Annotated in this window: 100 protein-coding genes and 6 pseudogenes; 50 read left to right on the top strand and 56 right to left on the bottom strand. The window is 62.5% G+C overall.

What is annotated here, in order from left to right; all coding sequences use genetic code 11:
- Positions 1-61: 61 nt before the first annotated feature.
- From AB3X86_RS10730 to AB3X86_RS10695, 8 genes are all read right to left on the bottom strand, one after another.
- Entirely contained in the window at positions 62-736 is a 675-nt protein-coding gene (locus AB3X86_RS10730; RefSeq protein WP_368595941.1) for a TetR/AcrR family transcriptional regulator, read from the bottom strand.
- A gap of 22 nt (positions 737-758) precedes the next feature.
- Positions 759-1622, bottom strand: coding sequence for a 4Fe-4S dicluster domain-containing protein (locus tag AB3X86_RS10725; RefSeq protein WP_368596307.1), 864 nt, complete (start codon positions 1620-1622; stop codon positions 759-761).
- An 11-nt stretch (positions 1623-1633) separates the two neighbouring features.
- On the bottom strand, positions 1634-4612 hold the full coding sequence (locus AB3X86_RS10720; protein WP_368595940.1) for a molybdopterin-dependent oxidoreductase: 2979 nt from the start codon (positions 4610-4612) through the stop codon (positions 1634-1636).
- A gap of 225 nt (positions 4613-4837) precedes the next feature.
- Positions 4838-5575: an OmpW family protein gene (locus AB3X86_RS10715; protein ID WP_368596306.1), complete on the bottom strand. Its 738-nt coding sequence runs from the start codon at positions 5573-5575 to the stop codon at positions 4838-4840.
- A gap of 287 nt (positions 5576-5862) precedes the next feature.
- Positions 5863-6102, bottom strand: a complete 240-nt coding sequence (locus tag AB3X86_RS10710; RefSeq protein ID WP_368595939.1) for a hypothetical protein — start codon at positions 6100-6102, stop codon at positions 5863-5865.
- Between the two features lie 55 nt (positions 6103-6157).
- Complete coding sequence (locus AB3X86_RS10705) at positions 6158-8137, bottom strand: acyl-CoA synthetase (protein WP_368595938.1); 1980 nt, start codon at positions 8135-8137, stop codon at positions 6158-6160.
- Positions 8134-9090 carry a fumarylacetoacetate hydrolase family protein gene (locus tag AB3X86_RS10700; protein ID WP_368595937.1) on the bottom strand — a complete coding sequence of 319 codons (957 nt, stop codon included), beginning with the start codon at positions 9088-9090 and terminating at the stop codon, positions 8134-8136. Before AB3X86_RS10700 ends, AB3X86_RS10705 begins: the two co-directional genes overlap by 4 nt.
- 34 nt (positions 9091-9124) lie before the next feature.
- Positions 9125-10195: a VOC family protein gene (locus AB3X86_RS10695; RefSeq protein WP_368596305.1), complete on the bottom strand. Its 1071-nt coding sequence runs from the start codon at positions 10193-10195 to the stop codon at positions 9125-9127.
- Between the two features lie 263 nt (positions 10196-10458).
- Between AB3X86_RS10695 and AB3X86_RS10690 the strand changes: the two are divergent.
- A pseudogene (locus AB3X86_RS10690) lies at positions 10459-11078 on the top strand (TetR/AcrR family transcriptional regulator).
- 374 nt (positions 11079-11452) lie between these two features.
- On the opposite strand, the gene AB3X86_RS10685 reads toward AB3X86_RS10690, so the two are convergent.
- The 3 genes from AB3X86_RS10685 to AB3X86_RS10675 are packed head-to-tail and all read right to left on the bottom strand — an operon-like array spanning position 11453 to position 14346.
- Complete coding sequence (locus tag AB3X86_RS10685; protein WP_368595936.1) at positions 11453-11788, bottom strand: NIPSNAP family protein; 336 nt, start codon at positions 11786-11788, stop codon at positions 11453-11455.
- Positions 11782-13491, bottom strand: a complete 1710-nt coding sequence (locus tag AB3X86_RS10680) for an FAD-dependent oxidoreductase (protein WP_368595935.1) — start codon at positions 13489-13491, stop codon at positions 11782-11784. The genes AB3X86_RS10685 and AB3X86_RS10680 overlap by 7 nt, the downstream gene beginning before the upstream one ends.
- Before the next feature lie 21 nt (positions 13492-13512).
- The gene (locus tag AB3X86_RS10675) at positions 13513-14346 is read right to left on the bottom strand and encodes an SDR family NAD(P)-dependent oxidoreductase (RefSeq protein WP_176106316.1); all 834 of its coding nucleotides are present in this window, start codon (positions 14344-14346) and stop codon (positions 13513-13515) included.
- A gap of 112 nt (positions 14347-14458) precedes the next feature.
- On the opposite strand from AB3X86_RS10675, the gene AB3X86_RS10670 reads away from it, so the two are divergent.
- Entirely contained in the window at positions 14459-15364 is a 906-nt protein-coding gene (locus tag AB3X86_RS10670) for a helix-turn-helix domain-containing protein (RefSeq protein WP_368595934.1), read from the top strand.
- On the opposite strand, the gene benC is transcribed toward AB3X86_RS10670, so the two are convergent.
- Both benC and AB3X86_RS10660 read right to left on the bottom strand, forming a co-directional pair.
- Positions 15333-17933 (bottom strand): benzoate 1,2-dioxygenase electron transfer component BenC, encoded by a 2601-nt coding sequence (gene benC / locus AB3X86_RS10665; protein WP_368595933.1) that lies wholly within the window; start codon positions 17931-17933, stop codon positions 15333-15335. The two genes, AB3X86_RS10670 and benC, sit on opposite strands and share 32 nt — an antisense overlap.
- 191 nt (positions 17934-18124) lie before the next feature.
- Positions 18125-18610 carry an SgcJ/EcaC family oxidoreductase gene (locus AB3X86_RS10660; protein WP_368595932.1) on the bottom strand — a complete coding sequence of 162 codons (486 nt, stop codon included), beginning with the start codon at positions 18608-18610 and terminating at the stop codon, positions 18125-18127.
- A 203-nt stretch (positions 18611-18813) separates the two neighbouring features.
- Here AB3X86_RS10660 and AB3X86_RS10655 point away from each other — a divergent pair, with 203 nt between their 5' ends.
- Complete coding sequence (locus AB3X86_RS10655; RefSeq protein ID WP_368595931.1) at positions 18814-19752, top strand: cation diffusion facilitator family transporter; 939 nt, start codon at positions 18814-18816, stop codon at positions 19750-19752.
- A 131-nt stretch (positions 19753-19883) separates the two neighbouring features.
- Positions 19884-20195 (top strand): hypothetical protein, encoded by a 312-nt coding sequence (locus tag AB3X86_RS10650; protein ID WP_368595930.1) that lies wholly within the window; start codon positions 19884-19886, stop codon positions 20193-20195.
- 45 nt (positions 20196-20240) lie between these two features.
- On the opposite strand, the gene AB3X86_RS10645 is transcribed toward AB3X86_RS10650, so the two are convergent.
- On the bottom strand, positions 20241-20912 hold the full coding sequence (locus AB3X86_RS10645) for a SagB/ThcOx family dehydrogenase (protein WP_368595929.1): 672 nt from the start codon (positions 20910-20912) through the stop codon (positions 20241-20243).
- 233 nt (positions 20913-21145) lie between these two features.
- A pseudogene (narZ, locus tag AB3X86_RS10640) lies at positions 21146-21601 on the bottom strand (nitrate reductase subunit alpha); the annotation flags it as partial.
- Between the two features lie 161 nt (positions 21602-21762).
- On the opposite strand from narZ, the gene AB3X86_RS10635 reads away from it, so the two are divergent.
- The 5 genes from AB3X86_RS10635 (at position 21763) to AB3X86_RS10615 (ending at position 28880) form a co-directional block, all read left to right on the top strand.
- Positions 21763-22596, top strand: a complete 834-nt coding sequence (locus tag AB3X86_RS10635; protein ID WP_176120320.1) for a class II glutamine amidotransferase — start codon at positions 21763-21765, stop codon at positions 22594-22596.
- 96 nt (positions 22597-22692) lie between these two features.
- A complete protein-coding gene (locus AB3X86_RS10630; protein WP_368595928.1) occupies positions 22693-23304 on the top strand; it encodes a response regulator receiver protein in 612 nt (203 codons plus the stop codon).
- A gap of 158 nt (positions 23305-23462) precedes the next feature.
- Positions 23463-24755: an NRAMP family divalent metal transporter gene (locus tag AB3X86_RS10625; RefSeq protein WP_368595927.1), complete on the top strand. Its 1293-nt coding sequence runs from the start codon at positions 23463-23465 to the stop codon at positions 24753-24755.
- A 214-nt stretch (positions 24756-24969) separates the two neighbouring features.
- The gene (locus AB3X86_RS10620) at positions 24970-26331 is read left to right on the top strand and encodes a metallophosphoesterase (protein ID WP_368595926.1); all 1362 of its coding nucleotides are present in this window, start codon (positions 24970-24972) and stop codon (positions 26329-26331) included.
- Between the two features lie 221 nt (positions 26332-26552).
- Positions 26553-28880: an EAL domain-containing protein gene (locus AB3X86_RS10615; protein ID WP_368595925.1), complete on the top strand. Its 2328-nt coding sequence runs from the start codon at positions 26553-26555 to the stop codon at positions 28878-28880.
- On the opposite strand, the gene AB3X86_RS10610 is transcribed toward AB3X86_RS10615, so the two are convergent.
- The 11 genes from AB3X86_RS10610 to AB3X86_RS10560 all read right to left on the bottom strand — a co-directional run bounded on the left by AB3X86_RS10610 (position 28861) and on the right by AB3X86_RS10560 (position 39677).
- Positions 28861-29772, bottom strand: coding sequence for a LysR family transcriptional regulator (locus AB3X86_RS10610; protein ID WP_368595924.1), 912 nt, complete (start codon positions 29770-29772; stop codon positions 28861-28863). The genes AB3X86_RS10615 and AB3X86_RS10610 overlap by 20 nt on opposite strands.
- Positions 29773-29866: 94 nt before the next feature.
- Positions 29867-30700 (bottom strand): shikimate dehydrogenase, encoded by an 834-nt coding sequence (gene aroE, locus AB3X86_RS10605; RefSeq protein WP_368595923.1) that lies wholly within the window; start codon positions 30698-30700, stop codon positions 29867-29869.
- Entirely contained in the window at positions 30700-31920 is a 1221-nt protein-coding gene (locus tag AB3X86_RS10600) for a CaiB/BaiF CoA transferase family protein (RefSeq protein ID WP_368595922.1), read from the bottom strand. The genes aroE and AB3X86_RS10600 overlap by 1 nt, the downstream gene beginning before the upstream one ends.
- Complete coding sequence (locus AB3X86_RS10595; protein ID WP_176120311.1) at positions 31920-32381, bottom strand: MaoC family dehydratase; 462 nt, start codon at positions 32379-32381, stop codon at positions 31920-31922. Before AB3X86_RS10595 ends, AB3X86_RS10600 begins: the two co-directional genes overlap by 1 nt.
- A 3-nt stretch (positions 32382-32384) precedes the next feature.
- The gene (locus AB3X86_RS10590; RefSeq protein ID WP_368595921.1) at positions 32385-32777 is read right to left on the bottom strand and encodes a VOC family protein; all 393 of its coding nucleotides are present in this window, start codon (positions 32775-32777) and stop codon (positions 32385-32387) included.
- Positions 32774-33724 (bottom strand): ketopantoate reductase family protein, encoded by a 951-nt coding sequence (locus AB3X86_RS10585; RefSeq protein WP_368595920.1) that lies wholly within the window; start codon positions 33722-33724, stop codon positions 32774-32776. Before AB3X86_RS10585 ends, AB3X86_RS10590 begins: the two co-directional genes overlap by 4 nt.
- A gap of 135 nt (positions 33725-33859) precedes the next feature.
- Complete coding sequence (locus AB3X86_RS10580; RefSeq protein WP_176365903.1) at positions 33860-34180, bottom strand: DUF4148 domain-containing protein; 321 nt, start codon at positions 34178-34180, stop codon at positions 33860-33862.
- Between the two features lie 129 nt (positions 34181-34309).
- Positions 34310-35065, bottom strand: coding sequence for a hypothetical protein (locus AB3X86_RS10575; RefSeq protein ID WP_368595919.1), 756 nt, complete (start codon positions 35063-35065; stop codon positions 34310-34312).
- Between the two features lie 662 nt (positions 35066-35727).
- Entirely contained in the window at positions 35728-36114 is a 387-nt protein-coding gene (locus tag AB3X86_RS10570) for a hypothetical protein (protein ID WP_368595918.1), read from the bottom strand.
- 150 nt (positions 36115-36264) lie between these two features.
- Positions 36265-38730: a glycoside hydrolase family 19 protein gene (locus AB3X86_RS10565; RefSeq protein ID WP_368595917.1), complete on the bottom strand. Its 2466-nt coding sequence runs from the start codon at positions 38728-38730 to the stop codon at positions 36265-36267.
- 167 nt (positions 38731-38897) lie between these two features.
- Positions 38898-39677 (bottom strand): glucose 1-dehydrogenase, encoded by a 780-nt coding sequence (locus tag AB3X86_RS10560; protein ID WP_368595916.1) that lies wholly within the window; start codon positions 39675-39677, stop codon positions 38898-38900.
- Positions 39678-39876: 199 nt separating this feature from the next.
- On the opposite strand from AB3X86_RS10560, the gene AB3X86_RS10555 reads away from it, so the two are divergent.
- The 3 genes from AB3X86_RS10555 to AB3X86_RS10545 all read left to right on the top strand — a co-directional run bounded on the left by AB3X86_RS10555 (position 39877) and on the right by AB3X86_RS10545 (position 41239).
- On the top strand, positions 39877-40170 hold the full coding sequence (locus AB3X86_RS10555; protein ID WP_368595915.1) for a hypothetical protein: 294 nt from the start codon (positions 39877-39879) through the stop codon (positions 40168-40170).
- Positions 40167-40559, top strand: coding sequence for a 3D domain-containing protein (locus AB3X86_RS10550; protein ID WP_368595914.1), 393 nt, complete (start codon positions 40167-40169; stop codon positions 40557-40559). Before AB3X86_RS10555 ends, AB3X86_RS10550 begins: the two co-directional genes overlap by 4 nt.
- Positions 40560-40645: 86 nt before the next feature.
- Complete coding sequence (locus AB3X86_RS10545; RefSeq protein WP_368595913.1) at positions 40646-41239, top strand: ParB-like protein; 594 nt, start codon at positions 40646-40648, stop codon at positions 41237-41239.
- A 13-nt stretch (positions 41240-41252) separates the two neighbouring features.
- Here AB3X86_RS10545 and tssJ read toward each other — a convergent pair whose 3' ends face one another.
- The 12 genes and pseudogenes from tssJ to tssB all read right to left on the bottom strand — a co-directional run bounded on the left by tssJ (position 41253) and on the right by tssB (position 55903).
- The gene (gene tssJ, locus AB3X86_RS10540) at positions 41253-41774 is read right to left on the bottom strand and encodes a type VI secretion system lipoprotein TssJ (protein WP_368595912.1); all 522 of its coding nucleotides are present in this window, start codon (positions 41772-41774) and stop codon (positions 41253-41255) included.
- A 26-nt stretch (positions 41775-41800) separates the two neighbouring features.
- On the bottom strand, positions 41801-42934 hold the full coding sequence (gene tssG / locus AB3X86_RS10535; RefSeq protein ID WP_368595911.1) for a type VI secretion system baseplate subunit TssG: 1134 nt from the start codon (positions 42932-42934) through the stop codon (positions 41801-41803).
- Positions 42931-44745, bottom strand: coding sequence for a type VI secretion system baseplate subunit TssF (gene tssF, locus AB3X86_RS10530; RefSeq protein ID WP_368595910.1), 1815 nt, complete (start codon positions 44743-44745; stop codon positions 42931-42933). The genes tssG and tssF overlap by 4 nt, the downstream gene beginning before the upstream one ends.
- Before the next feature lie 14 nt (positions 44746-44759).
- The gene (tssA, locus tag AB3X86_RS10525; protein WP_368595909.1) at positions 44760-46346 is read right to left on the bottom strand and encodes a type VI secretion system protein TssA; all 1587 of its coding nucleotides are present in this window, start codon (positions 46344-46346) and stop codon (positions 44760-44762) included.
- On the bottom strand, positions 46347-49931 hold the full coding sequence (locus tag AB3X86_RS10520; RefSeq protein WP_368595908.1) for an ImcF-related family protein: 3585 nt from the start codon (positions 49929-49931) through the stop codon (positions 46347-46349).
- Positions 49928-51262, bottom strand: a complete 1335-nt coding sequence (locus tag AB3X86_RS10515) for a hypothetical protein (RefSeq protein ID WP_368596327.1) — start codon at positions 51260-51262, stop codon at positions 49928-49930. The genes AB3X86_RS10520 and AB3X86_RS10515 overlap by 4 nt, the downstream gene beginning before the upstream one ends.
- Positions 51174-51431: a PAAR domain-containing protein gene (locus AB3X86_RS10510; protein ID WP_084598343.1), complete on the bottom strand. Its 258-nt coding sequence runs from the start codon at positions 51429-51431 to the stop codon at positions 51174-51176. Before AB3X86_RS10510 ends, AB3X86_RS10515 begins: the two co-directional genes overlap by 89 nt.
- A gap of 193 nt (positions 51432-51624) precedes the next feature.
- Positions 51625-52110 carry a hypothetical protein gene (locus tag AB3X86_RS10505; RefSeq protein ID WP_368595907.1) on the bottom strand — a complete coding sequence of 162 codons (486 nt, stop codon included), beginning with the start codon at positions 52108-52110 and terminating at the stop codon, positions 51625-51627.
- Positions 52111-52114: 4 nt separating this feature from the next.
- A complete protein-coding gene (locus AB3X86_RS10500; RefSeq protein ID WP_368595906.1) occupies positions 52115-54592 on the bottom strand; it encodes a glycoside hydrolase family 19 protein in 2478 nt (825 codons plus the stop codon).
- Positions 54593-54642: 50 nt separating this feature from the next.
- Positions 54643-54897: pseudogene (locus tag AB3X86_RS10495) on the bottom strand (type VI secretion system tip protein VgrG); the annotation flags it as partial.
- Positions 54898-55317: pseudogene (locus AB3X86_RS10490) on the bottom strand (type VI secretion system contractile sheath large subunit); the annotation flags it as partial.
- Positions 55318-55390: 73 nt separating this feature from the next.
- Positions 55391-55903, bottom strand: a complete 513-nt coding sequence (tssB, locus tag AB3X86_RS10485; protein WP_176379430.1) for a type VI secretion system contractile sheath small subunit — start codon at positions 55901-55903, stop codon at positions 55391-55393.
- Between the two features lie 499 nt (positions 55904-56402).
- On the opposite strand from tssB, the gene tssK reads away from it, so the two are divergent.
- The 6 genes from tssK (at position 56403) to tssE (ending at position 64095) form a co-directional block, all read left to right on the top strand.
- Complete coding sequence (gene tssK / locus AB3X86_RS10480; protein ID WP_368595905.1) at positions 56403-57752, top strand: type VI secretion system baseplate subunit TssK; 1350 nt, start codon at positions 56403-56405, stop codon at positions 57750-57752.
- Positions 57752-58483 carry a DotU family type IV/VI secretion system protein gene (locus tag AB3X86_RS10475; RefSeq protein WP_368595904.1) on the top strand — a complete coding sequence of 244 codons (732 nt, stop codon included), beginning with the start codon at positions 57752-57754 and terminating at the stop codon, positions 58481-58483. Before tssK ends, AB3X86_RS10475 begins: the two co-directional genes overlap by 1 nt.
- Positions 58480-60234, top strand: a complete 1755-nt coding sequence (locus AB3X86_RS10470) for an OmpA family protein (protein WP_368595903.1) — start codon at positions 58480-58482, stop codon at positions 60232-60234. Before AB3X86_RS10475 ends, AB3X86_RS10470 begins: the two co-directional genes overlap by 4 nt.
- A 101-nt stretch (positions 60235-60335) precedes the next feature.
- The gene (locus AB3X86_RS10465; RefSeq protein ID WP_176120289.1) at positions 60336-60821 is read left to right on the top strand and encodes an Hcp family type VI secretion system effector; all 486 of its coding nucleotides are present in this window, start codon (positions 60336-60338) and stop codon (positions 60819-60821) included.
- Positions 60822-60946: 125 nt separating this feature from the next.
- Entirely contained in the window at positions 60947-63655 is a 2709-nt protein-coding gene (gene tssH, locus AB3X86_RS10460) for a type VI secretion system ATPase TssH (protein WP_368595902.1), read from the top strand.
- A gap of 14 nt (positions 63656-63669) precedes the next feature.
- Positions 63670-64095, top strand: coding sequence for a type VI secretion system baseplate subunit TssE (gene tssE, locus AB3X86_RS10455; RefSeq protein ID WP_368595901.1), 426 nt, complete (start codon positions 63670-63672; stop codon positions 64093-64095).
- A gap of 350 nt (positions 64096-64445) precedes the next feature.
- On the opposite strand, the gene AB3X86_RS10450 is transcribed toward tssE, so the two are convergent.
- The gene (locus AB3X86_RS10450) at positions 64446-64742 is read right to left on the bottom strand and encodes a hypothetical protein (RefSeq protein WP_368595900.1); all 297 of its coding nucleotides are present in this window, start codon (positions 64740-64742) and stop codon (positions 64446-64448) included.
- A gap of 689 nt (positions 64743-65431) precedes the next feature.
- On the opposite strand from AB3X86_RS10450, the gene AB3X86_RS10445 reads away from it, so the two are divergent.
- The 3 genes from AB3X86_RS10445 to AB3X86_RS10435 all read left to right on the top strand — a co-directional run bounded on the left by AB3X86_RS10445 (position 65432) and on the right by AB3X86_RS10435 (position 68227).
- Positions 65432-66724, top strand: coding sequence for a cation:proton antiporter (locus AB3X86_RS10445; RefSeq protein WP_368595899.1), 1293 nt, complete (start codon positions 65432-65434; stop codon positions 66722-66724).
- A gap of 413 nt (positions 66725-67137) precedes the next feature.
- A complete protein-coding gene (locus AB3X86_RS10440) occupies positions 67138-67416 on the top strand; it encodes a DUF1488 family protein (protein WP_018434317.1) in 279 nt (92 codons plus the stop codon).
- A gap of 19 nt (positions 67417-67435) precedes the next feature.
- A complete protein-coding gene (locus AB3X86_RS10435) occupies positions 67436-68227 on the top strand; it encodes a phosphate/phosphite/phosphonate ABC transporter substrate-binding protein (protein ID WP_368595898.1) in 792 nt (263 codons plus the stop codon).
- 32 nt (positions 68228-68259) lie between these two features.
- On the opposite strand, the gene AB3X86_RS10430 is transcribed toward AB3X86_RS10435, so the two are convergent.
- The 4 genes from AB3X86_RS10430 to AB3X86_RS10415 are packed head-to-tail and all read right to left on the bottom strand — an operon-like array spanning position 68260 to position 74039.
- The gene (locus AB3X86_RS10430) at positions 68260-70329 is read right to left on the bottom strand and encodes a biotin carboxylase N-terminal domain-containing protein (protein ID WP_368595897.1); all 2070 of its coding nucleotides are present in this window, start codon (positions 70327-70329) and stop codon (positions 68260-68262) included.
- Between the two features lie 39 nt (positions 70330-70368).
- Positions 70369-71166: an enoyl-CoA hydratase/isomerase family protein gene (locus AB3X86_RS10425; RefSeq protein ID WP_368595896.1), complete on the bottom strand. Its 798-nt coding sequence runs from the start codon at positions 71164-71166 to the stop codon at positions 70369-70371.
- A gap of 49 nt (positions 71167-71215) precedes the next feature.
- Entirely contained in the window at positions 71216-72823 is a 1608-nt protein-coding gene (locus AB3X86_RS10420) for a carboxyl transferase domain-containing protein (protein ID WP_368595895.1), read from the bottom strand.
- Between the two features lie 34 nt (positions 72824-72857).
- On the bottom strand, positions 72858-74039 hold the full coding sequence (locus AB3X86_RS10415) for an isovaleryl-CoA dehydrogenase (RefSeq protein ID WP_176365915.1): 1182 nt from the start codon (positions 74037-74039) through the stop codon (positions 72858-72860).
- A gap of 248 nt (positions 74040-74287) precedes the next feature.
- On the opposite strand from AB3X86_RS10415, the gene AB3X86_RS10410 reads away from it, so the two are divergent.
- From AB3X86_RS10410 to AB3X86_RS10400, 3 genes are all read left to right on the top strand, one after another.
- Positions 74288-75025 carry a TetR/AcrR family transcriptional regulator gene (locus AB3X86_RS10410; protein WP_368595894.1) on the top strand — a complete coding sequence of 246 codons (738 nt, stop codon included), beginning with the start codon at positions 74288-74290 and terminating at the stop codon, positions 75023-75025.
- A gap of 39 nt (positions 75026-75064) precedes the next feature.
- The gene (locus AB3X86_RS10405) at positions 75065-75988 is read left to right on the top strand and encodes a DUF72 domain-containing protein (RefSeq protein WP_368595893.1); all 924 of its coding nucleotides are present in this window, start codon (positions 75065-75067) and stop codon (positions 75986-75988) included.
- 239 nt (positions 75989-76227) lie between these two features.
- Complete coding sequence (locus AB3X86_RS10400) at positions 76228-77346, top strand: 3-deoxy-7-phosphoheptulonate synthase (RefSeq protein WP_281374985.1); 1119 nt, start codon at positions 76228-76230, stop codon at positions 77344-77346.
- Positions 77347-77592: 246 nt separating this feature from the next.
- On the opposite strand, the gene AB3X86_RS10395 is transcribed toward AB3X86_RS10400, so the two are convergent.
- Positions 77593-77871, bottom strand: a complete 279-nt coding sequence (locus AB3X86_RS10395; protein ID WP_167039836.1) for an HU family DNA-binding protein — start codon at positions 77869-77871, stop codon at positions 77593-77595.
- A 392-nt stretch (positions 77872-78263) separates the two neighbouring features.
- On the opposite strand from AB3X86_RS10395, the gene AB3X86_RS10390 reads away from it, so the two are divergent.
- Entirely contained in the window at positions 78264-78617 is a 354-nt protein-coding gene (locus AB3X86_RS10390) for a hypothetical protein (RefSeq protein ID WP_368596304.1), read from the top strand.
- Between the two features lie 215 nt (positions 78618-78832).
- Positions 78833-80806 (top strand): putative bifunctional diguanylate cyclase/phosphodiesterase, encoded by a 1974-nt coding sequence (locus AB3X86_RS10385; RefSeq protein ID WP_368595892.1) that lies wholly within the window; start codon positions 78833-78835, stop codon positions 80804-80806.
- Between the two features lie 27 nt (positions 80807-80833).
- On the opposite strand, the gene AB3X86_RS10380 is transcribed toward AB3X86_RS10385, so the two are convergent.
- Positions 80834-81547, bottom strand: coding sequence for a DUF899 domain-containing protein (locus AB3X86_RS10380; protein ID WP_368595891.1), 714 nt, complete (start codon positions 81545-81547; stop codon positions 80834-80836).
- Positions 81548-81837: 290 nt separating this feature from the next.
- Between AB3X86_RS10380 and AB3X86_RS10375 the strand changes: the two genes are divergently transcribed.
- Both AB3X86_RS10375 and AB3X86_RS10370 read left to right on the top strand, forming a co-directional pair.
- Positions 81838-82785, top strand: coding sequence for a LysR substrate-binding domain-containing protein (locus AB3X86_RS10375; RefSeq protein WP_368595890.1), 948 nt, complete (start codon positions 81838-81840; stop codon positions 82783-82785).
- 82 nt (positions 82786-82867) lie between these two features.
- On the top strand, positions 82868-84148 hold the full coding sequence (locus AB3X86_RS10370; RefSeq protein WP_368595889.1) for an MFS transporter: 1281 nt from the start codon (positions 82868-82870) through the stop codon (positions 84146-84148).
- 42 nt (positions 84149-84190) lie between these two features.
- On the opposite strand, the gene AB3X86_RS10365 is transcribed toward AB3X86_RS10370, so the two are convergent.
- Entirely contained in the window at positions 84191-84796 is a 606-nt protein-coding gene (locus AB3X86_RS10365) for a peroxidase-related enzyme (protein ID WP_368595888.1), read from the bottom strand.
- Positions 84797-84960: 164 nt separating this feature from the next.
- Between AB3X86_RS10365 and AB3X86_RS10360 the strand changes: the two genes are divergently transcribed.
- The 8 genes from AB3X86_RS10360 (at position 84961) to AB3X86_RS10325 (ending at position 92706) form a co-directional block, all read left to right on the top strand.
- A complete protein-coding gene (locus AB3X86_RS10360; protein ID WP_176365921.1) occupies positions 84961-85377 on the top strand; it encodes a cupin domain-containing protein in 417 nt (138 codons plus the stop codon).
- Between the two features lie 271 nt (positions 85378-85648).
- A complete protein-coding gene (locus tag AB3X86_RS10355; protein ID WP_368595887.1) occupies positions 85649-86668 on the top strand; it encodes a rhodanese-like domain-containing protein in 1020 nt (339 codons plus the stop codon).
- A gap of 247 nt (positions 86669-86915) precedes the next feature.
- A complete protein-coding gene (locus tag AB3X86_RS10350; protein WP_233853204.1) occupies positions 86916-87137 on the top strand; it encodes a hypothetical protein in 222 nt (73 codons plus the stop codon).
- A gap of 267 nt (positions 87138-87404) precedes the next feature.
- Entirely contained in the window at positions 87405-88214 is an 810-nt protein-coding gene (locus AB3X86_RS10345; protein ID WP_368595886.1) for a gamma-glutamyl-gamma-aminobutyrate hydrolase family protein, read from the top strand.
- Positions 88207-89541: a glutamine synthetase family protein gene (locus AB3X86_RS10340; protein WP_176379408.1), complete on the top strand. Its 1335-nt coding sequence runs from the start codon at positions 88207-88209 to the stop codon at positions 89539-89541. Before AB3X86_RS10345 ends, AB3X86_RS10340 begins: the two co-directional genes overlap by 8 nt.
- 49 nt (positions 89542-89590) lie before the next feature.
- Positions 89591-91048 (top strand): aspartate aminotransferase family protein, encoded by a 1458-nt coding sequence (locus AB3X86_RS10335; protein ID WP_368595885.1) that lies wholly within the window; start codon positions 89591-89593, stop codon positions 91046-91048.
- Between the two features lie 81 nt (positions 91049-91129).
- Positions 91130-91864, top strand: a complete 735-nt coding sequence (locus tag AB3X86_RS10330) for an alpha/beta fold hydrolase (protein ID WP_368595884.1) — start codon at positions 91130-91132, stop codon at positions 91862-91864.
- A gap of 110 nt (positions 91865-91974) precedes the next feature.
- The gene (locus AB3X86_RS10325; RefSeq protein ID WP_368595883.1) at positions 91975-92706 is read left to right on the top strand and encodes a DUF2278 family protein; all 732 of its coding nucleotides are present in this window, start codon (positions 91975-91977) and stop codon (positions 92704-92706) included.
- 47 nt (positions 92707-92753) lie between these two features.
- On the opposite strand, the gene AB3X86_RS10320 is transcribed toward AB3X86_RS10325, so the two are convergent.
- The 4 genes and pseudogenes from AB3X86_RS10320 to mdlC form a co-directional block, all read right to left on the bottom strand.
- On the bottom strand, positions 92754-94172 hold the full coding sequence (locus AB3X86_RS10320; protein WP_368595882.1) for an MFS transporter: 1419 nt from the start codon (positions 94170-94172) through the stop codon (positions 92754-92756).
- 97 nt (positions 94173-94269) lie between these two features.
- Positions 94270-94392 (bottom strand): annotated as a pseudogene (locus AB3X86_RS10315) (aldehyde dehydrogenase family protein); the annotation flags it as partial.
- Positions 94335-94517 (bottom strand): hypothetical protein, encoded by a 183-nt coding sequence (locus AB3X86_RS10310; RefSeq protein WP_368595881.1) that lies wholly within the window; start codon positions 94515-94517, stop codon positions 94335-94337. The pseudogene AB3X86_RS10315 and the gene AB3X86_RS10310, both read right to left, overlap by 58 nt.
- A 37-nt stretch (positions 94518-94554) precedes the next feature.
- A complete protein-coding gene (mdlC, locus tag AB3X86_RS10305; RefSeq protein WP_368595880.1) occupies positions 94555-96198 on the bottom strand; it encodes a benzoylformate decarboxylase in 1644 nt (547 codons plus the stop codon).
- A 104-nt stretch (positions 96199-96302) separates the two neighbouring features.
- On the opposite strand from mdlC, the gene AB3X86_RS10300 reads away from it, so the two are divergent.
- From AB3X86_RS10300 to AB3X86_RS10270, 7 genes and pseudogenes are all read left to right on the top strand, one after another.
- Positions 96303-97220: a LysR family transcriptional regulator gene (locus tag AB3X86_RS10300; RefSeq protein ID WP_368595879.1), complete on the top strand. Its 918-nt coding sequence runs from the start codon at positions 96303-96305 to the stop codon at positions 97218-97220.
- A gap of 16 nt (positions 97221-97236) precedes the next feature.
- Positions 97237-97382 (top strand): annotated as a pseudogene (locus AB3X86_RS10295) (DUF979 domain-containing protein); the annotation flags it as partial.
- Between the two features lie 10 nt (positions 97383-97392).
- Positions 97393-98403, top strand: a complete 1011-nt coding sequence (locus tag AB3X86_RS10290) for a DUF2891 domain-containing protein (RefSeq protein WP_368595878.1) — start codon at positions 97393-97395, stop codon at positions 98401-98403.
- Between the two features lie 153 nt (positions 98404-98556).
- The gene (locus AB3X86_RS10285) at positions 98557-100926 is read left to right on the top strand and encodes a DNA polymerase II (protein ID WP_368595877.1); all 2370 of its coding nucleotides are present in this window, start codon (positions 98557-98559) and stop codon (positions 100924-100926) included.
- Between the two features lie 407 nt (positions 100927-101333).
- Positions 101334-101705 (top strand): BON domain-containing protein, encoded by a 372-nt coding sequence (locus AB3X86_RS10280; protein WP_368595876.1) that lies wholly within the window; start codon positions 101334-101336, stop codon positions 101703-101705.
- 408 nt (positions 101706-102113) lie between these two features.
- The gene (locus tag AB3X86_RS10275; RefSeq protein ID WP_176106486.1) at positions 102114-102329 is read left to right on the top strand and encodes a heavy-metal-associated domain-containing protein; all 216 of its coding nucleotides are present in this window, start codon (positions 102114-102116) and stop codon (positions 102327-102329) included.
- Positions 102326-102784, top strand: a complete 459-nt coding sequence (locus AB3X86_RS10270; RefSeq protein ID WP_368595875.1) for a plastocyanin/azurin family copper-binding protein — start codon at positions 102326-102328, stop codon at positions 102782-102784. The genes AB3X86_RS10275 and AB3X86_RS10270 overlap by 4 nt, the downstream gene beginning before the upstream one ends.
- A 102-nt stretch (positions 102785-102886) precedes the next feature.
- On the opposite strand, the gene AB3X86_RS10265 is transcribed toward AB3X86_RS10270, so the two are convergent.
- The 4 genes from AB3X86_RS10265 to AB3X86_RS10250 form a co-directional block, all read right to left on the bottom strand.
- On the bottom strand, positions 102887-103849 hold the full coding sequence (locus tag AB3X86_RS10265; RefSeq protein ID WP_368595874.1) for an MFS transporter: 963 nt from the start codon (positions 103847-103849) through the stop codon (positions 102887-102889).
- Between the two features lie 134 nt (positions 103850-103983).
- On the bottom strand, positions 103984-105939 hold the full coding sequence (locus AB3X86_RS10260) for an aconitase family protein (RefSeq protein WP_368595873.1): 1956 nt from the start codon (positions 105937-105939) through the stop codon (positions 103984-103986).
- 132 nt (positions 105940-106071) lie between these two features.
- Entirely contained in the window at positions 106072-106974 is a 903-nt protein-coding gene (locus AB3X86_RS10255; protein ID WP_368595872.1) for a LysR family transcriptional regulator, read from the bottom strand.
- A 104-nt stretch (positions 106975-107078) separates the two neighbouring features.
- Entirely contained in the window at positions 107079-107807 is a 729-nt protein-coding gene (locus tag AB3X86_RS10250) for a 2OG-Fe(II) oxygenase (RefSeq protein WP_368591243.1), read from the bottom strand.
- A gap of 213 nt (positions 107808-108020) precedes the next feature.
- Between AB3X86_RS10250 and AB3X86_RS10245 the strand changes: the two genes are divergently transcribed.
- The gene (locus tag AB3X86_RS10245; protein WP_368595871.1) at positions 108021-108668 is read left to right on the top strand and encodes a DsbA family oxidoreductase; all 648 of its coding nucleotides are present in this window, start codon (positions 108021-108023) and stop codon (positions 108666-108668) included.
- Between the two features lie 110 nt (positions 108669-108778).
- Entirely contained in the window at positions 108779-109180 is a 402-nt protein-coding gene (locus tag AB3X86_RS10240) for a CPBP family glutamic-type intramembrane protease (RefSeq protein ID WP_368595870.1), read from the top strand.
- A 52-nt stretch (positions 109181-109232) separates the two neighbouring features.
- On the opposite strand, the gene AB3X86_RS10235 is transcribed toward AB3X86_RS10240, so the two are convergent.
- Positions 109233-109553: a pyrimidine/purine nucleoside phosphorylase gene (locus AB3X86_RS10235; protein WP_008917257.1), complete on the bottom strand. Its 321-nt coding sequence runs from the start codon at positions 109551-109553 to the stop codon at positions 109233-109235.
- A 196-nt stretch (positions 109554-109749) separates the two neighbouring features.
- On the opposite strand from AB3X86_RS10235, the gene AB3X86_RS10230 reads away from it, so the two are divergent.
- Both AB3X86_RS10230 and AB3X86_RS10225 read left to right on the top strand, forming a co-directional pair.
- Complete coding sequence (locus AB3X86_RS10230; RefSeq protein WP_368595869.1) at positions 109750-110325, top strand: cysteine hydrolase family protein; 576 nt, start codon at positions 109750-109752, stop codon at positions 110323-110325.
- A 41-nt stretch (positions 110326-110366) separates the two neighbouring features.
- The gene (locus AB3X86_RS10225; RefSeq protein ID WP_368595868.1) at positions 110367-110753 is read left to right on the top strand and encodes a BON domain-containing protein; all 387 of its coding nucleotides are present in this window, start codon (positions 110367-110369) and stop codon (positions 110751-110753) included.
- A 102-nt stretch (positions 110754-110855) separates the two neighbouring features.
- On the opposite strand, the gene AB3X86_RS10220 is transcribed toward AB3X86_RS10225, so the two are convergent.
- Positions 110856-111638 (bottom strand): hypothetical protein, encoded by a 783-nt coding sequence (locus AB3X86_RS10220; RefSeq protein ID WP_368595867.1) that lies wholly within the window; start codon positions 111636-111638, stop codon positions 110856-110858.
- Positions 111639-112159: 521 nt separating this feature from the next.
- On the opposite strand from AB3X86_RS10220, the gene AB3X86_RS10215 reads away from it, so the two are divergent.
- The 3 genes from AB3X86_RS10215 to AB3X86_RS10205 all read left to right on the top strand — a co-directional run.
- On the top strand, positions 112160-113281 hold the full coding sequence (locus tag AB3X86_RS10215) for an L-dopachrome tautomerase-related protein (RefSeq protein WP_368595866.1): 1122 nt from the start codon (positions 112160-112162) through the stop codon (positions 113279-113281).
- 175 nt (positions 113282-113456) lie between these two features.
- Positions 113457-114662, top strand: a complete 1206-nt coding sequence (locus AB3X86_RS10210) for a paraquat-inducible protein A (RefSeq protein WP_368595865.1) — start codon at positions 113457-113459, stop codon at positions 114660-114662.
- The coding region (locus tag AB3X86_RS10205; RefSeq protein ID WP_368595864.1) for an MlaD family protein at positions 114659-115343 on the top strand (685 nt) is incomplete at its 3' end. The genes AB3X86_RS10210 and AB3X86_RS10205, both read left to right, overlap by 4 nt.

Genomic DNA, 115343 nt, shown 5'->3' with positions numbered 1-115343 from the left:
TCCTCGCCAGGCCCGCTAGTGCTTTGCGATAGATCAACGTTAGCCTCCGTAACGTATTGATCTAAGAGCGTAAGTGGAAGCGGACTATCGCACCGGTTTCATCCAGCGACTCGGGTTTCTCCGGTACCGGACCGGACGAAGTGCAGGAAAACAAGGCCGCCATAATGGCTCGGATCGCCTGGTCCGTCATCTCTTCCGGATTGCACAGCCGGAAGAAACGCAAACCGTCGCAGAGGCTGAGGAGGCCCACCGCGAGCGCCTCAGGTTGAGCAGGCCGGCCGCCGTCGCCTGGACGCGCGCCTGCGCACAGACACGCGGCCAGCTTCGCCAGCTTCCTTTGCCGCAACCCGGTGACCCGCTCCCGAACCGTGCTATCGCGCGACGAGAGAAGGCCCGCTTCGACCCACAGCGGGAAGCAATCATTGTCGAATTCAGCGCAACTCAGACGCGCGAGTGCGCGAACCTTTTCCTGGTGCGACGCGCCAGGCAATTCGATGATCGCCTGCCAGTCCGCACACGTCTTTTCTACATCGCGTTGCAGCAATTCGAGTAGCAGTTCCTGCTGGCTGCTGAAGTTTGAATAGAAGGCGCCACGCGTGTAACCGGCCGCTTCGGCGATGTGTTCCACACTCGTCGCGGCCAGGCCCCGCTCGATGAACGAACGGCGCGCTGCGTCGAGCAGGCGCTCTCGCGTCTGCTCTTTTTTGCATGCGCGTGTCACGCGTACCGGTTTCATGGCTGGACACACAGCGCCAGCATCAGTCGACTTCAACCGCATTCGTCGACTGCACGAGGCCGATCTCGCCGACATACACGCTCTCGCCCAACACGCATTCGCGCGACGCATTGCCCAGCGCATGACGAATCTCGATCCGATAATGGCCGCTATCTTTGATGAGCCGCGAGAACCGGAAGTCGCCGAACGCGTCGGTTACGGTTTCGGCCACTTTCCGACTGCACCAGTACAACGCAACGGCCGCATCTGCGACACACTCGACGACCTGCCCCACCTGCGCGCTGACACTGCCGCCGATAAAGCAGGTTTCCCAACGATCGAGGCCGCTGTACCAGACGCGCGGACTGGTTTTTAGCCTCGGTTCCAGAACCTTGAGTCCTTCCCGTCTTGCCTTCTCTGCCATCGCGGCGTCATCGAGCCTCACGGTTTCGAAAACGCCCGTTGGGCAGGACTGTTCGCATCGCGGGTGCTGCCACCCCTGATCCAGCAGATGGGCATCGAAGATCCATGTCTGCGGCAGTTGCAATGCTTCATTCCATACGATCGCCTTGTATGGACAGGCCTTGACGATGTCTTTTCTGCCCCGCGCCTTGTCCGGATCAATGATGACGATGCCGTCGGCGCGCTTGCGGATGGCGTCGCCGCCTACACGCATGCATGGTGCCTCGTCGCAGTGATTGCACATGACCGGCAAGTACGTCGTCTCGACCATGTGCGAATCGCCTTGCACGCGGCGCATGATGCGAATGCTGCTTTCGGCATTGGCCGAAGCCGGTGCCGAGTACCCGGGAAACTCGTTGCCAACGTGCTCGTCGCGCGCGGCGATCACGCAGTTCTGGCAGTTCTCGCAGCGCCCGACCTTGATAACCAGATTCCACTTGCTCATGGCGTTTCTCCTCACGCTGCACGACCGAGCAGGAACGCATCGGCGCCTTTCCATTTTTCGACCTGCACGAGGCATGAGTTCGGACTCATGCTGCTGGTGCCTGCCGTTTGCGAGCGGTCGGGCGTGAGCATGTTCATGCAGCCGCCAATCTCGACACGTTCGCCGTTTACTTCGATCATCTGGAATTCCGCGCTCGCCTCGTATGACTTGACGACGCCTGGGGTCAACAGAGCAGATACATCAGCCGCACAGATTACGGCGCCGCGGTCGTTGTAGACCTTGACGAGGTCACGATGAGCAATGCCCCGCGCGGCCGCGTCTGCGAACCCGAGCCTCAGCAGCCAGAAGCGATGCCCGCCGATCAGCGCACGATGATCCTCGACGCTGTTGACTGACGAATTTTTGCCGTCGCAATGGGTATGAAAACTGTAGCGGCTGTGAGTTGCGATTAATTGCAGCGGATAGCGCCCGGCCCGCTCGCAGCGCAGACCTTCCCACGACGGGATATACCGGTTCAGTGCGGGCCGCTCGGGGTTGTCGGCGGTGTGCCGCTTCAGCAACTCGGGTATGAACTCGAGCTTGCCGCTCGGCGTCTGCAGGCCCATGCCGAATTTTTCGGCGTGCTGCGACGGCATCGGATGCGGTTCTTGCAGATCCTTGCGACGCCCTTCCGCGAACCAGCGCATGTCCACGGGATGGCGCAATTCCGGCTTTTCGGGCGGTACGACGAAATAGCCCTTGCGGCAGAATTCGCGCCAAGAAACGTGATCGGGCAGATCCGCCGATTCGTATACTCGCTTGACCCAATCGAGTTCGCCGCAGCCCTCGGTGAAGACACCGCCAAGACCAAGACGGGTCAGAATGGCGGCGAAGATATCGTAATCCGAGCGGGATTCGCCCAGAGGCTCGATGCACTTGTGCTGCATCGTCACCATACGATGATTGACGGTGTTGAAGCCATGATGCGCGTACCCACCCGAATTCGACCACTCGCCGATGTCCCATCGCTCGAGCGACGTGCAGGCCGGCAGAATGATGTCGGCGAACTGCGCCTCCCCTTCCATCCAGATCGACTGGTTCACCACGAACTCGATGCTGGGATGTCGATAAGCATCGGCCCAGCGTCCGGACTTCGTGACGGTGCTGAAGGAAGAGCCACCATAGCGATAGATCATGTGGATCGGTGAATAGCCCGGCATCGGGTAGCTGAACGGCGCGAACTGCGCTTCCTGAGACATACCGTCCCACAGGTATCCCGTCGCATGGCCGTTGATGATGGCATCGGGTAGCTGCTGCCGCGGGACCATCTGTTTGACGGGATTCATCGTCAGGATGTGCGGCATGCGCTGATAGTTGTTGACGGCATTGGCGGTCCACGCAAGGTCGCCGGACATCCCGCCGTCCGCGTAGCCCGGGAAATAAAAGTGGAGGTCGTGCGGAGCACCCAACTGCAGACACCCAAAATTGACGCCCGGCTTACCCCACCCCTGCATCGCCATCATCATGATCATGCAGCGCGCCCATTGCGCCCCGGTCGCGCCGCGTCCTGCCCCGCCGAAGCCCGCGCCTGTCATGCCGACAGAGAGATAGACCTTCTTTTTTCCCCACAGGCGAGCGAGCGCCCGTACATCCTTCGCGGGCACGCCGGTCTCGGACTGTTGCCATTCGGGCGTCTTCGCCACGCCGTCCGTATCGCCCAGCAGATACGCGCGCCACTCGTCGAAGCCGGTCGTGCGGTTGGCAACGTAGTCCTCGTCGTATAAGCCCTCCACGGCCCAAACGTACATGATCGCGGTCGCGAGAGCTGCATCGGTTTGCGGTCGAATGGGAATCCAACGCCCGCCCAGCAACTGCGCGGTCGGATTGCAGTGTGGGTCGATGTGAACGAACTCGATGCCCAGTTCTTTGGCCCACAGGCGCCGCGGCGTACCCTCGAAGCCCGCATACGCCCCGTTAGTGCTTTCCGGATCGGAAGACCAGAAGACGATCATTTCCGCCTCCTTCAGGCAGTCTTCAATGCCGCCATAGCCTGATGGCACACCGACGCGCATCGAATTGCCGAAGTGATGCATCGCACCCCAGTACCAGCCTTCCCAGCTGTCCGGATTCGCGGCAACCCGAGTGAAGCCGATCAGATTGGCAAAGCGGGTGAGCGCGCTGAGGTAGTAGCCGATGTTCCCCCACTGATGATGCGACGACATGGGGAACGTAATCGAGCCGGGACCGTGAACACGCTTCTGCCGGTTGATTTCTTTCGCGACGATGTCCAGCGCCTCGTCCCAGCTGATCTGCACGTAGCCCGACTTGCCGCGGTTCTGCGGATTGCGCTCGCCATCAGGGTCGAAATCAACCCGCTTCAACGGATGAAGAATCCGCTTTTCGGAATAGACAAGCGACTTGATCGCCAATGCGTGCGGTGCAACGAGGCCTCGCCGTGGTGGGCTGAAGCGGCGCCCGCGCGCCTCGATTTCCCAGCTGGCAGCGTCCCTGGCGTCCAGATCGATGGGCGTCACCCGAACGATGCGACCATCCTTCACGTACACGAACAATGGGCCACCGTTCGTGCAGGTCGTGTACCGGCGTGTGCCGTCCCGCATTGGCGTGCCCATCGGCAGTCCAATGGTTTGCATCATACTGAGCGTTTGCATGAACCACACCAGCAGTTCATCGTCGCCTTCCGTCACCACCTTGAAGTTCTTTGCCGCATGAATAATTTCAGCATGGTCCTGCCGTGGGGAAAGGAATTTCAGGGCCGTGCCGACGTCTTTGAACAGAATGCTCACGTCGGCTTGCCAACCTGTGCAAGCGCGCGATCGGATGCGACCGTTCCTGATTTCGACGACGCGGCCGAGGCTCCGGTCCATCAGCCCGATCTGGGCGACGATGTTCCGCTCCTTGAGGCGCTGACGATAGGCGGGGAAACGGCGTGCCGTCAGGTCGAGTACTTTGGGCAGCGCGAACAGAATCGATTTGAGCACTTGTCGCTTCATCGTTTCACCCGAATTGGAACATTGAAGCAGGAGATGGCCAGAACGCGTGCGCAACCGTTACTGCCGCGCGCGCGACCGGACCCGTACGCCGCAGCGTTACGACCTTCGGGGCGTCATCAGCGTGTTTCGAAGCGCCGCATTCGCTCACTTTGTCGTGCATTTGAACCTCTAAACTGGTTGAACGTGTTGCACCGTGTCCGGCGCCTGAAACGCTGTCCTTTGTGGTTAGAAGGTATAGGCGACATTCAGGAAGACATTTACGGGATTGAGACGGATCGTCGATGTCGAAACGATTTGCGTCCCTTTAGCCGTAGTCCCGTCCAGCGTAAGGTGAGTCTTTACAGGAACGTAACCGACGCTGGCACCCACGGACCAGTGGTTAGTGATCGCGTAATAAGCCCCGATCTCGAATACCGGATTCCAGGACGAACTGAGGGATCCGTGCGCCGACCCACCTGGACCGAGACTGTCAGTGACAAACTGACTGTTCGTCGTGCGCACCTGGGTGAACCAGGTATAGTTCACGCCTAGCCCAATGAAAGGGCGGAACTTCGACTGGGCGGAAAGCAGGTGGTATCGAAAGACAAGCGCGGGTGGAATCGGCCGCGTCGAGCCCAGAGTGCCATACTTCGCGAGCGCGCCATCCCCGACCAGATCCACCGTGAGCGGGAGTCCGATGAGCGTCGCAACCCCGATGTGGTCGGTGACGTAGTACTCGGTCGTGATCCCCATTGTGTCCGTGGACGTCGCGTGCGCCCCCGTACCGGGCAGTTGCTGATTCACTGTCATTCCACCCACGCTTTCCACGGTCAGCGGCGTTGCACTACTCTGTGGCGCGACGTGGAGCCATCCGGTCGCCACGGTGAAGCTCCCTGCCGTCTGCGCATTCGCGTTACCAGCAAGCGCGGCCGCGCCGAGGCACACCGCAAAACCAGCGGATCGAACCGTTCTCCTGTCTTTCATCACGTGTCTTCTCCTGTCTCATTGGCTGAATACTTTTTTCTCGCCTACCGGTCAGGGCGCTGCATGGGGCGCCCGTGACCGCCTGGTGTCGGCATGGCTCTCGTTCGATTGCATCGAACGACATCAGGCCCGCTTCTTATGCAGTCGTACTAAATTAAATGACGCGCTTTCGCGCGTCTCTTATGATGCCTTCCACCGCGCTTCTTCTTCGTGCCGCCAGAAACAGCGTCCGGTTACAGGTCTATGCCTGGCATGAGATTCCGACGCGATCTCGATAACCGGTTATGTCAGTGAACGCGCATTGACGGGCGCGCAGCCTCCGGCGGGAAGACCCGCCACGAACCATCGGAATGCCGGAAGAAGAACAGGCCGACCCTTTCCCCCGGCAGAACCAGTTCGATGTGTACGTAGACTCCCTGATTCGACTGCGCGCGACCCGATCGGGTAATCCGCAGCGGCGTTGCCGAAATGGGACCGAGCCATTTTTCAACAAGCGATCGCAAAGTCGTTTCCGATTCAATGCCCATCTTCCTCTCCAACCCAAAGCCACCGCTCTGGCTCGACAACCCATGCCACTGGCGGTTAGGCGTGACCCGCGTTACCGCCTGGGCTCGCCGCGACGGACAGCGAAAAACCGAATGGAAAGCGCCCGAGCGTCGCGCGCGCCAGTCCATCGAGCTCGGCGCTGTTAAGCTCGACATGAGCCGTCAGCCCGCGAGCGCTGTCTTCGACGATGCTCACCGCTGCATCGTTGATGCCGGCTTCAACGAGTGCGGATCGCAATGCGTCCGCCATTTCTCGCCATTTCAGCGCCGGCTTGTAGATCTTGCCGACGCCTGTCAGCGGCATCGTATCGATGACGCGGATTGCCTTTGGAAGCGCAGCCCGCTCGCTGATGCTGGCGCGCAGAAATGCGGCCAGTTCCGCTTCGGTTGTCGTGACGCCTGATTTGAGCTGGACATACGCAACCGGCAACTCGCCCGCATGCGCGTCGGGCCGGCCCACCGCGGCGGCGATCTGTACCGCCGGATGACGATGCAAGGCTTCTTCGATAGCCGCAGGGTCGATGTTGTGGCCACCCCGGATGATCAGCTCCTTTTTCCGGCCAGTGAGCCAGAAGTACCCGTCGGCATCGCGGCGCCCGAGATCGCCGGTATTGAGCCAACGTTCGCCGTCGCCAAGGTCCATCCAGATCCCACTGTTCTGCTCTGGCCTGGAATATCCAACGAACACATTCGGTCCGGAGATCACCAGCTGGCCGACTTCATCTGCCGCGCAATCTCGTGTATACCGGCCGGCCTCATCGGCCACTACGACCTTCATTGCCTGACCCGGAACGCAAAGGCCAATCGAGCCCGCCCTGCGTTCGCCAAGCGGTGGATTAACGCTGCTCACGCAGGCGCCTTCAGTGAGTCCGTAGCCTTCGAGGATTTGGATCCCCGTGCGATGCTCGAAATTGCGAAGCAATTCGACTGGCATCGGCGCGGCACCGCACAGCCCATACTCGAGCGAACTGATATCGTGCTCGCCAATAGGAACCTCGAGCAGTGACCCATAGAGCGTTGGCACCCCGCTGAAGAAATTGATGCGGTAATGTTCAACGATTTCCCAGAAGCGCTTTACAACACCGTCGCCGCGATATCCTTGCGGCGTGCCGAGAACGACATGAGCGCCGCGCGAAAACGCCAGCAGACCTGTCACCATCACGGCATTCACATGAAAGAGCGGCAGTCCGCAAAATATCGTTCTACCCGGACCGATGCTTTCGCCGAGAAACCGCCCCGTGTTCCACGCATTGGCAACCTCGTTGCGGTGCCGGCGCATCGCGATCTTCGGCAATCCCGTGGTGCCGCCCGTGCAGAAGCAGGATGAGATATCGTCGATCCGCGCCGAGGGCGAGTCGTCGAGCGATTTTCCGGACTCGCTCGCCATTGCGGTGCCATAATCATGGATCCGGATCTGCGCTGGAACCGCGCTGCGCACGCCGCCTTTGCCATGCAGGCTTGCGGTTTCGCCGCGTTGCAGGATCCGGGCTTCTAATCCTTTTTCTCCCGGTATCCGATCGGCCAGATTAACGAGCACCAGATCTTTAATGGCGGGGACGTGGTGCAACACCGCTTGCACTTTTTGCCATAGTTCAGTCCCGGGGAACGGCGCGAGCGTTACGAGCACGCTGGCACCCGATGCCTTCAACAACTCGCCGATGGCTTCGCGTTCAAGCAGCGGATTGATCGCGCAGACAATGCCCACCGCTTCGCCCCCCCAGATCACGAAGTGCGTTTCAGGCAGATTCGGCAGCACATAGGCGATGACGGCGTTCCTTTCCACGCCCAGTCGCGAAAACATGTTTGCAGTGCGCCTGATATCACGCAACAGGTCGCTGTACGTCCAGCACTCCGGGTTGGCATAGTCATCGGCTGTTCGAAAGAAGGAAAGCGCGGGCGCCGATGGATTGATGGCAGCGCCCCTGCAGATCATTTCGTAGGTGCTCGACGGCAGCTCCGGCGGTTGTCCCGATGCTTCGATAGCGAGAACATCCTGTCCTTTTGCGGCGTCTTTCATACTGCCTCTTCAACGACGACGTTTTGCTGCACGCCCAGATTGATGGAGCGGTCGAGGCTGACAATCCATGCCTCGACAACGTCTCCCACCTGAAGATACTGAGGCCTGTCCTCCTGCATCTTCAGGAAAAGCCGCCATTTTTCTTCTTCGGGCAACTGCGCCGCAGCGCGCTGCTTCTCCGGTGAAGGAATGCTCAGCGCACATCCAGATGGTGTGCCGGTTGCAAGGAGGTCACCCGTGCGCAGGTCGTGCACACGGGAAAGCTCAGTCAGAGTCTCTGCCGGGCCAAAGACAAGGCCAGCAGTAGTGTCGTTCTGGCGGACGGTTCCGTTGACCGTCAGCGTCAGCACGAGCTCTTTCAGTTTCGGAATGTCATGCTTCTCGAGTAGGCAAAGGTAAGGGCCGACAGGGCCAAATGTCCGAAAGCTTTTGCCCTTGTAAAACTGCATCTGCGGAATCTGGATATCACGCGCTGAATAATCGTTGACGATCACAACGCCCGCGATGTACTCGTGCAGGTTTTCCTCGGTGACAGTTTCAGCCGAGGTGATATCGCGTTTCAGCACGAGACCGAGTTCGATCTCATAGTCTAGGAATCGCACCGCGCGTGGTTTCACGATGGCCGAGTCCGCCGCAACGATGCAGCTCGGTGCCTTCGTGAAAATCATGTTGAATTTCTTGACGTCTGGGTCCATGCCGGACTCGATCATATGCTGGCGGTAATTCGCGCCCTGGCAGATGAACTGCTGGTCGGCGGTTATGGGCGACAGCCACTGCACCTCCGATTCGGGAATCGATGGACCGCTGAGTATCATGAGCCGCTCCACCGGATTGGCTTCGATGAACGCGGCGGTCGACTCGTACTCGCCTGGAATCGGCGTGATGGCGCCCTCCGCGACTACGCCCCATTGGGCACGGCCATGATGAAGATAATGCAGGACGTGAAGTGCCATTGTTCAATTCTCCGGATCAGTAGGGATGCCTGTTTCAGGCGAAAATCTTTGCCAGCGTTCGCAGCTTTCTCAGAGTCAGGTCAGGGCTGCGACGCAAGTTTCTGAAAAGCGCCACAACGCTCGTCGGCGTGAATCTGGGCTTCGTGAAGCTGCGCGGCATGGTCGGCCCCCACTGAGCCATTGCCTCCCGACTCACGGCATGAATTCCCGTCGGCTCATCGGACGTGAACAGGTCGCCGTCACAATAGTGTTCGTGCTTGTCGCCCCACGGGTCTTGCCAGTAGTCGAAAATCTGGCTGCCCAGGATATGTCGGCCGATCCCCCACGCGTGCGTCCAGCCACTGTCGCGCAAAACGCGCTGGCCCATACCGACCGCGTCCGCGTCGATGAGCTCGTAAGCGCTATGGCTGTAGGTCGCGGCGAATCCCTGAGCGAGAGCGAGCGTGTGATGATCGGCCGGATTGACGCCAAGATCGAGACGCATGAACGCGACCGCCGGCGAGCCGTCGGGAAGCACCTGCACGTCGCTAGGGATAAACCCGAAGTGCCGCGTGTACCAGGCACAGGTTTCCTGAAAGTCGGCGAGTTCGAGTACGACATGCCCTAGCCGGATGACCTCTGGAGCGCGCTCGGGCGGCCGCTGCGTATCGTTGACGCGAACGGTTGCATCGACGGAATTGAATGGCAACGGCAGACGGTGCGGCAACGCTGACGCGGGTGCCTGGCCCCATATCGCATCGATAGCGAAACCGGACGGGTCTGTCAGCCGCACCACGCAGCCGCCGGCCGGTAGCGCGGAGTTTTCTACCTCGGACGCACCCGGCAGCTTCGCCAGCGCATCAAGCTCCTCGCGGCTGCCGACTTGCAGGCCGAACCCTACAAACCGCGCTTTCGACGCCCTACGCACCACATAACAAAAATGCGAAGCGTCTGTCCCGCGCAGAAGGAGCAGCGCCTCGTCCCGCGATACCGTTCGAAGCCCAAAGTCGTTGAGAAAACGCTCCGCTTGTTCGAGGTCGGGTCGCTCGAATACCAGATAGGTCAATGCTGTCGCTTTTGCCGTTGGATGGGGATGACGAGCGGGCTGTGCAGTAGTCAGTTTCATGTCGGAATCTGAACAGGGGGGTCGCGATGGCCGATTCGGCTTCGAAAGACGCCTTACTGGCGGCATGCCCGCATCGGCGGGCGGGCAGGACAATGCGGGGCGCGCGCGATCCCGCCGTTTTTGGCTGCTGTCTCCATGGTCACTCCATCGGTTCTGTCGAATCGGTTGATCGAAGCCGTTGATGACATTAAACTCATCGGTGATGAATTTGTCAATATAGAGATTCGAATCTACTGCGCGGTATGCCCAGATCGGGAATCACGATGACCAACACGACAAATCGCCGGGCAGGCAAGCGTTCCACCGTTGCGGCGTCCGTCGCCACCGCTCCCGTTGCCGAAGAACGGGAGCCGCGGGGTGCGCGCCGCAAGCGTGGGACGCGAGCCCGCCTGCTCGACGCTGCTCTCAGGCTGAGAATCGAAGGAAGCGATCGATGCGACGCTTGTCGACAACGTGTTTGAAGAATTCACGAACATGCTCGATCGCCTTACAGGCGGCGTTCGGGCGAGCATGATCCCGTGTGGGGACGTTCTCTGATACGTGAAGGGTTTTCTGCACGCGCGATGAGCCGCGGACTCGGTCAGCGAGTGCTGCGCGACATCGGCAACGGGATTGCGGCGAAGCGGTTCGTGGTGGCGGACCCGTTCATCGGATTTCTCGCAGTGGGCGGCACGGTTTGTGTGCCATCGCCGCGGAGCTGAACTTCGTCGTGCCGGGTGCGAGCGCGGCGGGCGTGCTGACAGAACTGGGCTGTAGCGGCGAGCATTTTCCCGAGCGCACGGCAGCAATGTTGCTGCAAACGCTCGGACTGAAGCGCGCGGAGGCGGAAAAGAACGCTACCCGTCCATTGCCCACCGTCGAGCAAGCCGTCGATCAGGGCTGAGTTGAGTGTCCAGGCCGTTTTCCTCAAAGCAGATAACCGCCCTTTTCGCGCAGTGTGCAATTGCGGACAGGACAGTGCTTGCCGTCTCCGTGCACGGTCATCCAACCTGTACGGATGTTCACCGCGATGCGACCGCAGATCGAACGTGCACACCACGCGCTTCGCACCTGCTGGCACCGCCGAACACTTCGGAGGTCAACTGCTCACCGACGAGTTTTCTCCGGGTTATATGGCGCTCGTATAAGGCAGCGTTTTCTGTCAATAACGGTCAGTGGAACCTGCACTTCATCTAAGTTATACGGGGGCCCAGCCTGGACTCGTCCATTAATAAGTCGTATACCTTATTGCTTCACCAGGCCCCAGCTGCAATGCTGTTATTTTGCGACGCCGGACATCGATGCAGCGCGAATAAGCTGGGTCGTTTGCGCGGTAATCAGATGGCCCGACGCTGCCAGATACTTGGGGAAGTCCGGGTGTGTGTCACGGGCTCGACAACGGCGCTCGTAGTCGTCCAGATCCTCATAGCCCCACAAATGGGTGAACTGATTCTGTGGCCCAACCATCGAGGTCCAGAATCCCAAAGGATGGCCGAGCGTTTCGAGCAGAATCGGTATGGCCAATCGATTGAACACCTCCAGAAACTCCGGCATCTTGCGAAGTGCGATCGTGTACGTCCGGTGATCCACCAGCGGCTTTGCGAGATTTACCATGCGCCCTTCCCATTCACCTTGTCTGCAATCGTGTTGCCCGTGACGTAGCCAAACGTCATGTTCGGACCGTGGGTAATACCAGCGCCCGGATAAGCACCGCCCATTATTGACTTGCGGTCGTTACCCACTGCGTACAGACCTTCGATCTGCGAACCATCCTTACGCAGCACCTCGCCCGTGACCGCAGTTTCGATACCGTCGAATGTACCGAGGTCGCCCATCAGCACCTTGACCGCGTAGAACGGACCGTTTTGGACCGGTGCGACACACGGATTCGGCTTGTTTTCCGGGTCCGCCAGATAGCGGTTGAACGCCGTCGTGCCGCGACCGTATTGCATATCCTGGCCGACGACCGCGCCCTTGTTGTATTCAGCGACCGTCTTTTCCAGCGTGTCCGCGGTGATACCACACTGTTTCGCCAGATCACGCAGGGTCTTGCCCTTGATCAGGTAGCCCTTCTTGATCAGACCACCGGTCGGCATCGGTGCAGGCTTGACGTAGCCCAGACCGTATTTCGCCAGCGCATCCTTGTCGCAGATGAGCCACATCGCGGTTTCACGCTTGCCTTCGCATGCACGCATCAGTGCTGCACCAACGTCGTGGTACGAATTTGATTCGTTGGTAAAGCGCTTGCCATTGGACAGCACACCGATAATGCCAGGCTTGTAGCGGTCCAGCAGGTGCGGGAACACGCCGGTACGACCTCCACTGAGCGGCACCTTCGACACCGGCATCCATGCGCTGGCGTCGGCATAGCCCATACCCAGTGCTGCACCAGCCTTCTCGGCCATGTTGACGCCGTCACCGGTATTGCTTTCCGGCGTCGGGCTCAAGTGGGTGCCCCCATTCTTGACGTGCGGGTAGACTTGGGCCAGTCGCTTGAGGTCGTGAGGGAAGCCGCCTGCTGCTAGCACAACACCGTGCTTTGCCACGATCTGGACTTCACCGTCCGAGCCCACAGCGCGCACGCCCGTGACCTTGCCATTTTCGGTCAGCAAACCACGAACCGGCGTCGAGGTCATGATCGGAATGGCGAGCTTCAGCGCCGAGGCCGCGAGCCGTGCGGCCAGCGCATTACCACTCGTGACGTTGATGCCGCGACGATAGAGCGTCAGTTCCTTGACGTGTGTGGCCAGACGCTTTGCCACGTAGCAGAATGACTTGAAGCTCTTCGTTGCCTGAAAGAAATGCTTGAGGTCGGCATTGCTCGAATTGAACATCATGCCGATGAACGTGATCGTTTCGAGCGGCGGCTTCAGACGATTCATGTCCTTGCCGAGGCCACGAATGTCGTACGGCGCGGCCAAAATCGAGCGGCCGATATCCTGTCCACCTGGCTTATGCGGGTTGTAATCGGGATACATCGTGGGTACGAACTTCGTCTCGGTTTCCTTCTCGAAGAAGTCCACCATCTTCGCGCCGTTCTCGATAAAGCACGAGACAGCAGCGTCGTCGTAATTCTTGCCCGCTTCTTCCTGCAGGTACTGCTTGACCTTCTCTACCGAGTCCGCCTGATTCTGCTTACGGCCATAGTGGGAGAGCGGAATCCAGAGAACGCCGCCTGACAGTGCGGTTGTGCCACCGAACACTGCTTCCTTTTCCACGACCACAACATTGAGGCCGCGTTTCTTTGCAGTGATTGCCGTAGCAAGTCCGGCTGCACCGGAACCAACGACCACCAAATCGCAAGTTATCTTTGTCATGTCTGACTTCCTTGTTGTTGATTACTTTGCAGGCACGGCGTTGAAACCAGGACGTGGAACCTGGTCCATGAGCATGCAGTTCAGACCGCCATCGGTGAGAATCTCTGCGCCGTTGACGTAGGCCGCGAGGTCCGAGGCCAGGAACAGTGCGGGTCCTGCCAGATCTTCCGGTTCACCGATACGACGCGAGGCCACGACTTGCGCACGACGCTCTTCGAAACCCGGCTCTTCATAGAACTTGGCCGACAGTGCAGTACGGATCATGCCCGGGAGCACGCAGTTCGAGCGCACACCACGGGGGCCCCACTCTGCTGCCAGTTGGCGCGAGAGCAGGAGCACACCTGCCTTACCCGGCGAATACGAGCCGCTATTCGTTTGCGGATTGAGTGCTGCGATCGAAGCCACGTGAACGATGCTGCCCTTGCCTGCGGCCAGCATATCCTTGCCGAACGAACGAGCGCACAGCAGGTAGCCCGTCAGGTTCACGGACAGCGAGAGATTCCAGTCCTCGATCGAAACCGTTTCCAGCGAACCTGCGCGGAGCAAGCCCGCATTGTTGATCAGGGCGTTGACCGGACCCATCGTGGCACGCACATCGTCAGCGGCAGCGGCTACCGACTTCTCATCCGATACGTCGCAAGCGAAGGGCAATGCAACCAGACCCTCATCACGCAGCGACAAGGCTACGGCCTTCGCACCCTCGAAGTTTTTATCCACGAGAGCAACGTGGGCCCCCACGCGCGCGAACGCCTGTGCGATGCCGGCACCGATACCCGAGCCTGCGCCCGTCACGACAACGATCTTGCCATTCAGGTGCAGCCCAGGCTGTACCGGATTCTGGATTTCTTGACTCATATGGATACCCAACTTTTTTGGAAAGGTTGCTTCTATAGAGAATCGCTACGCCATTTGACACGCAGGCCAACTATGTGACAATGGACAAACCATTCAAATAACAGGACAAACCGTGAAACAGGAGCAAAATGCGATTTCGAACTTCGTGCTCTACGGAGCGGAGAGCAATGCACCTCATGACGATATGGTTCATTACGAGCCAATCTCACTACGTGCCAGTCTTTTCGACTTCGAAATCAAGCCTCACGTCCACCGTGCCCTCATCCAGGTTCTATACATCACCCACGGTGGTGGAGAGACCTCGATTGACGGCAGGACCTGGACATTTCAGGCCCCCTGCCTCATCGCGGTCCCTGCACAATCGGTGCATAACTTCCACTTCGCGAACGACATTGAGGGACACGTTGTTACGGCGGCTCAGCCAGCACTCGAATCCGTGATCATGGCCTTGGCCCCAGATCTACTGGAATTCGTTCGAACTCCGGCAGTTCTGTCGGGAATACTCAACCTTGACAAGGGCACCCCGCTTGAGACCGTTTTTCAATCGATCCGACAAGAGACGCTGGTAGACGCGCGTTGGCAGCTCGCTGCGGGTGCTGCACGGATGATCGCTTTATTCGTTAAGGTTGGACGTCTTAGCGAAAGTGCGAAACTGGCTGCGAATCCCGAGCAACGAACACTGGCCGACAGAATTGAAAAATTCCGCGCCCTACTCGACAGGCACTGTCGGGAACGTCGGGCAGTCGGTGAGTACGCCAAAGACATGGGCGTAACCACCGGCCAACTTTCCCGAATCTGCCATGCTGCATTTGGTACTTCAGCGATCGAGGCTATCGACGCACGTTCTATCCATGAAGCGAAACGACTACTCGGCTATTCAACGATGAGCGTGAAGCAAATCGCCAACGAACTAGGATTCCAGGATGAAGCCTACTTCGGCCGTTTCTTCCGCAAACAAGTGGGAGAACGGCCAACCGAGTATCGTTCTACTGCCCAGGAGCGATTCCTGCTGGGTTAGCGCCCGTGAGCTTGACAAACAACTGCTCCGGTCCCGAGTTCGTCAAGTTGTTGCCACGCACGTACTTGATTTCCTTCGTGGCATCGAGCGAGATCGAACCCACTTTCTGTGCCAGCGCACGCACCGACAGCAGCGTCTCCAGCTTCGCCAGCGGCATACCCAAGCATTTATGCATCCCGTTTCCGAAGCCCATGTGTGCTTCGTTATCGCGGTCGATGTTGAACGTCTCACCGTCCGGGAACTTGCGCGAGTCACGGTTGGCCGAGGACAGCAGCAGTCGAATGATCGAACCCTTCGGGATGTGAACGCCGGCGACCGTCGTATCAGCGGTCGTCACGCGGGACACGCGTTGAACGGTGCCACGATAGCGTGCCGTCTCTTCCACGAACTTCTCGCAGTCGTCCATGTTGGCGCGCAGTCGTTCGAGGTGGTGCGGCTGTTCGGCCATCATACGGAACGCGTTGGCCACCAGGATAGTCGTCGTATCGTGACCGGCGATGAACACGAACGAGCACAGCTCCTTTGCCTCTTTCTCGCTGAGCAGCCCGTCCTTCCACATGCGTGCGATGTGCGCGCCAATCGACTGGCTGTCCGTGTCCATGAGCTTCAGCATTTGGACGCGGAGGTATTCCCAAAAATCGTTAGCACTCTGCTCATCGGTACCGGTGCCCAGCGCGTTACGTGCAATACGCCCGAAGTACGAGAAGGTTTCGTCCGACCAGAACTTCATCTTCTCTTCGTCTTCTGCCGGAACATCCAGCATGGCCGAAATCGTGCGAATCGACAGCGGAATCGAGAAGTCTTGAACCACGTCGCCACCGCCCTTGGCGATCATCGCATCCAGCAGTTCGTTGGCACGTGCGGTCACCGCTTCAACAAACGGATCGATTGCCAGCGGCGTAAACGACGGTTGCAGAATCGTGCGCAGACGCGAGTGTGCTTCACCGTCAAACAGCGTGAGGAACGTGAGCGGCACCGGCTTCACCACTTCCGACGAGAACAGCTTCGTGTTACGGACGGCCTTGAACACGTCTTCGTAACGCGAGAGGAACCAGACGTCGGACGTCGTGGACTGGCAGCGCAGAACCGGTGCGTTTTCACGCATCCACTCGTAGTGAGCGTAGGGGTCGCCCTGCGAACCGTCGTCAACGACCTTGAATGGCTCCATACCCTCGGGCCACTTCAATTCATGCGAGTACGGGGGGAGCGCGGTCGCCGGCGCCTGGTCGATCATCGCGTGGAACGGGCAACCACCGGCCTTGGCTTCTACAGCCAGAGCCGACATAGCCCCGGAATCATGCTTCACGTGCCTGGCCAGCGCCTTCATCACGAAATCGTTTTGTGCGAATTCTGCGTACAGCTTGACCAGTTGATCATCGCCCGTTGCTTGAACCAGCGCCTTCTGTGCCGCTGCGAAGGCCCCGAACTTCTGGATCTGATCTGTGTTCAGGCGACCGAGCAGCAAGCCCAGTTCGAGAGCCCTGACCGCGTCCGAGGTCGAAACGGGCGCATCCACCACTTGCGATACGACTACAGAAGCCGCAGCCGGAGCAGCAGCTTGTGCAGGCGCCGCCGTAGCGAATTTTTCATAATGGAAACTCGTCGGATTCACGTTCTGGTCCTTGAGATACTTGCTTACTGCATCGACCATCGCGGGCGGCCCGCACAGGTAGATATCGACTTCGCCGTCATTGATTTGAGCGGCCTCGATGTGATCGGTGACCCAACCCTTACGCGGGTGAGCACTCGTCTTGTCCGCGATAACCGTTGCGTACGTGAAACCGGGGATCAGCTTCGCGTATCTTTCGAGTTGATCAACGCACACCAGATCGTTGTCCGTATTCACGCCCAGAATCAGGTGAATCGGATACTTGCTGCCGCCGCTCTTCAGGACCTCGTCAAGCATCGACAGGAACGGTGCGAGCCCCGTGCCACCGGCCAGCATCAGGACCGGACGCCCGATTTCACGCAGATAGAAACCGCCGTATGGACCCTTGAACTCGATCGCAGCACCGACCTTCGCCTTCTCGGCCAGCCACGTGGACATCAGGCCTTGCGGCACATTGCGCACCAGGAACGAGACGTCACGGTCTTGGGGCCCTGAGGAAAATGAGTAGCTGCGCGTCTGATCCGTGCCCGGAACCGTCACGTTCACGTATTGACCGGCCTTGAATTCGAGACCAACACGGTCTTCGAGTTTGGCGGCGAATGCAATGGTGCTTTCCGAAACGCGCTCGATCGACGTCAGACGGCCTTGGTGCATGCGAGCGCTCTTGCCCGTCGAGCTCGACGCGATCTGGATCACGCAGTCGGACTTCGGGCTCATCTGGCAGGTCAGGACTTTGCGCTGGGCCAGCTCTTCCGCGCTGATGGCTTCATCCGTGCAGTCACCCGTCGTGTATTCGCCCGATTCGCACACGGCCTTGCAGGTACCGCACACGCCGTCACGGCAATCGAGGGGAATATTGAGTTTGGCGCGAATCGCGGCGTCGGTAATGCGCTCGCCGTCTTCGCAGTCGATAAGCCGAGTTACGCCGTCTTCAAAATTGAGGGTGATCTGATAGACCATAGTGCGCTCCGTGTGCTGAACCGAACGGTCAGACTGTTTTTTAGTAGACGCACTGTAGGGCCAATTTGTCACATGCTCAACGGACAGACCCTCTATTTAGCAGGACAAAACCTGCATCCAGGAAAGGGGGAATGTAGACGAAAAAGCCACCGGAAGGCCGATATGAAGCCCGCAAGCGGCCCGTCGTCACGCTATGGAGCGGGCCGAATGGGCGTGTTCTGCCCTGCCGCGACCCACCACACTCCGTCCCGGCGCACCAGTACGTAAAGGGCCATCTCGGAGAACGACGCCGCGAGGTCATGGGACGGTTCCGCCACCTGTCCGTCCGGGCCGAGCGCTACGCGCCGAACTTGCGCGACCGCCACGTCCGGAGCCGGCGCAAGCACACCGACGATCTCGAAGCGGGAAGCATTGCCACCCTTTCCCGATCGCTTCAATCGCGCATGGATCGGATGCAGTTCCGCGTAGCCACGAACAGATGCACCGAACGGGCTGCCCCAGATGATGTCCGCGGCAAAGTGGCGGTTCGACAGGTCCGCGTCATGCTGGTCCCAGCCGGCCTGGAGTTCCTCGACCAAGCGCGCGACCGCGTCGCTTGCCTGCCGTGTTGCTGATTCGTCGGCATTCAGTGTCGGCCGGTTCGGTTGATCGCCGGCAGTCGTCGCGTGGGAAGTCATGTTGCGTCTCCATTCGTCTGGTTCCTCGACAGAGGTGACAGAGGGCCGATGAGAATGTTCCAGCTCGCACGCTGCAACGGACGCCAGATCGGTTGGACTCTCGTGTAGTCGACAGGCGTCTCGCGTCTCGAGGTCTGCTTTTTGCTGTTCACTCTCCAAGCTCGGGAATCGCCCGTGTTCGATTTGAACAAGGAGATAGGGTCATGAGGGCCAGGTCCGGGCGGCACATATCTGCGCCACGGGCGGTCTACTACGCCCTCGCATCGAATATCGCCGTCGCCGTGTGCAAGTTCGCCGTCGCGTTCTACACCAACTCGGGGTCCGCACTCGCCGAAGCCGTACACTCAAGCGCCGACTGTCTTAACCAGATTGCGCTGCTCGTCGGTCACCGCGCCGCGCGAGCCGAGCCCGACGAGCAACATCCACTCGGCTTCGGACGCGCGACCTATGTCTACGCAATGCTGGTCGCGATGCAGCTTTTCATCTTCGGCGGCGTTGTGTCGATGGTGATCGGCGGCTTTCGAGCAATCCATCACTCACGGCTCGAACAGCCCTGGCTCGCGATCGGCGTGTTGTGCGTGTCAGGCGTGATCGAGGCAGTCGCTCTCAGAGCCTCCATTCGCACGATCGAGCCCCGGCATCGCGCCGGCGGGCTACTGAACTGGTTCAGGGAAAGCGGCAGGCCGTCCGTGATGCTCTCGGTCAGCGAGGATGCCGCCGCGGTAACGGGCGTGCTTGTCTCCCTCATCGCGATCGGCATTACGGTTCTTACCGGCAATCCGCTTTACGATGCGCTCGGCAGTGTCGGCGTCGGCATCGTGCTGATGGCCACGGCGCTGTTCTCGATGCGCGAGATCCAATCGCTTCTCGTGGGTGAATCGGCGCACCAGCGCATACGCCAGGAGATGCGCGCGTGGCTCAGCGAGCGCCGCGAAGTCCGTCGCATCGTCAGTCTGATCGCCTTGAAGTGGTCGGAGGATCTGGTGATTGCGATTCAGGCCGAACTCGAACCGCTCGACAATGCAAACGAGATGGTGCGCACGATCGACCGCATCGAGCACGAATTGAAGGAGCGCTTTCCAACCGCTCGATGGATATTCTTCGAGCCCGAATTGCGAGAACATGGCCGAGCCCCGCTCTAGCCACGATGCACAGCACCGGCGACACGTGGCGCGCCGTTTGCTTGACAAATAGATGCGGGCGAGATGCGGAGAGTTTGTTCCCCCAATGAACGGCTCGATCAGGCCGACCCGGGATACGGCTGAGGGTGGCAATGGATAGCTTGCAGTGTGAGTACGACGATTGCGTGGTGCTGGTTCGCGCACTTCGGAACTGGATCGACCGCCACTGGCCTATCGACCGCGCGCGCGTCAAGGCCGAGATGGGGCAGCTCATCGACATGGTGGAACGGGCTGGACCGCGCGACGCGATGTTTCACGGTCGTATCGATGCGGCGCGCTCGCTGATCGTGCTCGGGCGATTGACGGACGCGCTGGACTGCGTCGATACGCTACTGCCGGTCGTGCAACAAAGCGAGTGCAGCCCCAGGCGTTGGCCGATCACCGCCCGACGCTGGAGACCGTAAAACTCGCGAAGGTTTGATCGAACTGATCGTGCCTCTCCGAACGACTCAGGCCGGATAGCCTACCGGGATCAGATAGAGGACGGTCTGGCCGTGAGGCAGCCCGAGCTTGCGCGCCGCCGGAGCCCCGTCGACGGCGCCCACGGGCACGGCGACTAGCCCCAGCGTGACGATCTGCAGCAGCATGTTCTGGGTCGAATGCCCGACCTCGAGATCGGCATACAGATTGGCTCTCCCGCCATATCTCGCGGTGAGCCTGCTGGGGTCGGCGGCCACCACGAGCAAGGCCGGGGCCGCCTCGACCGACGCCTGGTTGACCGCAAGCGCTCGCAGTTCGGGGCGCAGGTCGTGGCTGGCGCGCTTCTCGGCCCGATGGCCTTCCGGCAGATAGTGCATCACCTCCGTGGCGGTCACCACGTAAAGTTCGAGCGCATACAAAGCGCCGGCCGCCGGAGCCGCGCGCTTACCGTCCGAGCTGGTGATGCCCTGCCCCGCCCACATCAATTGGCCGATGACTTCGACGGGCAGCGGCTTCGACGCGAATCGGCGCACGGACCTGCGCTTCGCGATGGCTTCCTCGAGGGACACCGTGCCTGTGAGGTTGGGCTTGGGCAACTCGATCTGATCGGTGAATTTCGCCTGGGCGCCCTGCGCCAGGCTGGTAGAACCCTCGGCGAGCGCGCCTGCGGCCAGCGCAACCAACAGTTCACGGCGTTTCATCGGGCACCTCCATCAGCAAAAAAGCAGGCTGGCTGGCAGAGCCTGCAGCCTGCGCGAATCTCAGTGCTGCGCGTTGGCGAACACGGCTAGGCCACGGAACCCGCGACCGGTGTACGCCGCACTTCCGACAGATAGATCAGGATCAGCGAGACCCAGACGATCCCGTACACGAACATGAAGCAGATGGAACGCACTCTGAAAAAATCCAGCAGGATGCCGAAGATAATCGGCAGCAGGAATCCGCCAAGGCCGCGCCGCGCCGTTTCGTCCTCGACGATCGGCTGCCACGCCTGCACCGGTTCCAGCGAAGCGCGGCGCTCGCGCCACAGCTTGATCAGCGCGCTGCGCACCAGCGGATATTTCAGGCGGTTCGCGCTATACAGGTACCACGAATAGGATGCGCCGCGCGAGCATCCGCGTGGCTCGTGATTGGGCATGTCGGGCCGGGTGCGCGGATAGTCCGTCTGCTGCGTTTCCCACGTGACGATGCCGCCCTTCACATAGATCTTCCATGAGCACGACCCCGTGCAGTTCACTCCATGAGTTGAACGAACTATCTTGTCGTGCTGCCAGCGTTTGCGGTAGGCATCCTCCCATTGCGGGTCTTCATCTGTGACAGCACCGTGACCATCCGAAAACTGCGGACGGGGGGCCGTAAAATAACGTAACCTGTCCAGGAAATGGCTCATGTGCGTCCTGCCTCTATCGGATTAGGTCGGCGCGAGGTCGCAAGGCAACGTCTTTGTCTATGGTGACATGCATCAAGCCTCCCTCAATCGGACTTTGGTCCTACAAACCCCGCTCGTGCGGTGGTGTAGGTTTGTCATGCGCAACCGACAGGAGACCAATCATGTGCCGCTGGCTCGCTTATACCGGCAATCCGCTTCAGCTCGAAACCGTGCTGTTCAACGCCCGGCATTCGCTGATCGATCAGAGCATGCATTCGCGGCTCGGCGCCACCACCACCAATGGCGACGGCTTCGGGATCGGCTGGTATGGCCATCCCACCGACATTCCGTTTCGCTACCGCTGCATTCAGCCCGCATGGAGCGACCGCAATCTACGCGAGGCCGCCCGGGCGATCCATTCGCCGCTATTCGTTGCTCATATACGCGCGGCGACCGACACGCCGTCGCAGGAAACCAACTGTCATCCGTTCCGCCACGGCCGCTGGCTGTTCGCGCACAACGGGCTGGTGCGCAACTACCCGAAGGTGCGCCGCGATCTGATGGTGCAGATCGACCCCGATCTGTTCCCGTCCATCGAGGGCTCGACGGATTCCGAGGTGCTGTTTTTTCTGGCGCTGACTTTCGGGCTGGAGCTCACGCCCGTCACCGCGCTCGAGCGGATGGTCGGCTTCGTCGAAGCCACCGGCCGCCGGCATGGCGTCGATGAACCGCTGAACATGACCGTGTGCGCGACCGACGGCGAGCAGATCATCGCGGTCCGTTATTCGAGCGAAGGCCAGTCGCGCTCGCTGTTTCACAGCACGTCGTTCCGCCATCTGCGCGAGTTGTATCCCGACGACGAGCGCATCAGGACGGCCGGCGAGAATGCGTTCCTCGTGCTGTCCGAGCCGCTCTCGGACTTGCCGGGCATCTGGGAGGAAATTCCCGAGAGCACGGCGGTGGTCGCACGCGGCGGCGAGATCGAGCAGTATGCGTTCAAGCCGCGAATGGACTGAGCCGCGCCTGGCATTTTGCGCCCTGCCGCCCTATGCTGCGGGAATGAGCAAGGTCTACGGCACAAAACGTGCATACCGGCTCGGGAGAAACGCGGCGTGTCATCTTCGAATCCGGGACCGACGGCAGAAGACAAGCTCGCCTTCTGCGTCGCCTGCACCGCACTGGACCAGGCGACTCGCGATCTGCAACAGTTGAGAAGTAACCCGGCAGCATCGCTGGATGCGCTGTCGAAAGCGCAGCGCGACTACGAATTGTCCCGGGTGCAATGGCAGCGCTGCCAGTGGCAACTGCGGGCCGCGACGGCCCACGCAGTGAAGAGACCATCACAATGCATCGGCGCGGTCGTCATCGTTGGGCACGACAAGGCGGTCCGGGATTCTCTGCGGGTTCTGCTCAATGTCAAGGGATATGGGCGCTCCAAAGCGCTCGGTTTCGACCATTGGCATGAAATATGGCTCGAGCCGTCGCGCCAATTGATCATTCTCGACGTTCCCGTCAATTCGATTACGACAGCGTTGTGGTTCGTGGAGAGCTTCGATACATGCATCGATAAACCGCGCATCATCGCGCTGGCGCGGCCCGAAGACGCGGCCAGTTTCGCTGGCAAGGTCGATGCCATCGTTGCCAAGCCCATCGTGCTCGAAGAATTGCTTTATGCAATCGACTTGATCCAGTTGCAGACGAAGGCTCCAGCGCATCATGGATGACGGTGTCCGTCGGCACGGCCCAAGGATCGTTCCTCCCCCGTATTTCCGCGTATTTGCACCGAAGCCGCGCTTCGCTTCTGCTCGCCGAAGCCGCGCAACGCCGCCCCGAACACGCCGGGCCCGCAATTTGCTAAATGTGGCGGCGAGGTGACATATATATGAACGACGATAAATTGATCGAGCCGGAATCCGCCGTCCGCGATCCCGTCGAGCGATCCTGGATCAGACGCCTGGGCCCCGGCCTGATCACGGGCGCGGCCGACGACGATCCATCCGGCATCGGCACTTATTCGCAGGCAGGCGCGCAGTTCGGGTTCAATCTTCTGTGGGTGATCCTGATCACGTATCCGTTGATGACCGCGATCCAGCTGGTGAGCGCGCAGATTGGCCGGGTCACCGGCAAGGGCCTCGCGTCGAACATCCGGGCGCATTATCCGGCGTGGCTGCTGTACGGCGCGGTCGCCCTGCTCGTCGTGGCAAACGTGATCAATATCGCCGCTGACCTGTCGGCGATGGGCGCCGCGGCCGGGCTACTGCTGCCAGGTCCGCAGCACCTTTACGTCGTCGGCCTCGGGGCGTTCTCGGTCATCCTGCAGATTTTTGTCCCATACGAGAGCTATGCGCGGATACTGAAGTGGACCGCCCTATCGCTTCTTGCGTACGTCGCGGTCGCTCTCATCGTGCCGATCCCTTGGGGCGAAGTCGCGCGCGCGATTGTGTTGCCGCGCATCTCGCTGACGTCGGACTATCTGACCATGATCGTCGCGGTGCTGGGTACGACGATCAGTCCGTATCTATTCTTCTGGCAGGCGTCGCAGGAAGTCGAAGAAATGCGCTCGGCACCGCAACAGGCGCCGCTGCGCCGCGCGCCGCACCAGGCGCCGGCGCAGTTGCGAAGAATCCGCTTCGATACGTGGGTCGGCATGGGGGTGTCGAACTTCGTTGCATTTTTCATCATGTTGACTGCGGCGGCTACGCTGCATCTGCACCACATCGAAGTAAAAACCTCGGCCGATGCCGCGCGAGCGCTCGAGCCGTTTGCCGGGCGTTTTGCTTACGTCCTGTTTGCGCTCGGCATCATCGGCACCGGCCTGCTCGCACTGCCGGTTCTCGCCGGCTCGGCCGCCTACGCCGCCGCGGGCAGCTTTCGCTGGCGCAGCAGTCTGGCGTTGCATCTGACGCTCGCGCGCGAATTCTATGCGGTGATCGCACTGGCCATCGTCGGCGGTGTGGCTATCACCTTCATGCATTTCGACCCGATCCGCGCGCTGTACTGGAGCGCGGTGATCAATGGCGTTACCGCGGTGCCGATCATGGTCGTCATGATGCTGATGGCGCGAAGTCGGCGGGTGATGGGACAGTTCGCCGTCAAGGGCGTGCTGGCGTGGGGAGGATGGCTCGCGACGCTCGCGATGGCGCTGGCGGCGGTTGGCGTGTTCGTGCCGTCGTAACCAGACGCGTGTTCACCTCGAACCCGGCTTTCGTACGGCAAAACCATGCTCAGCGATTCGCGCCGTACGGGTTGCGCAACGGCAACCGCATCTGAACTTCCTGGTTATACGTTCGTCTGAACGGTGCATCTGGCCATCGACAGTGCCGTCACATGCTGACGGTTTGCCGACAACCGCGTGGCCGCTGCCGTTCCACGACCAAGGAGGATTGCACATGCCGAAGAAGCGTTCAGACGAATCGTCACCCTCACGCGGCAACCGCAGTGGCAGGATTCTCGCCGCGCCGGTTTTCTCGCAGCCGCAGCCCACGCCGGACCCGCAAACCTTCGTGGTCCGGCACGCATCCGATACCGCGGCCTACAAGGTCATCGACGAACTGAACCGCGAGCACAAGCTGAAGGCGCTGCCGTTTCCGCCGCCGCGCGGCGGCACCGAGCCCCGGCTGACGTTTGCGGAGGTGGTGAACAACAACCAGCAGCTCATCGATACGATTAGCCAGAGTGGACAGATCGTCTTTCACGCCACCGGCGATTGCGGCAGTACGAAGGGTCCGGCCACCCAGAACGAAGTCGCGGACAAGATGGTCAGCGACTTCGACGAAGCTGATCCCGCCGAGGTGCCGCAATTCAACTTTCTGCTGGGCGACATCGTCTACAGCTTTGGCGAGGCGCAGTACTACTACGATCAGTTCTATGAACCGTACCGCAACTACCATGCGCCGATTCTCGCCGCTGCCGGCAACCACGACGGAATGGTTTCGCCGTTGAAGCATGAGAAAAGCCTGCAGGCGTTTCTGAGGAACTTCTGCTCCGACTGCTTCCAGGTCTCTCCCGACGCGGGCCACCTTTCACGGACCGCGCAAATTCAGCCAGGCGTTTTCTTCACGTTCGAGGCACCGTTCGTGCGCATCATCGCGTTGTACAGCAATACGCTCGAGGACCCCGGTGTGATCGCGGACCGTGACATCGGCAACAGTCAGCTGAAGTTCCTGAAAGCGGCGTTATTGCGGGTGAAGAAAGAGAACTATCGAGGCGCGCTGCTGTTCGCGCATCACCATCCGCCGTATGTGGCGCGCGGGCGTCACGGCTGGAGCGTGGAAATGCAACAGCAGATCGACACGGTTTGCGATGAGGTCGGTATCTGGCCGCATGCGGACCTCGCGGGACACGCGCACAACTATCAGCGCTTTACGCGAACCCGTTCCGATGGCAGCCACATCCCTTACATCGTTTGTGGCAACGGCGGTCACGCGGTGCAGCAGCTCACCACCAACGGACAGCCGCCCCTTCGCGCGCCGCAGCTGATCCAGGCCGCGTCGAAAGACACCGATGCGGTCGTCCTTGAGAGCTACGACGACCGCAACTTCGGCTATTTGCGGCTCGTCGTCAACGCGAGGCAGTTGCGCATCGAATACCATCCCGCGGTCGACGGACCCAACACGAAAACCCCCGACGATCAGGTGACCATCGATCTGGCCACCCGGCAGGTCGCGCACTATGTCGCTCGCGACTCGGGCATACCCGCTCTTGCGGAGCACATTCGTCAATTCGCGCGGGCCCAGCCTCGCGAAGACTGACAGGTGCGCAACTCGCCTCGATCCGATGCGATCCGCGGCTTCCCGCTGGTTTTCCCGCATTAAAGATTCGCGAAGATCTACCGTAATCGTAAAAGTGAGGCGGCTCGCAGCGTTCGAGCCGTCGCTCAACCCGGTAGTCGGAGAACAGCGTGAGATTCGAAGCGGCCTCGTGCCCTACAAAACCCAACCCGATTGAGTCCCGGGTCGATAGCGACGCACACGTGAATGGCTGGTCAGGCCGCAACCAGCAGTTTCTTTCCTATTTCCTGTCGCGGTATGGTCAACGCAGGACCATCCCGCTGACGAGTCTCGGCATCGCCGTCGTTGCCGGTGTTGGCGTCGGCGCTCTTGTGCATCAAGCTGCCGGTGAAGCGGCGACTACCCTGCGTGTTGCGTTGTCGATGATGTCAGGGGTCGCCGGCCTCGCGATCGTTCGTCGCAAACTCGGCCTGGATTACGCGCGGCAAAGCGCCGCCACCGCACTGGCGAGCGGGCTTCTGCACGCGAATCGCGACTGCCTGAAGGTGCTCGCTACCGACGGAAAAATGCTGCGGGTATCGGAGCATGGCGCGATGTTGATGGACGCGGAGTCAGCGGAACAACTGTCCGGCGCGGACTGGCTCGCTTTCTGGACCGGCGAGGACCGCGCGGCGGCCGAGCAGGCTTTGGCGGGTGCCATCGCCGGCAACAGCACATCGTTCACCGGAAGCTGTGCGACGACGCGGGGGCGCACCAAATGGTGGAACTCCACGCTCACGCCAGTAACAGACGACGACGGCGCGGTGACCGCGCTGCTATGTGCGTCAGAGGACGTCACCCAGCAATCGGAACTGTTGAAGACACTGCGCGAACGCGATGAGCTGATGCATGAGATGGAGTTGCACGTCCGGCTCGTGTTCTATTCGTATAGCTCGCATTTCGAACACTGTCACCATGTCAGCGCGGGTGTCGAAAGCGTATTCGGCATTACGCCTCAAGAGCTCAGCGACCGGCCTTCGGCGTGGCTCGACCTCGTGGTGCCGGAGGATCTGGAGCCTTTGCTCGCCGAGATGGACCGTATCGCGTCCGAAGTGTCGGAAGGTCGCTTCGAATACCGAATCCGCCGCCCGGACGGTTGCCTGCGCTGGATCAGAAGCACGGCCTACCCAGTGTGCGACGGCTCCGCTAACGTGGTGCGCATCGTCGGCGTCAGCGAGGACATCACGCTGGAACAGGAGCGCCTCGCGGCGCTCGACCATCTGGCCTACACCGATGGGCTCACGGGTTTGGCTAACCGCGGCGCGCTGATCCGCCACATGAAGAAGCTTTGCAGGCAGAACGTCGCCTTCGGTCTGATGTTCGTCGATCTCGACCGCTTCAAGGTCCTCAACGATACGCTGGGCCATACGGCCGCTGACCGTCTGCTGCAGGACATCGCCAAGGTCATCCAGGGCGCGCTTCCGGCGGATGCGTGCGTCGCGCGCCTCGGCGGAGACGAGTTCGCGGTGATCGTCAGGGGCGAGAGCGACAAGGTCACGTTGGCAAGCCTGGCGCAGTCTCTTCTGAACCTGTTTTCAAGCGACGTTCGGAAAGACCGCGCCGCGCCATTCGTCACGGCGTCGATCGGCATATCCATCTATCCGGAGCACGGCCGCGATCACGAGGCGTTGCTGACGAGCGCGGACATCGCGATGTATGCGGCGAAAAAAGGTGGCCGCAACGGCTTCCGGTTCGCCGACGAAGCGTCCAGCGATGTGCTCGGAGATTTCGAGCTGGAGTGCCATCTGCCCACGGCGCTGGCGTCGAACCAATTCATGCTGCATTTCCAGGGTATTCATGAGCCAGCCTCTCTGGCGGTGAAAGGCGTCGAAGCACTGGTTCGATGGAACCATCCAGCGCGAGGTCTGGTGGGTCCTGGCAGCTTCATCCCGATCCTGGAGGAAAGCGGGTTCATCGTCGAAGTCGGCGCATGGGTCATGGACGCAGCCCTTGCTCAACTGGCCGTCTGGCAGGCCGCCGGCAAAAAAGAGCTGTCGATGTCGGTGAACGTGTCCGCGCGTCAGTTGCGGGATGACTCGCTCGTCGCGATAGTCGACCAGGCGCTGCGAAAACACCGGGTGCCGCCGCGCTGCCTGCAGATCGAACTGACCGAAAGCGCGTTGATGGAAGACCCCTCACTCGCGCAGGCAACGTTGCTGGCGCTCAAGCGCCTGGGCGTGCGCATCGCCATCGACGACTTCGGAACCGGATACTCGAGCCTGCGCTATCTGGCCGATTTTTCGCCGGACATCGTCAAGATCGACCGCTCGTTCACAGCCAGGCTGGGCCGCGACTCGGCGGCCGCGTCGATCGTCCGGGGCATCATCCAGATGTCGCACGAACTCGGCATCAAAGTGACGGCCGAAGGCGTCGAAACGAATCAACAGTGGCATGCGCTGCGCGACGCAGGCTGCGACTTCGTGCAAGGGTTCTTACTGACGTCACCGATGAAGGCGGAGAATCTGGTTCAGTGCGAATACTCTGTGCCCTCGTCAGCAGCAGCCGGGGCAACTAGCTTCTGCTCCCATTGAGAAACAGATCCGCGACGACCGAGCGCAGCCAGCGGTTGCCGGCTTCGTGATGGTATTTCGCGTGCCAGTGCTGGCGCACCGCGAACCTGTCCACCGGGAAAGGACACGAATGGACCACGACGTCATTCGCCCGCGCCAGCGTCTCGCCAATGTGTCGGGGCAAGGTAGCAATCAGATCGGTCGACTTGATGATCGATCCTAGTCCGAGGAAGCCGGGCAATTCGAGCACGACGTCGCGTTCGATGTTCTCGCGCAATAACGCCTGTTCGAGCAGTTGCCCGCCCGTGCCAGCCGCAATGACGACATGCCCCTCGCTGCGGTATTGCTTCAGACTCAACCGCGCACGCACCCGAGGATGATTGCGGTTGGCAAGGCATACCCAGTCCTGCATATAAAGCTGTTGCTGGTACATACCGCCCCCCAGCCAGGGCACGTGCCCGATCGCAAGATCCGCCTCGCCGGATTCGAGCGCCCGCTCCGTATTGCCGTCGATCCTTGCCGCTTCGAGCCGAACGCCTGGCGCCTGCGCCCGCAAATGCGCCAACATTCGCGGCAGCAGCGTAATGTGGCTCGCGTCCGTCATGCAGATTCGAAACCGCCGTTTGGCCGTGGCGGGATCGAACGATATCTCCCACGCAGCGAACCGGCGCAGCGACTCCAGAATTTCCCTGCACGGTCCGATCAACGCGTCAGCCTGCGGAGTGGGCGTCATACCGCCCGGCGTGCGAACGAATAACGGATCCTGCAAATGCTCGCGCAAGCGACCCAACCAGATGCTGACCGTCGGCTGACTTTGCCCGAGTTGCTCAGCGGCGCGCGTGACACTTCGCACGTCGTAAAGCAGATCGAAAAGCTGAAGCAGCTTGAGGTCCGGAAGCTCAATGGTACTCATGGCGGTATTGTCTTTTGCAATATCACCATTGTATCCATTGCGCTATGCCCATGAACGGCGTCCGTAACCTGGGCCTCCTCGCCCCACCGCATGCTCAAATGAGCGGAACGGTCAGCCGGTCGATGATCGCTTGCGTCTGCGGTCGAACGCCGCGCCACCACTCGAACGCTTCGGCTGCCTGTTCGACGAGCATGCCGACGCCGTCGGCGATGCCCTGCACGCCCGCATTTCGCGCGAGCCGCAGGAACGGCGTGAGCCCCTTTCCATACGCGAGTTCGTACGCGGTTCCTGCTGGGCTGAACGCGTCCGGTGGAACCGCAGGCAACTGACCGGTCAGGCTCGCCGATGTCGCGTTCACGACGAGGTCGAACTGCCCCATCCCGTCGAGCTCCCGGTAGCCGCATGCGATCAATGGGCGGCTGCTCGCGACTTGCGCGACCAACGCCTCGGCCTTGCGCACATCCCGATTCACAACGACCAGTTGCGCCGGACGCGCCGCGATGAACGGCAGCAACGCGCCACGCACCGCTCCGCCCGCACCCAGCACGAGCACGCGCTTGCCCGCCATCGGCTGAGCGAGGTTCACTTCGATATCGCGCACGAGACCGACGCCGTCGAAGTTCTCGGCAACGATCCGGCCGTTTTCGAACTTCAGCGCGTTCACGGCGCCGGCGAGCGTGGCCCGTTCGCTGCGCTCGTCGGCAATCGCGAACGCCTGCATCTTGAACGGCGCGGTGACGTTCATGCCTCTGCCGCCCGCGGCGATGAACGTCTTGACGGTCTCGGCGAAAGCATCGGCGGGCTCGATCGGACCCTGGATCGCCGAGTAGCTGATGTCCTGCGCGGTCGCCTGCGCAAACAGACCGTGAATCAGAGGAGATTTCGTGTGGCCGATCGGATTGCCGATCACCGCGTATTGGTCGCTCATCACCCACTCCTCTTCGAAAACAGCACGCCCTGGGTCTGCATCGCGTCGATTTCCGCGGCGCTGAAGCCCAACGACTGCGCGACTTCCGCGTTGTGCTGACCGAGATCCGGGCCGACTTCGCGGATCGACGTGTCGCAGTCAGAGAAGCGGAACGGCAGGTTAGGCAGGCGCAGCTTTCCGAAGCGCGGATGGTCCTGCTCGATTACCATGCCACGCGCGACGATCTGCGGATCGTTGACCACTTCATCGATGCGCTGCACTTTTGCGCAAGGCACGTCGACGCCATCGAGCAGCGCCAGCACGCCGGCGACCGGCCGCGCCGCAACCCACGGCTTCACGACCGCGAGGATTTCGTTGCGATGCGAGTTGCGTCCGTTCAGGCTGTGGAACCTCGCATCGGTGCCGAAGCCGGCCGGACCGCCGTGCTGTTCGACGAGCGAAGCAAACCGCTTCCACGCATCGTCGACCTGCGCGGCGATCACGAGATCGCCGTCGGCCGCGCGGAACACGCCGTACAGCGTCGACGTCGGCATGTCGTGCCCCGTCTGCTCGGGCAGCACGCCTTGCATCGTGTAGCACTGCACCGCGTATTCGTGCATCGACACCAGCGTGTCGTACAACGCCATGTCGATATGCTGGCCGCGGCCGCTCTTCACGCGGCCGAGCAAGGCGGCGTTGATCGCGGCGACCGCGTGAATGCCCGTGTACATATCGCCGAGCGAAATGCGCATCAGCGGCGGCGGTTCGCCGGGATTGCCGACCATCTGCATGATGCCGCTCTTCGCCTCGGCGATCAGGCCGAAGCCGGCGCGATGCGCGTCGGGGCCGGTGTGACCGTACGCCGAAATCGAGCAGTACACGAGACCCGGATTGCGTTCGGACAACGCGGCATAGCCGAGGCCCAGCTTGTCGAGCGCACCCGGCCGATAGTTTTCGATGAACACATCGGCCGAATCGCACAGACGCCGCATGAACTCCTTGCCGCGCGGGTCTTTCATGTCGACGCTGACGCCGCGCTTGCCCATGTTCAATTGCAGGAAGTAGGCGCTTTGCTGGTCGTCGAGGATGGTCGCGTGCTGCCGGCCGGCATCGCCGCTGCCGGGACGCTCCACCTTGATCACTTCGGCGCCGAGCGCCGCGAGGCAGCGGCCCACGTACGGACCGGCAAGAAAGTGGCTGTAGTCGACGACGCGAATACCTTCGAGGGGACGGGCTTGCATCAGTTCGCTCCCGGACGGCGCGGCACCATCAGGCGATGTTCGCCGCGCTGGACGACCTGGCCGTCCTGATTGATCAGTTCGGACGGCAGCACGACGATGCCCCAGTCCGGACGGCTGTTGCTCGCGCGCATGTTGCCGACGCGGAACTTGACGTGAAGCACGTCGTTGACCTTGATCGGCAGCAGGAAGTCCCACGTCCAGCCGAGCGACATGCCCGGCAGGAAGCGATAGTCGCTCTGCGTCTTCAGGCCATCGGCGATCGACAGGCCGAACAGCCCGTGCGCGACGATCGAACCAAAGTGGCTCGCGTTCGCATATTCCTCGTCGACATGCACGGGAGTGTGATCGCCGGTCAGATCGGCGTAAGCGAGAATGCGTTCTTTGGTGACGGTATAGGTCGGGCTCACGCACTCGTCGCCTTCGTTCGCGTCGTCCCAGTACTTTTCGATGATCGTGCTCATGCTTTACGCCTCCGCGCGTGGATTGATCGCCAGCGCCTGCGCAACGCACGTGGCGGGTTTGGCCTGAATCAGTTCGACCGCGAGTCCATCCGGCAGGCGCAGCCAGTTGCGCCCTTGCGGCATTTCACTGACGCCGAACGCTTGCGCCGCCGCGAGCGAAGCCTCGAGGTCCTCGCACATCACGCCGAGATGCGCGAGCCGGCCCTCGGGACCTTCGTAGCGCGGATCACTGATGAACTGCAGTCCGCCGAGTGTCCAGTACTGACGCGGCTCGTCGCGCGTGCCATCCACCTCGCGCATGGTCATGCCGAAGACCTCTTCGAAGAAGCGGATATGCCAGTGGATGTCCGTCACCCAGATGGCGACGTGCTCCAGATAGGCTTTCGCGCCGCTCATGCCGTCGCTCCTTCTCGCTGACGGTCCGTCATCGCGCGCTCGATGCCCTTGATGCACGCGACCAGCGTCGAATTGACCGGCGTCGGCACGCCGAGGCGCTCGCCCCAGCGCACGACCGCTCCGTTGATGAAGTCGATTTCCGTGACCGAGCCTTTTTCGAGGCTCTGCAGCATCGAGGTTTTGAACGCCGGCGAGAGTCCTTCGGCCGCGAGCGTCCAGGCTTGTTCCGCTTTCGTCATCGAAAGACGGATGCCGGCGGCCTTCGCGGCTGCCATCGCTTCTTCGATCGCCGCCAACGCGGTGGCTTTCAGAACGGGCTCTTCGTACAGTTGCCCATACGTCAGACCGGTGATGCCGGTGATCGCGCCCGTCGCGACGTTGATCAGCAACTTGTCCCACATGGTGCCGAGGATGTTGTCGCTGATCGTGGTCGTCAGCCCCGCACTGTTGAATGCGTCGGCGATGGCGCGGACCCGGTCGGTGACCCGACCATCGAGCTCGCCGACGATGGTCAGCTTTCCGTTCACGCCCGACTGGATGTGCCCGGGCGCCTTCAGCACGCCGCCCACATAGGTCTTGCCCGCCAGCACGCGCTCCCGGCCGACGATTTCGCCGAGCACGTCTTCATGGCCGAGGCCGTTTTGCAGCGACAACACGAGCGTGTCGGGTCCGACGAGATCGAGCGCGCCGCGCATTGCCGAATCGGTGTGGAAGGACTTGACCAGCACGATGACGAGGTCCACCGGCCCGACTTCGGCGGGGTTCATCGTCGCGCGGACTTTTACGCGGCGTGAGCCGTTGGCATCGTCGACTAGCAGGCCGTCGCGGCGCATGGCCTCGACGTGCGCCGCGAAGCGGTCGACCAGCCACGTCTGATGGCCGCCTTCAGTCAGCGCGGAGCCGATCGCGCAACCCAACGCGCCGGCTCCCAGGAATGCGATCTTCATAGATGTCTCCGTGATTTGGAGACGAAGATACGATTCCTACCTCATGCTGGCAATGCAATGAATGTAATATGGTCATTGCAATTTTTAATGTTACGGTACGCCAGCGGGGGTGGATCAACGTTCCAGTCTTTGCCCTCAATGCGTGCGCACCGTCTGACCGCTCTGTCCCGCGTTCATCGCCGCGGCTCTATCCGCTCGATGCATCGCGGCCACCTTCGCTTCCGCGGCCTGAATATCGGCGGGATACGAACCATCATCGCCCATCGACGGGTTGTATCCCGCCGCTTCCAGCTCCTCGAGTTCGTGCATGACCTCCGCGCGCGTGAGTTGATGAGGCTCGGGCTCCGATACAGTTTGCGCATCCGCGCTTGTGCAGCCCGCCATCAACATCACACCGGCGAAAACGCAGCTCAGTAGCGAGCAAACGGCGTATTGACTCAACGATTCCGATTTCATGATGTGCTCCTTTTGACCTGAATGTATTCGCGCATCTGCATTCACTTCGGACCGTCTCGTCAGATCGTGAGTGTTACGCGATGCACATCCGGTAGACGGAGTTTTCTCGTTGGATATTCCCGGTCTTTTCTAAATAGAACTACCACGCAATCTTCGACGTTCGATCCCATTGCGCAATTGACCTGCGACGAACGCGCCGCCGATCAGCAACAGATACAAGGCCACGAGATCGTGACGCCATGTGTTCAATGCAAGCTGATGCGCAATCAGCTTTGGATCGGGAGTTGGAAGGATTGCCCGCTTCGCTTCGACCGCTCGCATCATCCGGACAAAGCCTGCGGCGGACAGCAATGGCAGCACGATGACCCATGTCAACAGCACGGGCTTCATGCGAAGCGCCCATCGCATGTGACGCAAGCGAAACCATAATCCAAGGCACCCGTGTATCCATCCGGGCGCGAGCAGCGCAAGCTGCAAACCCTGCGTACCGGTCGTCAGCAACTGGATCACGATACGCTCGTAGTCCGGTTCGAAGCCATAGAGCGTGGATGCGAGCCGGGTCGTCACCGCATGACGGATCAAAAGCAGCGGCAGGCTGAGGCCTGCCCATAGACGCACCCACTCCGCCAGAGGCAATGCCCAGTGACGGCGCGCATAAATCGTTCGCATCGCCAGCACGAAATGCAGCGCAGCCGCTCCGTATAACGCGATCGTTCCAGGCGCGCTGCGCCAGAGCCGCAGCGCCAGAACCAGACCGCGTCCCGCGAGTTCGAGCGACCAGATTCCGAGCGCGTGATTGAGCAGATGGAGAAAGAGATAGACCAGCAACACCACGCCGGAGCCGAGTTGCAATCGCCGCAGAGCGGCTTGCATCCGCAACGTCATGCGAACGTCCCGTTGATGTCGTATGTCACGTGCGGGGCAAACGCCGCCTCGTCGATCAGGTTCATTTGATCACCCATCCGATGTCAGTCTTACCTGCAAGACCACCGAGATGCGGTGCTTATTCCCGGTTCGATTCACGGCGCATCATCGGTTCGAGTGAGTACGACACTGTTGCGTGCTCGCGATGACAATCCGGCTCGTGTCGCACGAGTTGGCGACTACACTGGAAGTCTCGGCTGTCGGTCGTGCCACGTTTGGAATAACTGAATCAACCTTTCGACGCGCTATCGCGTTCGATCTGAGATGTGTCCCGCAAAATGAGTTCTGTCGGTAGCGCTCACGGTCTCCACATTCGCATCTGGTCGCTTTTCCAGTAACACAAAATGCGCTCCTATGTAGTTTCTCCATGTTCGCTGGGGCGCAAATCGGCACACTGCCAAACTTGTCCGGGATCGATGTGGTGGGGTTTTGTCGCAGGAAACTGACTTTTGCGTATCCCATGACGCGGAGGATAGAGCGAGCACCCCTCCCAGCGCTATCAAAACCGGAAAACCTTTCATTATTTTCACATTTTCACGTGCAAGCAATCGCTACTCTGTTCGACCATCCATTAAGATTCCCAATCTGGATTGGATAGTTGACTGTGAGATTGTCTAGCGCTATTAATTCATATACGCAGTGTGAAATCCGGAAAATCTATGCCCATCGAAATCGAAACAAAAATGGCCGTTCGTGGTCGCCCGATAAACCAGAATAGATCCATCAATGCATATCTTGCTACTTCCCGCGAAGAAAGTCAGCTTTGGAGTTTTCAAGATCTTCGAATCTTTCATATTGACTTCCCCAGTGTAGTAATCGAATGGCATCGGATAGGCAATTCCGCTTTCCGTATCAATTGCCACAACACTATCACCGTAGTATTCCGAAGGACTCCACTCTTTTATCCTTAATAGGATGTAGTGGCCATTAAAATTTGCCGTCCGCTTGCCAATTGCATCTTTAATTTCCGAAACATGTCTCTCATCGCAAAAATCGACAGGGGAGTACATATATGAGCACTCGTTATGAGAATAAGCGATTTCGACACGACTAAACGGATGATTCCCTGTGACAACTGAGGACTTTGCATGACAGGTTACAGCGATCGCGCCACATGTAGCGATCAGAAAGATAAAATAAGAGATATTTTTCATATTCTATCAACGTGACTGAGAGATTTCGGCGAGAGTGCTTCTAAGCCTATTGGTGGAAGGCATATACGCGTGGTTATTCGCTCCTTCATAGTAGGAGAGCGAGCCATCCGAGATTCTTCCGTCTTTTATTCGACAGCCCGCGGGGGCCGCGATGGATGCCCATTCTTTAGATGCCGCATATTGTGCGTCATCTACAGTTCCAACGCCCTGCTTGATGAACTTAGCCAAAACACCGCCGCCAGCATGAAAAATCAGGAATTCACCGAACATTCTCTCTTGCACATCCTCGTCATATTTCTCATCTCCCGTTAGACGCAGCCTGGCCTTTCCTTCTCGCAGAGTCGGAATGATCGTCTGGTACTTGCCCGTTGTATAAAATCGAGCAGGGTTCATGTACGAGAAATGCTCTGTCGCCAGTATTTCGTTTATTGTTTTCCCGGTAACGGTCCCCTTTGGCTTTGTCATGTAAGAATGGCCTACCGCGCCATGAGCGCCGTTTGTTCCAGTGTTGTACGACTCATATCCGCCTTCCCCCCCAGAAATGATGTCGCCAATTTTGCGAATCAACTCAGCTAGACTCCGCTCCGACCTAAGGAAATTCCCCACCAGCCCGATCGGATTGATGTGATACACATCCGAGCCGGGGAAGCCGGGGACGCCCGCCGCAACCTCGTCCCACCACACCAGCTTCGCGATGCGCTTCTTCTCCTCTTCATGCTCGGGCCTCAATCCGGTGCGCTCTTCGATGGCACTGACAAGCGCCTGCCACTTCGCCGGATTGGCCCATTCACTTTCGTGTTTCGCGATGAGACGCGATGCGCGAAACGCGGCCCACGGAAATCCGGAATGCTGAGGGCTTTGTCCCACGCTGCAAAGCTCGTCCGCCGCGTAAAGACCGTCAGCGCCCGGATACAGGGCGCGGTAGATTGCGGCCATCAGTGGGCTCAGCTTGCCAAGTGAGCCCGCACCGGATGTCTCAGTGCCGAGCGCATAGTCCACATAGTCGCCCGTGGTTGCAAAAATGGTGTGCGTCGGATCGTGGTCCTCGTCGTGACACTCGAAGTCGATCCAGCTTTGCGAAAACTCCCGCGTCACGCGACCGCCCTCGAAGCTCTGCTCACGTACCCATCCGCGAATAGGGTTGCCTCGCATATCCGCGCTGTCTACCTTCCACCAGCGCCGTTTCGTCCCGTCGCTGCCAGGGTCTTTTTCCATGAACCTGTGACCGTCATCCTGCGGCAGCGCGGCAAATCGATAAGCCTGGACCACATCGGTCTGTTTCGGATCCTTGCCGGATTGCCCATTGGCATGGTCATGGTAGAGGGTCGTTCCACGCTCCACGCGCAGAATGGGGGGCTCCGGTGACAGGCCCAGTCCGCTCCACCGGTCCTCGTGCGCACAGTTGGCCCGAACCCAGTCACGTCCGGACTTGATGAACTGCCTGATGCCCTCGCCGCAGAACACCTCGATGTGCGCCATCCGCGTTCCGCTCGTACATGCGTTCAGCGGGTCATAGCGGCCAGGGTGGCCGATCAGGTCACCGGCCTTGACGGGAAATCCACCGGCTGTCCCCTGCGGATCGCCCGCGCTGCACGTCCGGTTCGTCGTGACAATCACCCGGTCGAACATCGAATCCGGAATCCGCTCGTTCACGACCGGCCCGCCATTCTGCGCGCCCAGGCAAATCCATCCGCCCACCGCCGCGGAAGTTGCGACATAGCCGCCCGCCTCGGGCGCATACAGCGTTGCTCCGTTCAGGTCCGTTAGCTGGCCCCACGTTGCACCATGCACCATTTCAGTCTTGCCGATGCTGACACCTGCCCCTTGCGGCAGGATGCCAACGATGGAGCCATTCGGTGTCCTGCGCACAGGCAAACCCACCTGCGACGGATCCGCAATCTGCCCACTGCGACCCGGCCGCGGCCTGTCCTGCGCAAACTGCGTCACCTGCCACTGCCGCGACCAGTACGCCGGCTTCTGCCGCTTCGGGAAGTTGTCATAGTCAGCGTTGGACATCAGGTGCATGTACAGGCTGTAGAACGTCAGCTTCGTGCCGCGCGGAAACTCCATCTCGTGCCGCACCAGGGCAAAGCCCGTGCTGTACGGAGCCTGAAGCGGCACGTTACTGCCGTCCACGCTTGCTTCGCTGACCGGATAGTCCTGGTTGGCGCGATACGCGATCAGCACGCCGTCCGCGATGCAGCGTAGTCCCGCGTCGAGGTCGAGCGCCTGTCCCGCGCCCGCCTCCGTGATGTGGATGCCGCCGTGCCACATGCCCTTGCGGCTGACGAGATACGAGCCGGACGACTCGTTCGTGGCGAGAAGGCGGTAAATGTCGTGCTCGTCGGTGAACTGGGCGGATGCAGCAGCATTGCCTTGCGCCTTGCGCAGAAACGGAAAGGCAAAGGCCAGTTGTCTGAGGCCGGGAGGTTGCGGCGTCTGTGGGCGATGATGTGCCGGTTTGCTCGTCATGGATTCGGTGCACTCCCGTTTAGCTGAGGTCGCACCACCTTATGACGAGCCCAATCTCAGCATCAATACGGCGAGCTCCGAATTTATGCAAACAATTGTCAGAAAGACAAATTCGCGGATTGGAGCGGGCACACGCGACGCCGCTTGCCTGCGTGCAGCGAAGCCAGTCAAAGCGTCGCCGTCACCCCACCATCGACATAAAGAACATGACCGTTGACGAAGTCCGACGCGCCGCTCGCGAGAAAGATCGCCGCGCCGACCAGATCCTGCACCTCGCCCCAACGTCGCGAAGGCGTGCGATTGACCAGCCAGTTGCTGAACGCTTCATCGTTGACGAGCGCGTCGGTCAGTTCCGTCCTGATGTAGCCGGGGCCGAGGCCATTGACCTGAATGCCATACTGGCCCCAATCGATCGCCATGCCTTTCGTCAACATTTTCACGGCGCCTTTGCTCGCGGTATAGGCGGCGATATTGGGCCGGCCGAGTTCGCTTTGCACCGAGCAGATGTTGATGATCTTGCCGCGCTTGCGCGCGATCATGTAGCGCGCGACCGCCTGCCCGACCAGAAACACGCTATCCACATTGGTCTTCATCAGCTGTTCCCATTGCGCGTGCGAGAACTGCTCGAGCGGCGCGCGCCGCTGCATGCCGGCGTTGTTCACGAGAATATCGATCGCGCCGCTCTCGCTTTCGATCTGCGCCACCGCCGCTTCCACCGCTTGCGGAGCAGTCACGTCGAAACATCGCCCATGCACGATCGCGCCTGCGTCGCCCAGGCGGCTGACCGCTTCCGCCAGCCTCGCTTCATTGCGGCCGTTCAGCACGACTTCCGCACCAGCGCCTGCCAGCCCTTGTGCCAACGCATAACCGATACCGCTACTCGATCCGGTGACGAGCGCGCGACGCCCGCTCAGGTCGAACATCTGCAGACTGTGGTTCAACTTCATCCCCCTTTTGAATTCGGGGTAGCAGCGCTCGATTCGTGAAGCTAACCCGATGAATCGAGATCGTACCGGAACCGGCGGCGCTGCGCGGCGTCGCCGATGCAAGCTTCGACCCGTTGAACGAATTCGTCGAAACTTACGGCATGCCGCGCCTCGCGACTGGCGATCATCTTCGCGATCGGCCCACTAGACGGCCAGCTTAATGGCGACGGCATCGATGCTGGCCTGCTCGATCGCACTGCCCGGCGACGTGCCTGCGGCGCTCGCGGGCGACCCAGCCGATACCTTCGCCGCAGCCACCGCGACGCCTGAGCCCGGCGATGACGACGCGACCATCGACATCGTCGTCGCCGTCGGCAGCCGCTGCGTTGCCGTCGTTGCTCGCGGCGGCCGCGCCGTCGTCGCTGACATTGACCTCCATCTCCATGCCGCGCACGACGAGCTTGCGCGCGCCGGCCGTCGCGGTGCCGTTGTGCGCGAGGAGCGGCTGGCGTGATCGGCCAGCCGCCCCTCGACCGGAACCCGCATGAGCAACGAAGCAACGCCTACTCGGATTGGCAAGTACCGGATCGACCGCGTGCTGGACACTGGAGCGATGGGCGTCGTCTATCTCGCGTTCGATCCGCACCTCGAAAGCTCGCGCAGGATTCGGGCGGCGCGATTCAGGGCGCCGTCAGAGCGGACTATTTGTACGGCTTCGGTCAAATCGCGCAGACCCAGGCGAGCCGCACCAAAGAGCGGCTGCGCATGTGGGTGCTGCTGCCCAAAGGCTTGCGCATCGCCGCGCAGCAGACGTCGTTGAAAACGCGCGGCGGAGCACCTGCCGCATCCGATGAGGATTGTCTGGTCAGCGATCCGGTGCTGTGCGTGCACGATGCGCCGTAGACGTCTGGCGGAACGCGAGCGACGCTTCGTGCGGCGGCATGAATTTTGCGGAATCCGCGTGATCGCATCCCGACACGGAGACCGACATGGACACGCGGCAAATCGAAGATCTGCGTCCGACGCAGATGACCCACGGCGCGCGCGAGGTCAGAGAAAAGGCCCGCCAATACCGATCGCTGAACGCCCATGACCTGCAAATGGCCATTGCCGAAAAGCCGATACCGGTCGTCTGCGGACCGAACGGCATACCGTTCGCGATCGATCATCACCATGTGGCGGCGGCGCTGTGGCAGGTTGGCGTGCGCTCGGTTCCGGTCGTGCTGGTGCGGGATCTTTCCTCGTACACGTGGGCGTCGTTCTGGCTCAGCATGGAAAACGAACGATGGACCTTTCCGTATGACGCGCAAGGGGTGCGCCGGCCGTTTGCCGAATTGGCCAGGCACGTGTGGGAAATGAAGGACGATGAATACCGAAGCCTCGCGGCGGCGGTCCGCGATGCCGGCGGCTATGAAAAAACCAATGTCCCGTTGGAAGAATTTCGCTGGTCCGACTTCTTTCGCGCGATGTTGCCGCGGCCCGATAACGACGAAAAGTTCTCGGCTTTGCTCAAGGAAGCCTTGAAGCTGGCAAAGAGCGACCGGGCATTGGGACTGCCGGGCTATCTCGGTCGAAAGGATTGAGCCGGTGGCTCACTCAATCGTGGGCCACATTGCCCGCCGTCACCAGAAACTGATCCATCAATGAGATCTTCAACGGCTTGTCCGCGTCGAGCTTTTTCTTCTCGATCACATACTTCCAGCCATCCCCGTTGCCGGGATTGCGATAAAACGCGACGATCGCCACATAGTTCGTATCGGCCTGCATCGGTTGCGACAGGCTCGCCGACGCCCCTGGATTCAGCACCGATGCCATGCTCGCCTGCAAATCCTGCGCGAGCAGCGTGCGGTCGTTCTTCAGCAGATCGTCGTACGACGCGCCATCGAACACCTTGCGGTCCTTCAACTGATACACGCGCACCGCGACCGATGTCGCGCGACCGGCGTCGTCGGGGTTCAGCGCTTCGCGCGCGGACAGATCGACGTCGAGCACCTTGATCCGCTTGATAAACACCGCGTGATACGCGCTCGACGACGCGTCCGAGATGGATTGCCATGCGCCGCAGGCGGACAGCAGCGCAACGGCCGCAACCGTGGAAACGGTAGAACGAAGATTCATCGATAGTCCTTTGGGCGCGTTGTTCATCACGCGGATCGAGTCAGGTATGGATTGGCCGCGGGCTTCGGAAACGCTTGATAAACCCCGAGCGCGACGTTGATCAGGCATTCGCTCGCGGCGGGCAGCACGGTCGTCCAGCCGAGGCGCGGCGCGGGTCCTGGCGATCCGCCGTTGATCGCGCAAAGCGGCGCGAGGTGCGACGACATTTCCATCCGCAGATGCACGTCGGCCTTCACCCCGACATACAACTGCACGAACGCCATCAACTCGCGATGCAGCCACGCACCCGGCAACAGGTCGTGCGCCTGGGCGGCATCGGCCGGCCGCAACGTCACGCGCACCGCCCGGCTGCGATACGCAAGCCGCTTGCCGAGCACATAGCCGCCGCCGAGGCCGCGGCGCGGACCGTTGTCGTTGGTCGCACCAGCACGAGCGGCCAACGACGTCAGCCGTTGCGGCCTACCGGCGCGCGCGAGCGCGGGAAAGAACTCGTCCACCCGTACATCGACGCCCGGAACTGCGAGCGCGACCACGCCCGCGAGCCCCTCGGGCGTGCGCGTGCGCTGGATCAACAGGCCGAGCAGCGCGAGCATGCGCGAATCGGGCAAGCCTGCGCGTTGCGGCTTGTCGCCCCAGCCGAAGCCGGCGAGGCACAGGAGATTGCGCGAATGCGCATCGCTGCCGCCCGCGCGAAAACTCTCCGGATAGCGGTACTTCTTCCACGCGCGATACAGCAGCGTGACGAAGCGATGATTGAACTGATCGAGAAAGGCTTCGACCACTTCGTGCCCTTCTTCGCGCAGCACGATCTCATCGATCATGTGCGACGGCATCGCCGCGTCGACGCCGTAGAGTCCCATGAAGGTCGTGCGTACGGTCGGCGACGCGTAACCGACGAAGGAGTCCGGATCATCGTCGAATTCGACCGCGGCGATCTCGCCCGCCGGAAAACCGGTGCGCGCGCGTGGCCGGAAGCGTACCGGTTCGTGCGCCGGGGTATCGCGCGTGCCGAAGCCTGCATGCTGCGGAACCCGCAATTCGAGCAGCCGGCACAACTGCATGAAGTTCATCCGCGGCGCGCGCGCGAGCAGCGCGGCGACGAGCGGTTCGAGATTCGGCGGTTCGTCGCGCGCCTCGAAAGCATTCGCGTATGCGCTCATAGCGGAGCCCGTTGCGCCTTGCTGCGCGGCCAATCGGTGCGGGTCCGCGACGGCAGGCTCACGATCGATAGCTTCGTGAACAGATTGATCTCCGCATACAGCGCGAAAAACCGTTGCAGCAATTCGCCGAACAGCATCACGTCGCCCTCGCCCGCGAACGCGTGCGAATCGAGTGTCACCTCGATATGCACGCCGCGCTCGACCGAGCCGCCGGCCACCTCTTCAAGCAACTCCTGCGACACCCACAGAATGCCCGCGAGGCGCCGGCGGTTCAGTTCGTCGCTGGTCCAGTCGTATAGCGCGAGCGCGCCGCGCAGCACTTCCGCGTTCATCATCGACAGGAAATTCGGCGCGAGATGCGATAGCACACGCCACTGGAAGCGGTCGCCGGTCGGCGGATAGAGTGGCAGCGTCGGCGCGACGAGATTGTTCACGTCGCCGACGTTCGGCGTGCTCGCCGCCAACTCGGCGATGCTCGCTTCGCGCAGGCCCTTGCGTGGCAGCATGCCGTTCGTGCCGGTTACGCGCAGCGACAGGCTTTCCTCGGGCAGCGTGTGCATCGTCTCCCAGGCGTGACCGCCGAGCACGACCCACGTCTCGTGCAGACCCGCGACGCCGGGCCGCACGCGCGCATGGAAGTAGCGCTCGGGCGCCTCGTGCCGCAGCATGCCGCCGCGATGCCGGAACGTCGCGAACGGCACGTACTCGTAGCGCTCGGCGGTGTCGTGATCGAACGCCTCGATCGCATCGACCCAATAGGTCTCGACATGCTCGCCCTGATGACCGGCGGGCAACACGCGGTATTCGGTTTCGTGATGGTCGATCTCGATCGGCTCGGCATCGAGTTCGAACAGGTTGATCACCGGCGTGCAGAAAAGCCGCACGTTTTCCGCGCTGAAACACTGATCGGACGGATATGCGTGCTTCAGAACGATCTCCAGTTCGAAGCGCGTCGAATTGTCCGGCAGCTTCGTCACGTCGAGTCCGTACAGATCGACGAACAGGAATTTCTCGCGGAACGTGAAGTATTCGAGCAGCAACTGGTATCCGGAGAACGCCGCATCGGCCTTCGGCCACAGCCTTTCGTCGGCAGAGAAACCGGCCGGCTCGATCGTCACGTTGGCGAGCGGCAGCGCTTCGCCATCGCGCACTTCCGGAATGCGCCAGTGGATCGCATCGACCTCGCGCGTAAGTGCCAGATGCATCGCGAACGCGGTCGGCAGATCGGCATTCAGATACAGCCGCACGCGCGACAGGTCCATTTCCTTGCGACGCGCGGACTGATCGAGCTCGAAGCCGAGCCGGACGATCGAGCGGCCGTCGTGGCGCACGGTGGGCCCCGCGTGCGTGATCGACAGTGGCTGCAGCGTGACCGGCTGCGTGGTCCGGTACAGACATTGCACGGTCTTCGGCGTCGCCCCCTCGGCGCCTGCCGCGTTCGGCACCGCGATCGGTGCCGAGCGCACCGGCACGCCGGCCGGCACCAGCTCGGTTCGCTGCAGCTTCTCCGCGAGCGGCAACAGTTCGACGATCGAAAGCGACGGAATCATCCGCAGATAGTGCGGCCACAGCAAACTCACGAGGCCTTCGGTCAACTCCGGCGATTCATCGTCGAGCTTCTGCTGGAGACGGCCGGTCAGAAACGCAAAACCTTCGTGCAAGCGCTCGACGTAGGGATCGCGATCACCGACGCGATCGAGGTTCAGCATGCGCGCGCGGTCGGGATGCGCGTTCGCGAATTCCTTGCCGGCCTCGCGCAGGTAGCGCATTTCGGCTTCGTAGTAGCGCAGGATGGGGTCGTCGTGTTTCATGCCTGGTGTTCTTGTCAGAAGGTCAACGCCCGCGCCGGGTCCAGCACGGTCAGCTCGGCTTGCAGTTCGCCGATGCGGCGCGCGAGCGCGGGCCTATCGGCGTCCTTGCGGTTGCTCAGCGCGTTCAACGCGCGCAGCAACTGCTGCTTCACCTCGAACACGAGCGAGGGTTCCCAGCGCGTGAGCGGCAGCGAGCGTGCGCTCGTGTCGAGTTCGGTGAGCAGTGCGAGCGCCATGTCCGCGCGACCCGCGTGATCGGCGAGGCGTGCCATCACCAGCCGCTGCAGGTAGCGATGCCGATCGGTGCGAAGGCCGGGCAACCCTTCGAGCCAGGCGAGCGCGGCCTCGATGCCACCCTGCCCCGCGAGATCGCGCGCCTGTGCTTCGATCTCGGGCCAGTCGCCGGTCGCTTCGTGGTCGTCGCCGGCCGCTACCGGCAGCGGCGCGATACTCTCGCCCGCCTCGAGATTGCGCACTACCGCGTGGCGTGCGATCCATTCGAGCGATGCGTCGTCGGCGAACGGCGTGCCGTCGTTGAACGCCAGGCGCTCGATGCCAGGCAAGCGTTCGAGAAACAGCGCGAAATCCGCGCGCAACTGTTCACGCCATGCGCTGTAGGGCGCGCCGACGTGATCGAGTGCGACGTGCTGGAAATACTGCAGATCGAACCACAGGTGATTGACGCCCTCCAGGAATGCGCCCTCGACGCGTTCGAGCAGCTCATGCCACTGCTTTTGCAGCACGAGCCGTTTCATCTGCTGACGCAGCTCGCCACGCGGTGGCATCAGACGTGTGCGTGATGCCGCATCGGCGGGCGGCACTTCGTGCAGCGTGTCCCAGCGGATGGCGCGGACCAGCCGCACAGACGATAGGTAACCGTTCTCCTGGCCGCGTAGCCACAGCGCCATTGAGCGGGCCTGGTCGAGCAGGTCGCGCGTCGATGCGATCGATACGTTTGGGCTGCCTGTAAAAGCTGGGCCTGACGCCACGGATGACGTTGCCGGATCGAGCTCATTACCACGCGACGCTGCGTCGTTCTGCTCGAAGCGCGCGATCAGCGCGGCGAAATTCGGCCGAGCCGCGCCGGTCCATGTGGCCGTACGCGTGACAAGCAGATCGAGCGCGGCGATCGCGCGTTCGAGGTCGGCCGCCGCGAACTCGCCGCGACTCTCGAGCAGTTCGATGACGCGTGTGGTGGCAAGCATGTCGAGCGCGCCCTTCTTTGCCTCGGCGCGCGCGGGCAGCACATTCTCGCCGAAGCGCTCGACGAGCGACGCCGCCAGTTCGAGCCCATCCGCGAAGCCGGAAGGACCGTCCGCGCGCAGACGTGCAAATGCGTAGTAACCGGCGACACGCAGATCCTTGCCGGTCTCCTTCAGCAACTGCTCGCACGAACGGACGACCAGGCTGTCGTCGATACCGGAGAGTTTTTGCGTTTCCTCGCGCAACTCGAAGAACAGGTCTTCATAGCCAGGGTCGCGGCCGCAGCCGTGCTCGCCGGGTAGCGGCTGCAGCCATGCGCTCCACGCATCGAGACGCGCGCGTACGCGTTGTTCCTCATCGCGCGACGGGAACAGCGTCTTCAACAAACTCGACAGCATTTATTCGACCTCCGGCAGCGAACCTTGCGGCAAGCCCACGGTCGCGTGCTTCGCCGCGTTGAGCGCCGCGGGCGGCAATGGTGGCGGCGGGTTCGCCTCGGATAGCTTCGGCGCGCTCTTTGGATTGCCGGTCACGAAGATTCGCGCGGGTAGCTTAAAGTGACGCAGCGAGAGCATTTCGAGCGGGCCCGCGCCCGTCTCGTTGCGCAGCTGCACGCGCAATGGGATGCCCTCGCTCTGGTCGGGCTGCCACGACAGCACATAGCGCGCAGCGTCCTGTTGCGACACCTGCGCGCGTTCGAGTAGACGGATCAGGCCGAAGCGGCCTTGGGCGTCGAGTGCCGAGCGCAGGCCGCCGTGCTCGGTCTGCCATTCGATATGCGACAGGTTTTCGAGCGAATCGCCGGGCCACAGGAATGGAGTCCACTCTTCCTTCTGATTGAAGTAATGCAGTTCGCGGCCCGACAGCACCAAACGCGTGTCGCTGACGCCCGGCGTCGGCACCGCGCGCAATTCGTAGCGCACGTGGGCGTCGCCGGACGGGAACAGCACCGTCGATGCGCGCGTCATTTTGTTCAGTCCGTCGAGGAACGTGGGATCGAGCGTCAATGCGCGGCCGTCGCTCGCACCCTGCGCGGCGATCCAGCGATCGCCCTGGCGTTCGACCACACCCGCCAGTTGCGTCGTGACGAACTGCGTAATCACGCCGTTGTCGGGGCGCATGAAGCGCGCCATTTCCGGCAGCGACGCGTCGTTGTCGGAGTCCGCGAACGGATAGCGGCCACCGAACGCGCCGTTCCAGTCAGCGACGATCGCCGTGCGCCAGATCTCGTTGAGGCTCGCCGCGGCCGGCTGCACCAGCACCTGCCACGTTTGATCGAGCGGCGCCTGGAACAGCCCGCCGAAGCCGGCCCACCGTTCGCCGAGACTCGCGGCAAGGCGGCTCGCGTAATCGCGGCTGTCGGCGATGTCCGAGGTCTTGCCCTGCAGCACCGCCTGCGCGGCGATGCGCGACATCGCGTCGGTGTCGGGACTCGACACGATCTGTTCGATCTTCAGACGCATCGCTGTCACGCGTTCGAGATAGCGCGCGACGCTGAGATCGCCGGTCGCGGCCAGTTGCGCGGCGGACTTCGCGTTCGCCCGCGTGGCGCCGAACGCTAGATCGCTTCCGGCAAGCCGCAGCATCGGCCCGAACGCGACTGCGAGCGGTGCAAGCGGCGGCTGCGTTTGCTTCGACGGATTTTTTTCGTCTGCGCCGACCAGTTGCTGCGCTTTGTTGACCAGCGTGTCCGACAGCGATTGCGTGCGCGCGCCCGCGCCCGCCTGATAGACGATCGCGTTCATCAGCATCACGAGCGGCGAGCGCTGTGGGTCGCCGAGCAGCGTTAGCTGATCGGCGGTCGCGGACAGCGTCGGTGCCGATTGCCAGCGCAGGCTGTTCAGGAACAGCCCCCAGGCGCGCGCGTAATCGTCGAAATAGCGCCGACGCAGCCCGGCTTTCAGCGACGACGGCGGCTCGGCTTTATTCTCGACGTCCGACAGCACCCAGTCGCCCGTGATCTTGCGCTGCTCGCTCGCGTCGTCGATCGCTTTTGCAATGCGCTCCTCCCACGCCGCGCGCGTGAAAACGCCAGGGACCGTGGCCGTGGTGCCGAACAAACCTCGGCTCGATGTGTCGCCGAGCAGCGTCACGAGCGACACGGGTGGATACTTGGCTTTGGCGTCGTCGAGGATCTGTTGATAGACCGCGCCGGTCGAGTTCTGGATGCCGCGCACGCCGATGATCGTTTGGCGCGTCGCCGAGATCAGACTGCTATCGGCAACGATCGCGAGCGACGAGCCGCTTGTCGAGGCACGCTGGCCTAGATGATTCGCGAAGAAGGCGATGGTGTGCTGTCGCAGGTCCTCCCATCCGCCGGCCGACAGCGGCGAGTTGTCGGGACGCGTGGGCGCGGACGTCGCGGTGAGCTGCGGTGCGAGGAAGGCAGCGGCCGCGCGCTCGGGCCTGGCGAGCATCATGTAGGTCTTCAGCGTGTCGTAGGCGGCCTGCACTTCGGCACTGCCGCCGCTTGCAATCTCGGCGTCTGTCAGTGAGGCAAGCTGACGCAGACGTGCCTCCAGCTTCTCGCGGATCGGGCCGACGAGAATGCGGCCGGCGGCGATTTCATAGCTGGGCCATAGGGCGTCGAGCAACGCGGCGTCGCGGTTCAGGCCGAAGCGTGCGAGGCGTGGGGCGCCGTCACGCTGGTGGGATTCGAGTGTGTCGATCTGCTTGTCGAGTGTGTCGAGCGTTTGTATCGATCGGGTTGGGTCGTGTGCTTCTGCGAGCTTCGTTAGAGTGTCGGCGGCGGTTTGGATCGTCGCTCGGTTCGTGAAACCCGAGATCATCGTGCCGGTGATCCACAATGCGATCGCCGCGGTGGCTGTCCACGCGGCGGTGGTCGATAGAGAGAAGCCGATGCGGCGGCCGTGGAGCTTGCGACTGTGGTCGGCGACGGTTTGCCAGACGGTGCGGTGTTGGGGGGCGATGCGATCCGCCTCGGCGTCTTCACCTGCCTTGTCTTTGTCGTCGCCCAAGGTCGCGGGCGGGGCTAGTTCGCGCTCCTTGAACAGCGGCGCGAACAGAAGGCCGTGGACGGCCTGGCGCCAGTAATGTGAATACGCGGTCTGCGCGACCAGTCCCGACAACGCGCTGGAAAGCCTTTCGATGTGTTGCGATAACTCCGCGGGGTAACGATCGTGTTTGTCGTCGGCGAGACGAAGGACGCCGGCGTCCGCGAGCTGGCGGGTGAGGTTTTGTAGCGAGTCGTCAATGTGGGGGGCGTGCACGCGGGCGTTTGACCACGTTAGGCCGATCGCTTCGTCGTCGCACTTCGGTTCGGTGCTGAAGTCCGTTACGTTGAGCAGATAGGCAGGCGCGGACCAGCGCAGTGCACGCGCGTGGCGCGCGAGGCGTTGGGCAAGCGCGTCCGCGTCGAAGGGTGAGTTGGCTGAGCTGCGGTTGCGGGTTATCGCGACGATTGCGTCGATCGGCCGGCGGCGGCGCAGGCGGCGGATTTGGGTGAGCCAGGTGGTGTCGAGGGTCGTGCTGGTTTGAGCTGCGTAGAGCAGGACCGTGTTGCCGGTGATGGCGTAGCCGGTTTCGGCGAGGCCGGGGGCGAGGCGTTTTACCAAGGGTAGGTCGCCGCTCAGCAGAAGCCAGCGGTTGCGGTAGCGCCAGTGGCGGCCGTGGAGCGCGCGGAGCGCTTCGCGCAACGCGACAATTTTTTCCGAGGCCGGGAAAAGCGCTAATGCCGGGTTTTCGCTTTTGCCTCGTGCTTGCTTCTTTTTCGAGTCGTAGCGGGCGAACCACTGCGTCGCGCGCATCGATGCGATCCAGAGCACGACTGCCTCGAAGTGCTTCACGAGCATCAGCGCGATGAGCATGCCCGAGAACAGGCACAACTCGATAATGATTCGTGTCTCTTGCGTCCATCCGCGCGCCAGCCCTTCTATCCAGACGGTCAGACCCAGAGCAACGAATAGAATGCAAATGCCGATGCCTATATAAAGGGCTACGGGTTCAAACTTGCGTTCATTCATGCTTGTTTTCTGCACACGAGAGTTATCAGGTCACGGTCTGCCTGCGTAAGAACGAGTTGCGGATCGCCGGTTCGCGCGGCGAATTCTGCTGCGAGTGCGGTGGCTAACCATCCCCCCGCCTCTCCGCAATCCCCAACGGTGGTTCTCAGGTCAATCCGGGATTTCTTTCCGTCGAATGTGGGCGATGACCTGATTGCGACCTCCATTTCCGGCGAAATTCCGTGAGTCCAGAAGGCGCCAACATTCGTCGACGCGGTTTCTCCCCAACGCATCGCGTTTTCGAGCGTCTCGCCTATGGTATTCATCTGACCACGTGCGGGGCGATGTAACAGCAACGCACCGGCTTCCGACTTCTTCTCAGCGATGCTTGGATGTCCCAACAGTAGTGCGACACCCGCCTCCGCAGCACCGTCCTGCAAGCGATCGCTTACAGCTTCGCGCAATTGCACCGCGACCAGCAGATGAACGACACCTGGCCTCATGCCGTCGAGTAGCGCATCCGTACGGAACACCGAGGACGGCTCTGTCGATGGTTTTGCGATCATTTGCAAACCCGGGAACTTGCCGATGACGAGTTTCTTGAGTCTGTCGGACACGTCGTTGGTCTCAAGGGCGCAATGCGAAATTGCTTCAAAATGAAGCGTTGTACCCGCAGAAAGCGCTGCGAACTGCGGCGACAGATCTTCGATCAACTGGGCCAGAAGCCAGTTGCAGACCACACGATGGCGAGAATATTCGGTGAGTTCGTTTCCGAAATGGACCTCTTGATTCGGGATTTCTATCCAGCGTGCGTCAACATCGGTATTCGGCTTGGCTCCGCTCGTCCGAGTATTCAACCTAAGGCTGCCATCGACAACGCCCTGAACATCATTCTCATTGCGATTAGCCGAGAAACGCCATGTATGACCTATCAGCGCGAGTGGCACGCCGGCAATGGCGTGGCATCTTTCCATCTCGCAGTCGCTCACGTGATTCACCGCTAGTGCTTCACTGCGTCGCGCATGTAGATAACCAAGGCGGAGGCACAGCAAAAATGTCCATGAAAGCATCGGATAGCCGACTAGACAGAACCAAAACCAGATCGGATTGATTGTTCTGCCTTGCGGCCAAAGAACAAGTGTTAGTGCGGCACCAAAACAAAGGACGACGACTAGAAGCGCAGTCCAAACCAGTTTTGATAGTTGTGGAGGCGCAGGTACTGCCATCCGCGGCGGTACGCGAGCGAAGTCGATTGGCATTCGTTTATCTGACTGTCGCACCATCCGAAAGGGCAATGAGGACGCTTCCGCACTGAGTCTTGTCTCCATCACGTGAAAGCGGTGTGCCAGCATCCTTGATGCTGCTGCTTCCTTCCACGATTGCGTTGTCGCCGTGAATTGGACAGGAGACGAGATCTCCGACGCGGGCCGCGCGCCGCCCCTTGACTTTGATTCGGTCCGAGCCGGTTAGGATTTTTCCTCCGTGACTCGTGCTGTCGCCTTCGTATGCTAGTTTTTTCATTCAGTTCATCTGCGCAATTAGATGTAGTCAGCTCGGCGAATTTGCATCTAACCCTTCTCAAAAATTTGTCGCGTTGCTCTAATGCAAATCGAAATCATCCCTCTGAATGCTCGAGGGTTGATCCGTTCATACGCTCCGTCGTCACAGGTACGGCTGGATATCGTCTTTCCATGCATCCGGCACACGTATTAAGCTACTTAGACCGAATATCCCTATACTCTTCTCTTTCAATTTCACTGTATGCAGATTGACGTATCGACGCATCGTTGACGCATATTCGATCGCCGATCCTACGGATACCACGGTATATGACGATTCCAGCTGAAAACTGCGGCCCACTTTCCGTTTTCACTGTTTTATCATATAAATAATATGTATATCCACCCCTAGAAAATCTGATATGCGCCTCGCCTCCACCAGAATAAGGAACATCACTAAAGTGAAATATATTACCCCTCTTAAATCCTGCGTCGGATATTTCAAGCTCTATTTTTTCCTCTTTTCCGTAGCGATATGTTAATACCTTGGCGTCTTTCGCTTCGCATAAAGAAGCAGTCGATGAATGCAATTCACAATTGAATATTACACTTTCATTCTCCCCACACATACCCTCCGCACGCACAGTTGTCGAAAAAGCCAAGATAATTGCAAATAAAAAACCGAGGAAAGGTTTCTTCAAAACATCACTCCACAGAAAGACCTAAAATAGGAGCCAGTTTATTGTATCGATCAAGACGATCTGCGTAGCCATTCTGTCCGCCATTCACAATCTGTGTGACGGCACCGACACGCCCTGTATCTGATATGTGATTCAAATCTCTGCGCGACCAAAAAACGAACGCTGACTCGACTCCGTATGCGAGGTTTGAAGCAATAAGCTCAGGATGCGAGATGAAATCTTGGCTGTCGTCGGGCATCCGTCGGTTGTGTTCATCTTGGAACGACTGATATCCGTCCTTTCCAGTTATTTGAATTAGCCCGCGCCCCCGGTATTTATATCCATCACCACTCGTTTCGCCGGAGTTTCCCATTCTGTTCGCGTAAACGTAGTTTGCAAGACGTTCAGGACTATGAGCATAGTATGGTTCGTCACTCCAAAGCTTTTCTCGCAACCTACCATGTGTACAGTCGTCACAAGCGACGTCATAGCGACCCTCGCCTCCTTTACAGCCGAAAATTTTTCGCATGTTGCGAGGGTTATAGTTCAATACTTCTTCGGTTATTCTCAAACGTGTCTCGTGAGCGCATTGTGACAAAAAATGCGCAATTCTTTTGGGTGTATTTACGGCGTACACCTTCGCGAATTGATTCAGATGCGGCAGTATACTTTTATAGTATTCGTCCGAATTGTCTGGCTCAACTGCGATCAGCATTTCGAGTGCTATTAGCGGCCGATCGCAGGCGAAATTCCCCACCAACCCAATTGGATGAATATGAAACACATTCGACGCAGGGAAGTCAGCCAGCCCGGCCTTGACCGCATCCCACCAGACCAGCTTCTCAATCCGCTTCTGCTCCTCGACATGCTCCGGCTTCGGCCCTGTGCGATGCTCAATGGCGGCAATCAACTGCTTCCACTTCTCCGGATTCGCCCACTCGCTCTCGTGCTGAATAATCAGCCTCGACATGCGCAGCGCCGTCCATGGGTCGCTTGATGCGTTACGCAGGTCATCTGCCGCCTGCGCACGGTCACCGGCCAGATTCAGCGCCTGGTAAATCGATGTCATCAGCGGACTGAGCCTGTCCAACGAGCCCGCGTTCGGCACGTCTGCACCGATCGAATAGTCGACAAACCCGTTCGTCGTCGCAAACATCGTATGCGTCAGCTCATGCTCGTCGTCCAGGGTCTTGAAGTCCACCCATTTCTGGGCAAACTCCCGCGTTACCCTCCCGCCCGCAAAGCTCTGTTCCCGCACCCAGCCATTAATCGGCTGATGACGGACATCCGCACTGTCAATCTTCCACCAGCGCCGCTTGTCGCCATCGCTCCCAGCCACTGTCTCGATGTACTGACGATCCGCACTTCCCTTCGCAAGCGCAGCTAGCGGAAAGACTTCGATTACACCGGTCTGTGGGGCTTGAGCCCCTTCCTCATCGTGCCGCTTGTACAAGATCGTCCCACTGTCGATCCGCTGAATCGTTGGCTCGCTGGGAAGGACCAACTGCTGCCACGCACTGACATGAGCGCCGTTCTGCCTGATCCAGGCACGCCCCGCGTCCATGAATGACTTGACGCTGTCGTCACAAAAGACCTCGATGTGCACCATCCGCCGGCCAGAAGTCTGCTGGGACAACGAATCGTAGCGCCCAAGATGGCCGATCAGATCCCCTGCCTTCACCGGGACCACTTCGGACGGGCTAGACAACACGACTACCCGGTCCAGTGAAGGATCTGGCATCACCTCCTTGACGACCGGAGCGCCGTGTTCTTCCCCAAGAAACATCCATCCGTCCACTGCCGGATGAGCGACGCCACCTGCGGTCCCCGGATAGGGCGACACACCGCTCGCATCTTTAATCTGCCCCCAGTCGCCCTCGCGTTTTCCAACGCTAACCTGCGCTCCGTGCGGGAGGATGCAGAGCACCTTGCCATGCGGCTTTGTTGCCCGGACTCGCAGCCCCCGCTGATCGGCGGGCGCCGACTGGCCACCTGAACCGATTGTGGGACGGTCCTGCGCGCAGGTGGTCACCTCGAAGCGCGTCGCCCAGTACTTCGGTCTAGGAAGATGCGCGTCGTTCTCGTAGTCCGCGAAGTCTTGCAGATGTGCGTACAGGCTGTAAAAAGTCAGTTTCCTGTCTTTGGGAAACTCCATTGAATGACGCACCAACGCGAAACCCGTGCTGTACGGTGCACTGATCGCGGGCTGCCCGTTTTGCGCAGGAATTTCACTTACCGGGTAGATGCGATCGACGCGCCATGCCACCACTTCGCCATCCGCGATACAGCGCACTCCGCCCTTCAGATCCAGCGACGCGCCGGCGCCCGCCTCGGTCACGTGTATTCCGCCGTGCCACATACCTTTGCCACTGACCGCGTAGGCGCCCGAAGGCTCCCGCCTCAACAGTTGGTGAAACTCATGCTCATCTATAAAGTCTGCAGGCGGCCCATCCGTGCCTTGGGCCTTCTTGCGAAACGGGTATGCAAAAGCAAGCAGTTTCACGGGCGTGCTGGGTAGATTCGACGGTCGAGTCATATTTGCCATGATTGTGCTTATTCAGAAAACCCGAATTTCATGTTTCCTTCGACGTCTTGAAGGGGTGCACCAGACCAGCGTGGGAAGGTGAAATTGCGCTGCACGGGACCTTCGACATCTAGACCACCCTTGACCTGGACTTCGCCCGTACTCGCGATCTCGACCTTTCCGTTGGCGATCTTTAGATACGCGCCTGCCCCATCACCCAGCGTGATGCCCTTCGACCCAGTAATGATCACTTCGCCTGTTGACGAGCTGACAGCCACGTTGGTACGCGCGTTCTTGCGGAAATCCGTGCGCGACACCAGCGTCTTCAGACCACGCCAGCGGCCTTCGAGCGCCTGGAACTCGGGCGTGTGCAGCACGGCATCGAGCTGACGGCTGATCTGACGATCGAGCTGGCCGATATGAAAATCGAGCAGCGATTTGTCGAGGCGCTCGACCGGCTGGCTCGCTTGCGCAACCAGTTCGAGAAACGCGCCGATCCCGCGCGCGATGCGCTCGTCGGCCGACACCTCGGACAGCATGTCGTTGTCGCGGAACGCCTCGAGCGGGCGCGCCTCGGAAACAGGTTTCAGGTTGATCTTGTTGCACAGCGACGCGTAGACGCTGTCGCCGGCGAAGGACGCGTCCTGAGCGGCATCAAGCACAACGGTCTGGGTCGCGCCCTGACGCGATTCATTCTGTTCCATTTGTATTCCTGTCTGCATTTTTTCAGCGATGTAGTTGCGCAATGCTGTGAAGGCCGTCTTCGCCCCTCCCCGCTCAGGCATGGCCTTCCGGCTGCGTCGCGGCCGTCGCGATCTGCGCGAGCTCGCCGCGCAGCCTGTCCGACAGACGCTGGTCCTTCAGGACCTTTTCGAACTCGCGGCGGAACATGCCGTTGTCGAGCAGATTCGACTTCAGGTCGCGCAGCAGATTGCGCATCGCCAGCAGCGCCTGCAATTCGGGAATCTGACGCGCCACCTGCTCCGGCTCGAAGTCCTTCATCGAGCGGAACGCGAGCTGGACCGGCAGCTCAGAACCGTCGCCGGCAAGCGTGTTCTCGGCGGCGATCTTCAGGTCCGGCGCGTAATCGGCCAACACGGCGTCGAAGTTGGTCTTGTCGATGTTGACCTTCTTGCGCTCGGCCAACGGCGCCTGCTCGCGTCCCGCGCTGAAATCACCGGCGACCAGCAGCTTCAGAGGCAGCTCGACTTTCTTCTGGGCGCCCCCCGTGTGCAGGTCCAACGTGATTGAGACGCGACTCTTCGGTATTTCGCGCTGAAAGCTGTCCATACGTATTCCCCATGTAGTCCGATTTACCCTTCTTCAAGGCTTCGACGTGCGCGGCTTTTAACTGCACCGATATTAAATCAGGTTTATTGTCGCGGCGTCAAAGCCTATTGATAACTCAAAAACCGACAAAATGTGAAAAATAGTGAAGCAATGCAAATTCGGAATTATCTGACTGCGGTTCCGCTGTCAGCCCATATACTTCCTTGTCCACTTTCCGCGAAGAACCGTTGGCCTGAGCGCGGCTCAGCGGATTCAGCCCGATCGAACATTTGCCCGAATTTGTTAATTTATCTCGTACAGTTTTTAACACCATCTCAATTAAATATCGCCTACCCAAGATAAATGTATCCCACATCTCAATATAAAAATGCTTGAACTTTTGTGATATTTTTAATTTACATCGAAATGAATGTATACGACTTCCAAATACGACGTATAGAATCCGCAATCCCGGAGCGATCCGGATTAAATGACCAACACACGAGAGACCAAAACAGCTATGCGGATCGACAAACCGCTCTGGCACGAGGGCCTCATCCTCACGCAGCAGCACTTCCAGCAGCAGGAACGCTGGGCCGGTTTCGCGCTACAGCAGTTCGCTACCTGCGCGCTCGCCGAGCCGTGGGGCACACTTGGCGTCGAGGTCGACGAAGAAGCATTGGCGACGGGCCGTCTGAAGCTCACGAGGCTCAAGTTGCGCTTCGCGGACGGCACACCGATCGACACCGCGCTTAGCGACGCTCTGCCCGCCGCGCGCGATCTGACAAAAGGCGTGCCCGCCAACCTGCAAAGTGTCGTCGTGCTCGCGGCGCTCGCGTTGCCGGATGCGAACGGCAATAACTGCAGGTTTGACGAAACGTCGCTTGCGCGTCCACGCCGCGCGTATCGCGAGTTCGTCAAGGTCGTCGATCTGAACGGCGGCAGCGAAACCGAGATCGCGTCCGAGCGCCACGCAGTGCGCTTGCTGTTCGACTTCGAATCGCATGCCGACGACACGGTCTGCGCGATCGCACGGCTCGCGCGCACTACCAGCGGCCAGTTCCAGGTCGATCACCGTTTCGTGCCGCCCTGCCTGACGCTCGGTAGCCACCCGCTGCACCTCGAGCGCATCAATCGTCTGGCCGATATCCTGCAGGCGAAGAGCGCCGCGCTTGGAGCGCGTCGCAACGAACGGCTCGAGCAGGTCGCCGAATATGGCGTCGCCGACGTGCAGCTGTTCTGGCTTTTGCACTGCATTCACGCGGCGTGGCCACAACTGCGGCTCTATGCGACGCATCCGCGCCGCTCGCCCGAGCAGCTGTACACGACGCTCGCGCAACTCGTCGGCACATTGATCACGTTCTCGACGCGCACGCAGCTCACCGACATTCCCGCCTACGACCACGCGCGCGCCGACGAAGTGTTCACGAAGCTCGAGGCCACGATCCGCGAATTGCTCGATGCGATCATTCCGTCGCGCGTCGTATCGATCGACCTCACGCGCAAGAGCGCGACCACGTGGGCGGGACAGTTCCTCGAAGAGCGCATCGTCGAAGGCGCGGTCGACTGGTATCTGTCGGTTCGCGCGCCGATGCCGGCGTTCGAGCTCACCGAGCAGTTCCCGCGCCTGTGCAAGATCGGCGCGCCCGACGACGTCGAGCACATCATCAGTTCGGCGCTGCCCGGCATTCCACTCAAGGCGGTAGCGCGCGTGCCGTCCGCGATTCCGGTGCGCCTCGACAATCAATACTTCGCGCTCGATGCAGCGAACGCGGCGCACGCGAAGATGCTCGCCGCGCGCGCTTGCCAGATCTATCTGCCGGCGTCGGTGCCCGACGCATCGCTCGAACTTTACGCGGTACTGCGCTGATGAACGCCCTGCCCCGAAACGCCACCGAAGCGGCGTTGCTCGATAGCATGGCCGGCGCGCCCCGGGGCACGCGTGAAGGCATTCGCGATCTGCTGCGAGACACCGCGCTACTCGTGACGACGCTCACACCCGGCGGCCACGTGGACCACGCAACCGACTTCCGCAATCGTTGCGGATCGCTGATCGCGAACTTCTCGACTGCCCTCGAGCGGCGCGGCTATGCGGACGAAGTACGCCGCGAAGCGTTGCTCGCGCAATGCGGGCTGCTCGATGAAGTCGCGCTGCGCTATCTGCCGGCAGAGAGCCGAGCGGCGTGGGAACTCAAACCGCTGCAAGTCGAGCTGTTCAACCTGCACGACGCGGGCGAGCGCGTATTCGAACGGCTCGAGGTTCGCATGCGTGAAGCGTCGCCGCACGTCGACCTGCTCGAATGCTACGCGGCGATTCTGAGCCTCGGTTTCATCGGCCGGTTTGCGCGCGACGGCGAAGCGGAGCGCACGGCGTTGACGACCTCGCTGCATGCGCAGTTGGAGAAACTTGGCCCGGCGCCCGCAAGTACCTTCATTGCCGATCGCCCCAGTCGCCGCTTGTCCGACTGGTTTCACCGGCTCTCGCCATGGGCAATCGCGGGGCTCGCATGCGGTGCCGCCGCCATCGTCTGGCTGGCGTGGTCGAGCGCGCTCGACGCACAGCTAGCGCAACTCGTGCAAACGAAGGTCACGCGGCCGTGACGTCCGATCTGCGCATCCTGCCCGCGACGCCGGCACGTACGCCCAAGCGTGCGTACGAGGGGCTAGGTTATCCATTGCGCGCGATGCTCGCGTTCGCGGCCGTGCTGGCACTCGGGGTGATCTGGCTAGTGCTGCCGGGCGGACGTGGCGTTGCTCCGGCGCTGACGACGGTCGTCGCCTTGCTCGTGGGCGTACTCGTCGGATGGCGCACGCTGTGGCTGTCCCGCGCGCACGAATGCAGTGCGCAAGTGTTGGCCGCGCTCGGCGCCGCGAGCTCCGGGATTCCGCCGAAGCTGCGCACCTGTATGCCGCTCGTGCTCGTCACCGGCGACGGTCTGCCGGCTCTGTTCGATCGCAACGACGAGGAGCGCTTCGCGTACGTGGGCGACGGCGCTATCTGGTTGCGCGTCGATGATCCGCTGCAGTTGCCGCGTTTCGCGGTCGCGCTCAGGCAGTGGCGCGACGGACGCGCGCCCGATGGCGTCGTGCTGTCGGTGGCGCCCGCGCTGCATGTCGGCACCGACATGCTCACCCAGAAGCTGCGCGTCGTGCGCCATTGCGTCGCCGATGCCGCCCGCACGCTAGGCACGAGCCTGCCCGGCTATGTCGCGGTCTATCAGCGGCTGACCACGAGCCCACCCGGTCTGTCGGTGCCTGCGTGGTACGGGGTGTCGTCGGCGAAGCGAATCGTCGATGCCGAGCGTTTCGAACTCATGGTCCGCGCGGCCGAAGCCGAGACTCGGCGCCTGCCTGGCGACGCGGGCACTGGCAGGGCTGCCACCACTGCTACAGGTGCCGCGCGCGCAGCGGCGCTCGCGTCGCTCGTCGGCTGGACGCAGCGCGTCGTGATCGGCACGTTGACCGACCGGATGCAGCCCGCCGCGCCGTGGGAATTGTTCGGAGCCGGTTGGATCGATTGCGGTCCGGCAAGCGATTCGACCGATCCGTGGGAACGCGACGTGCAGAGGCAAACCTGTGTGACACGCGCCACCGTCGGCGCATCGCCGCTCCCGTGGCCACTACCGCAACCGCTGATCGAAGCAACCCCGCGGCGCTACTGGATCTCGCCGCGCCGCATCGCCGGCGCGCATGCGCTCACGCTGCTCGCCTGCGCGGCGGCCGTCGCATCGTGGTCCGCCGCGAAAAACAACGAAGCGCTGCTCGATCGCATCGGCGCCGATCTCGGCCGCTATTCGAGGATTCCGGCCGAGCACGACACCGCGAAACGCGACGCGCTGCACGCGCTCGTCGTCGATCGCGATCAGCTCGACCGTTATGCGCGCATCGGTGTGCCGTTGCGACTGACGTTCGGCATGTATCGCGGTGCACAGTTGCTGCCGGCGCTCGACACCGCGATCGCATCGTACGTGCCGCCGCCTCCGCCGCCGGCGGTCGTCACGCTAGACGGCATGTCGCTATTCGACAGCGGCCGCGCTGAGCTGAAGCCTGGCTCGACTCGGGCCATGGTCGGTGCGCTCGAAATGATCAAGACGCATCCGGACAAGCGGATTCTGGTCGCCGGGCACACCGACAACGTCGGCAATCCGCAGAGCAATCTGAAGTTGTCCACGGCACGCGCGCAAGCCGTGCGCGACTGGCTGATCGACGTGTCGGGCACCGCGCCGACGCAGTTTGCGATTCAGGGCTATGGGGATACGCGGCCGATCGCAAGCAACGCGTCGGACGACGGACGCGCGAAGAACCGGCGTGTCGAAATCACGCTCGTGCCGGACGCTCGCACCACCCAATAATGACTACAGTCTTTCGCCCCGAAGCATCGCGCTTCGGGATTCAGAAGCTCGGGGGCTGTTCCGGGCGATTTTCGCAGTAAATAAATCAAGGAGTAGAAGGTATGGCAATTCCGGCCTACATGTGGCTCAAGGACGACGGCGGCGCTGATATCAAGGGTTCGGTGACGGTGCAAGGCCGCGAAGGCAGCGTCGAACTCGTAGCGTTCGATCACGGCGTGCATATCCCGACCGACGGCAACACCGGCAAGCTTACCGGCACTCGCGTGCACAAACCCATCACGCTGACAAAGGAAACCGACTCGTCGACGCCGTACTTGTACAAGGCGGTCACGAGCGGTCAGACGCTGAAGTCGGTCGAGATCAGGTGGTACAAGATCGACGACGCCGGCAAGGAAAAGGAATACTTCAACACGAAGCTCGACAACGTGAAGATCGTCGCAGTCAAGCCCAGGATGTTCGACATCAAGAACCCCGACTACGAGAAGCACAACCACCTCGAAGACGTCGAGCTGCGCTACGAGACGATCACGTGGTCGTACAAGGACGGCAACATCATCCACAAGGATACCTGGAACGAGCGTTCCTGATTTGCGCGTGATTCGCGAAACCAGCGCGTCGACGCGCCGTTACCGGTTCGCGTGCCGGGCTGGTCCTTTTTCATCGGCGAGTGCACAGCGCGCTTGCTGCCTGCATCCTTGACCGGACTGCCGACATGACCTTGTGCGACGACCGAAGAAGCGCGTTTTGGGACACCACTCAACTGCTGCGCCGACTGAACCCACACTGCGCGCAGGCGCTCGAAGCGGCCGCGAGCCTTTGCCAGACGCGGCTGGCTGACGAGATCACGGTCGAGCACTGGCTGCTGAAGCTGATCGAAGCTGGCGACGGCGACATCCCCGCTGTCCTGCGGCATTACACGATCAATATCGACGCGCTGTGGGACGCGCTGCTCAGTGCAATCGATCGCTTGCCGCGCAATCTGCGCGGCAAGCCCGCGCTGTCGCCGCAGCTAGCGGCACTGCTTGCGGATGCATGGCTTCACGCGTCGGGAAGCGAAGACGCGCGAATCCGCTCCGGGAATCTGCTGCAGGCGATCGTCGATGCGCCCCATATACTGCGCGCACAGCATGCGTGGCCATTGCTCGCCGTCAGCAGCGCGCAGATCGAGCGTTTGCTGCCGCGAATTGCGCATCGGTCGTGCGAAAGTGAAATCGAAAGCGAAGATGACGAACGGCAACCCGAACGGCCGCAACCTTCGGCGACCGCCTCGGCGCCGAACGTCGTCTCTAGCACAAAGGAGACCACGCGCGCCAGCGCCGACGCCCTCGCCCGCTTCGCGCTCGACCTGACCGACAAGGCGCGCCGCGGCGACATCGATCCGGTATTCGGGCGCGACCGCGAGATCCAGCAGATGGTCGACGTGCTCGCGCGCCGCCGCAAGAACAATCCGATCCTCGTCGGCGAGCCGGGTGTGGGCAAGACCGCGCTCGTCGAAGGGCTCGCGTTGCGAGTCGCCGAAGGAAGCGTGCCGAACGTGATCCGCGACGTGCGCATCCTCACGCTCGATCTCGGCTTGCTGCAAGCGGGCGCCGGCGTGAAAGGCGAATTCGAGCAACGCCTGAAGAACGTGATCGACGAGGCGCAGGTTTCGCCCGTGCCGATCCTGCTGTTCATCGACGAAGCTCACACGCTGATCGGCGCCGGCAACGCCGCGGGCGGCGCCGACGCCGCGAACCTGCTGAAGCCCGCGCTCGCGCGCGGCGAATTGCGCACGATCGCGGCGACCACGTGGTCCGAATACAAGCAGTTCTTCGAGCGCGACGCCGCACTGGAACGCCGCTTCCAGATCATCAAAGTCGACGAACCCGACGACGACGCGGCCTGCCTGATGCTGCGCGGCCTGAAAAGCCGCTACGCGCAGTTCCATCAAGTGCACATTCGCGACGAAGCACTGGTCGCCGCGGTCAAGCTGTCGCGTCGCTACATACCCGCACGGCGGTTGCCGGACAAGGCCGTCGATCTGATCGACACCGCCGCAGCACGCGTGCGCATGGGCCTCGACGCACCGCCGGCCGAGTGGCAACGCGCGCGTGCCGTGGTCGCCGCGCTGGCGCTCGAACACGCGACGCTCGCAGACGACGAGCGCGCCGGCATCGATGACGGCGAAGCACGCCGCGGCGCGCTGGACGCCGCGCTCGCGAACGCGAAGACCGAACTCGCGGCGCTGCAAACACGTTACGAACAGGAACTCGAACTCGTCCAGGCGCTGCACCGCCAACGCGACAGCGACGCTGTCACGCGCGATCCCACCGCGTTCGCGCAAGCACGTCGCGCACTCACGACCGCCCAAGGCAAGGCCCCGTTGATCTTCGCGGACGTCGACGCCCAGGCGATCGCACGCGTCGTCGCCGAATGGACCGGCGTGCCGGTTGGCAGCCTCGTCGAAGACGAACTGCAAAGCCTGCTGACGCTGGAAGCGCAGCTCGCGACACGCGTCGTCGCGCAGCACGACGCGCTCGCCGCGCTGTCCCAAAGCCTGCGCACCGCCAAGGCGGGGCTCAAGAATGAACATGCGCCGCTCGGCGTGTTTTTGCTTGCTGGACCATCGGGCGTCGGCAAGACCGAAACTGCGCTCGCGCTCGCCGACCTGCTGTTCGGCGGCGAAGCCGCGCTGATGACGATCAATATGTCCGAGTATCAGGAGTCGCACACTGTCTCGCAATTGAAGGGCTCGCCGCCCGGCTACGTCGGCTATGGACGCGGCGGCATTCTGACCGAGGCGGTGCGGCAGCGTCCGTATTGCGTCGTGCTGCTGGACGAAGTCGAAAAAGCGCACGGCGACGTGCTCGATATGTTTTATCAGGTGTTCGATCGCGGCATGATGCGCGACGGCGAGGGCCGCGAGATCGACTTTCGCAACTGCGTGGTCCTGATGACGTCCAATCTCGGCAGCGCGCAAATCGATGAAACGACCGCGGAGAATCCCGGCGTCTCGCACCACGAGCTGCTCGACGCGATTCATCCGCAACTCGTCGGCCACTTTCAACCGGCGCTGCTCGCGCGCTTCCAGACGCTCGTGTATCGCCCTCTCGATGCGAGCGCGCTGGCCTCGATCGTGCGTCTGAAGCTCACTAAAATCGCGCAGCGCCTACACCGCCAGCACGGCGTCGAACTGAACTGCGACGAAGCGCTGATCGATGCGATGGCCGAGCTGTGTCTCACGCGCGAATCGGGCGCGCGCAATATCGATGCGTTTCTGAATCAGCGCATTCTGCCGACGGTGTCGCGCGAACTGCTCGCGCGCATGGCATGCGGAATAGCGCCCTCCAGGATCTTGCTGACCAGTTCCCCCGAAGGCAATCTGACGATCGAAATTGTCGATCGCGACGAAGCCGTCGCTGAACATTCAGCGCACGGTTGACGGTGCGCCACCCGATGCCGGCGGGACCGTCCCTCTACGACATGCTGCTCGGCCGGATCGGCGGCGAGCGGCTCGGCGCCTACGACGACCGCACGCTCGAATGCCTGAGCGTGCAGCAGAACGTGCAGCGCATTCTGAACACGCGCGCGGGCGCGTTGAAGCACCTGCCCGACTACGGTCTGCCAGACATGACGAACATCTACAAGGCATTGCCGTCGTCGGCGCACGCGCTGAAGCAGCAGATGGAAGCGACGCTGTTGAAATACGAACCACGTATTCGCGCTATCGACATCGACATCCTCGCGGACGATGATCCCGGCGTGCTGGTCAGTTTCGAAATGACGTGTCATTTGAAGAGGGCCGGTCTGGTGCGCTTCGGCACATATTTCGAACCGCCCGGGCGGCTGCATGTACGACGCCGGATGCAGGAGCGCGGGTAATCAATGCTATGCGCATCCGACTGAGACATTTGTTCACAATTGCTCGACCGACAACTCGCTATAGTGGGGAAGGTCGATCACGGGTCCGATCGACCTTCCAGACAGACATTGAGTCTGTCCTTCGGCAGCCTCGATCGCGCTTCGCGTTCGAGGCTTTTTTCTTGTATTTTCTGTTGTCGTGCCGATGTGACAGTGCGTAATCGAGCGCCCGCGATTTCAATCGGGCAAAAAAAATCCCGCACAGGGGAGCGGGATTAAAACAACAGGGCGCTGAGGAGACGGGCACGCCCTGTCTGGGACCCGCACGCACCGCAGGGATACGCGTGGTTATTTCTACGCTCGCCACGACCTCAGGCCGCCTTGCGCGCGAGGCCATCTCCCATCACGCTCACCACGTCGTCGACGACCCGAGTGGCGGCCGCGAATCCAGCCGCCAGTACTTCCCGCAAATCGGTCGCCGAACGACCGGCTAGCGGACCGACGCGGAAAGCAGTCGACCACTCGCCGCCGATCAGCCGCGTCTTCAACGTGACGTTCGCCACGTACGCGGGCCGCGCAGTGACACTGCCGACAGGTGAGCACGTATGTGTCGCATGCAACGCGTTGACCATGATGTCGAATCCACGATAACGATAGGTTTGCTCCATAATCTTCTCCGTCTTCAGCCATTTCTACACAACAGCATCTCGCCATGTATCGATGCTGCATCATTCTCGACTCGTAATTGTCAAAAATTGTCAGATCTTCGGCGATTTCCGGTTAGGGCTTTCGCTGTTTTCGGCATGCCAATTCCGGCGTCGCACATGGCCAATAGTGGGTGTCATCGGACGACAAATCGAACTACAAATTGATACTGCCAATTCAGATCAAATTGAATAGATCTTGACGAATCAAGCCGAGCGGAAGATCTCGAAATAAAAAAACTATATCCCAAAATAAAGACCGGAACTCGCCCGGCGCTTCAGTGGTCCGAACACTATCATTGCCCATCGCGGCACCTTCTGGCGAGCCTGGCTCCAACAGGTTCGCCGTCATCCGCTTGTGGTCCGATAAAGTACTTTGCGTCTGATCGCATCGTCCGTCGAGTTTGAATAAGGCGTCTGTAGCGGTACGTCGCTCTATCGCCAGCGGCAACGATCGTGTCATTGCAAACCGTAGATCGTTTATCGGATTGAATGAGCATGAATAAGGAATTGCTGGTGAAACATCTCGCTGCTTCAATATCGCAATCGTGGCGGCTTTCTCTGCCTGCCGGTTTTATGCCTCTTCGCGCAAGTTACCTCGCTGCCACGATGATCACGCGTTCGCGCCGCCGCGCAACGTGGGAGCATGCACGATGAGCGTCTTCCAGATTGCCGGCGCGCTGTTGGCCATCGTCGCGCTGTTCGGCGTCCTCAACTATCGGTTCATCAGGTTACCCGACACCCTCGGCATCACCGCAGTCGGGCTCGTCGTCTGCGTCGGCATTTCGGCGCTCGGCTTCTACTATCCGGCGATGGCGATCGCCGCGCGCAAGATCGTCGTGCAGATCGATTTCGCCGACATCGTGTTTCACGGTCTGCTAAGCCTGCTGCTGTTCGCCGGCGCACTGCACGTCGATCTGTCGAAGATGCGCACGCAGCGGCGCGCAGTGCTGATGCTCGCGACGATCGGTGTATTGATTTCGATCGCGGTGGTCGGCTTCGGCTTTTACTACGCGGCGCAATGGCTCGGCCAGCCGGTCAGCCTGCTGTGGTGTCTCGCGTTCGGCGCGCTGATCTCGCCGACCGATCCGATCGCGGTGCTCAGCGTGCTCAAGCGGGCGGCGGCGCCCGAAAGCCTCGAAACCAAGATCACAGGCGAATCGCTGTTCAACGACGGCACGGCCGTGGTCGCGTTCGTCACGCTAGTCGGACTCGCGACCGGCGCGAACGAGTTTTCCGCGGGCGCGATCGCATTCGATCTGCTGCGCGAAGTCGCCGGCGCGCTCGTGCTCGGCGCGGCGCTCGGCTTCGGCGCGTCGCTGCTGCTGCGAGGCATCGACAGCTATCCAGTCGAGATCCTGATCACGCTCGCGCTCGCGACCGGCGGCTATAGTCTCGCCGAAGCACTGCACGTGTCGGCGCCTCTGGCGGTCGTGATCATGGGGCTCGTGATCGGCAATCACGGCGCGTCGACATCGATGTCGGAGAAGACGCGCGAGCATCTGTTCAACTTCTGGGACCTGCTCGACGAGTTGCTCAATCTCGTGCTGTTCGGGCTGATCGGACTCGAAATCATTGCGCTGTCGCTGCGCTTCGAGATCGTTTGGCTTGGGCTCGCGGCGATTCCGGTCGTGCTGTTCGCGCGCGGCGTCAGCGTCGCGATTCCGCTGCTCGCACTGCAGAAGTTCCGGCGGCTCAGTCCGCATTCGGCTGTCGTGCTGACGCGGGGCGGACTGCGCGGCGGCATCTCGATTGCGCTCGCGCTGTCGCTGCCCGAGTTTCACGGACGCGAAATGTTCATCGGCGTCACGTATCTGGTCGTCGTGTTCAGCCTGCTGATTCAAGCGACGACCTTAGGTCCGCTGATCCGCCGGCTCAATTTCTCGGGCGCTCACGTAACCCAGCGGGCCGCGCCGGACTCATCGCCTGCACAAAACGCGCGCTAATCGTAAAGTGGATACCTACGCGGATCTACACCGCGAGGTTGGTGGGAAAAGCCCAAAGACAGTCCGAGACCGGCGTGAGCAGTTCGCGCGCCGATTTCAACGTTGGATTGGAGCGCCCGATTTAAGCGTCTTCTGAGCAGTGCCCGCCGTGATTCCGACTCGCGGCGGCCCACCACGAGGCAGGACCGATGGCGAGCGAATCGCCGCGGTCTTCCCTCCGGCCACGGTTCGCGCCGCGGCCCTGGCTCGGGCTTGAACGAGTCCGCCGCCAGTTTCTGGCTTACTTTCCGCCAGTTTCCGGACCGTCGCGCCTGCCGCGGCGCCGGGCATTTGGCCGTCAATGCCGGTTCTCCCACATACCTGGCAGGCGCGGTTTGTCATCCTGTCGATTCAGGCGTTGGAAGGAGTTCGCCATGTCGGTCTATGTCGATGAGGGGTTTCGGCCCTGTGTGACGGAATGCGCGACGGTCGCGTTCCGGGTGTGCTGCGACGATCGCGCGCAGGTTTTTGAAGTCAGCGCCGACGCGCTGGTCGAGTTCTGCGGCGCCGAGAGCCGTCGCAAGGAGGACCTGCTGGTCGCGTTCGAGGATGCGCAGGACGAGATCCTCTCGGTCGCCGCGCAGCGCTGGCAGTACACGCCGAGCGAGCCGGTGCGGCTCGGTTTGGACGATTTCAAATTGGTCAGACATTAGGCGTGCGAGAAACGCCTTCATGAGCTGGATCGCTGCCCTGCCGATGTACAACGTGACGCCCGCGCTCGACCTCGAATGGCGCGAGTGGCTCGACGACGTGCTGCACCGGGTCAAGCCCGCGTGCCGCATCGTCGAACCGGACGAAGAATTGCACGGCTTCTGGCGGCGCCCGAACCTGCTGATCTCGCAGACCTGCGGTTATCCGCTAATGCACGGGCTTCACGCGCAGGTGCAATTGGTCGCGACACCCTGCTTCGATGCGCCGGGCTGCGACGGCGCGCATTACTCGAGCGTACTGGTCACGCGCGCCGACGCGCGCTTCGACTCACTCGCCTCGTGCCGCGGCGCACGCGCCGCCTACAACCAGGAGGATTCGAACAGCGGCATGAACGCGTTTCGCCACGCGGTCGCGCCGCTCGCTCGCGCCGGCATGTTCTTCGGCTCCGTACTGCGTACGGGCTCGCATCTTGGCTCGCTGCGCGCGGTCGCGGACAATCGCGCGGACGTCGCCGCGATCGACTGCGTGACCTTCGCCTTCGTTGGCGATCTGCTGCCCGAACTGGCGCGGCGCGTGCGCGCGATCGGCATGACCGCCGCGTCGCCGGGCTTGCCGCTGATCGCCGCGGCCAATGTGCCGCCGGCCACGATCGCCGAGCTGCGCGACGCATTGAACGAGACGCTGAGCATCCGCCCCGAGCGAGCGAAACGCCTGCGATTGAGAGGTTTTTCGGCGCTGCCGCTGACCGACTATGCGCGCATCGGCGAGCTCGAAAGCGAGGCGCGCGCCGCGGGGTACGCGCGGCTCGCCTGATTCACGCCGTCCTCATCTTCCACTCGGCGCGCTCATCCGCCCGCCTGCTGCACGTCCAGCACCAGCAGCTGCGCGCCGTCGGTGACCTGATCACCGACCGCATACAGCACCTCGGCGACGGTGCCGGCCGCCGGCGCGCCGATCGTATGCTCCATCTTCATCGCTTCCATCACGATCAGCGGCGCGCCCTTCTCGACCACCGCGCCCGGTTCGACCAGCACCGCGATCACCTTGCCCGGCATCGGCGCGGTCAGACGGCCTTCGCCGTGCTCGGCATCCGCAGCATGCGCGAGCAGGTTCTGCCATTCGAATGCGAGCGTCTCGCCGTGGCAGAACACGTGGAACCTGTCGCCGTCGACAAATACCCGCCCCGTCAGGCGCGCATCGCCGATCGTCGCGCGGAATTCGTGGGCGCCCGCGCCGACCGACCAGCTGAAGTCCTCGCGCACGCCGTCGTGTTCGAGGGTTTGCACGAGCGCTTGCGGGTCCCCGTTGCGCGCGAAAACGACCGTGAAGGACTCGGGGCTGTCGTCGTTGGCGCGGTCGTCGATCAGGCGCCAGCCGAGAGTTTGCGTGTAACCGCTATTGAGCCGCCAGTGCGACAGCGCGTCCCACGGCGATGCGCCGTGCGCGGTGCCGCCCTCGCGCGTCAGCAACGCGGCGCACGCGAGCGCGAGCGCTTCCTTGAACGGCTTCTGCATCGGCGCGAACAGCGCGTCGTGATGACGCTCGATCAAACCGGTGTCGAGGTCACCGCTCGCGAACGGCTCGCTCGCGACGATGCGCCGCAGAAACTCGACGTTCGTATGCGGCCCGACGACCTCGCACGCATGCAGCGCGCGTGCGAGCCGCGCCAACGCCTCCTCGCGCGTCGCACCGTGGACGATCAGCTTGGCGATCATCGGATCGTAGAACGGCGTGATCGTGTCGCCCTCGCGCACGCCGCTGTCGATGCGCACCGGCGCCTTGCGTCCCGGCTCGCCGAGTCCGGCCGCGTCGATCGCGAACTCGACGCCTTCGGGCATGCGCAGATGCTTGAGCATCCCGGTGGACGGCAGGAAACCGCGGGCCGGATGCTCGGCGTAGATGCGCGCCTCGATTGCGTGGCCGTCGAGCTTCAACTGCTGCTGCGTGAGCGGCAGTGCCTCGCCCGCGGCAACGCGCAGTTGCCATTCGACGAGGTCCTGCCCCGTCACCATCTCGGTGACCGGATGCTCGACCTGCAGCCGCGTGTTCATCTCCATGAAATAGAACTCGCCGGTCGGCGTCATGATGAACTCGACCGTACCCGCGCCGACGTAATTGACCGCGCGCGCGGCGGCCACGGCCGCTTCGCCCATCGCGCGTTTGACCTCGGCCGACAGCCCCGGCGCGGGCGCTTCCTCGAGCACTTTCTGATGCCGCCGCTGCACCGAGCAGTCGCGATCGAACAAATAAACGGCGCCGCCGTGCCGATCGGCGAACGCCTGGACTTCGACGTGACGCGGCCGGATCAGATACTTCTCGATCAGCACGCGATCGTTGCCGAAGCTGCTCGCCGCCTCGCGCTTGCACGACAGCAGCGCGGCCGCGAAGTCCGCGCTGCGCTCGACCACCCGCATGCCCTTGCCGCCGCCGCCCGCGCTCGCTTTCAGCAGCACCGGGTAACCGATCGCGTCGGCCTCGCCCTGCAACAACTGCGGCTGCTGGTCATCGCCGTGATAGCCGGGCACGAGCGGCACCGCGGCCGCGTGCATCAGAGCCTTCGCGGCGGCCTTCGAGCCCATCGCGGCAATCGCTTCGACCGGCGGTCCGATAAAGACGATGCCGGCTGCCTCGCACGCACGCGCGAAGTCTTCGTTTTCGGAAAGAAAGCCGTAGCCCGGATGCACGGCCTGCGCGCCGGTCGCGCGCGCGGCTTCGATGATGCGTTCGATGCGCAGATAGCTTTGCGCCGCCGTCGAGCCGCCAATATGCACCGCTTCGTCGCAGGCGGCGACGTGTTTCGCGTTGGCATCGGCGTCCGAATAGACGGCCACGCTCGCGATGCCGAGCCGCTTGCAGGTCGCCGCGACGCGGCACGCAATCTCACCCCGGTTGGCGATCAGGATCTTGTTGAACATGAGTGTCTCGATTAAATAGGCGGTACGGGGCGGTTGTTGTTAGCGGGGCCTGTTGCGCCAGCCCGGCGTGCGCTTTTCGAGGAATGACGCGACGCCCTCGCGGCCTTCGGCGCCGGCTCGCGTCTTCGCAATCCGCACTGCCGTGTCTTCGATCAGCGCGTCGCTCAATTCGCGGCCTGCGATGTCCTGGACGAGCCGCTTGCAGGCGCGCACCGCTTGCGGGCCGTTCGCGCACAGCGTCTGCGCGAGCTGCGCGACCGTTGCGTCGAGCTGCTCGGCACTGGAGACCGCTTCGCTGACGAGACCCAGCCGCAACGCGGTCGCGCAGTCGAACGCTTCGGCGGTGACGAAGTAGCGCCGCGACGCCTGCTCGCCGAGCGCGCGAATCACATACGGCGCGATCGTCGCGGGAATCAGCCCGAGCCGCGCTTCGGACAGGCAGAAGTGCGCGCTGTCCACCGCGACGACGATGTCGCATGCGGCTATCAGGCCCATGCCGCCCGCATACGCGTCGCCATTCACGCGCGCGATCACCGGCTTGTTGCAGCGATATACCGCCGACAGCATGCCCGCGAGACGCATCGCATCGGCGCGGTTCTCGTCGTCCGAGTAGCCGGACATTTTCTTCATCCAGTTCAGGTCGGCACCCGCGCAGAACGCCTTGCCGTTCGCGGCGAGCACGACCGCGCGCACGTCGTCGCGCGTGTCGAGCGCGGTGAATGCGGCGGTCAGCTCGGCGATCATCGTTTCGTTGAACGCGTTGCGCACGTCCGGACGATTGAGCGTGACCGTCGCGATCTGGCCGGCAACCTCGACCTTCAGCGTTTCGCATTGCATGCGTAGCACTCCTTTGGCTGGCTTTCTCGCAGCGCGGCGCCGCGCGCCATCACATTCTGAACACGCCGAAGCGCGTATCTTCGATCGGCGCATTCATCGCCGCCGACAGGCCGAGGCCGAGCACGTCGCGGGTCTGCGCCGGGTCGATCACGCCGTCGTCCCACAGCCGCGCGCTCGCATAGTACGGATGGCCCTGATGCTCGTATTGCTCGCGGATCGGCTGCTTGAACGCCTCTTCTTCCTCCGCGCTCCAGCTGCCGCCCTTCGCTTCGATGCCGTCGCGCTTGACCGTGGCGAGCACCGACGCCGCCTGCTCGCCGCCCATAACCGAAATGCGGGCGTTCGGCCACATCCACAGAAAGCGCGGCGAATACGCGCGGCCGCACATGCCATAGTTGCCCGCGCCGAACGAGCCGCCGATGATCACTGTGAACTTCGGCACCTTAGCGGTCGCGACGGCCGTCACCATCTTCGCGCCGTTTCGCGCGATGCCTTCGTTTTCGTACTTGCGGCCAACCATGAAGCCGGTGATGTTCTGCAGGAACACGAGCGGAATCTTGCGCTGGCAGCACAGCTCGATGAAGTGCGTGCCCTTTAACGCCGACTCCGAAAACAGAATGCCGTTGTTCGCGACGATGCCGACCGGATGCCCCCAGATATGCGCGAAGCCCGTCACGAGCGTCGTGCCGTAGCGCGCCTTGAATTCGTCGAACGCGGAATCGTCGACGATGCGCGCGATCACCTCGCGGATATCGAACGGCTTGCGCGTGTCGACCGGAATCACGCCGTAGATGCTGTGCGTGTCGTAGCGCGGCGGCTTCGGCTCCTGCAACGCGAGCGGCGTCGGTTTCACGCGGTTCAGATTGCCGACGATGCTGCGCGCGATCCCGAGCGCATGCGCATCGTTCTGCGCGAGATGATCGACGACGCCCGACAGACGCGTATGCACGTCGCCGCCGCCGAGATCTTCGGCGCTGACCACTTCGCCGGTCGCGGCTTTGACGAGCGGCGGTCCGCCGAGAAAAATCGTCCCCTGGTTCTTCACGATGATCGACTCGTCGCTCATCGCCGGCACATACGCGCCGCCCGCGGTGCACGAGCCCATCACGACCGCGATCTGCGGAATGCCCGCCGCCGACAGATTCGCCTGGTTGTAGAAGATGCGGCCGAAGTGATCGCGATCGGGAAACACGTCGTCCTGATTCGGCAGATTCGCGCCGCCCGAGTCGACGAGGTACACGCACGGCAAGCGGTTCTCGCCGGCGATTTCCTGCGCGCGCACGTGCTTCTTGACCGTGACCGGGTAGTAGGTGCCGCCCTTCACGGTCGCGTCGTTGCAGACGATCATGCACTCCTGCCCCGCGATGCGGCCGATGCCGGTGATCACGCCCGCGCCCGGCGCGTCGTCGTTGTACATGCCGTACGCGGCCAGTTGCGACAGTTCGAGAAACGGCGTGCCCGGATCGAGCAGGTATGCGATCCGGTCGCGCGGCAGCAGTTTGCCGCGGCTCGTGTGCTTGTCGCGCGCGGCCTGGCCGCCGCCCTGCGCGAGCTGCTCGATCTTCGCGCGCAGATCGGCGACCAGCGCTTCGAGCGCCGCCGCGTTCGCACGGAAGTCGTCCGAGCGGGGGTTCAGTTTTGATTCGATGATCGGCATGACGTGGCTTCTCCAGAGGGCCGTTCGTTTTGCATCACAGCGTTTCGGCGAACAGCTCCCGGCCGATCAGCATGCGGCGGATCTCGCTCGTGCCCGCGCCGATTTCATAGAGTTTCGCATCGCGCCACAGGCGCCCGACCGGATACTCGTTGATATAACCATTGCCGCCGAGAATCTGAATCGCCTCGCCGGCCATCCACGTGGCTTTCTCCGCCGTGTACAGGATCACACCCGCGCAGTCCTTGCGGACCTGGCGCACGTGGTCGTTGCCGAGCGTGTCGAGTTGGCGGCCCACCGCGTACAGATACGCACGGCATGCCTGCAAGGTCGTGTACAGATCGGCGACCTTGCCCTGGATCAGCTGGAACTCGCCGATCGACTGGCCGAACTGCTTGCGGTCATGGATATACGGCACCACCGCGTCCATTACCGCGACCATGATGCCGGTCGGGCCGCCCGCGAGCACCGCGCGTTCGTAGTCGAGACCGCTCATCAGCACCTTCACGCCGCCATTGAGCTGGCCGAGGATGTTTTCCTCCGGCACTTCGACGTCCTGGAACACCAGCTCACCGGTGTGCGAGCCGCGCATGCCCAGCTTGTCGAGCTTCTGCGCGACCGAGAAACCCTTCATGCCCTTCTCGACGATGAACGCGGTAATGCCGCGCGAATTCGCTTCGGGATCGGTCTTCGCATAGACGACCAGCGTGTCGCAGTCGGGGCCGTTGGTGATCCACATCTTGGTGCCGTTCAGCACGTAGCGATCACCCTTCTTCTCGGCGCGCAGCTTCATGCTGACCACGTCCGAGCCTGCGTTCGGCTCGCTCATCGCGAGCGCGCCGACGTGCTCGCCCGATACGAGCTTCGGCAGATACTTGCGCTTCTGCGCTTCGGTGCCGTTGCGATGAATCTGGTTCACGCACAGATTCGAATGCGCGCCGTACGACAGGCCGACCGAGGCCGACGCGCGCGAGATTTCCTCCATCGCGACCATGTGCGCGGTGTAGCCCATGTTCGCGCCGCCGTACTCTTCGGAAACCGTCATGCCGAGCACGCCGAGGTCGCCGAACTTGCGCCACAGGTCCATCGGAAACTGATCGGTGCGATCGATTTCTCCGGCGCGCGGCGCGATTTCTTTGGCGGCGAACGACGCAATGCTGTCGCGCAGCATTTCGATCTCTTCGCCGAGCGGGAACTGCAAACCGGGCAGATTGGGCATTGCGGTGTCTCCTGAGTTCGTGGGCGGCCGCTGACGGAACGCGAAGCGGCACGCGAGAGCATGTCATCGCGCATTTCACGCCAGATTGACGTAAGCGTCAATAGGTATTTTTGAGTGTTACTCAGAAAATTCGCAAAGCCGCTCCAGACAGCCGATTCGGTGATAGGATCGCGGTCATCGGGCAAATACGCGGCGCTCAAACGCCAGTTTTGCTGCCAATCTGCATCGATAATCTGAATCTGACTCATATGACGGTTGCCGAGAAGGCCGCATTACCTGTCTCGCGTCGCCAGCCGGCCGGGCGCAAGTCGCAGCAGCGCGTGAAGGAGATCCTTCAGGCGGGGCGCGACGTGTTTTCCGAAAAGGGCTACGAGCGCGCGACGACCGCGGAAATCGCGCAGCGCCTCGGCATTTCCGAGGCGACGGTGTTCAGCTACTTTCGCGGCAAGCGCGAGTTGTGCGCCCGGGTCATCGGCGATTGGTACGACGAGATCATCGACGCGATCGAAGCGGGCCTGCCGCGCGACGGCGACGTGCGGCAGCAGTTCGCGTTCATCGTGCGCATGCATCTGCGGCTGATGCTCGTGAACGGCACCGACCTGTGCGCACTCGTGCTGTCCGAAGGTCGCGCGCGGCATCACGAACTCAGCGAAGCGCTGACCGAGTTGCAGCGCCGCTACACCGCGCCGTTGATGCGCGTGCTCGCGCAAGGCCGGCAAAGCGGCGAAATTCGCACCGACATGCCGCTGCGACTGTTGCGCTCGATGGTGTTCGGCCCGATGGAACACGTGCTGTGGGACGCGACGCTCGCGAATCGGCAGATCGATATCGAGGCCACCGCCGATCAGCTGATCGACGTGCTGTGGGCCGCGCTGACGCCCCCCGATCTTGCGCTTAGTGCATTGCAGCGTTTTCGCGTGGAAGTGGCGGCGGCGAGCCGGCGCTTTGACGAAGCCAGCGCCGCGCGCCGCGAAAAAAGCGGCTAATCTACGAGCTTTCCCGCCGCAGCCCGAAGGAGAGCCCAAGTGCCCGCAGCGAAAAGCGCGAAGGAAAGCAGCAAGCAAAGCGACAAGTCCGGCGAAGAACTCGGCGACAAGCCGAAAGCCACAAAGAAAGCGCCAACGAAAAAATCAACCGAAGCGCCGTCAAAGTCCGCGTCCGCCGCACGCATTCGCATCGGCATCGGCGGCTGGACGTACGCTCCATGGCGCGGCCCGTTTTATCCGGAAGACCTCGCGCAAAGCCGCGAACTCGAATATGCGAGCCGGCATCTGACCTCGATCGAAATCAACGGCACGTTCTATGGTTTGCAGAAACCGGCCAGCTACGAAAAGTGGTTTCAGGAAACCCCCGACGATTTCGTCTTCTCTCTGAAGGCGCCGCGTTACGCGACCAATCGCAAGGTGTTGGCCGATGCCGGCGACACGATCGAGCGCTTCTTCGCCAGCGGCGTGCTGTTGCTCAAACAGAAGCTCGGACCGGTCAACTGGCAGTTCGCGCCGACCAAGAAATTCGACGCCGACGATTTCGAGTCCTTTCTGAAGCTGCTGCCCGCGAGCATCGAAGGACAGAAGCTGCGGCATGCGGTGGAGGTTCGTCACGATTCGTTCGGGACACCGGAGTTCATCGCGCTGGCGCGCAAGTACAAGGTCGCGGTCGTGCTCGCGGCCGACAGCGAGTATCCGCAGATCGCCGACATCACCGCGCCGTTCGTGTACGCGCGCATCATGGGCACGAGCGAGAAGCAAGCCCAAGGTTATTCGACGAAAGAGCTCGACGCATGGGCCGAACGCGTGCGCCAGCTCGCCGCGGGCACCACGCCGGACGATCTGGAAACCTGCGCCGAGCCGCCCGCGAAAGCAGCGAAGCGCGACGTCTATCTGTATGTGATCAGCGGCTTCAAGGAGCGCAATCCGGCCGCCGCGATGGCGTTGATCAACAGGCTCTGAATCCGCCTGCCGCCAGGCCGGCACGAGTGTCATAATCGCGCCAGCGCATCCGTGCGCGGTCGCGGCGGCGTCGCGTCAAGCCCGACGCAACACCTTGCGCCGAACCTCGCCCGAGGCACGCAGCCAGCCAGCCCGCACGGTCCACGTCAAACCCACGCAGCGCCCGCGCGCCCACGTCGCGGCGGCGCTCGCATAGTCAGGCGGCAAGACCGCCTCATCAACCGATTGCGGAGAACATCTTGAGCGCCCTCGACAATCCCCTGCACGATCAGGAAGTCGGTTCGGCCGACGCCACCCAGGACACCACGCGCATCGACGACGTGCGCATCGGCGCGGTCCGTCCGCTGATTTCGCCGGCGCTGCTGCAGGACGAACTGCCGGTGCCGCCCGCGGTGCAGACGCTGGTCGAGAAGACTCGCGTCGAAATCGCCGACATTCTGCACGGCCGCGACGACCGGCTCGTAATGATCGTCGGGCCCTGTTCGATTCACGACCACGACCAGGCGATCGAATACGCGCGCAAGCTGAAGGCCGCCGCCGATCACTACCGCGACGATCTGCTGATCGTGATGCGCGTGTACTTCGAGAAGCCGCGCACGACGGTGGGCTGGAAAGGCTATATCAACGATCCGCGTCTGGACGGCAGCTTCCGCATCAACGAAGGGCTGCGTCGCGCGCGGCAGTTGCTGCTCGATATCAACGGTCTGGGTCTCGCCACCGCGACCGAATTCCTCGATCTGCTGAGCCCGCAATACATCGCCGATCTGATCGCGTGGGGTGCGATCGGCGCGCGTACGACCGAGAGCCAGAGTCATCGTCAGCTCGCGTCGGGACTGAGCTGCCCGATCGGTTTCAAGAACGGCACCGACGGCGGCGTGCAGATCGCCGCCGACGCGATCGTCGCGGCGCGTGCGAGCCACGCGTTCATGGGCATGACGAAAATGGGCATGGCCGCGATCTTCGAAACGCGCGGCAACGACGACGCGCACGTGATCCTGCGCGGCGGCAAGAAAGGACCGAACTACGACAGCGCGTCGGTGCAGGCGACCTGTGAAGCGCTGCGTTCAGCGGGTCTGCGCGAACAGGTGATGATCGACTGCTCGCATGCGAATTCGAACAAGTCGCATCTGCGGCAAATCGAGGTCGCGGACGATATCGCGCGGCAACTGTCGGCGCGCGAAGGCCGCATCATCGGTGTGATGCTCGAAAGTCATCTGGAAGAAGGCCGTCAGGATCTGAAGGCCGGTGTGCCGTTGCGCTACGGCGTGTCGATCACGGACGCCTGCGTGAGCTGGGCGCAGACCGAACCGGTGCTCGCCACCCTCGCCGAGGCAACCCGCAAGCGTCGCGCCGGCTGACAGCGCAACGCACGAACCGCGCGAGCGCGGTTCGGCGATGGCTCCACTCGCGACCCGCTCGGGACCGATCGAGGAGGAGAACGCCTGGCCCAAGGAGCCAGGCACACGCGCCGCGCGAGTTGCCAGGGCAAACCGCCTGGCTGGGTTGGGCAGCGCGTGAACCTCACGCCTATCGCATCATTCACGCGTGCGCCTCACAGGAAGCTGCAAAGCGCACCGCGAATGCTCCGGCGTGAAGCGCGTTGCTTACGACGCGTTGACGGCTTCCTTGAACGCCTTGCCCGCGGTGAACTTCACCGTCTTGGCCGCGGCGATCTGGATTTCTTCGCCCGTCGACGGATTGCGGCCCACGCGTGCTGCGCGCGCGCCAGTCGAGAACGAACCGAAACCGACCAGTTGCACCGTATCGCCGCCCACCACGGCCTTGGTCACTGCCTCGACGATCGCGTCGATGGTCTGGCCGGTTGCCGCTTTGCTTTCGCCCGTCGCTGCGGCGACTGCATCAATCAGTTCCTGTTTGTTCATAGCACTTCCCGTATGGTAATCATGGAACCGGCGCCACTCTGAGGCGCCGGGACCGACACACTAACGCATAGGCGCACCTTCGCGCAAACCCTTGGTGTAAGGCTTGTATCAAGGCCGGAGCGCCGGTTTGACGTTTTTCCGTCGCAAACTGCCATAAGAATCGCGGGCTTATGTGCGCGCGCCATCTCATGAGCGTTTGTCGCGCATCACAATCCGTTGCAATTTCAGTACTTTAGGTCGCGTTATGCGAGCCCGCGCGGCCTTCCCGATGACGATAGCCCTTTTCGTGAAGCGCGGGCCCGCTATTTGCGAAACACATCACAAGAAAACTTTCTGCAAGACATAAAAAAGTGAGAATTCGCCACTTTGCAACATGCGCGCTGCTCTGCGCGTTGTCATCGGTGGCTGCGGCTGCCAGCGACAACCCGTGCGCGACCCTCGTCGGCGCAACCAATTCCAGTGCCGCGCAGGGCTTTTTGCTACGCGACGGCGAACCGGTCGACTTCGTCGGCGGCGGAACAACGGTGCACGGCAAGCTGCTCGTGTTCAGCGACGGCGACGTGTTTCGCGCGTACTGGCAGCCGGACGACAGCCCGGAAAAATACGTGCTCGCGAATGCGGGCGCCGACGCGGTCCGGCTCGTCTCGTCAGCGCCGCGAGGCGCCCCTGCGCCAGCCGGCCAGCCCGGCACTGCGATGCGGCCGCAGCGGGTGCTGTCGTGCCCCAACTTCGAGCATGCGCGATAGCCAGCATTCGTCGAGAGTCCCGTCATCGGCATCCGGCACAAACGCCTGCTTGCGGCGCCGCCAGGTACTACTTACCGCACGACGATTCGTAAGCATGCCGTCGGGTTCACGGACCCTTGGCTGCGATGCTATTTACCTCCCGGAACGCTCAAGTTAATCAGCTTTGCGCCGATATAAACAGCTGCGTTTAGCGCGCAAACGTTAAAAGGACGGTGATGGTTTGGCTCGCAAGATTGAAGCAGGTACTGGCGGTCGCCGACGGTGACCGTGCGCTGATGCGTGCGCGCTTGCACGCGTTCAGCCGCCAGGTACCGCTTCTCTACTTCATCCTGCTCGTCAACACGGCGGCGGTCGCGGCGACGCATCTGGACAGCGCGCCGGCCTGGCTGTCCATATATGTGCCCGGCGCGCTCGGCGCGCTGTGTGTGCTTCGCTGCGTGCGCTGGTGGCGCAAACGCAACCGGCCGATGACGGACGCCCAGGTGGTCCGCGAATTGCGCGGCGTGACGTGGATCGTTGGCCTGTTCGGCGTCGCGTTCAGCGGCTGGTCGCTGCTGTTGTTCCCGTACGGCGGTGCGTATCAGCAGGCGCAGGTCGCGTTCTACATGGCGACGACGCTGGTCGGCAGCATGTTCTGCCTGATCCACCTGCGCAAGGCCGCGCTTCTGCTGCTTTGCATCGTCCTCCTGAGTTTCTCCGGATTCCTCGTGTCCAGCGGCTCGCCGGTGTTCTTCGCGATGGCCGTCGACATGACGCTGGTCGGCGTCGCGCTCGCGGTGGTCATCCAGCTTTACTGCCGCACGTTTGCGGACGCCGTGCAAGCGCAACGCGAACTACAGGCAAGCCATCAAAACACCCAACGGCTCAGCGACGACAACTACCGGCTCGCCAACATCGACAGCCTGACCGGCCTGCCGAACCGGCGCAGCTATTTCGCGGCGCTGAGCGCAATACTCGAGCAGGCGCTCGAAACCGGCGGCGGCTTCAACGTCGGGCTCATCGATCTGGACGGCTTCAAGCAGGTCAACGACATATATGGTCACGCGAGCGGCGATCTCGTGCTGCAGGAAGTCGGCACGCGGCTCGTGTCGATCAGCGAGACGGGGCTGATGTTCGCGCGTCTGGGCGGCGACGAATTCGGCGTGCTCGTGCGTCACAAGATGTCGAACGAAGCGCTGGTTCAGTTGGGGCAGCGGATCTGCGACGCGCTCAGTCGGCCTTATCAGGTCGCCGACAATGTCGCGGAGCTGTCGGGTACGATCGGCTGGGCCGCGTTTCCCGACGCGGGCTCGACGGTCGCGCAAGTGTTCGAACGCGCCGACGCTGCCCTCTATGTCGGCAAGGAAAACCGCCGCGGCATGCCGGTGATTTTCTCGACCGAACACGAAACGCAGATGCGGCGGCTAAGCCTCGTCACCCAGGAGTTGCGCCACGCGGATCTCGAAGCGGAGCTGTTCCTCGAGTTCCAGCCGATCTACGATCTGCTCACCCACCGGCCGATCGGCCTCGAAGCGCTCGGGCGATGGCACAACGCGCGGCTCGGCATGGTCAGGCCGGAGGAATTCATTCGGATCGCAGAGCGTACCGAGCTGATTCTCGGCATCACCGATGTGCTGCTGCGCCAGGCGCTCGCCGAAGTCGCACACTGGCCGGCCGATCTGTATCTGTCGTTCAACCTGTCCGCGATCGATATCTCGACGTCGGCACGCGCCCGCCGCCTGATCGACATCGTCGCCGCAAGCGGTGTGTCGCCGCATCGCGTGACGTTCGAAATCACCGAAACCGCGTTGACGCGCGATTTCGAGCAGGCGCGCAGTGCGATGACGATGCTGAAGCAGGCCGGCTGCCGGATGTCGCTCGACGATTTCGGCACCGGCTATTCGAGCCTCAGCTACGTGCACCGCTTGCCATTCGACGCGATCAAGATCGATCGCAGCTTCGTCTCCGACGTCGATACCAACAGCGCATCGAAGAAGATCATCAAATCCGTGATCGACCTGTGCCGCAACCTCGGACTCGAATGCGTGGTGGAAGGACTCGAAACGCCATTGCAGGCCCAGGTCGTGAAGGCGCTCGGCGCGCGTGCGGTGCAAGGCTATCTGTTCAGCCTGCCGATGCGGGCAAGCGCGGTCGGCACGTTCCTATGGACCGCGCTCGCGCAAAGCCATGCGGCGGAGACGCATTCGTAGCGCTCGAACGCGGCATGGCCGTGCCGCTCAATACGCCAGCTTCGGATACCAGTCGGTGCCGCGGCCGCCGGGGGTCATGTCAAGGATCGTCCATAGCGGCATCAGATCGGGCGCGCCGCGCGGGTCCTGCCCGGGGTCCGACGTCGATGGCCCCATCTCCTCGGCCCAGAAGTGCCGCACGACGCCGCCCGTGCGCGTGAATACGTTGAGCGCCGGAACGTCGTCGCCGGCGGGATCTTCGGCTGCGTAGTCGCGATTGAACGTATTGCCGCCCGACGAATAGAGCCGCAGATGCCGCCAGCCACGCTCCTGCTTGAACGCGACGAGCCTGTCGATCGGCGAGCGGCCGATCACCACGAACGCGACGCGCTGCAGGATATCGGGCATTTCGCCGTCCCACGCACTCAGCAGCGACGTGCACATCGGGCACGGCCGCGCGCGTTGCGGTCCGAACATCCAGTTGTAGGTCACCAGTGTGTCGTGCGCGCCGAACATCTGCGACAGCGTGACCGGGCCCGCTTCGCCGTCGAAGCGGTAATCCTGCGGCACGATGCCGCCCGCGGGCAGCGCGCGACGCTGCGCGGCGACGCGCTCGATCTGGCGGCGCAACTCGATCTCCTCGGCGAGCAACGCGTTGCGCGCGCGTCGATATTCGGCGCTCTCGCCGGGAAAGCGTTGAGGCAGGTCGGCCAGTTCGCGGGCCGGTTTTAGCGTATGCATCGATGTGTTTGCGTCGTTCATCAGCCATCTCCTTGTGAGAAGTCGTGCGAAAAACGGACGGAAGACGGGCGGCTGCCTATGCTTTGCCGCCCTTCCTACAAGCGACGACGGATGAGACCGCGGAAAATCGACAGCGCCGCCAATGATTTTTAAGCGGCAGCCTTTTTGCAGCCGCTTTTGCCGACGGTTCGGCAACACACTCGCGAGGCGCCACCGCAAGGTATGCTTGCGCCAAACAGCACGCCCATTACACCCGCCAACACCACGCGGCACGCGCGCCACGCGCGACGCGGCCGCCTTGGGGAACGCACATGCCGCTTCGTCTGCCACCCCTGCCAGCGCTCCGTTTTTTCGAAGCGGCCGGCAGGCATCAAAGTTTCAAGCTCGCCGCCGCCGAGCTGAACGTCACGCCGAGCGCGATCAGTCATGGCATCGTCGGGCTCGAGGAAGCGCTCGGCGTCGAGCTGTTCGTGCGCGAGCCGCGCGGCATCTCGCTGACGGCGGTTGGCGCGGATTATCTGTCGTACGTGTCCGAGGCGTTTTCGCTGATCGCGATCGGCACGCAGCGTCTGCCCAATCACCGCGCGGATCGGTCGATTACGCTCAGCTGTGCGCCGACCTTCGCGTCGCGTTGGCTGCTGCCGCGCCTCGCGGGTTTTCGCGCGCGCTGGCCGAATGTCAACGTGAGCGTGGATACATCGCGTCGCCAGGTCGGTTTCCCGGTCGACGGCTTCGATTTCGCGATCCGCATGAGCCGCGCGCCGGTCGCCGGCACCGCATGGACGCGCCTGTTCGGCGAGCGTTTCGTGCCCGTGTGCAGCCCCGCTCACCTGGCGACGCTGCGCGACGAGCACGGCGTCCCGAGCCTGCGACGCGCGACGCTGATTCACGTGAACGCCGCGAGTGAAGACTGGCAGGCGTGGCTCGATGCAACCGGCACCGGCGGCATCGATATGGACGCCGGCTTGTACGTCGACACGATCCAGCTCGCCTTTGAAGCGGCCAGTATGGGCCTCGGCGTCGCGCTCGGCCGCAAGCCGCTGGTCGATGGCGATCTGGCGAGCGGCGCGCTGGTCGAGGCTTGCGCGCCCACCATCGCATCCGCCATCGCCTACTGGCTGGTCAGCGCGGAGAATGCGGACAGCGCGATCCGGCGGCCCGAGCTCGCCGATTTCAGGCGCTGGCTCGTCGACGAGGCGGCGGCCTTCGACACGCATGCCGACGCGGCCGCGGACGGCGATCTGGCGGCGCACAGGTGAGCGGCGCTCACGTGTCGTCGAAATCTTTTCCTTTGCCGGCCACGCGGCGGGCTGCGACGATGGTGGCCAAGGAGAAGCCGCCATGTCGACCACCCACACCGGGCAACCCACCCCCGCCGTCGCTCCGGCGACGACCGTCACCAACACGATCGTGATCGTCGCCGCCGCACTGATCCTGAGCGCCGCGATGGGCATCCGCCAGACCTTCGGCCTGTTCATCGGCCCGTTCTCGTTCGACCGCGGTCTGCCGGTCACGCTGATCGCCTTCGCGATCGCGCTGCACAACCTCGTGTGGGGCTTCGCGCAGCCGTTCGCGGGCGCGGCTGCGGATCGCTATGGCTCGGCGCCGGTCGTCGCGTTCGGCGCTTCGACGTTCGCGGCCGGCCTCGCGCTGTCGGCGGTCGCGCCGAGCGGCGCGCTGCTGGTGATCGGCATGGGGCTGCTGGTCGGCATCGGCGTCAGCTGCACGACCTTCGGCGTGGTGTTGCCGGCGGTCGGCCGCATCGCGTCGCCGGAGAAGCGCAGCGTCGCGATGGGCCTCGTCAGCGCCGGCGGCTCCGCCGGACAGGTGCTGATGGTGCCGCTCGTGCAAGGCATCCGGCTGCACGCGGGCATCGCGACCTCGCTGTTCGTGCTCGCGTTCGTGATGCTGCTGATCGCGCCGCTCGGCATCGTGCTCGACCGTCGCGCGCGGATGCATGCGGCGGGCGAGGCCCGGTTCGACGATGCGCCCGCGACTCCGCTGCGCGAAGTTCTGTCACAAGCGACGCGCCATCGCGGCTACCGCCTGCTGACGCTCGGCTTCTTCACCTGCGGCTTCCAGCTCGCGTTCATCGCGACGCATCTGCCCGCGTATCTGACGCTGTGTCATATGCCGATCGGGCTGGGCGCCACCGCGCTTGCGCTGATCGGCCTGTTCAATATGGCGGGCAGTTGGGCGTGCGGCTGGCTCGGCGGCCGGTTCCGCCAGCATCATGTGCTCGGCTGGCTTTATCTGATTCGCAGCGCGACGATCGCCACGTTCTTCGCGCTGCCGAAAAGCGCGGTGTCCGTGGTGATTTTCGCGGCCGTGATGGGCCTGACGTGGCTCGGCACCGTACCGCTGACGAGCGGGCTGGTCGCTAAGGTGTTCGGCACGCGTCACCTCGGCAGCCTGTTCGGCGTGTGCTTTCTGAGCCATCAGATCGGCTCGTTTCTCGGCGCGTGGCTCGGTGGCCTCGTGTTCGATCTGACGGGCTCGTACTCGCTGATCTGGGTAGCGACGGTCGCGGCGGGATTGCTCGCGGCGCTGCTGCATTTCCCGATCGACGACACGGCGGTGACGACGCCCGCGCGGCATGCGCCGCGTCCCGCGCAGGCGTGATGCGCAATGCCGGTAGAGACGCTGAAGCTATGCCAGTCGCGGCTATTTCTTCGGCGCATCCGCGGCGGCTTTCGGCACGCGCCCCATCAGATAGAACTCGTCGTTCGGACGCATCGAGATCACGTTCGCCATCCGGTTCGATAGGCCGAAAAACGCGGTGATTGCCGCGATGTCCCAGATGTCTTCATCGGTGAAGCCGTGGCCGCGCAGCGTCTGGAAGTCTTCTTCGTCGACCGTGCCGGACGCGCGGCACACCTTCAGCGCGAAATCGAGCATCGCCTTCTGGCGCTCGGTGATGTCGGCCTTATGATGATTGACCGCAAGCTGATCGGCGAGCAGCGGCGCTTTCTCGTAGATGCGCAGAATCGCGCCGTGCGCGATCACGCAGTAAAGACAATCGTTGACCGCGCTCGTCGCGACCACGATCATCTCGCGCTCGCCCTTGGTGAGACCGCCCTCTTTCAGCATCAACGCATCGTGATAAGCGAAGAACGCGCGAAATTCATCGGGCCGATGCGCGAGCGTCAGAAACACGTTCGGCACGAAACCGGCTTTGTCCTGCACTTCGAGAATGCGGGCGCTGATGTCTTCGGGCCACTCGCTCGGCTCGGGGACCGGGTAGCGGCTGATGGGCTGAAGCATGGCCATGCGCTGTCTCCGTGATCTTGGTCGGGGGTATGCCGATCATTGTAGCAACGCGTTTTGGCGGTCGCCCGCGCTTCACAAGGTCCGATATTGCCGCCCGTATCGTCTAGACTTTCAGTTCGGCATGCATGAAGCCGCCCGGCACGGCGGCGACGAAAGGAGCGACCATGTCAAACGTGACGCACGACGCGCGGGCCCCTGTGATCAAGGTGCGCCCGGAACGGGAAATGGCGACGATGCAGCGGTTGCCCTATTTCGTCGGCATTTCGGCGGGCACCGCGGGTGCCACCGGACTGTCGATGTATATGGTCGTGGTCCCGCCCGGCGGCCATGCGCAGCCGCACTATCACGCCGACTACGAAACCGCGATCTATATGCTCGAAGGCAAGATCGAGACGCGCTATGGCCCGGGACTGCGCGAGTCGGTCATCACCGAGCCGGGCGACTTCCTGTTCATTCCGCCCGGCGTGCCGCATCAGCCGTTCAATCTCGATGCGAACGCCGCGGCGCGCGCGATCGTCGCGCGCAATCACGCGGACGAGCATGAGCGCGTGGTGCCCTATGATCCCTCCGAGGATGCGTAAGGCGACAGGCCGCTTTTTGGACCGCTTCGCCTGAAGCGAGGCAAATCCCGCTGCTCAGTCCGCGTTGATCCACTTGCCGCGCGGCGCATGCACGCGGCATGGCGCGGTGCGCCATGCGCATTCGTCGCTCGCCCGCCACTTTGTCGGCGCACTTTCATAACGCCGACTCGCCACCTGTGCTTAAATCCGTCTTTCGCGTCGCCAGAGGCTCGTATCGGCCTCGGCGCAGACGATTCTTTTCCCTTTCTTTGCCTTAATCAGGAGCGCGGTTGTGTGGCATTTCCCGGTCGCTATTCCACCGTCTGCGGGCGTGTGGGCCGTCTTCATGAGCGTGCTCGTCACGCAGCTCGGCATGCCGATTCCGGCCGCGCCGATGCTGATTCTCGCGGGAACGATGGCCGCGGTGGGCGAGGCCTCGTACATCAACATGATCTGCGCTGCGGTCGGTGCGACGCTGATCGCCGACTCGCTGTGGTTTTTCACCGCACGCGCGTATGGCCGCCGTCTGCTCAATTACCTCGTGCGCTTCTCGCTGTCGCTGGACACCACGGTGCGCGTCGCGCGCAATACCTATGAGCGCTATGGCGCGCCGATTTTGACGGTCGCGAAGTTCCTGCCCGGTCTCGGCCTGATTTCCGCGCCGCTGCTCGGCACGACCGCGATCGGCGTCGGCGTGTTCTTGTTGTGGGACATGGTCGGCGCGACGCTGTGGGCGAGCGTCTGGATCATCGGCGGGGCCGCCTTGCACGATGAGATCGTCCAATTGATGCTGTTCGTGCGCCGCAACGGCGGCACGATCTTCGATACGTTCGCGGTGATCTTCGCGGCGGTTCTGCTGTATCGCTGGCTGCGCCGTTTGCAGTTTCGCCGCTGGCTCGCGCATGCACGCATTTCGCCCGATCAGCTCGACGCGATGATGAAGTCGAACGAACCGCCGCTGATTCTCGACGCGCGCCCGCACACCGTGCGCGAAAAGGAATCGCATCGTATTGCCGGCGCGCGGCCGCTCGATCTCGAGTCGCCCGACCCGATTCATCCGGAGTATCTGAAGCGGCCGATCGTCGTCTATTGCGTGTGTCCGAACGAAGCGACCGCGAAGCGCATCGTCAGGCAATTGCATCGCAAGAACATTCATCATGTGCGCGCCCTTAAGGGCGGACTCGACGCATGGGAAAAGCGCGGCTATCCAGTCGAACCACTGCCACCCGACTTCAATACGGCGATGGCGCACATGCTCGAAGACAAGGGCAACGAAGGCGAATACACGGTGCGCGCCCGTCTCGCGGAGTGAACGAATAGCAGACCAAGCACACGGCATCACGCTTGATGCCGTTCTGCCAAAAAACAAAAATAAATTGACGGCATTTTTAGCTCGTATATCCTAGCTATTGGGAGATCGCGTGAACGGCGCTGCGGATTAAGCCTTTACCGTTTAGTACCGTTTCTTCTCGATCGACCCGCGTCCTGTTTCTTCACTATCCGCTGTGGATTCGAAACAGGCCGTTCAAAACCCTCAACTATGCCAGTCGAGTGTCATCGTGAGAGTCCGAGGCCCTTTGGTGAATTGGAATCGCAGTCAGGCGCGTTGTATTTGCGCTGACGGCGCCAGCGCCGACGGCAGCAACGGCAGCCTTGCGTTTCGCCGCTTTCTGTCCGTCATCACAGTCCTGTCGCGTCGCTCCGTTCGACGCCGCAACGTCCTCTCCGCACGCGCGTTCATCGCGGTGCGCACAGACGAAGTCGCCTCGCTGCTGCCGTAGCGCCTCTCTTTCTAGTCTCTTTTCGCTGCTCGATTCGTCCGTTTGCACGCGGTTTCGCGAGCTGTCTGCTTGCGTCCGCGCGGCGCTGACTGATTGCCGCGCATTACGACGGATTCAATCGAAGCGCTTCTAATCTGATTAGCGCTGCGCGTTATTGCGCGGATTCGCTTTGGCTTCGCCTCGCCTTCGCGTTTTCCGATTTCGTCGCGCGCGCTATTTAACGCCGTTCACGTGGTGTGCGGCGTGGGATCGACACGCCTGTTCGTTATGCGAAACCAACCAATAGTAGGCATCACCGCCGATAGAACGATGCTCGGCGCTCATCCATCGCACGTGGCCGGTGAAAAGTACATCGCCGCGATCGTCGAGGGCTCGCACGCGCTCGCGATGCTGGTGCCGGCTTTAGGTGAGCGCCAGTGCAGCGACGATGTGCTCGCCGCTGTCGATGGCTTGCTATTCACCGGCAGCTATTCGAACGTCGAGCCGCACCGTTACGGCGGCGCTTCGAGCGAGCGCGATACATTGCACGACCCGGCGCGCGATGCAACCACGTTGCCGCTAATCCGCGCGGCGGTTGCGTCCGGCGTACCGGTTCTCGCCATCTGCCGCGGCTTGCAGGAAATGAACGTGGCATTCGGCGGAACCTTGCATCAAAGCGTTCATGCGGTCGGAGGACTGAACGACCATCGCGAGAACAAGGACGACTCGCTCGACGTGCAATACGCCACCTCGCATTCGATCGTGCTGACGCGCGGTGGCATGCTGCAGCGCCTTGCGGGCGGCGCCCACGAAGCGCGGGTGAATTCATTGCACGGTCAGGGTATTGCGCGACTCGGCACAGGCCTCGACGTCGAAGCACTCGCGGCGGACGGCCTGATCGAAGCAATCAGCGTCAGCGACGCCCGCGCATTCGCGCTCGGCGTGCAATGGCACCCGGAATGGGGACACGCGGACAACGCGTTATCGACCGCGATATTTCGCACCTTCGGCGACGCGTGCCGCCAGCGCATGAATACACGCAACCCTGCACGCATGTCCCAGGTCGCGGATCAAAACAGAGAGAACAATCATGCATGACATCGACGATTTTCTGAGAAACCATCACGTCACCGAAATCGAAGCGATTATTCCGGACATGGCCGGCATCGCGCGCGGCAAGATCATTCCGCGCAGCAAGTTCGAATCGGGCGAATCGATGCGTCTGCCGCAGGCGGTGATGATTCAGACGGTGACCGGCGATTATCCGCAAAGCGATTCGCTGACCGGCGTCACCGATCCCGACATGGTGTGCGTACCCGACGCGAGCACGATCCGGATGATTCCGTGGGCAGTCGACCCGACCGCGCAAGTGATTCACGACTGCGTTCATTTCGACGGCACGCCGGTCGAAATCTCGCCGCGCTGCGTGTTGCGCCGCGTGCTCGATCTATACAAGGCGCGCGGCTGGAAACCGGTGATCGCGCCGGAACTCGAGTTCTATTTGGTCGATATGAACCGCGATCCCGACCTGCCGCTGCAACCGCCGGTTGGACGTACGGGTCGCGCGGAAACGGGACGCCAGGCGTATTCGATCGAAGCGGTCAATGAATTCGATCCGCTGTTCGAAGACATCTACGAGTACTGCGACGTGCAGGAACTCGAAGTCGACACGCTGATACACGAAGTCGGCGCCGCGCAGATGGAAATCAATTTCATGCATGGCGATCCGCTCAAACTCGCGGACAGCGTGTTTCTATTCAAGCGCACCGTGCGCGAAGCGGCTTTGCGCCACAAGATGTACGCGACCTTCATGGCGAAGCCGATGGAAGGCGAGCCGGGCTCGGCGATGCACATGCATCAGAGCCTCGTCGATATGGAAACCGGCCGCAACCTGTTTACCGCCGCGGATGGCGAACCGACATCGCTTTTCACCGGCTATATCGCCGGCTTGCAGAAATACACGCCGGCGCTAATGCCGATCTTCGCGCCGTACATCAACTCGTATCGGCGCCTCTCGCGTTTCATGGCCGCGCCGATCAACGTCGCGTGGGGTTACGACAATCGCACGGTGGGCTTTCGCATTCCGCATTCGACGCCGGTCGCGCGCCGCATCGAGAACCGCATTCCGGGTGTCGATTGCAATCCATATCTGGCGATTGCCGCGACCTTGGCCGCCGGCTATCTCGGCATCACGCAGCGGCTCGCCCCAACCGAACCGCTCGCGAGCGACGGCTATGCATTGCCCTACCAATTACCGCGCAATCTCGAAGAAGGCCTGACGTTGATGAGTGCGTGCGAGCCAATTGCCGACGTACTCGGCGAGCAGTTCGTCCGCGCGTATCTCGCGCTGAAAGAGACCGAATATGAAGCGTTTTTCCGCGTGATCAGTTCGTGGGAGCGCCGGCATTTGCTGCTGCACGTGTGAGTGCCGCGGGTCAATCGGTCAATGAGAACTTTGAAAGGACGGAGGCGATATGAGCTATAAGACTGACGATTTGATGTATGCGGAGAAGGGAACGCCCGAGCTTGGCGGAACGATAGACGCGCCGACCTCGCAAGCCCCGTCGCGCAGCACCGCCGAATACCGCGCGCTCGATGCCGCGCATCACATCCACCCGTTCTCGGATATGGGCTCGCTCAATCGCGCGGGTTCGCGCGTGATCGTAAAGGCGCAAGGCGTGTACCTGTGGGACTCGGACGGCAACAAGATCATCGACGGCATGGCTGGACTGTGGTGCGTGAACGTCGGCTACGGACGCCATGAACTCGCCGACGCCGCCTTCCGGCAGATGCAAGAACTGCCGTACTACAACACCTTCTTCAAGACGACTCATCCGCCGGTGATCGAACTGTCGGCCCTACTCGCCGAGCTGACGCCCGCGCCGTTCAATCACTTCTTCTACTGCAACAGCGGCTCGGAAGGCAACGACACCGTGCTGCGCATCGTTCACCAATACTGGGCGACGCAACGCCAGAGCGCGAAGAAGTTCGTCATCGCGCGCAAGAACGCTTATCACGGGTCGACGATCGCGGGCGGCACGCTCGGCGGCATGGCGTATATGCATGAACAGATGCCGTCGAAAGTCGAGAACATCGTGCATATCGATCAACCTTATTTCTTCGGCGAAGCGGCGAGCGGTCAGACGCCGGAAGAATTCGCGCTGGCTCGCGCGCGGCAGCTCGAAGCGAAGATTCTCGAACTCGGTGCGGACCATGTCGCCGCGTTTATCGGTGAGCCTTTCCAGGGAGCCGGCGGCGTGATCTTTCCGGCCGACACTTACTGGCCGGAAATCGAGCGTATTTGCCGCAAGTACGACGTGCTGCTCGTCGCGGACGAAGTGATCGGCGGCTTCGGCCGAACCGGCGAATGGTTCGCGCATCAGCACTTCGGCTTCGAGCCGGACCTGATCACGCTCGCGAAGGGACTCACCAGCGGTTACGTGCCGATGGGAGCGGTCGGCCTGCATGATCGCGTCGCCCGCGCACTGATCGACAATGGCGACTTCAATCATGGCCTCACCTACTCCGGGCATCCGGTCGCGGCGGCTGTCGCCCTTGCCAATCTGAAACTGCTGCGCGACGAGAAGATCGTCGAGCGCGTCAAAGCGGATACCGGTCCGTACTTTCAGAAGAGACTGCGTGAGACGTTCGCCGCTCATACTGTCGTTGGCGAGATCAGCGGCGCGGGCCTCGTGGCGGGTGTGCAACTCGCCCAGGAGCCGCTCGCGCGCAAGCGCTTTGCGAACGGCGGCGATGTCGGCGCACTGTGCCGCGACTTCTGCTTCAACGGCAATCTGATCATGCGCGCGAGCGGCGACCGGATGTTGCTGTCGCCGCCGCTCGTGATCAGCCGGCCGGAAATCGACGAAATCGTCGCGAAGGCAAAAGCGGCGATCGATGCGACCGCGCGGCAGATGGGCATGCTATGGTAAGGCGGATGAATGACCATTCGACGATGACGTCGTACAGAGTGTCATTTCTTTTATCCGTTCAACGCATCACAGCACCCACCCATGACCCACCAAATCGTTTTGCTCCCTGGACTGCTCTGCGACGGCGCAGTGTGGGCCGATCAGCGCGGCGCGCTTGGCGCGATCGGCAACTGCTTCGTGCCCGACTACGGCATGCGCGACTCGCTCGGCGCGATGGCCGAACTCGTGCTCGAGTCGGTTTCGGGAGACCGCCTGCTAGTTGCGGGTCATTCGATGGGGGGACGGGTCGCGCTCGAAGTGTTCCGGCGCGCACCGCAACGCATCGCCGGGCTCGCGTTGCTCGACACCGGTTGCACGCCGCGTGCCGCCGGCGAGGCCGGCGAAAGCGAGCGCGCGCAGCGGCTGCGACTACTCGAACTCGCGCGCGCGAAAGGCATGCGCGCGATGGGCAACGAGTGGGCGCCCGGCATGGTCAACGCCGATCGCCACGATTCGGCCGTCTACGAGGCGGTGCTCGACATGATCGAGCGAAGCACGCCAGATAAATTCGCGGCGCAGATCCGCGCATTGCTGGATCGTCCCGATGCGACGGCGCTGCTTCGCGACATCGCGTGCCCGACGATGATCGTGTGCGGACGCGATGACAAATGGAGTCCGTTGGCGCGTCACGAGGAGATGCACGCGCAGATTCGCGGCTCGAAGCTTCGCGTAATCGAACGAAGCGGTCATATGTGCACGATGGAGCGGCCCGACGATGTGACCGACGTGCTGGTCGAATGGGCCCGGTGTGCGGCCGGCTACGAAACGGCTCTTTGATCTGTTCGACGTTCGCCGCGCCGTCTGCACGATCTTGTTTATCGACGCGTCGCACCATATGCTGGGTGCGAGTCGCTCTCCGTTCATCAACTTCGACAAGGCATTCCGTCATGAACGAATACTGCATGTTCAAGGGAAAACTGCTGCGCGCGGCGCCTTTCAAAGATTCGTATGTGGGCAGTCCGCACTATGTGATTACGGTTACTGGCAACGACAACACGCCATTCAATATCGTCGTCAATTCGGCGTCGACGCAACCGGGCGCAAGCGGTAACGACGACGTGTACTTCTATGCCGATCTGAACTTCGCCGATCCGCTCACCGCGAAACTGCAGGCCCTGAACCTCGGCCTCTACACCAGCGGCTTTCCGCGGCTCGACTACTTCCAGGACAGCAGCCTGCTCGACATTCACCGCATGCGGCCGGTCCCCTACGAGGACCAGAACGGCAATCGCGCCGACGTCAACGACATCGTCGACGAAATCCTCACCATCGACGAAAGCAAGCCGTCGCAAAGCCTGCCCTACGACAACGGCAGCGGCCAGTTGCATAACCGCGATTTCTGGACACCGACGACCGCGGGCATTCTGGTTTACGGGTTCGGCTTTCTGTTTCTGCCGAAGAAGGACGGTCTTCACGAAACCCACATGAATCAGGGCAATCCGCGCGGTCCGCATTACAACGAAAACGGCACGTTCCAGGACGGCGCGGTGATCGTGCAGCGCGCCGATGGATTTGCCGCCATGTTTACCGCGTTCCAGACGCAATATTTGCCGACCGATGCAGCCGGCGATCCGGCCGCAAATGCGGTGCCATTGCCCGTTTATATTCAACGAGGTTGATAGCGTCGCTACGTAAGCCGGCGCATCGCGACCGCCTTTCGCATCGATCAGCGCACGGCCGCGGCGCCTCGCCGCGGAATATGCCGCCGCACCACCGCCAGCGCGATCAGCACGATGACCATCGCGATACCGAGCATCAGCAGATAGCCCGATGCGCCGCCGGCCGTGATCACCGCGGCGCCCGCGAACGCGCTCAGAATCGCTCCGACGCGGCCGACCGCGAGTGCCGATGCGGTGCCCGTTGCCCGCACGCCGGTCGGATAGACGTAGGCGCACAGCGCGTACATCGTCGATTGCACCGCATTGACGAACAGCCCATGCAAGCCGAGGCCGACGATCATCAACGCCGTATGCTGTGTCGCGCTGACGCCGAGCAGCATCCATGCGCTCGCGACGCCGCCCGCGCAGCACAGCAGCAGCGGCCAGCGCGAGCCATAGCGCCCGATCGCCAGCGCGCACAGCACCGCGCCGATTACGCCGCCAAGGTTGTACGCGCTCAGGCCATAGCCCGCGAGCGACACGCTCAAACCCTCGCTCGTCAGCATCGACGGCAGCCAGCTGAATGCCGCGTACACCGCGAGCAGGCACATGAAGAACGCGCCCCAGATCGCGACGGTGTCGCGCGAACGGCCATCGCGAAACAGCGCGGTGAAGCCGACGTGTTTCTCGGCGCTTTGTTCGCGCACGTCGGTAAAGCTCGTATCGGCCGACACGTCGCGGGCCATGCGCCGCAGCAGCTTCGCGAGTTCTGGCCAGCGATGCGGACGGCGCGCCATAAACCGCGGCGATTCCGGCAGCGCGGCGACGAGCACGATGCCGAGCACGAGCGGCAGCACCCCACCCGCGACGAACAGACCGCGCCAGCCATAAACCGGCAGCACCTGCCCGGCGAACAGTCCCGCGGCCATGCCACCGAGCGGCACGCACAGAATGGTCGCCGTGACCGCGAAGGTACGAAAACGCGCGGGCGTGAACTCGGCGGTCAGCGTCGTCGACGTCGGCAGCGCGCCGCCGATGCCGAGCCCCGCGATAAAACGCAGCGCCGCGATGGCCCCGACGTTCGGCGCCAGACTGATCGCGCAGGTCGCGAGACCGAACACGAACACGCTGCCGATCACGGCCCAGCGGCGGCCGAAGCGATCGGCGAACAGCCCCGCGAACGCGCTGCCGATGCCCATGCCGATCAGCCCCGACGCGACCACCGGCGCAAACGCATTGCGCGTGATGCCCCACTCCTTGATCAGCATCGGAATCGCGAAGCCGATCAGCTGGCTGTCGAAACCATCGACGACGATCGACAGCGCCGCGAGCACCACCGCGATTTTCTGCAGCAACGTATACGGGCCGTCGTCGAGCGCATGACCGATGTCGACCGTGTTGCCGCCGCGCGCAATGCCGGCGAGCGCCGCATCGTCGCGCGCGGTCGAGGTCGAGGGCGCGGCCGAAGCGGGAGGAACGTAATTCATCGACATGTCTCCTTTGTTTGCGCTGCGCGCGCGTTGTTCGATTTTTTGATGTCGTCCGTTAGAACGGATAGTGACGCGGCGTCGTTTGCAGCGTGATTCAGCGCAGATCGGTGAATTCCGCGATCCCCGCCTTGCCGCCGAAGCGGCCGAAGCCACTCGCCTTCACGCCGCTGAACGGCATCTGCGCTTCGTCGTGCACGGTCGGACCGCGGCGATGGCATCTTCGACGGTCGCGGCCGGCGCGCGCGACGCGACTTCGCCGTCGAGCGGATTGCGGCGCTCGAAGCTCGCGCCGTTGCGCGCCTGTACCTGTTCGCCGCCGATCAGCATCGATACGTTCTTCATCGTAGGACTCCCTTCTTCTCGTGAATCGGAAATGCCGTTACGCGACGATCGCCTCGACGAGCGCTGGACCGCTTTTCCCGTCAGCGTCGGTCAGCGCGCGACGCAACACGCCGGCAAGTTCAGCGGCCTCGCTGACGCGCGCGCCCGGGCAACCCATGCCCGCCGCGATCGTCACGAAGTCGAGCCCCGGCAAATCCGTGCCCTGCACGGTCTCGTTCGGCGCGAAACCGAACACCGGCGCGAAATCCTGCAGCGCCGCGTAGCGCGTGTTGTTCAGAATCACGTACGTGATCGGCAACTGCATCTGCACCGCGCTCCAGATCGCCTGGATCGAGTACATGCTCGAACCGTCGCCGATCAGCGCGATCACGCGCTGCCCCGGCCGCGCCAGCGCGACGCCGACGGCAGCCGGCATGCCGTAGCCGAGGCCGCCGCTGTCCATCGTCATGAAAGTGCCGGGGCGCGCGATCGGCAGATAGGTCTGCATGACGGGCCGCGAGCTCGGCGCTTCCTCGACGACGATGCCATCGGGATCGCGCACTTCGGCGAGTGTCTGCAGCGCGAAGGCGACCGACATCCGCTCGCCTTGCGCCGGCGGCAGCGCACGCGGCGCCGCGGCGCGCGGCGCAGGCAATTCGCGCGCTTTGGGCGCGGCGCGCGCGAGCAGGTCCTGCACACCGAGCCGCAGATTGCCGACCGCTACGATGCCTTGCGGCGTCCATGCCGCGACGCCCGGATCGTCGATCAACTGACACAGCCGCGTGCCCGGCGGCACATGCGGACCACTGCCTTCGACGTGATACGTGAACGCGGGCGCGCCGACCACGAAGATCGCGTCGTGTGCGCCGAGCATCTCGACGATGCGCTCGCGCATCGCCGGCAAAAAGCCCGCGAACAGCCGATGCGTTTCGGGGAAGCTGCAACGCCCGGTCATCGGCGCGACGTAGACGCGCGCGGCGTGCCGCTCCGCGAGCCGGACGACTTCCGCCGCTGCATCCGCGCGATCGACCGCGCCGCCCACCACGAATGCGGGCCGTTCGCACGCGTCTAGCACCGCGCCGATGCGCTCCAGCATCGCCGGATCGGGACGCATGATGTGCGCGACCTCGCGATCGGCCACCCGTTCGGCCGGCTGATCCCAGTCGTCGGCGGGGATCGATACGAACACCGGGCCGCGCGGCTCCTGCATCGCGATCGCGTACGCACGCGCGATCGCGAGCGGCACGTCCTGCGCGCGGGCCGGCTCGATGCTCCATTTCACGTAGGGCTTCGGCAATTCGGTCGCTTGGGTCGCGGCAAGGAACGGGTCGAACGGCAGGATCGAGCGGGCCTGCTGACCCGCGGTGACGACGAGCGGCGTGCGGTTGCGAAACGCGGTGAAGATATTGCCCATCGCGTTGCCAACGCCCGCCGCCGAATGCAGGTTCACGAGCGCCGCGTTGCCGGTCGCCTGTGCGTAACCGTCGGCCATGCCGACCACGACTGCTTCCTGAAGACCGAGCACGTAGCGGAAATCCGCGGGGAAATCGCGGAACATCGGCAGCTCGGTCGAGCCGGGGTTCGCGAAGATGGACGTCATGCCGACGCGGCGCGCAAAGTCGATGACCGCGTCGCGTACGGTCCATTGGGTGCCCTGCTCTTTCGTGTGTGCTGGCTTGTCCTGCGGCGCGCTGCCTGTCATGCGAGGCCTCCTGTGTGATGAGCGCGAAAGATCGACAGGCCATTATCACGGCCGCCCGGGTAACCGAAAATTGCCTAATTCGCTAAAAGGCATTACCTTTTGGCATGACTTACAACCTTCAACAACTGCAGGCATTCGCGGTGATCGTCGAGAGCGGCAGCCTCGGACGCGCGGCCGAAGCGCTGCACATCACCCAGCCGGCGCTGAGCCGGACCATCCGCCGTCTCGAGGAACAGGTCGGTGCGCCGCTGTTCGAGCGGCACTCGCGCGGCATGCATCTGACCGCGGTCGGCGAAGCACTGCTGCCGCACGCGATCCTGTTGCAACGCGAAGCCGAACAGGCGCGCGAGGAAATCGACGCGATGCGCGGCCTTGCGCGCGGCACGATCCGCGTCGGCGCGGTGGGCAGCATCGCGAGCCTGCTGTTGCCGCTCGCGGTCAGCGGCGTGTTGACGAAGTGGCCGAACCTGCGCGTGGAGATCATCGAGGGGGTGTGGGACCGGCTCGCGGATGCACTCGTCAAACGTCAGATCGATCTCGCGCTCAGCATGGCCGTGCCCGATACCGACGAGATCACCGCGATCGCCGACTGCCGCTGGGAAGACGCGAGCTACGTGGTCGCCGCGCTCGATCATCCGCTGCGCCGCAAGTCCGGCCTCACGCTCGCCGACACGCTGGGCGAGCGCTGGGCGATTCCGCCGCGCGGCACCGGGCCGTTCGAGCACATGCAGAGCGTGTTTGCGGAGCGCGGGCTGGGACTGCCGAACGTCGTCGTCGAAACGCGCTCGGTCACGGCGCTGAAGAGTCTGGTTGCGCGTTCGGGCTTTCTGAGCTGGATGGCGTCGACGATGTACGTGACCGAGAGCAAGGCCGGCGTGTTCGATACGCTCGGCGTGCCGGGTGTGGTCGGGCGGCGCACGTTGACCGCGTTCCGGCGGCGCCAGGGCATCCTGCCGAGTCCGGCGGTCAAGCTGCTGGAGCAGTTGCGGCAGTTGACGTCGGAGGGAATCAACACGGGCTGAGCGCTTCCGGCACGCGCCGCCGATCGTGCATCAGTTCAACGGCAACTCGCGATTCTCGGCGCGATCGGCGCGATCGGCGTGATCAAGCCGCAATGGTCGACCGCTTTACTATTGCCGATCGTCAACACCATACTGTTGTACCTGTTCGTATTGCGCTTCTGAGGAGCCGCCGATGACCATCCAGCTCACCCGCGAATTCGCGTCGAAATTCGCCAATGTCGCGCTCGCTCACCTCACGCGCGAATACCCGAGCAAGCTCACGCACTCGCTCGCAGGGCCGCAGGACGTGCAGGGTCCGCGCGCCCTGCATCCGATCTTCTACGGCAGCTACGACTGGCATTCCTGTGTGCACGGCTACTGGTTGATCCTGCATCTGCTCGAACGCTTCCCCGATCTGCCGGAGGCCGCGCGCATCGTCGCCGTGGTCGACGAGCATTTCACCGAGGCGAACGTCGCCGGCGAACTCGCGTATCTGGACCTGCCGCACAACCGCGGCTTCGAGCGGCCGTATGGCTGGGCATGGCTGCTCGCGCTCAGCACGCAGTTGCAGTCGATGAAAATCTCCGAAGCCGCGCGCTGGTCGAAGACGTTCGCGCCGCTCACCGAGACGTTCGTCGAACGTTTCGAGGAGTTCCTGCCGAAAGCGACCTATCCGCTGCGCGTCGGCACGCACTTCAACATGGCGTTCGCACTCGCACTGACACTCGATTTCGCGCGGCACACCTCGCGCGAATCGCTCGAGGCGCTGATCGTCAGCACCGCGGAGCGCTGGTATCTGGACGACGTCGCTTGTCAGGCGTGGGAGCCGGCCGGCGACGAGTTCCTGTCGCCGTCGCTGATGGAAGCGGAGTTGATGCGGCGCGTGTTGCCGTCCGCGCAGTTCGCCGACTGGTTCGGACGATTCCTGCCGGACCTCGGCGCGAAAAAGCCGGCGACGCTGTTCGAACCGGTCACCGTCACCGATCGCAGCGACGGCAAGATTGCGCATCTGGACGGCCTCAATCTGAGCCGCGCGTGGTGCCAGCGTGCGCTCGCGCGTGCGCTGCCCGCCGGCGACGTGCGGCGCACCCTGTTGTTCGATGCGGCCGAGCGTCATCTGCGCTGCGCGCTGCCGCATGTGGCGGGCGACTACATGGGCGAGCACTGGCTCGCCACGTTCGCGACACTCGCGCTCGAAGCCTGAGCGACCGGAACCGAACTAAACCGGCTTTAAAGAAATAAAGCCGTGTTGCTTGGGGCGCTTCAATGCGAAGCGCCCTTTTCTTTGCCCGCTCAAAGTCGTTGCCCGCGGCGGTAAAATCTCGCAAGGCGATTGCGCCGCTTAAAAGGTGGAAGTTTGACTGAGTTCGAGCAGGGTTTCATTTTGACCCGGCATTGGCGGGACACGCCCGCCGGCACGGAAATCGAGTTCTGGCTGGCGACGGACAGCGGGCCGCGCCACATCCGTCTGCGCCCTCAGCCGTCCGTTGCCTTCATTCCGGCCGAACATCGCGAACGCGCCGAAACGATCCTGCGCCGCGACGCGCCGCTCGATCTGCGTCCGCTCGAATTGCACGACTTCCAGCATCGGCCGGTCAGCGGGCTTTACTGTGCGCACTACCGGCAATTGAAGGGCTTCGAAAAGCGCTTGCGAGAAGGCGGCGTCGATGTCTACGAGGCCGATATCCAGCCGCCCGAGCGCTACATGATGGAGCGCTTCATCACCGCGCCGGTGTGGTTCAGCGGCGTGCCGCAGAACCAGGGCCCCTGGCTCGATGGCGAGCTCAAACCGGCCAACGGATATCGTCCACCGTTGAAGCTCGTATCGCTCGACATCGAAACGAGCGCGCATGCCGAGCTTTATTCGATCGCGCTCGAAGGCTGCGGCGAGCGGCAGGTGTATATGCTTGGGCCGCCGAATGGCAACCCCGCCGACGCCCTCGACTTCAAGCTCGAATACTGCGAAACCCGCGCGCAACTGCTCGAAAAACTGATCGATTGGATGGAGCGGCACGATCCCGATGCGATCATCGGCTGGAACCTGGTGCAGTTCGATCTGAAGGTGCTGCAACAGCATGCCGAGCAGTATCGCGTGCCGCTGCGCATCGGCCGCGGCGGCGCGGTGATGGAGTGGCGCGAACATGGCGTGACACGCAATCATTTTTTCGCGGGTGTGGCGGGTCGTTGGGTCATCGACGGTATCGAGGCATTGCGGTCGGCGACGTGGAGCTTTCCATCGTTCAGCCTCGAATATGTGTCGCGTTCGGTGCTGGGCGAAGGCAAGGCGATCGACAATCCGTATCAGCGCATGGACGAAATCCAGCGCCGCTTCGACGAAGACAAGCCCGCGCTCGCGCGCTACAACCTGAAGGACTGCGAGCTCGTCACGCGCGTCTTCGCGAAGACCGAGCTGCTGCCGTTCCTGCTCGAACGCGCAACCGTGACCGGCCTGCCCGCCGATCGCAGCGGCGGCTCGGTCGCGGCATTCACGCATCTGTACATGCCGCGCATGCATCGGCAGGGCTATGTCGCGCCGAATCTCGGCGACGTGGCCGGCGCCGCGAGCCCCGGCGGCTTCGTGATGGACTCGCGGCCCGGCCTCTACGACTCGGTGCTCGTGCTCGACTACAAGAGCCTGTACCCGTCGATCATTCGCACGTTTCTGATCGACCCGCTCGGCCTCGTCGAAGGCATGCTGCATCCCGACGACGCGCACTCGGTGCCGGGCTTTCTCGGCGCGCGCTTCTCACGCACGCGCCACTGCCTGCCGTCGATCGTCGCGCAGGTCTGGCAGGCACGCGAAGCGCACAAGCGCGAGCACAACAAGCCGCTGTCGCAGGCGCTGAAGATCATCATGAACGCGTTCTACGGCGTGCTCGGCTCGACCGGCTGCCGCTTCTTCGATCCGCGGCTGGCGTCGTCGATCACGATGCGCGGCCACGAGATCATGCATACGACGCGCGAGCTGATCGAGGCGCAAGGCTACGAAGTGATTTATGGCGACACCGACTCGACCTTCGTCTGGCTCAGGCACGCGCACGACGAGGAAGACGCCGCGCGCATCGGCCGCGCGCTCGTCGAACATATCAACGCGGCGTGGCGGCAGAAGCTGCAGGCGCGCTTCGGTATCGACAGTGCGTTGGAACTGCAATTCGAGCGGCACTACCGGCGCTTTTTCATGCCGACGGTGCGCGGTGCCGAGGAAGGCAGCAAGAAACGCTACGCAGGCCTTACGGTATTGCCTGACGGGCGCGAGGACGTGGTCTACAAAGGTCTCGAAACCGTGCGCACCGATTGGACGCCGCTTGCGCAGCAGTTTCAGCAGGAGCTGTATCGGCGCATCTTCAAGCAGCAGCCGTATCAGGATTACGTGCGCGACTATGTGCGCGATACGCTCGCGGGCCGGCTCGACGATCAGCTGGTTTATCGCAAGCAGCTGCGCAGACCGATCGACGCCTACGAGCGCAACGTGCCGCCTCATGTGCGCGCGGCACGCGTCGCCGATGAGTTCAATCGCCAGCAGGGACGTCCGCTGCAATATCAGAACGGCGGCTGGATCAGCTACGTGATTACGGTGGCCGGCCCCGAGCCGCTCGAAACACTGCGCTCGGCGATCGACTACGAGCACTATGTGACGCGGCAATTACAGCCGGTCGCCGACGCGATTCTGCCGTTGCTGCGCGACGATTTCACGACGCTGATGTCGGGCCAGAAACAGTTGTTCTGATCGTGGCGGCGAGCGTGCGGCCGCGACCATGGACGAATTGCCTACTTCACCACGCACGGCGGTTCAGCCTCTCCATCGAAGGGCGCTTTTATGCCGGAGTTGTGACCGTGCCGCCACATCGGGGATGGCTAAATATGTCAATTAGGCATAGGTAATCCATGATTAAAGGCGGAAAAAAACTAATCCTTGGTTTTGATTTGCAATCCTATCCGCGGAATTGCGCCATCATAATTCGAAGTATTCCAAATCGTCGCTTGTCCGTGCAATTGACTGGATTTGCATTGTCTCTTGACCTAACCCTTTATTGTCCTATAGTGCCATTTGATCCGCCCCGGAAACATTGCGGGGACGCTGTGCGATATACCTGAGTCTGTAGCCCAACGATCTGCAACGACAGGAGAAGATGCATGAAAGCAATCCAAGCCGTCAGACTGGTCAGTACCGCCCTTCTGATTTCGGGTTCGATTCACGCCTATGCGCAGGCGAGCAACGCTAACGCCCCCGAGTCTGCACCGACCACGACGCCTGAAGCCCGATCGCATTACAAGTCGATGAAAGCAGCGAACCGGGCGCTACAACGTCAGGTTCGAAATGCGCTGGTGAGAGACAGGAGCATCTCGACGGCCAATATTACGGTTCGCGCCCGCGATGGTGCTGTCACGCTGCAGGGCAGCGTACCGCTCCAGGCACAGAGCGACCGGGCAACCGAGGTGGCGAAAGGGGTACCCGGCGTGACTTCGGTCAGGAACGCGCTGTCGATCCGTCCGGTCGGGACCTGAAGCGGCGCTGGACCGCACCTTGCAGGAAGACCGACGGTCTGACTGCGCATTCCATCGATCGTATAAGCCATGTCGATATCTGCTCGATTTCGAGCCCTTTCGTCTTCAGCCCCCGTCAATACAATCGGCAACATCGCGATCAGCATCGCGCCGGACCTTACTGTGTTGCGGCGCAACAAGCCTTGTCTTTGGCAGGCGAAGCCTTCAATTGCGTTGTAGTGGTCAAAGTCGCATGGCCATTATCGTGCTGGTGCCCGGCATGGCCTTCAGGCGCAGAAGTATCCGGATTCCTGTGGCGATCATCGGAACATTGGTTGGAGTCCGCGTCCTTACTGCCCCGTCGTGTCGCTTGACCTTCCAACGATGGCAATGTGTAAGCTCAGAACTCCTTTTCAACAGGAGTTCTCCATGCAGTTCCACCTCGATAACATGACCTGCGGCGGTTGTGCACGCGCCGTGAGCCGCGCGATTCAGTCGATCGATCCGAGCGCGATCATCACGGCGGATCCGCCAACCCGGCTCGTGCATGTCCAAACTTCCGCGCCGCAAGAACAGATCGGTTCTGCGCTGCGCGAGGCGGGCTTCCCTCCGCGTGCGGGCAAGCCGGAAAGGGGGATTCGATGATGTTCAAGTCAATGCTTGCTGCTGCCGGTCTGTTGCTTGCCCTGGTGACTTCCACTGCGCTGGCCCACGGAAATGATGAAGCCTTATCCGTCGGCAAACCTGGCCACGCGAAGGACGCTACGCGCACGATCACCGTCACGATGCTCGACTCCATGCGCTTCGAGCCGCCGACGATCGCTGTGAAGAAAGACGAGACGATCCGCTTCGTTGTCAAGAACGCCGGCAACGTACGTCACGAGATGACGCTGGGCTCGAAACAGGAACTGAAGGAGCACGCCGACATGATGCATGCGATGCCAGACATGATGGATCACGACGCCAACAGCGTGACGGTCGAACCCGGGCAAACCGGTGATCTGACGAGGCGATTTTCCCACGCTGGCGTCTTCGATTTTGCCTGCCTGCAACCCGGGCATTTCGAGGCGGGGATGAAGGGGACGGTCACCGTCAAGTGACGCAACCAGCGGAAAGAGCGTCGTCTGAAAAGCGGACGTATCCGGTGCGGTCGCTCGGCTATGCCGCTGAGCGACCCTGCGCTGAGAGATGTTCTTGCCCCTCTATCTCGAGATTTTTTCCAGCTCAAGCCCTTTTGTACGCGGTCCCATCAAACCGATCGCCAGCATCACGATCAGCATCGCACCCGCGATGAACACGAACACGCCGGTCGTCCCGAAGTAGCGCAACACGGCCGCGATCAGAAAGGCCGTGAAAATCGCGGAAAAACGGCTCCACGAGTAGACGAAGCCGACCGCGTGCGCCCGGATGCTGGTCGGAAACAGTTCCGTCTGATACGCGTGATAACTGTACGAAATGATGTTGCCGGCCAGTGTCAGGCACACCCCCAAGCTCACCAGCAGCACCGCACCCGATGCCTGACTGAACCACAACCCGCACACGATATTGGCGCCGGCCATCACGACGATCACCGTCTTGCGCTCGAAGCGATCGCCGATAAAGAGCCCCATGATCGGACCGATCGGCGCAGCCAACGCGATCACGCTCGAATACATCAGGCTCGTCGTGATCGTGATGCCCTGCTTGATCAGCAGCGTCGGCACCCAGTTCGCGAAGCCATAGAAACCGACCGTCTGGAAGACATTGAAGATCGTCAACACCGCGCGCCGCCCGAAGCGATCCGCGAGGAAACCGCACGCGATCGTGCCGATAAAGAGGCCGCTAAACAGCGCGGCGATGAAACTCGCGACGCCGGTCGAGCCGAACAGGCCGCGCGTGGTCGCGCTCAGCAGGCCGCTTTTCACGAGGCCCGGCGCGACATAGCCGGAGTACAGCAGATCGTAGAGTTCGAAGAAGAAGCCAAGGCTCAGCAGCACCACGAGCTTCCAGATGGAGCGCGTGGCGGGCAAGCGGTCGAGGCGCGCCGAAATACTGCCGGCGTCGAGCGCTGCATGGCCCGCCGCCTGAGCGGCGGTGCTGCGGGCGGCGCTGCGGGCCGCGTCGGTGGGATGCGCCGCGTTGCCGCCGCTGCGCGCGACGGACCCCGCGTGATCGGGGGATGCCATGTTGTCTGTCTCCTTCTGTTGCGACTGCTTTTGCGGCAACGCTGATCGCTCGCCGCGGCCGGTCCGATGCCGGCCTTGCGTTTGGTCGCGCATCGCACGCGCCACGATGCCCCGGCCGGAGTTCGGCCAGCATTCTAGCCGTGCGCGTGCTGCAATTGTTCGAACGTGGTGATTTTCCCGGCCAGCGCGCTCGCCGCGACCGTATACGGGCTCGCGAGCCACACGTCGCCCGGCCCCGAACGGCCGGGGAAATTACGGTTGATCGCGCTGATCGTCACGTCGTCCGGCTTGGCCGATTGTCCCGGTCCGCAGTTCGCACACGAGCCGCAGCCAGGCATCACGAGCGTCACGCCCGCGCGCTCGAACACCGGCAGATAGCCCTGCTCCTCGCAATACGCGCGCACCGCCATCGTGCCGAATTGCAGATACAGACGCGTGCGCTCGGACACGCGCAGGCCGTGGTCGACGCCCCAGCGCAGCACCTCGTGATAGAAATCGAAGTCCTCGCGCTTGCCCGCGGTGCACGAGCCGCCGTACGCAATATCGATCGCGACGTCCTGTTCGAGCCGCGGCGCCGGCACGCCGTTGCCGGGGTCGCCCGGCCGCGCGAGCATCGATTCGATCGCGTTCGCATCGATATGGATCGTGTCGCGATAGGTCGCGCCGGCATCGCTTTTCATCCAGTCTTCCATCACGAAATCGATGCCGCGCCGCTCCTTCAGGAACGCGGCCGTGCGCTCGTCCGGCTCGACGATGCCGGTGAAGCCGCCGAGCTCCGCGACCATGTTGGTCAGCGTCGCGCGTTCGTCGATCGACATCGCGCGCACCGCCGCGCCGCCGTATTCGAATACGAGGCCGATCGCGCCGCCCGAGCGGATCGCGTCCATCCGCAGCAGATGCAGCACGACGTCCTTCGCGGTCACGCCGTCGCGCAAGCGGCCGTCGATTTCGATGCGCAGCGTCTCCGGCACCTTGCAGCGCACGTAGCCGGTGACCCAGCTATTGGCGATATCGGTCGCGCCCGCGCCGAACGCGAGGCAGCCGAGCGCGCCCGAATGCGGCGTATGCGAATCGGTGCCGCACGCAACCTGCCCCGGCAACGCGTACTGCTCGGCCATCAACGCATGACAGATGCCCTCGGAGCCGGGCACGCCATCGAGCGCGCCGTGCGAGCGCACCGGGTAGTCGCGCGAAAACGATGTGTGGCCTTCCATCAGATTCGCGACGCCCGGCAGCAGACCGTCGCGCACGTGCGGGATGCTCTGCGGCGCGAGCACCAGATGATCCTGGAACGCGATGATGTGATCGGGCGCATGCAGCGGCGCGGGCTTGCCGAACGCGCGATGCATCAGATGCGCGCACATGCCGGTGAAATAGTCGTGGCTGAAGCGCCAGTCGGCGGCGATGAACACGCCGTCGCCGCGCTGCGCGCTGGCGGTGCCGGGGTGCAGATGACGGTCGATGATTTTCTCGACCAGCGTTTTCGGCTCGGCGCACGGCGCGTCGTTCGGGGCAGCGCTCGCACGCTCTCCCGGCGCGGGCCAGTCCGCGAACTTGCTATATGCGAGCAAGCCGCCGCTGCGGATGATTTGCTGGGTGAGCGCGTCGCGGCCCTTCAGGAATTCGTCGATCGGCACCGCTTCGCCCGCGAGCAGGCGATCCAGCACGGAAAAATCCGTCGTGGTCAGAATGCCGATGTTGTCGCAGTTCTGCTGATAGATACGCTCGAAGCTCTCCGCAACGATCAGCCGGATGCCCGCCGACAACTCCGCGAGCGGGCTCGATTCGCGCGACGAGCCCTTGCCGTAGCGCTTGCCCGCCACGGTCACGCGAAAGCCGCCGTCCTTCACCGCGTTGCGGCCGATCGGCAGACGTTCGCCCGCCTTGAAGCCGACGTACGGGTACCGGCCAAGGCGCTCGTCATAGGTGAGCATCACGGTGACGGGCGTGATCTCGTCGGTCGACACGTTGTCGCGCAACGGCCCCGCCGTCTCGCGCGTGAAGTTTTCGCCGGCCAGTTGCGCCTCGATCACGGCCGGGTCTTGCGACAGGTACAGCACGCGGCCGTCCAAACGAATCGTATCGCTCATCGCTGCATTCTCCTTGCGCCCACTATACGGCGCGCAAGGCCGATGCCGAAGTGCCGGTGCGGCAACGCTGCCGTCTCGTTTCGCGAATGCTCGACTGTGGAGCCGCGGCGCGGCGTGCGTGCGAGGGATTGTCTAAGGCTGATTGCCGAGGAACGACACCAGCGCGGCCGCGCTCGCGCTCAACTGCTCGCGCGCCTTGAAGATGATGATCAGATGACGCTCCGCCCACGCATCGGCAAGCGGCAGCAGCCGCACGTCGAGCGTGTTCACGTAGAGCAGCCCGACTGGCTCGGGCACGATCGCGATGCCGAGCCCCGCATGCACCATCCGGCACAGCGCATCGAGACTGCTCACGCGCATCCGCACGTCGAGCTGCCGCCCCGCGCTCGCCGCCTGCTGCGCGAGCAGGCGCGTGAGCGCGCTTTCGCTGCGCAAGCCGACGAAGCTGTCGTGCAACAGATCGTCGAAGCTCACCCGTGCGGCGCTAGCGAGCCGATGCCCGCCCGGCACGAGCACCGCGAGCCGGTCCTGCCGGTACGGCACCTGCTCGAACGCCTCGCTGCCCGCGACCGGATTGCAGATGCCGAAGTCCGCGCCATGTTCGTCGACGATACGCAGCACGTCCGCGCTGTTTTCTTCTTCGAGTTCGATCGATACATCCGGGAACGCGCGGCCGAACGCGGCGACGTCTTCGGGCAGAAACTGCACGATCGACGACAGATTCGCGACCACCCTCACGCGCCCTTTGACGCCCGTCGAAAAGCGCGACAACTCCGCGCTCATCTGCTCGATATTGCCGATGATCGCGAGCGCGTAGCGCAGCACGGTCTCGCCGACCGGCGTCACGGTAATGCCGCGCGACTGCCGCTGAATCACCGGCACGCCGATCATCGCCTCGATCTCGGCGATGCGCCGGCTCACCGCCGACGACGCGATGAACTCGCGCTCCGCCGCGCGCGCGATATTGCGCTCCTGGCAAACGGCGACGAACAGACGCAGCGAAGTGAGATCGAGTTTCTTGAGCAGGTTTTCCATGGGACGAGGTGACGGGTCTTACGACAATGGCGGCGGATCGCTGCAATCGTGGACCTTATCGTCTCACGGCGCGCAGTGTTGCGCTATTACGCCGGCCTCGATCCTCACAGCGCATCATGAAAGATGATGCCGACCGTATGCCGATGCCCCGAACGCAGGCGGCTCACGCCATGCCGCAGATTCACGCGATACGGCCCGCGCGTGCCCTGCACCGGCCGGCTGTTCACTGTGAACACGACCGCGTCGCCCTTCGCGAGCGGCACGACTTCGGCGCGCGACTGCATGCGCGGACGCTGCTCGGTCATCACGAACTCGCCGCCCGTGAAGTCGCGCCCCGGCTCCGACAGCAGCACCGCGACCTGCAGCGGGAACACGTGTTCGCCGTACAAATCCTGATGCAGGCAGTTGTAATCGCCCTCGCCGTATTGCAGGATCAGCGGCGTCGGACGCACCTGGCCGGCGTCATGGCAGCGTCGAATGAATTCCGCGTGCTTCGGCGGATAGCGCACGTCGATGCCCATCGCCCTATTCCAGCGGTTCGCGACCGGCACGAGGTGCGGATACAGCGCACCGCGCAAGCCGTCGACGAGCGGCGGCAGCGGATATGCGAAGTACTTGTATTCGCCGCGGCCGAAGCCGTGGCGCGCCATTACGATGCGGCTGCGAAACAGCGCATCGCGTGGATAAAGCGCGCTCAGCGCGTCGCATTCGCGCGGCGTCAACAGTTGCGGCACGGCGGCGCAGCCGTACTGATCCAGGTCGTGTTCGATCCGCGGCCAGTCGAGGGCGTCGACGCGTTGGTCGATCGTTTGGGTAGGAGCGATTGCGTTCATCGTCGATGAGTGCGCGGCGGGGCTCGTTACCCGCGCCGTGAAAGTAGATAGCTCGATGAGCTTAGTGTACGAGCGTGGCGGCGGGAAAACACTCCGGGTCTTGCGGTCAAATTCGGCAGCACTGCACGGGCGCACGATTCACGCTACGCTGTCGGTATAGTTGCAGCCGCATTCGCACGGCCGCAACCCGATTCATTATCTCCAGGGACAACCATGAAACAGCAGCTCACCATCGATTTTGTTTCCGACATCGCCTGCCCCTGGTGCGCGATCGGCCTGTCGTCGCTGCAACTCGCGCTCGCGCGGCTTCAGGACAAGATCGATGCGCGCATCGTCGTGCATCCGTTCGAACTGAATCCGCAGATGGGACCGGACGGCGAAGACATCGTCGAGTATCTCGGCAAGAAATACGGCCGCACGGCCGCGCAGATCGCCGAAACGCAAGCGATGATCCGCGAACGCGGCGCGAGCGTCGGCTTCGATTTCGGTCCGCGCACCCGTACCTACAACACGTTCGATGCGCACCGCCTGCTGCATTGGGCCGGCCTGAAGGGCCAACAGTTACCGCTGAAGCTCGCGCTATTGCGCGCGTATCACGCCGACGGCAAGAATCCGAGCAATCATGACGTGTTGGTCGAGGCTGCACAGTCGGTCGGACTCGACGCCAGTGAAGCGCGCGAAGTGCTGACGAGCGGCGCGTATGCCACTGAAGTTCGCGAAGCGGAAAAGAACAATCAGGAAATGGGCATTCAATCGGTGCCGTCGATCATTTTCAACCGCCGCTATCTGGTGACGGGCGGCCAACCGGTCGAGCAATTCGTGCAGGTGATCGAGGAGATTCTGGCAAAAGAGCCGGCCTGAGATCCTGCCAATTGCGAATGGAGCCCACATTGCACGCGCTGACGGTTTCAACAAAAAGGAGCTGGAACGAGGTGCCCCGATGGGGGCTGATAATCGGCGGCGCGGCAATCATGTTTTTCGGGCAGATCGCGCTGATATTCGCTCAATACGCGCTGTGGGGCGCGCCGGCGCCGCATACAATCCCGCTCGCCGATAAGCCGATCGTGGTTCAGGTGTTCTTTATCGTCATCCTGATGCCGTTGCCGGAGACGATCGTCGGACAATGGCTGCCCATTCGGCTCATTAACGGCATTTTTCGTTTGTCGTGGCGGATTGCCGCGGTGGGGTCGATCGCGTTGTTCACGCTGATGCACGGTTACGTCGATCGTGCGGTCGCGTCGATTCTATTGGGTGCGGTGGTGCTGGCGACGGTGTTCATCGTCGAAGCGAAGCGTAAGGGACGGCCCGTTCTGAGCACCTGGCTCACGCATGCACTCGCGAATGCTTGCGTGTTGTCGCTTCAACACATTTGAGCAGGGATGGCTCGGGCCCATTGCCCAAGCCGTCACGCGCGCCTAAAACCGTTTACAGATAGCTGCAAACGTAGTCGAGCGTTTCGACCACATCGATATCGAAGCGGCTCTTGCCCGGCACCGAGAACGATTCGCCCGCGCCATAGGTCTTCCACTCGTCGCTGCCGTCGAGACGGATACGGCACTTGCCCGCCTGCACTTCCATCAGTTCCGGCGCGTCGGTGCCGAAGTTCAGCGTGCCGGGCAGGATCACGCCGAGCGTCTTGCGCGTGCCGTCGGCGAACAGCACGGTGTGCGACACGCACTTGCCGTCGAAGTACACATTGGCTCGTTTGACAACAGAAACCTGGTCGAATTGCGTTGCAGCCGTCATGGCGGTCTTCCTCTGGGTCATCGTGAATGGATGCGTTGCGGCCGGCTGGGCGCGGCAGACGGCGCGCGGTCCGCGCAAGCCGCACGCGCGGGGCTCCGGTCCGGGCGCGAGCCCGCCATCATACAGGCTATTGATGGCGCCAATACGGTAAAGTCTGCCAGAAGCATATCGACACCTACACAGACTCATTCGACCCATGCGCTCTTCCGCTCCTTCCGCCGGCGCCGTACTGTTGCTGATCGATCTGCAACGCGCGATCGATCATCCGAGTTGGGGCGAACGCAACAACCCCGCAGCCGAGAAGCAGGTGAGCCGCCTGCTCGCGCATTGGCGCAGCCGGAGTTGGCCGGTGTGGCATGTGCGACACGACTCGACGGAGCCTGGGTCGCACTATCGGCCGGGTCAGCCGGGACACGAATTCAAGGCGTCGAACCTGCCGTTGCCCGGCGAGCCGGTGATCGCGAAACGCACCAATAACGCGTTCATCGGCACCGGATTGGAAGACCGCCTGCGCGCCGCCGGCCACACGACCCTGGTCGTGGCGGGTGTCATCACCAACAACTCGGTCGAGGCCACGGTGCGGATGGCCGGCAATCTCGGCTTCGATACCTATCTCGTGGCCGACGGCTGTTTCACTTTTGCACGGGCCGACTGGAACGGAACGCTGCGCAGTGCCGACGACGTCCATGCGATGTCGCTGGCGAATCTCGATCAAGAGTACTGCACGGTCGTCACCACGGACGCGCTATTGGACAACCGGCAACCGCATTAGTCGGAACCCATATACGGCCAATTTCCGGTACAGGAGGAGATGTGAGTAAAGTCAGCGTGAACAGCATAATGGGCGCAATTGCCGCGGCAGCGATTGCGATCGGCACTGCGACCTGTGCGAATGCACAAACTGGTGGCGGCATGCCGGACGATGCTTCCGCGCAAAGCCAAACCATCGCAGCGTCGCCGGCTCGCAACAGGCCCGATAGCGAACTCGCGCGCGACGTGCGGCGCGCTCTCGCACGCACACCGAACCTGCATGCGACGGCGATTCACGTGCAGGCGCGCCGCGGTATCGTGACGCTGACTGGTTGGGTGCCGCAGCGCGCCCAGGTGCAACGCGCGGGCAGTGTCGCGAGATCGGTGCGCGGAGTCCGGCAGGTGATTAACCATCTGAATGTGCGCACCCGAGGAGCCAGCGGTCACTAGCACAAAGCGAATAAAAGAAAGTACTCAGCCCGGCACGAATGCGCCGGGCTGAGTACCTTGTATCGACCATTCAATCGATGCGCGAGAATTCGCCGCAATACCTCAGCGCCACATACGATAGCCATACACCGGCGGCGCGCGATACGCATAAACGCGCGGCTGCGCCCAATAGACCGGCGGATGATAAACCTGATAAGCGACAGGCGCGACCGGTTGAATCACCGTTTCCACGACCTGCGGCATTTCTTCGTATTGTGCCTGCGGATAAACCGGCACGTACTGCACGGGTGGCTGCGGATAGTCCTGCCGCACATACACCGGCGGGTTGTCGTAGACCGGTTGCATCTGCGCGTAGGCCGGCGCCTGCTGGTATTGCATTGGCGGCGGCGCGTATTGCGGCTGCTGGTAGACCTGCTGATATTGCTGTTGCGGCGGCGGCGGTTGCGGCACCTGACGCTGCGCGTACTGGACCGGCTGCGGCTTCTGAGGCTGCGGCGGAATGCTCGTGTACTTCGAGTTGTCGTCTTCGGGGACGCCCGGGGGCAGCGGCGGCACGTCGACCCGCGCGACGTCGGTCTTCGCGGGTTGCCGCTGACCATGATTGTGCGAATCGATCATTGCCTCGTAGTCGGCCTGATCCTGCTTGCCGCGATTGATATAACCGTTGCGATATGCGCGGGCCACGTCAGACATCTTCGCATTCGGATCTTCTTTCATGCCGTCCGCATTGACCTTGTACTCGTTCGGACTGAGCGAGCCGGCCGGCACCGCGTCGTCGGACGCATACGCCGCTTCGGGTCCGTCGGCCCACGCTGGATAACACTGCAGCGTTAGCACCGAAGCGACCGTCGTCACCCCGAGCCCCCAAAGCGCACTTGTTCTCATGATCCACCTCGCGGCCGATTAAGAGTGTATTGAAAGCCGAATTTCTTACTTGCAGGCGTGGCTATTTCTCTGCGCGTGCAATTGTTATTTTCTAGCACATTCCTTTGACGCCGGCATTATTTTTTCTTTGCAAATGAGCGGTGTAGCGCACCACTGACACGGCGGGTCCCAATGCGAGGCAGGACAAACCCTGAGAGTCAAAGTTGCCGAAATGGACTGCCTGCTACGGCGACTCCGCATGCTGCCGCGAAGCAATGCTTTTTGCCATGAATCACGTGGCACCTACACGGCCTTTTAACGCGCCAGCCCGCATCGAGCACTGCGCGACAACTCGGCTTTCCCTATTGCGCGACCTGCCGTTCTCTGCTCGCGCGAAACTCAAACAATATGCATAAAGAACGATCCGCAAATTCAAGTTGAATACCTTCCGAAAGATTCACGGATTACGATCTACTTTATCGTTGCACGCGGCATTCGCTTTGCTGAGTACGGACATTTCCACTCTGCCCCGGAGGCAGCCCATGAAAGACTCCGTCACGCCACCCGCCGCGGATCGGGTTCCGCTGACCGCCGCGCCTGCATCGAACACCGGTGACGAGGGCTCGCGGCCGCATCTGCGCGAGATTGCGTCGTTCGGGCATCAGGTGACCGGGGTGGCCGTCGCCGCGGACGGACGCATCTTCGTCAACTTCCCGCGCTGGACAGAAGACGCGCCGATCTCCGTCGGCGTACTCACGCCCGATGGCGACGTTCGTCCTTACCCCGACGATCGCTGGAACGGCTGGCGCAACGCCAGGCGTGACGAGTTGAACTCGCAGGATCGCTGGGTCTGCGTGCAGGCAATGCTGTGCGATTCGCAAAACAACCTGTGGGTACTCGACCCCGGCGCGCCGGCCCAGTCCTTTGTCGTGCCGGGCGCCCCCAAACTGGTCCGCATCGATCTTGCGACAGATAGCGTCGTCGGCTGCATCGCGTTCACGCCCGATATCGCGCCGCAGGGCAGTTATCTTAATGATGTGCGCATCAGTCCCGACGGCCGGTTCGCCTACATCACGGACTCCGGAACACGCGGCGCGATCGTGGTGGTCGATCTCGGCACCGGTCAAGCGCGCCGCGTGCTCGACGGGCATCCATCGACGCAAATGGACCCGAGCGTCACCGTGCATGCAGGCGGCGCACCATTGCGGCGTCCCGATGGACGCGGCGTCGAATTTTCGGCCGACGGCATCGCGCTGACTCGCGATGGACTCTATCTGTACTGGCAGGCCTTGAAGGGCAAAACGCTTTACCGCGTCCCCACCGAAGCGCTTCGCGATACCGCGCTCGCGGCCGACGATGTCGGCAATCGCGTCGAGAAGGTGCTCGAGCATCGCCCCGCCGACGGGCTGCATATCGACCGCGCGGGACGCCTGCTGATTACCGCGGTGGAGGAACACGCGGTGAAGGTATGGGACGGCGCGACCTTGACGACGCTGCTGCACGAGCGCGGCCTGCGCTGGCCGGATACGTTCGCCGAAGGGCCGGACGGCACGATCTACCTGACCGATTCGCGCATTCCCGAGATGAACTGGTTCAAGCCGGGCCATCCGGACGCACTGCCTTCGAGGCTGCTGATCATTGCGGACGCCGCTCCCTCAGCTTAGCCGGACGCCAAACCGGGCACGCGCAATGCTAGTGGAGGAAATGGAGCTGGCGCGTGCCAGCGCGCCTGCCGTGCATTCACGCGCCAACTGGCGCCGGGGGTCGAGGGATGATCGGCGAAACCTCATTCGCAATACACTGCCCGCGTGAAAGCGGACAGCCGATGGAGAACGTCGCATGACGATCGGCTGCCCCGAATGCGGCGCGCTCGAAGACATCCCGCCGCTCGCCGCAGATACCTACGCGCGTTGCCGCGCCTGTCACTTTCCGCTCGAGCGGCGTAACGGCCGAAGCCAGGCCGCGGCGCTCGCCTGCGCGAGCGCAACCTTCGTGCTGCTGTTTCCGGCCAATCTCGCGCCGCTGATGTACGTGCACATGCTCGGCGTCGAGCACTCGTCAGTGCTGTCGTCGGGCATCGTGCAGATGTGGAACGACGGCTGGTTCATTCTCGCGGTACTGCTCGGCACCTTCGGCATCGTGCTGCCATTCGTACGCTTTGGCGGCCTCGTGGCCGCCCTCGTCGCGCTACAACTCGGCTGGCGTACCAGGGCAATCGGCGCGCTGTTTCGCTGGACCACCTCGCTCGATATCTGGGCCATGCCCGACGTCTATCTGGTCGGCTGCTTCGTCGGCTACGCGCGGGTGACGCAGAATCTGACCGGCACGATCGCCCCAGGCGGCTACTGTTTCATCGCCGCGGCCCTATTGTCGATGCTCACGCGCGCGGCGCTCGATCGAAGAACCGTGTGGCGCGCGATTGCCACGGACAACGAGTTGCCGGAACACGAAGCGCCGCTGTCCTGCACGGTTTGCGATCTGGTCGTGCCGATGTCGCAGGAGGGGCGTCCCTGCCCTCGTTGCGCGCTGACGTTGCGCGCTCGCAAAACCGACGCCGTCGTGCGCGCGGCTGCGCTGTCGCTCGCCGCGCTCGTACTGACGATCCCGGCCAACGTCTTTCCGATGACCAGTTCGACGCAACTCGGACACATCGAGTCAACCAGGGTCATCGACGGCGTCTACCAGCTGTTCCACGTGGGCCTGTGGCCGCTCGGCATCCTGATCATCTGCACGAGCATCGTCATTCCGGTGGCGAAGATCGTCGGCATGGGCTGGTTCATTGTCTCCGTGCGGCGCCGTTCGCGCCGGCATCTGCGGGTCAAGGCGCATCTGTATCGCCTGATCGACGAACTCGGACGTTGGTCGTTCGTCGACGTGTTCACGATCGCCGCGTTCGTGCCGCTGATCCAGTTCGACGGCATCGCGTCGGCCAGACCGGCCATCGGCGCCACCGCGTTCGCGCTGGTCGTGTTCCTGACGATGGCCGCTTCGCGCGCATTCGACCCGCGTCTGATGTGGGACGTCCACCCGCGGAGCAAGCGATGAGCGGCACGCGTCCCCGTCGTTCGCAAGCCCAAGTGCGGCGCAGCCCGTGGCCCGGCTGGATCTGGGCGGTGCCGATCGCAGCCTTCGCGATGGCCGGATGGCTCGGCGTTCGCGCGCTGACGCATCAGGACGAGACGGTCACGGTCACCTTCGACAACGCATACGGCATGAAACCCGACGATACGATCGTCACGCTGCGCGGCGTGAAGGTCGGCGCCGTCTCGGAGATCACGCTCGCGCCCGATGGCCAGCACGTGCAAGCCGAGCTCAAGATAGATCGCGCCGAAAAAAAGTATCTGCGCAGCGAGACAAAGTTTTTTCTGCGCGGAGCCCACGTGGACCTCAACGACCCAGCGTCGCTCAAGGGCGTGCTGTCCGGCCCCGAGATCGTGATGGAGCCCGGACCCGGCAAACCGGCGTCGCGGTTCGACGGAGTCGATCGCCGCCCAGCGCTCGCACCGGGACACGGCCCGGTCGTCACTTATCTGGTGCGCTTCGACGGTGCGGTGGGCGACCTGAAGAGTGGTGCCGACGTGCAATTGCGCGGCTTCGACGTGGGCACCGTCACCAGCGTGCGCCTGAACTACGACGCACGCACGGGCGCGCTGAGCACCCCGGTGCAGATCGCGCTGAACCCGGCGCAGCTCGGCATCGTCGGGGCGCCGCGTCGAGCCCCTGGAA

Source organism: Paraburkholderia sp. BR14374, assembly GCF_040948685.1.
Classification (GTDB): domain Bacteria; phylum Pseudomonadota; class Gammaproteobacteria; order Burkholderiales; family Burkholderiaceae; genus Paraburkholderia; species Paraburkholderia youngii.
Note: the sequence above shows the minus strand (reverse complement) of the source record. Positions and strands in the feature narration are given on the sequence as shown.

Coding starts and splice junctions, on each gene's coding strand:
- tssJ (WP_368595912.1), bottom strand. CDS start 41,774: ATGAATCTTCGTTCTACCGTTTCCACGGTTGCGGCCGTTGCGCTGCTG.
- AB3X86_RS10230 (WP_368595869.1), top strand. CDS start 109,750: ATGCGCTCTTCCGCTCCTTCCGCCGGCGCCGTACTGTTGCTGATCGAT.
- AB3X86_RS10595 (WP_176120311.1), bottom strand. CDS start 32,381: ATGAGCACGATCATCGAAAAGTACTGGGACGACGCGAACGAAGGCGAC.
- AB3X86_RS10465 (WP_176120289.1), top strand. CDS start 60,336: ATGGCAATTCCGGCCTACATGTGGCTCAAGGACGACGGCGGCGCTGAT.
- AB3X86_RS10720 (WP_368595940.1), bottom strand. CDS start 4,612: ATGAAGCGACAAGTGCTCAAATCGATTCTGTTCGCGCTGCCCAAAGTA.
- AB3X86_RS10685 (WP_368595936.1), bottom strand. CDS start 11,788: ATGGTAAATCTCGCAAAGCCGCTGGTGGATCACCGGACGTACACGATC.
- AB3X86_RS10275 (WP_176106486.1), top strand. CDS start 102,114: ATGCAGTTCCACCTCGATAACATGACCTGCGGCGGTTGTGCACGCGCC.
- AB3X86_RS10235 (WP_008917257.1), bottom strand. CDS start 109,553: ATGACGGCTGCAACGCAATTCGACCAGGTTTCTGTTGTCAAACGAGCC.
- AB3X86_RS10370 (WP_368595889.1), top strand. CDS start 82,868: ATGTCGACCACCCACACCGGGCAACCCACCCCCGCCGTCGCTCCGGCG.
- AB3X86_RS10345 (WP_368595886.1), top strand. CDS start 87,405: ATGCGAAACCAACCAATAGTAGGCATCACCGCCGATAGAACGATGCTC.
- AB3X86_RS10695 (WP_368596305.1), bottom strand. CDS start 10,195: ATGAAACTGACTACTGCACAGCCCGCTCGTCATCCCCATCCAACGGCA.
- AB3X86_RS10425 (WP_368595896.1), bottom strand. CDS start 71,166: ATGCAATGCGAAACGCTGAAGGTCGAGGTTGCCGGCCAGATCGCGACG.
- AB3X86_RS10655 (WP_368595931.1), top strand. CDS start 18,814: ATGAGGGCCAGGTCCGGGCGGCACATATCTGCGCCACGGGCGGTCTAC.
- AB3X86_RS10310 (WP_368595881.1), bottom strand. CDS start 94,517: ATGAAGAACGTATCGATGCTGATCGGCGGCGAACAGGTACAGGCGCGC.
- AB3X86_RS10570 (WP_368595918.1), bottom strand. CDS start 36,114: ATGTACTCCCCTGTCGATTTTTGCGATGAGAGACATGTTTCGGAAATT.
- AB3X86_RS10335 (WP_368595885.1), top strand. CDS start 89,591: ATGAGCTATAAGACTGACGATTTGATGTATGCGGAGAAGGGAACGCCC.
- AB3X86_RS10410 (WP_368595894.1), top strand. CDS start 74,288: ATGACGGTTGCCGAGAAGGCCGCATTACCTGTCTCGCGTCGCCAGCCG.
- AB3X86_RS10725 (WP_368596307.1), bottom strand. CDS start 1,622: ATGAGCAAGTGGAATCTGGTTATCAAGGTCGGGCGCTGCGAGAACTGC.
- tssB (WP_176379430.1), bottom strand. CDS start 55,903: ATGGACAGCTTTCAGCGCGAAATACCGAAGAGTCGCGTCTCAATCACG.
- AB3X86_RS10590 (WP_368595921.1), bottom strand. CDS start 32,777: ATGAGCGGCGCGAAAGCCTATCTGGAGCACGTCGCCATCTGGGTGACG.
- AB3X86_RS10645 (WP_368595929.1), bottom strand. CDS start 20,912: ATGAAACGCCGTGAACTGTTGGTTGCGCTGGCCGCAGGCGCGCTCGCC.
- AB3X86_RS10380 (WP_368595891.1), bottom strand. CDS start 81,547: ATGAACGACGCAAACACATCGATGCATACGCTAAAACCGGCCCGCGAA.
- AB3X86_RS10700 (WP_368595937.1), bottom strand. CDS start 9,090: ATGGCACTTCACGTCCTGCATTATCTTCATCATGGCCGTGCCCAATGG.
- AB3X86_RS10440 (WP_018434317.1), top strand. CDS start 67,138: ATGTCGGTCTATGTCGATGAGGGGTTTCGGCCCTGTGTGACGGAATGC.
- AB3X86_RS10715 (WP_368596306.1), bottom strand. CDS start 5,575: ATGAAAGACAGGAGAACGGTTCGATCCGCTGGTTTTGCGGTGTGCCTC.
- AB3X86_RS10385 (WP_368595892.1), top strand. CDS start 78,833: ATGGTTTGGCTCGCAAGATTGAAGCAGGTACTGGCGGTCGCCGACGGT.
- tssF (WP_368595910.1), bottom strand. CDS start 44,745: ATGAAACACGACGACCCCATCCTGCGCTACTACGAAGCCGAAATGCGC.
- AB3X86_RS10360 (WP_176365921.1), top strand. CDS start 84,961: ATGTCAAACGTGACGCACGACGCGCGGGCCCCTGTGATCAAGGTGCGC.
- AB3X86_RS10220 (WP_368595867.1), bottom strand. CDS start 111,638: ATGAGAACAAGTGCGCTTTGGGGGCTCGGGGTGACGACGGTCGCTTCG.
- AB3X86_RS10420 (WP_368595895.1), bottom strand. CDS start 72,823: ATGCCGATCATCGAATCAAAACTGAACCCCCGCTCGGACGACTTCCGT.
- AB3X86_RS10245 (WP_368595871.1), top strand. CDS start 108,021: ATGAAACAGCAGCTCACCATCGATTTTGTTTCCGACATCGCCTGCCCC.
- AB3X86_RS10635 (WP_176120320.1), top strand. CDS start 21,763: ATGTGCCGCTGGCTCGCTTATACCGGCAATCCGCTTCAGCTCGAAACC.
- AB3X86_RS10445 (WP_368595899.1), top strand. CDS start 65,432: ATGAGCGTCTTCCAGATTGCCGGCGCGCTGTTGGCCATCGTCGCGCTG.
- AB3X86_RS10705 (WP_368595938.1), bottom strand. CDS start 8,137: ATGAAAGACGCCGCAAAAGGACAGGATGTTCTCGCTATCGAAGCATCG.
- AB3X86_RS10515 (WP_368596327.1), bottom strand. CDS start 51,262: ATGCTGGCACACCGCTTTCACGTGATGGAGACAAGACTCAGTGCGGAA.
- AB3X86_RS10300 (WP_368595879.1), top strand. CDS start 96,303: ATGACTTACAACCTTCAACAACTGCAGGCATTCGCGGTGATCGTCGAG.
- aroE (WP_368595923.1), bottom strand. CDS start 30,700: ATGAGCGACCAATACGCGGTGATCGGCAATCCGATCGGCCACACGAAA.
- AB3X86_RS10430 (WP_368595897.1), bottom strand. CDS start 70,329: ATGTTCAACAAGATCCTGATCGCCAACCGGGGTGAGATTGCGTGCCGC.
- AB3X86_RS10710 (WP_368595939.1), bottom strand. CDS start 6,102: ATGGGCATTGAATCGGAAACGACTTTGCGATCGCTTGTTGAAAAATGG.
- AB3X86_RS10450 (WP_368595900.1), bottom strand. CDS start 64,742: ATGGAGCAAACCTATCGTTATCGTGGATTCGACATCATGGTCAACGCG.
- tssH (WP_368595902.1), top strand. CDS start 60,947: ATGACCTTGTGCGACGACCGAAGAAGCGCGTTTTGGGACACCACTCAA.
- AB3X86_RS10435 (WP_368595898.1), top strand. CDS start 67,436: ATGAGCTGGATCGCTGCCCTGCCGATGTACAACGTGACGCCCGCGCTC.
- AB3X86_RS10580 (WP_176365903.1), bottom strand. CDS start 34,180: ATGAAATCGGAATCGTTGAGTCAATACGCCGTTTGCTCGCTACTGAGC.
- AB3X86_RS10320 (WP_368595882.1), bottom strand. CDS start 94,172: ATGAATTACGTTCCTCCCGCTTCGGCCGCGCCCTCGACCTCGACCGCG.
- AB3X86_RS10365 (WP_368595888.1), bottom strand. CDS start 84,796: ATGGCCATGCTTCAGCCCATCAGCCGCTACCCGGTCCCCGAGCCGAGC.
- AB3X86_RS10650 (WP_368595930.1), top strand. CDS start 19,884: ATGGATAGCTTGCAGTGTGAGTACGACGATTGCGTGGTGCTGGTTCGC.
- AB3X86_RS10730 (WP_368595941.1), bottom strand. CDS start 736: ATGAAACCGGTACGCGTGACACGCGCATGCAAAAAAGAGCAGACGCGA.
- mdlC (WP_368595880.1), bottom strand. CDS start 96,198: ATGACAGGCAGCGCGCCGCAGGACAAGCCAGCACACACGAAAGAGCAG.
- AB3X86_RS10270 (WP_368595875.1), top strand. CDS start 102,326: ATGATGTTCAAGTCAATGCTTGCTGCTGCCGGTCTGTTGCTTGCCCTG.
- AB3X86_RS10510 (WP_084598343.1), bottom strand. CDS start 51,431: ATGAAAAAACTAGCATACGAAGGCGACAGCACGAGTCACGGAGGAAAA.
- AB3X86_RS10610 (WP_368595924.1), bottom strand. CDS start 29,772: ATGAGTACCATTGAGCTTCCGGACCTCAAGCTGCTTCAGCTTTTCGAT.
- benC (WP_368595933.1), bottom strand. CDS start 17,933: ATGGTCTATCAGATCACCCTCAATTTTGAAGACGGCGTAACTCGGCTT.
- AB3X86_RS10660 (WP_368595932.1), bottom strand. CDS start 18,610: ATGACTTCCCACGCGACGACTGCCGGCGATCAACCGAACCGGCCGACA.
- AB3X86_RS10625 (WP_368595927.1), top strand. CDS start 23,463: ATGAACGACGATAAATTGATCGAGCCGGAATCCGCCGTCCGCGATCCC.
- AB3X86_RS10545 (WP_368595913.1), top strand. CDS start 40,646: ATGGACACGCGGCAAATCGAAGATCTGCGTCCGACGCAGATGACCCAC.
- AB3X86_RS10330 (WP_368595884.1), top strand. CDS start 91,130: ATGACCCACCAAATCGTTTTGCTCCCTGGACTGCTCTGCGACGGCGCA.
- AB3X86_RS10620 (WP_368595926.1), top strand. CDS start 24,970: ATGCCGAAGAAGCGTTCAGACGAATCGTCACCCTCACGCGGCAACCGC.
- AB3X86_RS10290 (WP_368595878.1), top strand. CDS start 97,393: ATGACCATCCAGCTCACCCGCGAATTCGCGTCGAAATTCGCCAATGTC.
- AB3X86_RS10375 (WP_368595890.1), top strand. CDS start 81,838: ATGCCGCTTCGTCTGCCACCCCTGCCAGCGCTCCGTTTTTTCGAAGCG.
- AB3X86_RS10250 (WP_368591243.1), bottom strand. CDS start 107,807: ATGAACGCAATCGCTCCTACCCAAACGATCGACCAACGCGTCGACGCC.
- AB3X86_RS10560 (WP_368595916.1), bottom strand. CDS start 39,677: ATGAAGTTGAACCACAGTCTGCAGATGTTCGACCTGAGCGGGCGTCGC.
- AB3X86_RS10585 (WP_368595920.1), bottom strand. CDS start 33,724: ATGAAGATCGCATTCCTGGGAGCCGGCGCGTTGGGTTGCGCGATCGGC.
- AB3X86_RS10260 (WP_368595873.1), bottom strand. CDS start 105,939: ATGAGCGATACGATTCGTTTGGACGGCCGCGTGCTGTACCTGTCGCAA.
- AB3X86_RS10215 (WP_368595866.1), top strand. CDS start 112,160: ATGAAAGACTCCGTCACGCCACCCGCCGCGGATCGGGTTCCGCTGACC.
- tssK (WP_368595905.1), top strand. CDS start 56,403: ATGCGGATCGACAAACCGCTCTGGCACGAGGGCCTCATCCTCACGCAG.
- tssE (WP_368595901.1), top strand. CDS start 63,670: ATGCCGGCGGGACCGTCCCTCTACGACATGCTGCTCGGCCGGATCGGC.
- AB3X86_RS10210 (WP_368595865.1), top strand. CDS start 113,457: ATGACGATCGGCTGCCCCGAATGCGGCGCGCTCGAAGACATCCCGCCG.
- AB3X86_RS10675 (WP_176106316.1), bottom strand. CDS start 14,346: ATGAGTCAAGAAATCCAGAATCCGGTACAGCCTGGGCTGCACCTGAAT.
- AB3X86_RS10395 (WP_167039836.1), bottom strand. CDS start 77,871: ATGAACAAACAGGAACTGATTGATGCAGTCGCCGCAGCGACGGGCGAA.
- AB3X86_RS10325 (WP_368595883.1), top strand. CDS start 91,975: ATGAACGAATACTGCATGTTCAAGGGAAAACTGCTGCGCGCGGCGCCT.
- AB3X86_RS10680 (WP_368595935.1), bottom strand. CDS start 13,491: ATGACAAAGATAACTTGCGATTTGGTGGTCGTTGGTTCCGGTGCAGCC.
- AB3X86_RS10280 (WP_368595876.1), top strand. CDS start 101,334: ATGAAAGCAATCCAAGCCGTCAGACTGGTCAGTACCGCCCTTCTGATT.
- AB3X86_RS10555 (WP_368595915.1), top strand. CDS start 39,877: ATGGCGACGGCATCGATGCTGGCCTGCTCGATCGCACTGCCCGGCGAC.
- AB3X86_RS10565 (WP_368595917.1), bottom strand. CDS start 38,730: ATGACGAGCAAACCGGCACATCATCGCCCACAGACGCCGCAACCTCCC.
- AB3X86_RS10415 (WP_176365915.1), bottom strand. CDS start 74,039: ATGCCCAATCTGCCCGGTTTGCAGTTCCCGCTCGGCGAAGAGATCGAA.
- tssG (WP_368595911.1), bottom strand. CDS start 42,934: ATGAGCGCATACGCGAATGCTTTCGAGGCGCGCGACGAACCGCCGAAT.
- AB3X86_RS10475 (WP_368595904.1), top strand. CDS start 57,752: ATGAACGCCCTGCCCCGAAACGCCACCGAAGCGGCGTTGCTCGATAGC.
- tssA (WP_368595909.1), bottom strand. CDS start 46,346: ATGCTGTCGAGTTTGTTGAAGACGCTGTTCCCGTCGCGCGATGAGGAA.
- AB3X86_RS10520 (WP_368595908.1), bottom strand. CDS start 49,931: ATGAATGAACGCAAGTTTGAACCCGTAGCCCTTTATATAGGCATCGGC.
- AB3X86_RS10575 (WP_368595919.1), bottom strand. CDS start 35,065: ATGACGTTGCGGATGCAAGCCGCTCTGCGGCGATTGCAACTCGGCTCC.
- AB3X86_RS10255 (WP_368595872.1), bottom strand. CDS start 106,974: ATGGAAAACCTGCTCAAGAAACTCGATCTCACTTCGCTGCGTCTGTTC.
- AB3X86_RS10240 (WP_368595870.1), top strand. CDS start 108,779: ATGTTTTTCGGGCAGATCGCGCTGATATTCGCTCAATACGCGCTGTGG.
- AB3X86_RS10340 (WP_176379408.1), top strand. CDS start 88,207: ATGCATGACATCGACGATTTTCTGAGAAACCATCACGTCACCGAAATC.
- AB3X86_RS10600 (WP_368595922.1), bottom strand. CDS start 31,920: ATGCAAGCCCGTCCCCTCGAAGGTATTCGCGTCGTCGACTACAGCCAC.
- AB3X86_RS10265 (WP_368595874.1), bottom strand. CDS start 103,849: ATGGCATCCCCCGATCACGCGGGGTCCGTCGCGCGCAGCGGCGGCAAC.